Source organism: Streptococcus shenyangsis, from assembly GCF_006385785.1.
Lineage (GTDB): Bacteria > Bacillota > Bacilli > Lactobacillales > Streptococcaceae > Streptococcus > Streptococcus shenyangsis.
This window is the reverse complement of sequence record NZ_VFSH01000009.1, coordinates 1-87093: the sequence shown is the minus strand read 5'-3', so window position 1 is coordinate 87093 and position 87093 is coordinate 1. Positions and strand designations below refer to the sequence as shown.

The following is an 87093-nucleotide window of genomic DNA, read 5'->3' as shown; positions in this document are numbered from 1 at the left end:
AGCTTCTCTAAGCTATATCCTTGTTTTCTAAGTTCATAGATCTGAACTTTATCATCATAAGTTAATTTCATAATAAAAACACCCCAAAAGTTAGATTTTTTCTGTCTAACTTTTGGGGTGCAGTTCAGTATCAAGGTTCTTCTGATATCGTTTTTCTTCTTCGGATAAGGATACAAAAATTTCTTCCTTTCTCTATCTTTTAAATTAATTGATTTCTTCAGAGAAAGACTGTAAAATTTTTGATATAATGTTAAGAAGGGACTGATTCAAGACAGTCATATCTGGTCTTTCTTCCAGTCATTTTTCAAACAATATCAGTTGATAATCAGCTTAAATCAGATCTATCAGTTTGTCTATCTTTCTCTGATGGAGATCATGTCCTATCTTCACTTTGATTATTGGAAAAAACGGCTCGGTCAGGAGCTAGTATGAATAAGGAGAACAAATGAGACGTTTAAAAATGTTATGGCATATTATACAGGTTACGGGTTTTACTCGGTTTGCTCTGAGTTTTGTGACCTTTGTTTTTGGGTCAGGAGGCGTGCTTTTCCTAGTTGAACCTGCTATCACAAATTACGGAGACGGTCTTTGGTATGCTTTTGTGACTTCGACGACTGTCGGCTACGGGGATCTCCTAGCTGTGACCTTGATTGGAAGGATTACCAGTGTCTTCTTGACGATTTATGGGCTCATATTTTTTGGCTGTTTATCAGCTGTTATTATTAATTATTATACCGATTTAAATAAGGAAAGAGGAGAGGACAAATGACTGCCAATTATTCAACACGGGAATACCGTGAGAAATTATATGATGATCTTCATGTTCGATTAAGAGATACAGTGATTTTGATGTGTGCGATTTTTATTGCCTCTATAGGTTTAAATATGAATTCAACAGCTGTCATTATTGGAGCCATGCTGATTTCCCCTCTTATGACATCGATTGTTGGACTCGGATTTGGTTTAGCTATTTTTGATACGCGTTTAATCAAGCAATCTTTAGAGGTTTTATTTACTCAAATATTGGTCAGTTTGCTTGTCTCGACTTTGTATTTCTGGATTTCCCCCTTATCTTATGCAAGTAGCGAGTTGATTGCACGAACCTCTCCAACCATTTGGGATGTTCTCATTGCTATTGCTGGTGGGATAGCAGGTGTAATTGGGTCAAGGAAAAAAGAAGCAAACAATATCGTGCCAGGAGTAGCCATTGCTACAGCTTTGATGCCGCCTATCTGTACTGCTGGCTATGGTTTAGCTAATGGGAATGTACGATTTTTATTGGGGGCTCTCTATCTTTTCTTGATCAACTGTGTCTTTATCATGCTAGCCAACATTGTTGGAACAAGAATTTTGATGAGAAAATCTCCTTTAACTTCATTTAAAGAGCTGAGCATTAAAATGAGAATTGGCTTGATTTCTTTGATTGTATTGTTGATTCTTCCAGCTAGCTATTCGGCAGTTACTCTGACAATAGAACAAGCGCGAAAAGAAGGAATCAAACAGTTTGTAGGAAAAGAGTTCGCCAATCATACGGTCATTAATCAAGTCTACAAGTCAAGGAACAATGAATTGGTCTTGACGGTTGTTGGAGATCCGATTTCAGAAGAAGAATTAGAAACGCTCCACCAAAAACAAGCCTCTTACGGTATTCAATCTGTTCAATTGAAAGTCAATCAAGTTCATAATTCGACAAAATTAGACAGTGATTCGACCAAGGAATTTTATGAAACCATTAACAAGTATATCGATCAAAAACTCTCTGAAAAGGATTCACAAAAAGATCTCGTAAAAGAAAATGAAGCAGACAAGGATTGAGGATACTGACTTTATCTAACTCATGAAAGTAAATCTTGTGTGGTGGTTTGGTCAATCACTACTAGCTCGGATTAAATAATACTCTTCGAAAATCAAATTCAAACCACGTCAGCGTCGCCTTACCGTACTCAAGTACAGCTTGCGGCTAGCTTCCTAGTTTGCTTTTTGATTTTCATTGAGTAAAAATATAAAAAGCAACAGCTGTTTCAGTTGTTGCTTTTTAGGTAGCTAGGATTTTATCTCTTATTTCTCAACGCGTGATTTGTTGGCGATATCAGCTAGGATAGCTTGAACAAAGTCATCAACTGAGACAGTTTGTGTTTCTTTTTGGCCATAGCGACGAACGTTAACAGTTCCGTCTTCCATTTCCTTGTCCCCAACGATCAATTGGTAAGGAATCTTGCTTGTTTGTGACGCACGGATCTTGAACTGCATTTTTTCATTGCGCTCATCTACATCTGCACGGACACCACGGTCACGGAGTTTTTTAGCTACTTCCCATGCGTAGTCCACGTGTTTTTCGTTAGATACTGGGATGAGAGTTACTTGGTGAGGTGCTAGCCATGTTGGGAAGGCACCCTTGTAGTTCTCAATCAAGATAGCTGTGAAGCGTTCCATAGTTGAGATAACTCCACGGTGGATCATAACTGGACGGTGCTCTTCACCATCAGCTCCGATATATTTAAGGTCGAAGCGTTCTGGAAGCAAGAAGTCAAGTTGGATAGTAGAAAGAGTTTCTTCTTTTCCAAGAGCGGTCTTAACTTGAATATCCAATTTTGGTCCGTAGAAGGCTGCTTCACCTTCGGCTTCAAAGTAGTCCACGCCCATTTCATCAAGGGCTGCACGAAGCATGGTTTGAGCATTTTCCCACATCTCATCGTTGTCAAAGTACTTGTGAGTATCTTGAGGGTCACGAAGAGAGAGGCGGAAGCGGTATTCAGTCAAGTTGAAATCTTCATAAACATCGATAATCAACTGAAGGGCACGCTGGAATTCTTCTTGGATTTGTTCTGGAGTCACAAAGAGGTGACCGTCGTTGAGTGACATTTCACGTACACGTTGAAGACCAGTGAGGGCACCAGATTTTTCATAACGGTGCATCATACCGATTTCAGCAATACGGATTGGCAACTCACGGTAAGAATGAACATGGTGTTTGAAGACTTGGATGTGGTGCGGACAGTTCATTGGACGAAGGACAAATTCTTCCCCGTCACCCATGTCCATAGTTGGGAACATATCTTCTTGGTAATGATCCCAGTGACCAGAAGTCTTGTAAAGTTCAACAGAAGCAAGTGGTGGAGTATAGACGTGTTGGTAGCCAGAAGCCAACTCTTTGTCTACGATATAGCGTTCCAATTCACGACGGATAGTTGCACCATTTGGCAACCAGAATGGAAGTCCTTGTCCAACTTCTTGAGAAATCATGAAGAGGTCAAGCTCTTTACCAAGTTTACGGTGGTCACGTTCTTTGGCTTCTTCACGCATTTGAAGGTAGTTTTTCAAGTCTTTCTTGTCAAACCAAGCTGTACCATAGATACGTTGCATCATAGCGTTGTCGCTATTTCCACGCCAGTAAGCACCTGCTACATGGAGAAGGTGGAAGATTTGGATACGGCCTGTTGAAGGGACGTGTGGGCCACGGCAAAGGTCTACATATTCACCCTGACGATAGATAGTCAAACCGCCTTCGTCTTCTGAGTGTTCTTCAATCAATTCCAACTTGTAAGGGTCGTTTTTAAAGATTTCACGTGCCTCGTCTTTAGTCACTTCTTCACGGATTGATGGGAAGTTTTCTTTGACAATTTTTTGCATTTCTTCTTCGATACGAGGAAGGTCTTCGTTAGAGATTTGACCAGCTGTGTTGTCAGTATCGTAGTAGAAGCCGTCCTCGATGGCTGGACCAACACCCAAGTGAATGTCTGGGAAAAGACGACGAGCTGCTTGGGCAAACAAGTGAGCGGCTGAGTGACGCAAGATTGGAAGGGCATCTTCGTGGTCAGGTGTCACAATTTCGATGCTTCCATCTTCAGTGATAGCACGAGTAGTGTCGATGAGTTTGCCGTTAAATTTACCAGCCAAGGCTTTTTTTGCTAGGGAATTGCTGATAGATTGGGCAATTTCAAAAGTTGTAACGCCAGATTCGAATTCACGAACAGCGCCATCTGGGAAAGTAATGTTAATCATGATGTTCTCCTTACTTATATTATTGACGAATGTGTTAACCCTATTCTGAAAACAGGGACAGAGGACTGTGAAAGCTAGAAAAACAAAAAGCGACATCCTCGAAAGGACGTCGCAACGTGGTTCCACCTTCATTTATGTTCCTCAAAAAAGAGGGACACCTCTGATTGGCTCTAACGTGGCCACCGTTTTATGTTTTCATAAAAAACTCAAGAGTAGTATCAGTTTAGGCTTCCTATGCGTTTCCAGCAACCACGCACTCTCTAGTAGAAAGGGACTAAGTGACTTGTCTCTATGGATTATTATAGCATGATTGTGAGATTTTTCAAGGATTTTGTGAAAGTTTTTTGTTTTTCATTTTTTGTAGAATATACTTGATACCAATACCGGAAGCCATGCCCACCAGAGCAAAGATTTCATAGGCTAAAAAGTAAAACCAGATAAATTCACCAAAGGTTATGATAGTAAAGCAAAAGAGCAGTCCGTTACCAATTAACCACCAAAGTGAGAAACGGAGACGATAGCTATAGAGTAGCGATACAATCAAGATTACCAGAGGTGTAAAGAAGAGAAGATTGTTTATATAGAGTCCCTTGAGCAAAAGGGGGTCAGAAATAATTAGTGATAACAACTGATAAAGTGGCCAATAAAAGAAAAATATGACCAGATAGTAGGGGAGATGGGAATAGAATCTACGCATGATAATCACCTCGTTTTAAAAAACAGACAACTTGGATTTCTTGCTATGATTATTATAGCATGTTTAAAACAAGAAAGTAAATCTGTTGACAAAGAAGTTAGTTATTGGTAGAATAGGGATTGTCGTAAAGACAAATAACTTCTTCTTGGTTACAGGCATGCCAACCTGTCACTCGGATGAAGCCAAATAAAAAGGAGAAACATCATGGCAATCTCAAAAGAGAAAAAAAATGAAATCATCGCACAATATGCACGTCACGAAGGTGATACAGGTTCAGTAGAGGTTCAAGTTGCTGTCCTTACTTGGGAAATCAACCACCTTAACGAACACATCAAACAACACAAAAAAGACCACGCTACTTACCGTGGATTGATGAAAAAAATCGGTCGCCGTCGTAACTTGCTTGCATACTTGCGTAAAAACGACGTTAACCGTTACCGTGAGTTAATCAACTCTCTAGGACTTCGTCGTTAATTCAAGATACAAAGGCCGTCAAAAGCACAAAGCAAAAATAGGAAAATTGACGAAGAAACTTTAGTTTCTAGGAAATTTTATCTTTTTTGCCAAGTGCTTAGGCCGTGTTCTGTTGAGCATATCTTGATAATGAAGCTACTCTAAATTGGGTAGCTTTTTTGTATGGATTTTATCCCAATCTCAAATCAGCTCTCTGATTTTCAGAGGGCTTTTTACGTTGTCACCTTACCTTGGTATGCTCAAGTATTATCTTTGGTTACGGTTCCTAGCACTGTAAGGTAAAATAAACCAGATCTTCTCCCTTGGGGGAGATTTTTTTGTTTCACTAAAAATTTTGTACAATCTTCGGCTTACCGCCTAATCTAAAACGTTTTATCCAGTAGGAATCATGATGCTAAGGGCGTAAGAAATCCGTATGAAAATAGGGAAAGGACACCGTGTTCGATGAGTGCAAGGAGTTTCATCTTTTTCACTAGGATTTTATCCCAATCTCAAATTAGCTCTCGGACTTCAGAGGACTTTTTTATTTAGGTTTTATCGGTCACAATTTTGGAGACTACAAAAACAGGCACGCTAATCAAGACGGAGTGGATTCAGTTTTATCGGTCACAATTTTGGAGACTACAAAAACCTCAAATGGTATCAGCTAATGACACCATGAAGGTGCGCAGCTACTCGGAGAGCCCACACTTTACGAAGTAAAGTAAAGTATGTTATACTTTACATGGAAGTAGTCACTGAATTCCAGTTAGAAATTACTTTGTAACTACATTTTGAGGAGGAGTAAAATGCTTTCCTACGTTCGACATTACCCACTAGCGATAGCTAAATTAATGTGTCTGTGCTCTCCTAAAATCTGCTGATTTATTACTGACTAATACAGGAGTTTTTTTATGGTACAGACAATCATATCTGCTATTGGTGTTTATATTTCTACCAGTATCGATTATTTAATTATTTTATTTGCACAGCTATCACAGAATAAACAAAAATGGCATATTTATGCGGGGCAATATCTAGGCACAGGCTTACTTGTAGGGGCGAGTTTAGTTGCTGCTTATGTCGTTAATTTCGTGCCTGAAGAATGGATGGTTGGATTGCTTGGTTTAATCCCTATCTATTTAGGGATTCGCTTTGCAATTGTTGGAGAAGGTGAGGAAGAAGAGGAAGAAATTATTGAAAGATTAGAACAAAGCAAGGCAAATCAACTGTTTTGGACAGTTACATTGCTGACAATTGCGTCTGGCGGAGATAATTTAGGTATCTATATACCTTATTTTGCTTCGTTAGATTGGTCACAGACCCTCGTGGCCTTGCTTGTGTTTGTAATCGGCATAATTATCTTATGCGAGATTAGTCGGGTGTTATCCTCTATTCCGTTAATATTCGAGACAATTGAAAAATACGAGCGAATCATTGTGCCCTTAGTATTCATTCTACTTGGACTATACATCATGTATGAAAATGGCACGATAGAGACTTTTCTGACCGTGTAGATTTTTTTGTTTCACTAGGATTTTAGCCCGAGCTCAAATCAGCTCTCTGATTTTCAGAGGGCTTTTTACGTTGTCACCTTACCTCGATATACTCAAGTATTATCTTTACTTACGGTTCCTAGCACTATAAAACCAACTATATTCATTTGTTCTCATCTTGTTCCATTGTTGAAAATATGGTATACTTTTCATGAGAATTTTCTAAATTTTTAAGATTCTATCAAAGGAGGTTTGCATGCTTTCCAAATTTTCTGGAAGCCGACAAGACCAGCAATTTGTGTTACTTTTAGTTGTTTTGCTAGGTATTTTAGGGATTTCTCTCTTTCTAGCAGTTTCAATGGGATCTGTTGCGATTGATCTAGGAGATACCTATCGGATTGTTTTGAGCAGGTTGGGATTTCCTCTTGAGATAGGAGAGGTTTCCAAGTCTACTCTTGCCATTGTATGGAACATGAGATTCCCCCGAGTATTGTTAGGTTTGATAGTGGGGGCTGGTCTTTCTATGTGTGGTAGCGTGATGCAGTCTACAGTGAACAATCCCATCGCAGAGCCTTATGTCTTAGGAATATCTGCGGGTGCAACTCTAGGGGCAACCTTGAGCATCATTCTTGGTTTAAAAGTGATGATTAGCCTTGGAGCTTTTCTTGGCGCTACTTTGGCAACAATTGCTGTCCTCATCATTGCCTCTATGCAGGGAAGGATGACGACTTCTAGTCTAATCTTATCGGGAACGGTGGTCAACGCTCTCTTTCTGGCTTTTTCCAACTTTATTATCTCAGTTGGAGCTAATGCGGATAGTGTGATGACCATTAAGTTTTGGACCATGGGCTCGCTCGCTGGGACTTCCTGGTCTGACTTGGTCCTGCCAACTATAGTGGTAGGAATAGCCTTTCTATTTTTCTCTACCCAGTATCGTGTTTTCAATGCGATGATGATGGGAGATGAGGCTGCTTTAACTTTGGGGATTCCCTTACGCTTTTATTGGTATCTTTATGTGACAATGGTGGCTGTGCTGACAGCAGTCTTAGTGGCAACCTGTGGAATTATTGGATTTGTCGGTCTGATTACTCCACATTTAGCTCGAGGGTTAGTAGGAACGAATTACAAGAGGCTTTTTCCCGTTGCAACCTTGCTGGGTGCCCTCTTTGTCATCTGGGCAGACGTACTCTCTCGTATCATCATTCCAAACGCAGAGCTTCCTATTGGTATTTTCACAGCCTTAGTAGGTGCTCCCTTCTTTATTTACATTGTTGGAGGTAGGCGAAGGGAGGTGAGGGTCTGATATGGACTTGATTTGTCAGGATATCCACTTTGGACTAGGAGAGAAAAAAATCCTCAAAGGAGTCTCTCTTAAGGTTGAAGGGAATCAATTTCACACGATATTAGGACCAAATGGAAGCGGGAAAACCAGTCTACTTAAACTCCTCTATCGTCAGGAAAAGGCGGACAAAGGCTTGATAAGCCTAGATGGAAAGCCTCTGGAACAATGGACGCTCAAAGAAACAGCCAAGCAAATGGCGGTCGTCACCCAGTTTAATCAATTGCAGTTTGATTGTACAGTTGAGGAAATCGTCTTGCTGGGAAGAACGCCCCATCTCTCTTTTTTACAGAAGGAAAAGGAAAGGGATTATGCGCTCGTTCAAGATGCTCTCGTCAAGGTAGATATGCTCGAGAAGAAAACTCGTCTCTATTCGTCTCTGTCAGGGGGAGAGAAACAACGAGTCTTATTAGCCCGCGCCTTGGCACAAGAACCGACTCTCTTGCTCCTGGACGAACCAAGCAATCACCTAGATATCAAGTATCAGCTAGACTTGTTAGCCATTGTGAAGAATCTCAAGGTCAATGTTTTAGCTGTCCTACATGATATTCAACTTGCTTGTCGCTATTCGGATTATCTCTATCTGATGAAAGAGGGGGAAATCCTGTACCAAGGTACTCCAAAGGAGACCATCACCCCTGAGTCATTGCAAACTGTATATGGAGTTCAAAGTCAGGTGACTTGGACCGAGGATCAGCAAGCCATGATTCACTATTTATAAAAATGAAAAGGAAAATAAGATGAAAAAAACACTAAGCATTTTACTGGTAACAGTAGCTACCTTAACTTTGGCAGCTTGTGGTAACACTACTACAGAAAAAGCTACCACACAATCTAGCACAGAAACAAGTCAAAAGGCTAACGCAGAGACGACTTATCCGCTAACTATCAAAACTTATGATGCTAAAGGAAATGAAGTCGAACAAGTTTTTGACAAGACACCTGAAAAAGTTATTACAAACAATCTTTCAACCACTGAAATCTTATTGGAGCTAGGCTTGAAGGATAAAATTGCTGGCATGCTCAACCCTGACAATGCTGTAACAGATAAATATAAGGACGCGATTGCGACTATTCCTCAAATTGGCGATAAAAAAACAGTCTCACAAGAGACAGTTCTTTCTTATGAGCCAGACGCTGTGATGGGTCGAAACATGATGTTTTCTGAAAAATCCTTGGGGACAGTTAGCACTTGGAATGAAAACAAAATCCCAGTTTATACGCAAAAAGCTTCTCTCTCAACGATTCAGCAAGATTTGGGAAATATTGTAGAAGATGTTAAAAATCTTGGAATGATTTTTAATGTTCAGGATAAGGCTAATGAATACGCAGCCCAATTACAAACTAAAATTGACGCTGTTAAGAAAGCAAACCCAGCAAGTCAAGGTGAAAAGAAAAAGGCTTTGATTATGGTTGCTTATAATGATGAAACCTTCGGTGCCTACAAGTCTGCTTTGCAAGAAAGTTTGCTGAACCAACTTGGTTATACAAACGTTGCTACGGGGACATCAGGCTTGACCTTGGAAAATCTCGTATCAATGGATCCTGAATTGATTATCTATGTAACCAGCGATCGCAATAAAAAATTGGATGAAAAAGCAGTAGAGTTGATGAAGGCAAATGCTGTTTTGGAAAGCGTTACTGCTGTTAAGAATCAAAAAATAATGACCATCTCTTACGATGAGTTGATGGATTATGGTCCAGCAGTGATTGATTCCCTTGAGAAAATCAATGACTTTATCAATAAATAATGAGTTTGATTGGGAAGAAATTCAAGTTAAAATCAGCCTTCCTTCTAACTACGACCCCAATCAAACCTATCCAGCTATTTTATTGAATGATGGGAACTTGGATTTTCTATCGTCTCTTTCCGAATCTGTGATTTTAGTGGGCTTGATCTCTAAAAATCGCCTAGATGACTACACGCCCTGGAAGTCATCTGCTCTGAGAGATGGAGATCCAGATTTTGGAGGTCAGGCCAAGGTCTATCATGATCATTTATTTGGAGGTCTTTTAGACAAGTTGCAGTCGCTTTATCGCCTGGACGAAACTCGCCTTGCTTATGGAGGCTACTCACTAGGTGGTTTGGCGGCAGTCTACAGTCTTTTCAGCTTTGACAAGGTTTCCTGTGTCTTCTCCATCTGCGGTTCCTTTTGGTATCCTGATTTTGTGACTTACTGTAGGGAAGAAAAGGTGAAAAATTTGGACTGTTTGCTGTATTTACAGAATGGTCAAACAGAAGGAGCACACCATACTAATCGCTTGGCTCAAGCACCAGCCTATGCTGAGCAGATTCATACCAGTCTTCAGCAACGTTATCCGAACGGCCAGTTTGTTTTTGATCCTTATGGACACCATGAACAAGTAGCTGAGCGATTTCTAGCCTTTTCCAACTGGTTGGCCCAAAAATGGAAAATTGAATAAAAGAGTTATCCCTTGGCTTTTGCCAAGGGATTGTTGTATTTTTTAACCAAGAGACTCTCTCTTCTTATCTGGATTCCAGATGAAGCTTGCGATGAAGCTAAAGATGATGGTTAGGATAGCGAGGATAATGGCAAGGATGAGGGCAGGGATGCGGATAAACCACCATAGTGGGTTTGGTTTTTTATCATTGTGCCATTGTTTCGTTTCTTGGTCCAGACGTTGGAATTCTGTTTGGATTCGATTGGCGACTGTTTCAATGCCTTCATCATTCATTTTCTTGATATCTGAGATATCTATTGGATTTCCAAAGTTCATATCGACACGCTCGCGGCTAACTAAGCCCTTCAAAGTCATGGGACCTGTGTAGGTAACCGGCATGATACGGACCTTGGCCATTTTGGCAATCAGAGCTACGCCACCCTTGACATCGTTTGAGTGACGGCTCCCACTTGGAAACATGATGAGGGAGCGATCACTTTTTTTAAGGACGTTGATAGGGTATTTGATGGCAGAAGCGCTAGGATTTTCACGGTCGATAGGAAAGGCGCCACACATACGAATCCACCAGCCAAAGATACGGTTGGTAAAGAGCTCTTTTTTGGCCATAAAGATAAACTGTTTCGGCTTGGTCGCAAAGGCCATGTAAACAGGATCCCACCAGGTACGGTGAGGCGCAACCAAAATATAATTTTCATCTTGATTAGGAATTTTATCGGTATTATGATAGTGAGCATTGCCATTGATGGACCATAGGAGTAAGACAACTAATCCACGTAAATAAGTATAGAACATGCGATCTCCTTCGATTATTTTCTTGTTATTATTATACCTTATCAAAGGAGGGCTGGCAAACTTTTCCCTTGACCAGGTACATATTTAGGATGAAATTAGAATTCTTTTAGAAAAAATGATATGATAGAATTTATGGATAAAAATAAGATTATGGGATTAACCCAAAGAGAAGTCAAGGAAAGACAGGCTAAGGGTTTGGTCAATGATTTTACCGCATCGGCCAGTACCAGCACTTGGCAAATCATCAAACGAAATGTCTTTACCCTTTTTAACGCTTTGAACTTTGCCATTGCTTTGGCCCTAGCCTTTGTGCAGGCTTGGAGCAATTTGGTCTTCTTTGCTGTTATCTGCTTTAACGCTTTTTCTGGAATTGTGACCGAGCTACGGGCCAAACACATGGTGGACAAGCTCAATCTTATGACCAAGGAAAAAGTCAAGACTATTCGGGATGGCCAAGAAGTGGCTCTGAATCCTGAAGAATTGGTGCTAGGAGATGTCATTCGTCTGTCTGCTGGAGAGCAGATTCCCAGTGATGCCTTGGTTTTGGAAGGCTTTTCGGAAGTCAATGAAGCCATGTTAACGGGGGAAAGTGATTTGGTGCAAAAGGAAGTTGATGCTTTGCTTTTGTCAGGAAGTTTCCTAGCCAGTGGGTCAGTTTTAGCTCAAGTTCACCATGTCGGTGCAGACAACTATGCTGCCAAACTCATGCTTGAGGCTAAGACTGTGAAACCAATCAACTCTCGTATCATGAAATCGCTGGACAAGTTAGCAGGTTTTACTGGAAAGATTATCATTCCTTTTGGTCTGGCTCTCTTGCTAGAAGCCTTGCTTTTAAAAGGACTGCCTCTCAAGTCATCCGTTGTAAATTCATCGACAGCCCTACTGGGAATGTTACCCAAGGGAATCGCCCTTTTGACCATCACTTCGCTCTTGACAGCGGTGATTAAGTTGGGCTTGAAAAAGGTCTTGGTGCAGGAGATGTATTCTGTTGAGACCTTGGCGCGCGTGGATATGCTCTGTTTGGACAAGACGGGTACCATCACCCAAGGAAAGATGCAGGTGGAGGCCGTTCTTCCACTGACGGAAACTTATGGTGAAGAGGCTATTGCCAGCATCCTGACCAGCTACATAGCCCATAGTGAGGATAAAAATCCAACAGCCCAAGCCATTCGCCAGCGTTTCCAAGGTCAAGTAGCCTATCCTATGCTCTCTAACCTTCCTTTCTCAAGCGACCGCAAGTGGGGAGCCATGGAGTTAGAAGGTTTGGGAACAGTTTTCTTAGGGGCACCTGAGATGTTGCTGGATTCTGAGGTACCAGAAGCCAGAGTGGCCTTGGAGAGAGGTTCACGTGTCTTGGTCTTAGCTCTCAGTCAGGAGAAATTAGACCATCACAAGCCGCATAAACCATCGGATATTCAGGCTCTAGCCTTGCTGGAAATCCTGGACCCCATTCGAGAGGGAGCAGCAGAGACGCTGGACTATCTTCGTTCTCAGGAAGTGGGCCTCAAGATTATCTCTGGTGACAATCCAGTTACGGTATCCAGCATTGCCCAGAAGGCTGGTTTTGCGGACTATCACAGCTATGTCGATTGCTCAAAAATCACGGATGAGGAATTGATTGCTATGGCTGAGGAGACAGCTATTTTCGGACGTGTTTCCCCACATCAAAAGAAACTCATTATCCAAACGCTGAAAAAAGCGGGTCATACAACAGCTATGACAGGGGATGGAGTTAATGATATCTTGGCCCTTCGTGAGGCGGATTGTTCCATCGTAATGGCGGAAGGGGATCCAGCGACTCGTCAGATTGCCAATTTGGTTCTCTTGAACTCAGACTTTAATGATGTTCCTGAGATTCTCTTTGAAGGTCGTCGTGTGGTCAATAACATTGCCCACATCGCCCCGATTTTCTTGATAAAGACCATCTATTCTTTCTTGCTCGCAGTTATCTGTATCGTCAGTGCTTTACTAGGTCGATCTGAGTGGATCTTGATTTTCCCCTTCATTCCAATCCAGATTACCATGATTGACCAGTTTGTGGAAGGTTTCCCACCATTCGTTCTGACTTTTGAGCGAAATATCAAACCTGTCGAGCCAAACTTCCTCAGAAGATCCATGCTCCGTGCCTTACCAAGCGCACTCATGGTCGTGTTTAGTGTTCTTTTTGTTAAAATTTTTGGAGCGAGTCAAGGCTGGTCTGAAATAGAAATCTCAACTCTACTCTATTATCTGCTTGGGTCAATTGGTTTCTTATCCGTATTTAGAGCCTGCATGCCATTTACCCTATGGCGTGTCCTCTTGATTGTTTGGTCAGTAGGAGGCTTCCTAGCCACAGCTCTCTTCCCAAGAATTCAAAAACTGCTTGAAATTTCAACCTTAACAGGACAAACATTACCTGTTTATGGTGTCATGATGTTGGTCTTTACCGTGCTTTTCATCCTGACTAGTCGCTATCAAGCCAGAAAATAAAGAAAGGCTGCAATCTGTGGATTGTGGTCTTTTTAGGTGCAAGATAGCTAGCTGAAATGTGGTATAATAAGAGGTAATAGAGTTTTGGAAAGTGAGAGAATATGATTTCAAAGAGATTAGAATTAGTGGCTTCCTTTGTGCCACAGGGAGCCATTTTGCTAGATGTGGGGAGTGACCATGCTTATTTGCCTATCGATTTAGTCGAAAGAGGAAAAATCGAAAGTGCCATTGCAGGTGAGGTGGTGGAAGGTCCCTACCAATCTGCAGTCAAAAATGTTGAGGCTCACGGCCTAAAGGAGAAAATCCAGGTTCGTTTAGCCAATGGCTTGGCAGCTTTTGAAGAGGCAGACCAAGTGTCTGTAATCACCATTGCTGGTATGGGTGGTCGTTTGATTGCTAGGATATTGGAAGAAGGCTTGGATAAGTTAGCTAATGTAGAACGTCTGATTCTCCAGCCCAATAATCGTGAAGACGATTTGCGTATCTGGTTACAAGAGAACGGATTTCAGATTGTAGCTGAAAGCATCCTAGAAGAAGCTGGTAAGTTTTATGAGATTTTGGTGGTGGAAGCGGGACAAATGAAGTTATCAGCCAGTGATGTTCGCTTTGGACCTATCTTGTCTAAAGATATCAGTTCAGTATTTGTCCAAAAATGGCAAAAAGAAGCTGAGAAGCTAGAGTTTGCCCTCGGACAAATCCCTGAAAAAAATTTGGAAGAACGTCAAGTTCTAGTAGATAAGATTCAAGCCATCAAGGAGGTTCTCCATGCTAGCAAGTGAAGTAATTAACGCATATGAAGCCTTTTGCCCTCAGGAATTCTCCATGGAGGGAGACAGTCGTGGTCTGCAAATTGGAACTTTGGACAAGGATATCCAAAGGGTCATGGTTGCTCTGGATATTCGTGAAGAAACGGTGGCTGAAGCTATTGAAAAGGGTGTGAATTTGATTATCGTCAAGCACGCGCCGATTTTCCGTCCTATCAAAGACTTGGTAGCTAGCCGTCCACAAAATCAGATTTACATTGATCTCATCAAGCATGATATCGCAGTTTATGTCAGCCATACCAATATTGACATCGTTGAAAATGGTCTCAATGACTGGTTCTGCCAGATGCTAGGAATCGAGGAGACGATTTATCTGCAGGAGACAGGCCCTGAACGTGGAATTGGACGTATTGGGAATGTTCAACCTCAGACCTTTGGGGAATTGGCCCAGAATGTCAAGCAAGTCTTTGGTTTAGATAGCCTTCGATTGGTGCATTATCAAGGGAATGATTTGCAGAAGCCTATTTCAAGAGTGGCAATTTGTGGTGGAAGCGGGCAGTCTTTCTATAAGGATGCTTTAGCAAAGGGGGCAGATGTCTACATTACTGGCGATATATATTATCATACTGCTCAGGATATGCTGTCTCATGGCTTGCTAGCATTGGACCCAGGTCACTATATCGAAGTGCTTTTTGTGGAAAAAATTGCAGAGCTTCTTAATCAATGGAAAGAGGAAAAGGGCTGGACTATCGATATTGTACCTAGTCAAGTATCGACCAATCCTTTCCACCATATCTAGTTAGAAAGTGAAAACAATGAAAAAAGTTGCCATTATCGGAGCAGGAATTGTGGGAGCAACAGTAGCCTACTACCTCTCTAAAGAAAGTGACCTAGAGGTAACCGTCTTTGACCATGGACAGGGTCAGGCTACCAAGGCAGCAGCAGGAATTATCAGTCCTTGGTTTTCCAAACGTCGCAATAAAGCCTGGTACAAGATGGCGCGCTTGGGGGCTGACTTTTACGTGGATTTATTAGCTGATTTAGAGAAATCAGGACAAGAAATTGACTTTTACCAGCGTTCGGGAGTCTTTCTCTTGAAGAAGAATGAGTCCAAGTTGGAAGAACTCTATCAACTGGCCCTCCAGCGCAGGGAAGAATCTCCTTTAATAGGGCAATTAGCCATTCTAGACCAAGCATCAGCTAATGAATTATTCCCAGGTTTGAAGGGATTTGATCGCTTGCTCTATGCTTCTGGTGGAGCGAGAGTAGATGGTCAACTCTTAGTGACTCGTTTGCTAGAAGCCAGTCAGGTCAAGCTAGTCAAAGAAAAAGTAACTCTAACACCTTTAGCATCAGGTTACCAGATTGGTGAAGAGGTGTTTGATCAGGTTATTTTGGCGACGGGAGCTTGGTTGGGACACCTGTTAGAGCCTTTAGGTTATGAAGTAGATGTTCGTCCCCAAAAGGGGCAACTCCGAGATTATCAACTTGCCCAAGACATGGAAACTTACCCTGTTGTTATGCCAGAAGGGGAATGGGATTTGATTCCTTTTGCAGGTGGGAAATTGTCCTTAGGTGCTACCCATGAAAATGATATGGGATTTGATTTGACGGTAGATGAAACCTTACTCAAACAAATGGAGGAGGCAGCCTTGCCCCATTATCCAGTTTTATCTAAAGCGACTTCAAGAGCTGAGCGTGTGGGAATCCGTGCCTATACCCGTGATTTCTCTCCTTTCTTTGGGCAGGTGCCAGAATTGGCAGGTGTCTATGCTGCTAGTGGACTAGGTTCATCAGGCCTCACAACTGGTCCTATCATTGGTTACCATCTAGCTCAACTGATCCAAGGCAAGGAGATGACCTTAGACCCTCTAAACTATCCAATTGAAAACTATGTCAAACGGGTAAAAAGCGAATAATACTCAATGAAAATCAAAGAACAAACTAGGAAACTAGCCGCAGGCTGCTCAAAACACTGTTTTGAGGTTGTAGATAGAGCTGGTGAAGTCAGCTCAAAACACTGTTTTGAGGTTGTGGATAGAACTGACGAAGTCAGTAACCATACCAACCTATGGCAGGCGACATTGAAGTGGTTTGAAGAGATTTTCGAAGAGTATAAGCATTTTACTGGAATTTTAGTCTCCCCTCTAGGATGGCAAATGACATTCCCTATCAAAAATGGTAAAATAAGAAAAAATAATCCGAGAATCGAGGAAAGAAGATGCAAGAAAAGATTTTGGTAACGGGTGGGGCAGGTTTTATTGGAACTCACACAGTTATTGAGTTAATCCAAGCAGGTCATCAGGTTGTTGTGGTGGATAACCTTGTCAACAGCAATCGTAAAAGTTTAGAAGTTGTTGAGAGAATTACAGGAGTTGAAGTGCCTTTCTATGAGGCAGATATTCGAGACACAGATACCCTCAGAGATATTTTCAAGCAAGAAGAACCAACAGGGGTCATTCACTTCGCTGGCTTGAAGGCTGTCGGTGAATCTACCCGTATTCCTCTTGCCTACTATGACAACAATATTGCTGGGACTGTTAGTCTTTTGAAGGTAATGGAAGAAAACAACTGTAAAAACATCATTTTCAGTTCTTCTGCGACAGTTTACGGAGATCCGCACACAGTACCCATCTTGGAAGATTTCCCACTTTCAGTGACCAATCCATACGGCCGTACTAAGCTTATGCTAGAGGAAATTTTGACGGATATCTACAAGGCAGACTCAGAATGGAATGTGGTCTTACTTCGTTACTTTAACCCAATCGGAGCCCATGAGAGTGGTGATTTGGGAGAAAATCCAAACGGTATTCCAAATAACCTTTTGCCATATGTAACTCAAGTAGCCGTTGGGAAATTAGAGCAAGTGCAAGTGTTTGGAGACGATTACGATACGGAAGATGGAACTGGTGTTCGTGACTATATCCACGTTGTCGATTTGGCTAAAGGTCACGTCGCAGCTCTGAAAAAAATCCAAAAAGGTTCAGGTCTAAACGTTTATAACCTTGGAACAGGTAAAGGCTACTCAGTTCTTGAAATTATCCAAAATATGGAAAAAGCAGTGGGACGTCCAATTCCTTACCGCATCGTAGACCGTCGCCCAGGGGATATCGCAGCCTGCTATTCAGATCCTGCAAAAGCCAAAGCAGAATTGGGCTGGGAAGCAGAACTCGGCATCACCCAAATGTGTGAAGATGCATGGCGTTGGCAAAGCAAGCATCCAAATGGATTTGAAGACTAAGATGGTGATGTCAATCATTGTCCCCTGTTTAAACGAAGAGGAAGTACTTCCTCTTTTTTATCAGGCTTTGGAAGCTTTACTTCCAGATTTGGAAACAGAAATCGAGTATGTCTTTGTCGACGATGGATCAAGTGATGGAACCTTGGAACTCTTAAAGGCCTATCGGGAACAAAATCCGGCAGTACATTATATTTCTTTCTCTCGAAATTTTGGAAAAGAAGCAGCCCTCCATGCAGGTTTGCAATATGCGACAGGAGATTTGGTGGTGGTGATGGATGCAGACCTCCAAGATCCTCCTAGTATGTTGCTTGAGATGAAAGCTTTACTAGACCAAAATGCAGACTTGGACTGTGTTGGAACACGGAGAACCAGTCGAGAAGGAGAACCCTTCTTTCGCAGTTTCTGTGCTAATCTCTTTTACCGCCTTATGCAAAAAATCAGCCCAGTAGCCCTGCCATCAGGTGTCCGTGATTTTCGCATGATGAGAAGGTCTGTAGTCGATGCCATTTTAAGCTTGACCGAGTCCAATCGTTTTTCTAAGGGACTATTTGCCTGGGTCGGTTTTAAAACCCATTATCTGGACTATCCAAATATCGAAAGGCAGGCTGGCAAGACCAGTTGGAGTTTTAGGCAACTCTTTTTCTACTCTATTGAAGGGATTGTTAATTTTTCAGATTTTCCCTTGATTATAGCCTTCGTAGCTGGTCTCCTATCTTGTTTTATTTCTTTGCTTATGACCTTTTTTGTTGTGGTTCGGACTCTTATTTTGGGCAATCCGACATCAGGTTGGACCTCTCTGATGGCGGTCATTCTCTTTCTTGGGGGAATTCAACTCCTGACCATTGGGATTCTTGGCAAGTACATCAGTAAGATTTATCTAGAGACTAAAAAAAGACCACTTTATCTTATCAAAGAAAAAAGTGACCTTCCTGATTTTACAGAAAAAAATAAAGTGAAAAGACTATAATTTTACATGGAAATATGCTAAACTAGAAAGAGTGAAACGTTCTTGTCAATTTACTATGAAAGATTAGTGTTGATCTTTAATCAAGGCACGTGTCGGACAGTTTCTAATAGCTTCTATGACATCCTGGCTAGGAGAAATTTCTTTTTCTAGTTGGTCAGGGTCATCGTAAAAGCGCACGATTCCATTATCGTGGTAATCAAATAAATCAGAATAAGTTTGGCAAAGCCCACAGGCAATGCAGCGTTCAGGTATAAGTGTGATTTTCATATTTATATTGTAATAAGAAAAGTCAAAAAAAACAAGGAGTAAGGTATGGCAAAAGAACCGTGGCAAGAAGATATTTATGAAAATCAAGAAGAAACAAGATCAGGCCGTCGTTCGAAATCACAGGGTGGTGGAGTTATAGCGAATCGTATCTTGACTATTTTAGCTAGTATTTTCTTTGTAATTGTGGTGGTGATGATTATTGTTCTGATCTATCTGTCATCGGGTGGGAGTAATCGCACAGTAGCTTTAAAAGATTTTCACGATTCTGATGCAAATGTAGTACAGATTTCATCTTCTAGTAGTTCAGAACAGGCATCTTCTAGTTCAGAGGATAAGGAAGAGTCATCTAGTAGCTCAGAACATCCAACAGATCCAGAAGGAACTACAAAAGTTTTGGCTGGAGAAGGAGAAGCAGCCATTGCAGCTCGTGCAGGTATCTCGATTGCTCAGTTAGAGGCCTTGAATCCTGGACATATGGCTACAGGATCTTGGTTTGCTAATCCAGGTGATGTTATAAAAATAAAATAGGAGCCGATATGAAAACAATTCAAATTGCTATTGACGGTCCTGCTTCAAGTGGCAAGAGTACGGTCGCAAAGATTATTGCCAAGGATTTTGGATACACCTATCTAGATACAGGTGCTATGTATCGTGCAGCGACCTACATGGCTCTCAGGAACCAATTAGTAGTTGAACAAGTTGAAGAACTCTTAGACTTATTGGACCAGCATCCAATCAGCTTTGGGCGTTCAGAAACTGGAGAACAGCTTGTCTTTGTAGGGGATGTGGATATTACCCATCCTATCCGTGAAAATGAAGTGACCAACCATGTTTCTGCTATTGCGGCAATTCCTGAAGTTCGTGAGAAACTAGTTTCTCTCCAACAAGAGATCGCCCAGCAAGGTGGGATTGTCATGGATGGTCGTGATATTGGAACTGTTGTATTGCCACAAGCAGAATTGAAAATTTTCCTAGTAGCTTCTGTCGATGAGAGAGCAGATCGTCGTTATAGGGAAAATATCGCCAAGGGAATTGAGACAGACCTTGAAACCCTAAAAGAAGAAATTGCTGCGCGTGACTATAAGGATAGTCATCGTGAGACTTCGCCTCTCAAACAAGCTGAGGACGCTGTCTACCTTGATACAACTGGTTTGAACATTCAAGAAGTAGTTGAAAAAATTAAAGCAGAAGCTGAAAAAAGAATGTAAATATAGAAAAGCCGATAGATTGATATCGGTTTTTTTCTAAATTTGTCAAAATGTTGAATTTAGGGTATAATAGTTGCTGTTCGAGAAATTTTGATTTTCAAAGAATAGTGAATGATGATAAGGAGAAACCATGAATAACTTACCAAATTGCCCAAAATGTAACTCAGAGTATGTCTACGAAGACGGTGCCCTACTGGTTTGCCCAGAGTGTGCTCATGAGTGGAATCCTGCTGAAGTTGCAGATGTAGAAGAGGGTATTGTTGCGATCGATGCCAACGGGAATAAATTGGCTGACGGTGATACTGTAACCCTCATCAAGGACTTGAAAGTAAAAGGTGCGCCAAAAGATTTGAAACAAGGGACGCGCGTAAAAAATATCCGCATCGTGGAAGGTGACCACAATATTGATTGTAAAATTGATGGTTTTGGTGCAATGAAACTCAAATCAGAGTTTGTGAAGAAAATTTAAGCATGTCAAAGCACTATAAACTTGTATTTTATAGCCGTATCTTCTTGTTTCTAGCGGCTTTTACGGGAGTTTATCTTGAAATTGCCAAGCATGGTGGATTTGGGATGCTTCTCTATTATACGGTTCTGTCTAACCTCTTAGTAGCGATTTTTACGCTCTATCTTCTAAAGGTTATGAGCCGTTTAGGTGAAAACTGGCAAAGGTCAAGTCTCTTGCGCTTAAAAGGTGGAGTCACCATGAGTATCATGATTACCTGTGTGATTTACCATTTCCTTTTAGCGCCTATTGCGACTAATTTTTATACTCTAGAAAATTTCCTTTGCCACTATATCGTTCCCCTCTGGTTTTTAGCAGATACCCTCTTTTTTGATAAACAGGGTCAATACAAAATCTGGGATCCAGTTGTGTGGACGATTTTACCCTTGCTGTATATGATTTTTGCTCTTTTTAATGGCTTGGTACTGAAATTAGACATTCCTAATTCTAAGGTCAGTCCTTTCCCTTACTTCTTTTTGAATGTGAACAAGGGTTGGGATGTCGTGTTTAAGTGGTGTCTGATTATCTTTGTTGCCTATATGGTGGCAGGATTTATCTTCTACTTTATCAAGCAAATCAAGAGAAGGTCATCCTAATACTCTTTGAAAATAAAATTCAAACCACGTCAGATTCGCCTTGCCGTATATATGTTACTGACTTCGTCAGTTTCATCTACAACCTCAAAACTATGTTTTGAGCTGACTTCGTCAGTTCTATCTACAACCTCAAAGTAGTGCTTTGAGCAACCTACGGCTAGCTTCCTAGTTTGCTCTTTGATTTTCATTGAGTATAAGATACAAGGGATTCATTTTCGAGTTTAAGAAGGAGTCTACAAACCAATGGGACTTCTTCTTTTCTTGCTTTATAATTCTTAAAAGAGTAGAAGATTAAGAGAAAATATAGAAAGAGATTTCATGAAACAATTTTTAGAACGGGCCAGTATTTTGGCTCTCTCCCTCGTTTTGATTACGTCCTTTTCCATCTCGAGTGCCCTGCCAGCCATGTTTGACTATTATCAAGGTTATCCTAAGGAACAAATTGAGCTCTTGGCGAGCTTGCCATCCTTTGGGATCATGATTATGTTACTACTAAATGGTTTCTTAGAAAAAATATTTCCTGAGCGATTACAGATTAGTTTGGGCTTGCTGATTTTATCACTGAGTGGAACAGCACCCTTTTGGTATCAAGCCTACCCCTTTGTCTTTGGAACACGGATTCTTTTTGGTTTAGGTGTTGGAATGATCAATGCTAAGGCCATTTCTATTATCAGTGAACGTTATCAAGGAAAAACGCGGATTCAGATGTTAGGGCTACGCGGTTCTGCAGAGGTCGTTGGGGCCTCTCTCATTACCTTGGCAGTCGGCCAGTTGTTGGCCTTTGGTTGGACAGCTACTTTCTTAGCCTATAGTGCTGGATTTTTGGTGCTGACCCTTTATCTGCTCTTTGTCCCTTATGGAAAGGAAAAGAAAGAAGTCAAGAAAAAGGAGAAGGAAGCAAGTCGCTTAACTAGGGAAATGAAAGGCTTGATTTTTATCCTAGCTATTGAAGCAGCGGTTGTAGTTTGTACCAATACAGCTATTACCATCCGTATTCCAAGTTTGATGGTGGAAAGAGGACTTGGAGATGCACAGTTATCTAGTTTTGTACTTAGTGTCATGCAGTTGATCGGGATTGTGGCTGGTGTGAGTTTTTCTTTCTTGATTTCTATCTTTAAAGAGAAACTGCTCCTCTGGTCTGGTATTGCCTTCGGCTTAGGGCAAATCGTGATTGCTCTCTCTCCATCCTTGTGGGTGGTAGTGGCAGGAAGCATTCTGGCTGGTTTTGCCTACAGTGTAGCCTTGACGACGGTCTTTCAACTTGTCTCTGAAAGAATTCCAGCTAAACTCCTCAATCAAGCAACTTCATTTGCTGTATTAGGCTGTAGTTTTGGAGCCTTTACGACACCATTCGTTCTAAGTGCAATTGGCTTACTAACTCACAATGGCATGCTCGTCTTTGCCATTTTAGGATCATGGTTGATTGTAACCTCTATCTTTGTCATGTACCTACTTCAAAAGAGAGCTTAGGATTGGTTTCCTAAGTTTTTCTTTTGATACTCAATGAAAATCAAATAGCAAACTAGAAAGATAGCCGCAGGTTGCTCAAAACACTGTCTTGAGGTTGTAGATAAGACTGACGAAGTCAGTTACCTATACCTATGATATCTACGGCAAGGTGAAGCTGACGTAGTTTGAAGAGATTTTCGAAGAGTATGAGATTTTTATACCCAGACAGTATTTGTTTTAGAATCTTGTCTCCAGACTAATTTCTTGATACAATAGAAGTCATGACAAGATATAAAGCAACTATTTCCTATGATGGTTACGCCTTTGCTGGTTTTCAGCGCCAGCCTCATGCGCGTAGCGTTCAGGAAGAAATTGAAAAAACCTTGACCAGGTTAAATAAAGGGCAAGCCATTACTGTTCACGGTGCTGGTAGGACAGATAGTGGTGTTCATGCCCTGGGACAGGTTATTCATTTTGACTTGCCCTACCAGATGGATGAGGAAAAACTTCGCTTTGCCTTGGACACCCAGTCCCCTGAAGATATTGATGTGATTTCTATTGAGCTAGTGGAGGATGATTTTCATTGCCGTTATGCCAAGCATAGCAAGACCTATGAGTTTATCGTAGATAGGGGCCGTCCCAAAAATCCTATGCGTCGTCACTATGCTACTCACTTTCCCTATCCGCTTGATGTGGAACGGATGCAGATGGCAATCAAAAAGTTAGAGGGAATACATGATTTTACAGGCTTTACAGCATCTGGAACCAGTGTGGAGGATAAGGTTCGCACCATCACAGAAGCTAGTCTCAGGGTTGATGAGACAGGACAATTTTTGACCTTTACCTTTTCAGGAAATGGCTTCTTGTATAAGCAGATTCGCAATATGGTGGGGACACTGCTCAAAATCGGAAACAACCGTATGCCAGTAGAGCAGATTGACCTCATCTTGGAGAAAAAGGACAGGCAACTTGCAGGTCCCACTGCAGCACCAAATGGTTTGTATTTAAAGGAGATTCGTTATGAAGAATAATCGTATTTTAGCACTTTCTGGGAATGATATTTTTAGTGGTGGTGGTTTATCAGCAGATTTGGCTACCTATACTTTGAACGGCTTGCATGGCTTTGTAGCAGTGACTTGCTTGACAGCCTTGACAGAAAAGGGATTCGAAGTCTTTCCAACTGACGATGCCATTTTTCAACATGAATTAGATAGTTTGCGTGATGTGGAATTTGCAGGGATTAAGATTGGTCTTCTACCAACTGTCAGTGTGGCTGAGAAGGCACTGGACTTTATCAAGCAGCGCCCAGGAGTGCCTGTGGTATTGGATCCTGTCTTGGTCTGCAAGGAAACGCACGACGTAGCAGTCAGTGAACTCTGCCAAGAGTTGATTCGCTTTTTCCCTTATGTCAGTGTGATTACGCCTAATCTTCCTGAAGCAGAATTATTGGCTGGTCAAGAAATCAAAAGCTTGGAAGACATGAAAACTGTAGCGCAGAAATTGCATGATTTAGGCGCGCCAGCAGTTATTATCAAGGGAGGCAATCGCCTTAGTCAGGACAAGGCTGTGGATGTCTTTTATGATGGACAAACCTTTACAGTCCTAGAAAATCCTGTCATCCAAGGGCAAAATGCTGGTGCAGGTTGTACCTTTGCCTCTAGCATTGCCAGTCACTTGGTTAAAGGTGCTGAACTTTTACCAGCAGTAGAAAGTTCTAAGGCTTTCGTTTATCGTGCCATTGCACAAGCAGATCAGTATGGAGTAAGACAATATGAAGCAAACCAAAACAACTAAAATCGCCCTTGTATCCCTCTTAACCGCCCTTTCTGTGGTTCTAGGTTATTTCTTAAAAATTCCAACACCGACAGGAATTCTAACTCTTTTAGATGCTGGTGTCTTCTTTGCGGCCTTCTACTTTGGTAGTCGTGAAGGGGCTGTAGTCGGAGGACTAGCAGGTTTCTTGATTGACCTCTTATCAGGCTATCCTCAGTGGATGTTCTTTAGTTTGGTCAACCATGGCTTGCAGGGATTTTTCGCAGGATTTAAAGGAAAAACTCAGTGGTTAGGCCTTATCTTAGCAACGATTGCCATGGTAGGGGGTTACGCCCTAGGTTCTACTTTGATGAATGGCTGGGCTGCAGCCCTACCTGAAATTCTTCCCAACTTTTTCCAAAATACAGTGGGGATGATTGTCGGATTTATTTTGAACCAAAGCATCAAGAAGATAAAGTAAAAAGTTAGCTGTTCGAGCTAACTTTTTTGTATAAATTTAATCAAAATAAAGCAAGTCTTTGCTTGTTTTTGTAAAGAGGTCAAAACCATTCTTAGTAACAACACCGCAGTCTTCGATACGGACACCAACTTTACCAGGGATATAGATACCTGGTTCAACAGAGAAGCACATGCCTTCTTCGATAACCAAGTCGTTTCCTTCCATGATAGATGGGAATTCGTGGACATCCATACCGATACCGTGACCGAGACGGTGGTTGAAGTACTCGCCGTAACCAGCTTTTTCGATGACCTCACGGGCAGCGCGGTCCACTTCATGGGCAGTCACACCTGGTTTGATAAAGTCAAGAGCAGCTTGTTGAGCTTCAAGAGTCAAGTTATAAATGTCTTTCTTGAATTGGTCAGGTTTGCCGACTGCGACTGTACGAGTCATATCTGACGCATAGCCGTTGACTAGAACACCAAGATCAAAGAGGAGAAGAGCATTATTTTCAACCTTGTTTGCTGCTGGGATACCGTGTGGATTTGCAGCATTATTACCAGTCAAGACCATAGTATCAAAGCTCATTTCATAGCCTTCACGTTTCATGGCAAAGTCGATTTGAGCGATAATATCTGTCTCCGTCTTATCAAGAGAAATATTATCAAAACCAACCTTAACAGCCTTATCAGCATAGAGACCTGCAACCATCATTTTTTGCACTTCATCAGCTGATTTGATGAGGCGCATGCGTTGGATACGAGGAGTGAGGTTGTCAAACTCAGCTGTTTCAAAAACTGATTTCAAGCCATGGTATTTAGTCAAAATGAGGTTGTCAAACTCCACAGCTACACGTTTGAAGTCGTGCTGTGGAAGAGCATCTTTCATTTTTTGCCATGGATTTTCAGAATCCACATAGCCTACAACTGGGAAGGATACGGTGCTGCTTGCACGCTCAACCTCAAGGGCTGGAACGAACAGAAGTGGTTCCTGATCAGCTAGGATAAAGAGGAACATTTGACGTTCATGAGGATCACTGTAAAAGCCAGTGAGGTAATTGATAGTGACGGGGTCAGATACGACAGCGACGTCTAGTTTTTCAGTTTCAAGATATGTTACGATTTGTTGTAATTTAGACATATGCTACCTTCTTTCTACCCCTCTATTTTGGCAAAAAAAGAGAGAAAATGCAAGGGAGAAGGGTAAAAGAAAAGACAAAAAGAACTCCGACAAGATAACGGAGTTCTTTGATATCATTTTCCTTTGTTTATGAAAAGTCAGCCTTGCTTTTGACGTCGCTGTATTCTTCAGCGATTTCTTGGCTGAGAATATCCTCATAAGCAGGGAGTTGAATGTCCTGACCATATTTCTTCTTGAGGGCAGTAGTGACTAGGCGATAAGCTAGATTGGCATTACGAGAGAGGATAGGCCCGTGGAAGTAAGAACCAAAGACATTCTTATAATGAACTCCTTCGCCGACCTTTTCTTCGTTATTTCCATTTCCATAGACAACCTGTCCCAGCGGTTTTTGGTCATCTGAGAGGGAGGTACGACCCTGATGATTTTCAAAACCATAGTAGGTTTCATTGAAATCTTCATTGTGAATCTTGATGTCACCGATAAAACGGTTATTGGTCTGGTTGAGGGTGTAGTGGCCCATGACACCTAGCCCTTCGATACGCCTACCCGATGCTTCAATATAATATTGACCCAATAGTTGGAAACCACCACAGATAGCCAGAACCACACCGTCGTTTTGGATGTAGTTGTCAATGCTCTCTTTTTTAGCAGGTAGGTCGTCTGCAATAATACTTTGTTCAAAGTCTTGACCGCCACCGAAAAAGGCGATGTCGTAGTGATTTTCATCAAAATCATCATGAAGTGAAACGATGTCAACGGTCACATGGGCTCCCAGTTTTTCAGCAACATACTTGAGCATGAGGATGTTTCCATTGTCCCCATAGGTATTCATGAGATTTCCGTAGAGGTGAGCAATGTTGAGCTGATAAGGGTAATTGCCATCTTTTGAGGAAAGTGAAGTATAAACCATTAGTTCATCTCCTTTCTAACAATCTGACGACTAGCCAGCAGTTCGCGGAATTCCAGCATAGCAGTATAGGTAGCTAGGATATAGGCATGCTTGCAGTCTTGGTTCTCAATGGTCTTGAGAACTTGCTCCAGATTGCTTGTTTCAGTGATTTTCTCAGCTGGATAGCCTGTCACTCGGAGACGACGTGCAATTTCAGAATGGCGAACACCGCCAGCGTTGATTTCAGGAATGTCCATCTCAGTGATTTGTTCAAAATCAGCATCCCAAATCCAGCTAGTATCAATTCCGTCCGCATAGTTGGCATTAAGGAGAACAGATAGGCTAAATGGATAAGGCGCTAGTTTAATCATTTCGATAGCTTGAGTTGCACCGACTGGATTTTTAATCAAGACGAGGGTACATTCCTTGTCACCGATATGGAAGGTTTCCTGACGACCAAAGACAGCACGGCTCTTATCAAATCCTTGCTTGATTAGTTGTGAATCTGCACCAAGGAAACGGGCGATAGCCACAGCAGCTAGGGCGTTGTAGATATTGTAGAGACCACCGATTTGAATACCGTATTCTTGTCCGTCAATGACAAAGCGAGAGCGATTGTTGGTTAACTCAACCAATTCTGTCAAGCGATAGTCGAGATCAGGACGTTTACATCCGCAGCTTTCACAGATATAGGCACCCAAGTTTGCATAGGTATTATGCTCATATTTGAGGATGCCTTGGCAGTCAGGACAGAGAATTCCGTCGGTATTATAGTGAGCCAGCTGGGCTGGACCTTTCTCCAAGTCAAAACCAAAATACTCTACAGGATTTGGAATAGCTGGCTTGTAGAAAAGTGGGCTGTCTCCATTAAGGAGAACAGTGGCAGTAGGCACTTTACGAATAGCATCCAAAATCATCTTGTAAGTTGTGTAAATCTCACCATAGCGGTCCATCTGGTCACGGAAGATATTGGTGATAACAAAAAGGCTTGGCTGGATATAGTCACAGATACGAGATAGACTGGCTTCGTCGATTTCTAGGACGGCAATATTTTTCCCAGTTTTAGACGATTTGGCTGTTAAGAAGGTTGTCGCAATTCCTGTAATCATGTTGGCACCGCTTGGGTTGGTCAGAACTTGACCATAAACCTCTTTTAAAATGCCGACAGTGAGGGCAGTTGTCAAGGTTTTTCCGTTGGTTCCAGTGACCACGACAATCTCGTAGTTCTTAGCTAGGTTTTGTAAAATATCTTTATCAAATTGAAGGGCAAGTTTTCCTGGAAGCGTACTCCCTCGGCCAAGACGGCTTAAAACGAAGTGGGAAGAACGCCCAGCAAGAAGGCCCAAAGTAGTTTTTAATTTCATGTTTCTATTATATCATAAAAGAGGGAAAAGACAGATTTGATACTCAATGAAAATCAAAGAGCAAACTAGTAAGCTAGCCGCAGGCTGTACTTGAGTACGGCAAGGTGAAGCTGACGTAGTTTGAATTTGATTTTCGAAGAGTATGAGATTTCGCAGAAATGAAAACAGCCCTCAGAGGGCTGTTCGATACGATTAAATCTCAACTTAAATCGCAAACAAGTCATTCAAGTTCTCAGCCAAGGTTGGGTGAGTGAAGATTTGTTTTGTGAAGTAAGTGTAAGGAATCTTATTGTCCATAGCAACAGTGATGATGTTGATGATTTCTTGAGAACCTTCTGAGAAGATGCTTGCTCCAAGAATTTCTTTTGTTTCAGTATTAACAACAGCTTTGAAAGCTCCGCGAAGGTCTCCATTTACGTGACCGCGAGGCATTGCTGCAACAGGGATTTCCTTCACTGCGTATGGAAGTTTCAAATCAGCAGCTTGGCTTTCAGTCAAACCGACTTGTGAAAGTGCAGGTGTGATGAACATAGTGTTTGGTACATTGAGACGGTCTTCAAGTGTGTAGCTGCCATCTCCAGCAAGGTAGCTGTAAACAACACGGAAGTCATCAAGTGAAATGTAAGTAAATTGAAGGCCACCGTTGACATCTCCAACTGCAAAGACACCAGGAACGTTTGTTTGACAATGTTTGTCTACTTTAATAGCACCACGTTCAGTTAGTTCAATATCTGTATTTTCAAGTTGAAGTGGTTCTACATTTGGTTTGCGTCCAGTTGAGTAGAGAAGGGCGTCGAAACGGTAAGTTTCGTTTTCAGTTACAAGGAGCACTTGGTCACTATCGTTTTTGATTTCAGTAGTGCGGATATTTTGAAGCAATTCAATACCGTCTTCTTCCATGTATTGCTTAGCAAGAGCTGCGATGGAAGGTTCTGCACGAGGTAGGAAAGTATCCAAGGCATCTAGAACTGTAACCTTGCTTCCAAGTTTGTTGTAAAGACCAGCAAATTCAAGACCGATATTTCCGCCACCAAGGATTCCAAGTTTTTCAGGCAATTTGTCCAAGTTTTGAATACCTGTTGAGTCAAAGACGTTTTTGCTTGTAGCAAGTCCAGGGATTGGCAAGACGTTTGAAACAGCACCAGTGTTGATGACGATTGTTTCAGCGGTCAGTTCTTTCTTTTCATCACCAGCTTGGATTTCGATGACTTTATTTGAAAGGAAGTGAGCTTCCGCATCAAAGATATCCACGCCTGTACCTGCAACAGTAGCATAGTTTTTACCATTGAGGCGACCAGTGATAGTATTTTTGGTAGCAATCACTTCTTCAAAAGACAAGTCTTTCTCAGCAGCAACTAGTAAAGTTTTAGTTGGGATACAACCAATGTTGATACAAGTTCCACCATACATAGCTTTACTACGTTCAACGAGGGCAACTTTTTTGCCAGCTGAAGCCAATTTACCAGCTAGTGTTTTACCAGCTTTACCAAATCCGATAACGATTAAATCATAAGTTAACATTTAGAATTCCTCCTTTTCGACTTTCATTCTAGCACAAGAAAAAAACTTTTGCACAATTCTGCTACGAAAAAGACAGAAAAAGCTAAAAACGCTTTCCAAACAAAAAACTAGTAATTTTTTGACAAGCTTGATAAACTAAAATCCTATCTATTTTTATATAAGATAGAATAAATGTTCGAAAATAGGAGGTTTTATGAAATTGAATCGTTATATTATTGCTTTTGCTGGGGTCATTTTACACTTAATGCTGGGTTCGACTTATGCTTGGAGTGTTTATCGCAACCCTATTATTGAAAAAACGGGATGGGATCAGGCTTCTGTTGCCTTTGCCTTTAGTCTAGCAATCTTTTGTTTGGGATTATCGGCTGCATTTATGGGGCGTTTGGTAGAAAAATTTGGTCCGAGAGTCATGGGGAGTCTATCTGCTTTTCTATACGCAGGTGGAAATATCTTAACAGGATTTGCAATAGACCGTCAGGAGCTGTGGTTGTTGTATCTCGCTTATGGCATTTTAGGTGGGCTTGGTTTGGGAGCAGGCTATATTACCCCTGTGTCAACGATTATAAAATGGTTTCCTGATAAACGTGGTCTCGCAACAGGTTTAGCGATTATGGGGTTTGGTTTTGCTTCTTTATTGACTAGTCCCATAGCGCAACATCTCATCGCAGGGGTAGGGCTTGTAGAAACTTTTTATATTTTAGGTGCAAGTTACTTTATTATCATGCTCCTAGCTTCACAATTCATTAAGCGTCCAAATGAGCAAGAGCTTGCAATTTTATCTGTTTCAGGGAAAGAAAAAATAACCTCTTTGACGCAAGGAATGGCTGCAAATCAGGCCCTGAAAAGCAATCGGTTTTATATACTTTGGATTATTTTCTTTATCAACATAGCTTGTGGTTTAGGCTTAATTTCAGCGGCATCGCCAATGGCACAGGAGATGGCTGGCTTGTCTACAAGTCATGCAGCAGTAATGGTGGGCGTTTTAGGGATTTTCAATGGGTTTGGTCGTTTGCTCTGGGCGAGTTTATCTGACTATATCGGTCGCCCTCTAACCTTTAGTATATTACTGCTTGTCAATCTTTTCTTTTCTCTCTCGCTTTGGCTCTTTACAAATTCCGTTTTATTTGTAGTCGCTATGTCTATTTTGATGACTTGCTATGGAGCTGGTTTTTCATTGATTCCGGCTTATCTCAGTGATATTTTTGGAACCAAGGAATTGGCCGCTCTGCATGGATATATTTTAACAGCTTGGGCAATGGCTGGTTTAGCAGGACCTATTTTATTAGCAGAGACTTATAAAATGGCTCATTCTTACACACAAACCTTGTTCGTTTTTCTCATTTTATATAGTATAGCCTTGGCTTTGTCTTATTATCTAGGTCGTTCAATCAAAAAGGAAAGCCAAAAACCGCTTACATGATTTTCTAGAGAAATTGGGCTATCTTTTAAGCTTGTCTTGTGTTATACTAGATAGGTTGCAAAGAAAACAGTACTTTTCTTTTGTGGAAAAGAAGCAACACGATTTTATATCCAGTATATGAAAATCCGTCATAAAAAGAAAAGTATAAACTAAGCCCTATAGGGTGGCTTCGCACCACCTTTAGAAAGAAGAATAACGTGAAATTTAATGAATTAAACTTGTCTGCTGATTTGCTAGCAGAGATTGAAAAAGCTGGTTTTGTAGAAGCCAGTCCGATCCAAGAACAAACTATTCCCTTGGCTCTTGAAGGTAAGGACGTTATCGGTCAAGCTCAGACTGGTACAGGAAAAACTGCAGCCTTTGGCTTGCCTACCCTTGAAAAAATCCGTACAGAAGAAGCGACCATCCAAGCTTTGGTTATCGCTCCAACACGTGAACTTGCTGTCCAAAGTCAAGAAGAACTCTTCCGCTTTGGCCGTAGCAAGGGAGTGAAAGTTCGCTCAGTTTACGGTGGTTCCAGCATTGAAAAACAAATCAAAGCTCTTAAATCTGGTGCCCATATCGTGGTGGGAACTCCAGGTCGCCTCTTGGACTTGATTAAACGCAAGGCCTTGAAATTACAAGATATTGAAACTCTCATCCTTGACGAAGCAGATGAAATGCTCAACATGGGCTTCCTTGAAGATATCGAAGCGATCATTTCTCGTGTCCCTGAAAACCGTCAAACCCTACTCTTCTCAGCAACTATGCCAGATGCCATCAAGCGTATCGGTGTTCAGTTTATGAAAGAACCTGAGCATGTGAAGATTGCTGCCAAGGAATTGACAACAGAATTGGTTGACCAATACTATATCCGAGTTAAAGAACAAGAAAAATTTGATACCATGACCCGTCTCATGGACGTGGAACAACCAGAACTTGCTATCGTATTTGGTCGTACAAAACGCCGTGTAGATGAATTGACTCGTGGTCTGAAAATCCGTGGCTTCCGTGCAGAAGGAATTCATGGAGACCTAGACCAAAACAAACGTCTTCGTGTCCTTCGTGACTTTAAAAATGGCAATCTTGATGTTTTGGTTGCGACAGACGTTGCAGCGCGTGGGTTGGATATTTCAGGTGTGACCCATGTCTACAACTACGATATTCCACAAGATCCTGAAAGTTATGTTCACCGTATCGGGCGTACAGGTCGTGCTGGTAAATCAGGTCAGTCTATTACCTTCGTTTCACCTAATGAAATGGGTTACCTCCAAATCATCGAGAACTTGACAAAGAAACGCATGAAAGGTCTCAAACCTGCAAGTGCAGAAGAAGCCTTCCAAGCTAAAAAGCAAGTAGCTCTTAAGAAAATCGAACGTGATTTTGCTAATGAGGAGATTCGTAGCAACTTTGAGAAGTTTGGCAAGGATGCTCGTCAATTGGCCTCAGAATTTAGTCCTGAAGAATTGGCCATGTATATTCTCAGCTTAACAGTTCAGGATCCAGATAGTCTTCCTGAAGTGGAGATTGCGCGTGAAAAACCACTGCCGTTTAAACCATCAGGTAATGGCTTCGGTGGTAAAGGTAAGGGAGGTCGTGGAGGCCGTCGTGGGGACGACCGTCGAGACCGTGATCGCCGTGGCAATGGTCGTCGTGATGATTTCAAAAAAGGAAGTCGTGGCAATGATCGTTTTGATAAAGACAGACGTTACCGTAATAAAGACAATAAAAAACCACGCAATACTTCAAGCGAAAAGCAAACAGGCTTTGTTATTCGTAACAAGGGTGACAAATAAGAAAAAGCGGTTCAAAATGAATCGCTTTTTTATATAAGGAGACCAAGGTTGAAAGAAGATGGTGATAGCAAAGGATAGGTGAAATGGAAAGGTATTATCCATCCATCTTCTTATGATAATATAATATCAAAAATAAATTAGGTTGTCAACAAGAAAACCTAATTTTCTAAAATATTTCAGCTAGTCTAAATTGCAATTAAATAAGCAATTTTCAGATAATAATTGAAAATTCAAGCTTTTTATGTTATAATGATAGCGATTAAATTCGAGGTGAAAAATGGCACATTTACTAGAAAAAACAAGAAAAATTACTTCTATCCTGAAGCGCTCGGAGGAGCAGTTGCAGGAAGAACTTCCCTACAATGCGATTACCCGTCAATTGGCAGATATTATTGACTGTAACGCTTGTATCGTCAATAGCAAGGGACGTCTCCTTGGTTATTTTATGCGTTATAAAACCAATACAGATCGTGTAGAGCAATTCTTCCAAACTAAGATTTTCCCAGATGACTACATTCAAGGTGCGAACATGATTTACGATACAGAAGCCAATCTGACAGTTGATCATGATTTGAGTATTTTCCCTGTAGAGAGTCGTTCGGATTTTCCAGATGGCTTGACAACCATTGCACCGATTCATGTATCAGGGATTCGCCTTGGTTCTTTGATTATTTGGCGCAATGATAAAAAATTTGAAGACGAGGACTTGATTCTTGTTGAGATTGCGAGTACCGTTGTTGGAATTCAACTCCTCAACTTCCAGCGTGAAGAAGATGAGAAAAATATCCGTCGCCGTACTGCTGTTACCATGGCGGTTAATACTCTGTCTTACTCCGAACTCCGTGCTGTTTCAGCAATTTTAGGGGAATTAAATGGAAATGAAGGGCAGTTGACTGCGTCTGTGATTGCAGACCGTATCGGTATTACCCGTTCTGTGATTGTCAATGCTCTTCGTAAACTTGAGTCTGCGGGAATTATTGAAAGTCGCTCACTTGGAATGAAGGGAACCTACCTTAAGGTCTTGATTTCAGATATTTTTGAAGAAGTGAAGAAAAGAGATTACTAATGACTAAAGCTTTGATTTCGATTGATTATACAGAAGATTTTGTTGCCGACAGTGGTAAATTGACAGCAGGTGCTCCAGCTCAAGCTATTTCGGAAGCCATTAGTAAGGTGACTCGATTAGCTTTTGAACGAGGAGATTACATCTTCTTTACCATTGATGCTCATGAAGAAAACGATTGTTTCCATCCAGAAAGCAAGCTATTTCCTCCTCACAATTTGATTGGGACGAGTGGACGGAATTTATACGGAGATTTGGGAACCTTTTATCAAGAGCATGGTTCAGACAGTCGAGTTTTTTGGATGGATAAACGCCATTATTCAGCATTTTCAGGGACTGACCTAGATATTCGTTTGAGAGAGCGTCGAATTTCTACAGTTATCTTAACAGGTGTCTTGACGGATATCTGTGTTCTGCATACAGCTATAGATGCCTATAATCTAGGATATGACATCGAGATTGTTCAACCAGCCGTTGCTTCTATCTGGCCTGAAAATCATCAATTTGCTCTAGGCCATTTCAAAAATACACTTGGAGCTAAGTTAGTAGATGAGAAGCTAAATGAACTTTCAGAGTAATTTAGTTGATGAAATGAAAAAAATTTGAAAAAAGTGTTGACAAGAGTCCTAAAAGTTGATATACTAGTAAAGTAATCGACGCGGGGATGGCGGAATTGGCAGACGCGCAGGACTAAGGATCCTGTGACCGCTTTAGGTCGTGAGGGTTCAAGTCCCTCTCTCCGCATAGGATAAGAGTTAGCTTAGGCTAGCTCTTTTGTTTTCATCTAATTCAAGTAGAGCAAAAAAATTTTTGCTCTTTTTTTGCATTTCATAAACATTTCATATTTGGATTTTATAATAGTCTTACAAATATGGAGGTGACAAATGAATCCAATCCAAAGAGCTTGGGCTTATGTCAGCAGAAAACGACTGAGAAGTTTTATTTTATTTCTAATTTTATTGGTCCTATTGGCTGGAATTTCAGCCTGTTTGACTCTGATGAAGTCCAACAAAACAGTTGAAACCAATCTTTACAAATCACTCAACACATCTTTTTCGATTAAGAAGATAGAAAATGGTCAGACTTTCAAGCTGTCGGACCTAGTATCTGTAAGCAAGATTAAGGGACTGGAAAATGTCTCTCCTGAACTCGAGACGGTCGCAAAATTAAAAGACAAGGAAGCGGTGAGTGGCGAGCAGAGCGTGGAGCGTGATGATTTATCAGCTGCAGACAAAAACTTGGTTAGTTTAACAGCTCTTGAGGATTCATCTAAGGATGTGATCTTTACCAGCTCGGCTTTCAATCTAAAAGAAGGGCGACACCTTCAAAAAGGGGATTCCAAGAAAATCTTGATCCACGAAGAGTTGGCCAAGAAGAACGGTCTTACGCTTCATGATAAGATTAGCTTGGATGCTGGACAGTCAGAATCTGGCAAAGGACAAACAGTAGAGTTTGAGATTGTCGGCATCTTTTCTGGTAAAAAACAGGAGAAATTCACAGGCTTATCTTCCGACTTCAGTGAAAACCAAGTCTTTACAGACTATGAAAGTAGCCAAATCCTTTTGGAAAATGGTGAACCTCAAGTCAGTGCAGCTCGCTTCTATGTAGAAAATCCTAAGGAAATGGATGGACTTATGAAGCAGGTGGAAAACTTAGTCTTGGAAAGTCAAGGCTACCAAGTCGAGAAGGAAAGCAAGGCTTTTGAACAAATCAAAGACTCAGTTGCTACCTTCCAAACCTTCCTGACCATCTTCCTTTATGGGATGTTGATAGCTGGAGCTGGAGCCTTAATTTTGGTCTTGTCTCTTTGGTTGAGAGAAAGGGTTTACGAAGTGGGAATCCTTCTGGCACTTGGAAAAGGCAAGAGCTCGATCTTCCTACAATTCTGTTTAGAGGTGGTTTTGGTATCTATCGGTGCTTTGCTTCCGGCATTTGTTGCAGGAAACGCCATTACATCCTATCTGCTCCAATCTGTCCTAGCAAGTGGAGATCAGGCAAGCTTACAAGATACACTAGCTAAAGCAAGCAGTCTATCAACTAATATCCTATCATTTGCAGAATCCTATGTCTTTCTGTTGTTGATTAGTTGCTTATCTGTATCCCTTTGTTTCCTATTCTTATTTAGAAAATCACCTAAGGAAATTTTATCATCTATTAGTTAAGAAGGAGAAATCATGACTTTATTACAATTACAAGATGTTACCTACCGTTATAAGAACACTGCTGAAGCAGTCCTATATCAGATCAATTATAATTTTGAACCCGGGAAATTTTACAGTATTATTGGTGAGTCAGGAGCAGGAAAATCTACACTCTTGTCCCTACTTGCTGGTCTAGATAGTCCTGTTGAAGGTTCTATCCTTTTCCAAGGAGAGGATATTCGTAAGAAGGGCTATTCTTACCATCGCATGCACCATATTTCCCTGGTCTTTCAAAATTATAACTTGATAGATTATCTTTCTCCACTGGAAAATATCCGCTTGGTCAACAAAAAGGCAAGCAAGGATACACTGTTTGAGCTTGGTTTAGATGAAAGTCAGATCAAGCGGAATGTTCTCCAGTTATCAGGGGGTCAACAGCAACGTGTTGCAATTGCTCGTAGTTTGGTATCGGAAGCTCCAGTTATTCTAGCTGATGAGCCAACAGGAAATCTGGACCCTAAAACTGCTGGAGATATTGTCGAACTGCTCAAATCACTTGCCCAGAAAACAGGTAAATGTGTTATCGTCGTCACCCACAGTAAAGAAGTGGCACAAGCGTCAGATATTACACTTGAATTGAAGGACAAGAAACTGACTGAAACTCGCAATACGACGAAATAATATGAGCTTTTTCTGTTAGAAGTATAAAATAGAACAACATCTAGAAAGGAAACCTATGTTACACAACGCATTTGCCTATGTTACAAGGAAGTTTTTCAAATCGATTGTCATCTTCCTGATTATTCTCCTCATGGCGAGCTTGAGTTTGGTCGGCTTGTCGATCAAGGGAGCTACTGCCAAGGCTTCTCAGGAGACCTTTAAAAATATCACCAACAGCTTCTCCATGCAAATCAATCGTCGCGTCAATCAAGGAACGCCACGTGGTGCTGGAAATATTAAGGGTGAAGATATCAAAAAAATCACCGAAAACAAGGCCATCGAGTCTTATGTTAAACGCATCAACGCTATCGGAGATTTGACTGGATATGACCTTATTGAAACGCCAGAAACCAAGAAAAATCTGACTCCTGACCGTGCTAAACATTTTGGAAGTAGCTTGATGATTACAGGTGTCAATGACTCTTCTAAAGAAGATAAGTTTGTCTCTGGTTCTTATAAGTTGGTCGAAGGTGAGCACCTAACTAACGATGACAAAGACAAGATTCTCATGCACAAGGACTTGGCAGCCAAACACGGCTGGAAAGTAGGGGATAAGATCAAACTAGACTCTAATGTCTATGATGCAGACAATGAAAAAGGTGCCAAAGAAACAGTCGAAGTGACAATCAAGGGACTCTTTGATGGCCACAATAAGTCAGCAGTAACCTACTCGCAAGAACTCTACGAAAACACAGTTATCACAGACATCCATACAGCTGCTAAACTATATGGTTATACAGAAGATACAGCTATCTATGGGGATGCAACCTTCTTTGTAACAGCAGACAAGAGCTTGGATGACGTTATGAAAGAGTTGAATGGCATCAGTGGTATCAACTGGAAGAGCTACACACTGGTGAAGAGCTCCTCTAACTACCCAGCTCTTGAGCAATCCATCTCTGGTATGTACAAGATGGCCAACCTCCTCTTCTGGGGTAGCTTGAGCTTCTCAGTTCTTCTCCTAGCCCTCTTGCTCAGCCTTTGGATCAATGCCCGTCGCAAGGAAGTGGGAATCCTGCTCTCTATTGGTCTCAAGCAGGCAAGTATCTTGGGTCAATTCATTACTGAATCCATCTTGATTGCCATTCCTGCTCTTGTTTCTGCATACTTCTTAGCTACTTACACAGCGCGTGCAATCGGAAATACTGTTCTTGCCAATGTCACTTCAGGTGTTGCCAAGCAAGCCAGCAAGGCAGCTCAAGCCTCTAACCTTGGTGGCGGTGCAGAAGTAGATGGTTTTAGCAAGACATTGTCGAGCCTAGATATTTCTATTCAGACATCAGACTTTATCATCGTCTTTGTCCTAGCCTTGGTTCTAGTGGTTCTCGTTATGGCGCTTGCTTCAAGCAATCTCCTCAGAAAACAACCAAAAGAGCTTCTGCTGGATAGCGAATAACAAACTTGCTACCTATTCTCCCCTAAATGGGGTATAATATAGGTAGCATTTTTATCTATTTCATCTTGATAAGGTCTCTTTCTTTTAAGATGAAACTGAGATGATTTATAAGAAATTTAAAGGAATGTGAAACGTTTTTTCTATGAAAATTTTAATTGTAGAAGATGAAGAGATGATCCGTGAGGGGATTAGTGATTATTTGACGGATTGTGGTTATGAAACTATTGAGGCAGCGGACGGTCAAGAAGCTCTGGAGCAATTTTCTAGCTATGAGGTAGCCTTGGTTTTACTGGATATCCAGATGCCCAAGCTCAACGGCCTAGAAGTCTTATCTGAGATTCGTAAAACCAGTCAGGTTCCTGTCTTAATGTTGACAGCTTTTCAGGATGAGGAATACAAGATGAGTGCTTTTGCTTCTCTGGCGGATGGCTATCTGGAAAAACCCTTCTCCCTTTCTCTCTTAAAAGTGAGGGTAGATGCGATTTTCAAGCGCTATTATGATACGGGACGAATCTTCTCCTATAAGGATACCAAGGTGGATTTTGAGAGCTACAGTGCCAGCCTAGCAGGTGAGGAAGTAGCCATCAATGCTAAAGAGTTGGAAATTCTTGATTATTTGGTTAAAAATGAAGGACGGGCCTTGACTCGTTCTCAGATTATCGATGCTGTCTGGAAGGCGACAGATGAGGTTCCTTTTGACCGTGTCATTGATGTCTATATCAAGGAATTGCGGAAAAAGCTGGACTTGGACTGCATCCTCACTGTGCGCAATGTTGGTTATAAATTGGAGCGAAAATGAAACGAACAGGTTTATTTAAAAAGATATTTATCTATACCTTCTCGATTTTTAGTGTTCTGGTAATTTGCCTTCATTTAGCCATTTATTTTCTCTTTCCTTCGACTTATCTGAGTCATCGTCAGGAAACCATTGGCCAGAAAGCGACAGCCATTGCCCAGTCCCTAGAAGGTAAGAATAGGCAGAGTATCGAGCAAGTGTTAGAGCTGTATTCCCAGACTAGTGATATCAAGGGGGCCGTCAAGGGAGAGATGACCGAGGACAAGTTGGAGGTCAAGGAAAGTCTTCCTCTGGACACAGACCGCCAGACAACCTCGCTTTTTATTGAGGAGCGGGAGGTGACAACGCAGGACGGTGGTACCATGATTCTCCAGTTTCTAGCGTCCATGGATTTGCAAAAGGAAGCAGAGCAGATTAGTCTACAATTTCTCCCTTATACTTTGCTGGCCTCCTTTCTGATTTCCCTCTTGGTAGCCTATATCTATGCTCGGACCATTGTTGCTCCGATATTGGAAATCAAGCGAGTGACCCGTCGGATGATGGATTTGGATGTCCAAGTGCGATTACGTGTGGATTCTAAGGATGAGATTGGTGATCTCAAGGAACAAATTAATAGCCTTTACCAGCATCTTTTGACTGTTATTGCGGACTTGCATGATAAGAATGAAGCTATTCTCCAGCTGGAGAAGATGAAGGTCGAATTTTTACGAGGTGCTTCTCATGAATTGAAAACACCTCTGGCTAGTTTGAAAATCCTGATTGAAAACATGAAAGAAAATGTCGGGCGTTATAAGGATAGAGACCACTATCTGGGAGTTGCCTTAGGAATTGTGGATGAGCTTAATCACCATGTTCTCCAGATACTTTCTCTCTCGTCTGTACAGGAATTACGAGATGATAGGGAACAAATTGACTTACACCAGATGACGCAAAGTCTGGTTAAGGATTATGTCTTGCTAGCTAAGGAAAGGGAACTCCAGATAGACAATAGTTTGACCCATCAGCAGGCTTATCTAAACCCATCAGTTATGAAGTTGATCCTATCTAATCTCATCAGCAATGCCATTAAGCACTCTGTTCCAGGTGGCTTAGTTCGAATTGGAGAAAGAGAAGGGGAGCTTTTTATCGAGAATAGCTGTAGCCCAGAAGAACAAGAAAAACTAGCCCAGTCTTTTTCTGACAATGCTAGTCGCAAGGCCAAAGGGTCTGGGATGGGGCTCTTTGTGGTCAAGAGTCTATTGGAACATGAAAAATTACCTTATCGTTTTGAGATGCAGGAGAATTGTTTGACCTTCTTCATAGCTTTTCCAAAAGTCGCCCAAGACTAGGGAGAGAAAGGGTTTACATAGATGAAGCTAGAAGAAATTCAATCGAAACTACGGGAAAAACTAGATTTTTTTGTCAAAAAGTGATAAAATGAACAATGTAAATGGGATGTCCCATAAAAATATACAGGAGGCCTGATAAAATGGCAATCGTTTCAGCAGAAAAATTTGTCCAAGCAGCTCGTGACAACGGTTATGCAGTTGGTGGATTTAACACAAACAACCTTGAGTGGACTCAAGCTATCTTGCGCGCAGCAGAAGCTAAAAAAGCTCCAGTTTTGATCCAAACTTCAATGGGTGCTGCTAAATACATGGGTGGTTACAAAGTTGCTCGCAACTTGATCGCTAACCTTGTTGAATCAATGGGTATCACTGTACCAGTAGCTATCCACCTTGACCACGGTCACTACGAAGATGCACTTGAGTGTATCGAAGTTGGTTACACTTCAATCATGTTTGACGGTTCACACCTTCCAGTTGAAGAAAACCTTAAATTGGCTAAAGAAGTTGTTGAAAAAGCACACGCTAAAGGTATCTCAGTAGAAGCTGAAGTTGGTACTATCGGTGGTGAAGAAGACGGAATCATCGGTAAAGGTGAATTGGCTCCAATCGAAGACGCTAAAGCAATGGTTGAAACTGGTATCGACTTCTTGGCAGCTGGTATCGGTAACATCCACGGTCCTTACCCAGCAAACTGGGAAGGTCTTGATCTTGATCACTTGCAAAAATTGACAGAAGCTCTTCCAGGATTCCCAATCGTATTGCACGGTGGATCAGGTATTCCTGATGAGCAAATCCAAGCAGCTATCAAACTTGGTGTTGCGAAAGTTAACGTTAACACTGAATGCCAAATCGCATTCGCTAACGCAACTCGTAAATTTGCTCGTGACTACGAAGCAAACGAAGCAGAATACGACAAGAAAAAACTCTTCGACCCACGTAAATTCTTGGCTGACGGTGTAAAAGCTATCCAAGCATCAGTTGAAGAACGTATCGACGTATTCGGTTCAGAAGGTAAAGCTTAATCTAGCTGAATAATACAGATGAAACCTGCCCATTGGGTGGGTTTTTTGTGTCTGAATATATAGCGAATATACTATAGAAGAACCAATCTTAAGTTGCTAAAAGGTTCTATTTTTTGTACAATAATGCTATGAAAAAACTAAAATGTAATCTTGGTTTTAGAGAAGCTTTTTTGTTTTTTTTTTAGTTTAAATAAATTTTAAAAATACTAATTAAAAAAATAATGAAATAATAGTAATTCAACATATGGTATAATAGAATGAAATCAAGGAATGGCAACCTATTCACCTTAAATCGAAATAATATAAAGATACGAGGAGATTATAAGATGAACAATTATATAAAATTAAATAAAGATAGATGGAATAATGTAAAAAATGACTATACTGAGCCATTGACACATGAAGAATTAGAAGAAGCTAGGAAACATCCAATTTCTGTTGCCTTAACTGTTGGGAAAAAAGTTCCAAAAGAATGGTTTGAAAAAGCAAACGGAAAAAAGATATTAGGTTTAGCTTGTGGTGGAGGACAACAGGGACCAGTTTTTGCTGTAAAAGGTTATGATGTAACCATAATGGATTTTTCTAAATCACAATTACAAAGAGATGAGATGGTTGCTAAAAGAGAAGGCTTAAAAATTAATACAGTTCAAGGTGATATGACAGAACCATTTCCATTTGAAAATGAAACTTTTGATATTATTTTTAATCCAGTTTCAAATGTATATATAGAGGATTTGGAAAATATGTATAAAGAAGCCTCTCGAGTATTGAAAAAGGGTGGATTGTTGATGGTCGGATTTATGAATCCTTGGATATACATGTATGATGCTGATATTGTATGGGACAAACCTGATGAGGAACTGCTTTTGAAGTTTTTATTACCTTTTAATTCAAAAGAGCTTGAAGAGGAAGGAAAGATAACCATAAATCCAGAATATGGATATGAATTTAGCCATACTTTAGAAACTCAGATTAGAGGACAACTTAAAAATGGTTTTGCTATGATTGATTTTTATGAATCATGTGACAAAAGACATCGATTATCACGTTATGGGAATGACTATGTAGCTACACTTAGCATTAAACTATGATCTTATGAAACATACTTCAAGAGCATGGCCCGTTTTATGTTCCGTAAGGGTTACAATCTAAATCTCAGTTTGTCGAAGTAAGATAATCAAAGAAAATTAGAGAGAGGAAGTAAAAGCGGTAAATTGCAGATACTTCCTTTTTTGTTGTCAGAAATTGAAAAACGGAAAGTAGAATTTTTGGAAGAACTAAAAAACATTGGCACAAAGAGAAAGATTGGAAAGACAACCGATGAGTTTATTGTATATTTCAATGAAAATGCAACTGAAACAATCCAAGATAGACTGACAAAAATAATACTGAAGGAGCTTAGGAGAAAATTGGATGAAAAGATGATTTTGAATTAAAAATAGTATTTTAAGAGAGAAATCTCTCATTTCATAAACTTTAGGCAAACGCTTGCATTTTAGTTTTTATTGGACTATAATAGGTTGGTATAAAGCCTTCTGTAATAATAAAATGTAGCAGGTTTAGAAAGTAAGGATTTAGAATGTTTGTAGTCAAAAACACAATGTTGCTATTCCTTGCGATAGGGAGATAGATATGGCAATGATAGAAGTGGAACATCTTCAGAAAAATTTTGTGAAGACAGTTAAGGAACCGGGATTGAAGGGGGCTTTGCGTTCCTTTATTCATCCTGAAAAGCAGATCTTTGAAGCGGTCAAGGATTTGACTTTTGAAGTTCCAAAAGGGCAGATTTTAGGATTTATCGGGGCAAATGGTGCTGGAAAGTCGACAACCATCAAAATGCTGACAGGGATTTTAAAACCGACATCTGGTTTTTGTCGGATTAACGGCAAGATTCCGCAGGATAATCGTCAAGATTATGTCAAAGATATTGGTGTTGTCTTTGGACAAAGAACCCAGCTATGGTGGGATTTGGCACTGCAAGAGACCTACACGGTCTTGAAGGAGATTTACGATGTGCCAGACTCTCTCTTTCATAAGCGTATGGACTTTTTAAATGAAGTCTTGGATTTGAAAGACTTTATCAAGGATCCTGTGCGAACTCTTTCATTGGGACAGCGCATGCGGGCGGACATTGCAGCTTCCTTGCTTCACAATCCCAAGGTTCTCTTTTTAGATGAGCCTACCATTGGTTTGGACGTTTCGGTCAAGGATAACATTCGTCGGGCTATTACCCAAATCAATCAGGAGGAAGAAACCACCATTCTCTTGACCACTCACGACCTGAGCGACATTGAGCAACTCTGTGATCGGATTTTTATGATAGACAAGGGACAGGAGATTTTTGATGGAACGGTGAGCCAACTCAAGGAGACCTTTGGTAAGATGAAGACACTCTCCTTTGAACTGCTACCAGGTCAAAGTCATCTCGTTTCTCACTATGAAGGGTTTTCGGATATGACAATTGATAGACAAGGGAATAGTCTCAACATTGAATTCGATAGTTCCCTCTACCAGTCGGCTGACATTATCAAGCAAACCCTGTCTGATTTTGAAATCCGCGATTTGAAAATGGTGGATACGGATATTGAGGATATTATCCGCCGCTTCTACCGAAAGGAGCTCTAAGATGGTCAAATTGTGGAGACGTTATAAACCCTTTATCAATGCAGGTGTTCAGGAATTGATTACCTATCGAGTCAACTTTATTCTCTATCGGATCGGAGATGTTATGGGTGCTTTTGTGGCCTTTTATCTCTGGAAGGCTGTCTTTGATTCCTCGCAGGAGTCTTTGATTCAGGGCTTTAGTATGGCAGATATCACCCTCTACATCATCATGAGTTTTGTGACTAATCTTTTGACTAGGTCAGATAGCTCCTTTATGATTGGAGAGGAGGTCAAGGATGGGTCCATTATCATGCGTTTGTTGCGACCAGTGCATTTTGCAGCCTCTTATCTCTTTACCGAGCTTGGTTCCAAGTGGTTGATTTTTATCTCTGTTGGACTGCCATTTTTAAGCGTTATTGTTTTGATGAAAATCTTATCTGGGCAAGGGATTGTAGAAGTGCTGGGATTAACTGTCCTTTACCTCTTTAGCTTAACGCTGGCCTATCTGATTAACTTTTTCTTTAATATCTGTTTTGGTTTTTCTGCCTTTGTGTTTAAAAATCTATGGGGTTCCAATTTACTCAAGACTTCCATAGTGGCCTTTATGTCTGGAAGTTTGATTCCCTTGGCTTTCTTTCCAAAGCTTGTTGCAGATATTCTGTCCTTCCTGCCTTTTTCATCCTTGATTTATACTCCAGTTATGATCATTGTTGGAAAATACGATGCCAGTCAGATGCTTCAGGCACTCCTTTTGCAGTTTTTCTGGCTCTTAGTGATGATGGGCTTGTCTCAGTTGATTTGGAAACGAGTCCAGTCATTTATCACCATTCAAGGAGGTTAGTATGAAAAAATATCAACGCATGCATCTGATTTTTATCAGACAATACATCAAACAAATCATGGAGTACAAGGTTGATTTTGTGGTGGGGGTTTTAGGAGTCTTCTTGACTCAAGGTCTGAACCTCTTGTTTCTCAATGTCATCTTTCAACACATCCCATCCCTAGAAGGTTGGACTTTTCAAGAAATTACCTTTATATATGGTTTTTCCTTGATTCCCAAGGGATTGGACCATCTCTTTTTTGACAATCTCTGGGCTCTAGGACAGCGCTTGGTGCGAAAAGGGGAATTTGATAAGTATCTGACTCGTCCTATCAATCCTCTCTTTCACATCCTAGTTGAAACCTTTCAGATTGATGCTTTGGGAGAACTCTTGGTCGGTGGCATTCTACTGGGAACAACAGTGACCAGCATTGCTTGGACTCTTCCTAAATTCCTGCTTTTTCTAGTCTGCATACCATTTGCGACCTTGATTTATACTTCTTTGAAAATCGCGACAGCCAGTATCGCTTTTTGGACAAAGCAGTCAGGCGCCATGATTTACATTTTCTATATGTTCAATGACTTTGCCAAGTATCCGATTTCCATTTATAATTCACTACTTCGTTGGTTAATTAGCTTTATCGTGCCCTTTGCTTTTACGGCCTACTATCCTGCCAGCTATTTCTTGCAGGACAAGGATGTTCTCTTTAACATCGGAGGTTTGATGTTGATTTCCCTTATTTTCTTTGTCATTTCCCTTAAACTTTGGGATAGAGGGTTAGATGCCTACGAAAGTGCAGGTTCGTAAATAATAGAATATCAAAGCCTTGTCTCAGGACAGGCTTTTTTTAATAGAAATGAAAATTCCTTGCCATCTATTCTCAGAGTGCTATACTGTAAGTGTAATCGCCGATTTAGCTTATACTCTTCGAAAATTTCTTCAAACCACGTCAGCTTCCATCTGCAACCTCAAAACAGTGTTTTGAGCTGACTTCGTCAGTTCTATCAACAACCTAAAAGCAGTGCTTTTAGCAACATGCGGCTAGTTTCCTAGTTTGTTCTTTGATTTTCATTGAGTATTAGTTGCTAGAGAAGCCACTCGTAAAGCTTAGGTCATAGGTGAACATATGACTGAGGATTTGAAAAGTTAGATATGTAGAAAATAACCGTTAAGCCTTATTCTTAGCGGTTATTTATATTGTTTAATAGCGCTGATATTTCATCAATGATGCTTGACTTTGTGATTCTGCTAGTGCTTTAAGTTGATTGCTACTATTTTTGATGGTGTGAATGTTCTGATAATGTACCCCAGCTAACTACGAAAGTTTTGGACTCTATATTTTTAATGCGTATTAAAAAATAAATTAACGCATGTTAATTTTTCTTGACTTAAATTTTTTTAATTGATATACTATTTTTCAGAGAGCTAACAATTATATATAAATGTACTACTCTATTTCCTAGATAATACTTAGTAAAACTTTTTATAACAAAGGCTAGCAAAGTTAAAGTTTTCTATCTATTGGAAGTTAAATAAATATGTAAGGAATTAAAATGAAAAAAAGTACAGTATTGTCATTAACCACAGCTGCAGTTATTTTAGCAGCATATGTCCCTAATGAGGTAGTTTTAGCAGACACATCTAGCTCTGAAGATGCTTTAAATATCTCTGATAAAGAAAAAGTAGTAGATAAACAAAAAGAAAACAAAGAAAAACTTGAAGATATTCATAATGCTATAGAAACTTCAAAGGATACTGAAGAGAAGAAAACAACAGTTATTGAGGAAAAAGAAGTTGTTAGTAAAGAATCTGTGATAGATAATAAAGCTAACAACGAAAAAGCAACAAGCAAAAAAGAAGATTCCAATCAATCCAAAGAAGATAAAGTGGACTCGTCTGCAAGTAAAGACCCAGAAAGTCCCAAAAAAGAGGATAAACTTGTCTATATTGCTGAATTTAAAGATAAAGAATCTGGAGAAAAAGCAATCAAGGAATTATCCAATCTTAAGGATACAAAAGTTTTATATACTTATGATAGAATTTTTAATGGTGTTGCAATAGAAACAACTCCAGATAATCTGGACAAAATTAAACTAATAGAAGGTATTTCATCGGTTGAACGATCACAAAAAGTCCAACCAATGATGAATCATGCCAGAAAGGAAATTGGAGTTGAAGAGGCTATAGATTACCTAAAATCTATCAATGCTCCATTTGGGAAAAACTTTGATGGTCGGGGTATGGTCATTTCAAACATCGATACTGGGACAGATTATAGGCATAAGGCTATGAGAATCGATGATGATGCCAAAGACTCAATGAGATTTAAAAAAGAAGACTTAAAAGGTACTGATAAAAATTATTGGTTGAGTGATAAAATTCCTCATGCTTTCAATTATTATAATGGTGGCAAAATTACTGTAGAAAAAGCTGATGATGGAAGCGATTATTTTGATCCACATGGGATGCATATTGCAGGGATTCTTGCGGGAAATGATACTGAAAAAGATATTAAAAACTTTAACGGAATAGATGGAATTGCTCCTAATGCACAGATCTTCTCTTATAAAATGTACTCTGACGCAGGATCTGGCTTCGCAGGAGATGAAACAATGTTTCATGCTATTGAAGATTCGATCAAACACAATGTCGATGTTGTTTCGGTATCATCTGGCTTTACAGGAACAGGTCTTGTAGGTGAGAAATATTGGGAAGCTATTAGAGCGTTAAGAAAAGCAGGCATTCCAATGGTTGTAGCTACGGGTAACTATGCGACTTCTGCTTCAAGTTCTTCATGGGATTTAGTGGCAAATAATAATCTGAAAATGACCGACACTGGAAATGTAACGCGAACTGCAGCACATGAAGATGCGATAGCGGTCGCTTCTGCTAAAAATCAGACAGTTGAGTTTGATAAAGTCAACATAGGTGGAGAAAATTTTAAATACAGAAATATAGGGGCCTTTTTCGATAAGAATAAAATCACAACAAATGAAGATGGTTCAAAAGCTCCTGATAAATTGAAATTTGTATATATAGGCAAAGGTCAAGACCAAGATTTGATAGGATTGGATCTTAAGGGCAAAATTGCAGTAATGGATCGAATTTATACCAAGGATTTAAAAGATGCTTTTAAAAGAGCAACGGATAAGGGCGCACGTGGCATTATGGTTGTAAATACTGTCAATTACTACAATAGAGATAATTGGACAGAGCTTCCAGCCATGGGATATGAAGCGGATGAAGGGACTAAAAGTCAAGTATTTTCAATTTCAGGAGATGATGGTGTAAAGCTATGGAACATGATTAATCCTGATAAAAAAACTGAGGTTAAAAGAAATAGTAAGGAAGATTTCAAAGATAAATTGGAGCAATACTATCCAATTGATATGGCCAGCTATAATTCTAATAAACCGAATGTAGGTGACGAAAAAGAGATTGACTTTAAGTTTGCACCTGACACAGACAAAGAATTGTATAAAGAAGATGTCATAGTTCCAGCAGGATCCACATCTTGGGGACCGAGAACAGATTTACTTTTAAAGCCTGATGTCTCAGCACCTGGTAAAAACATTAAATCCACTCTCAATGTCATTAATGGGAAATCAACTTATGGCTATATGTCAGGAACTAGTATGGCAACTCCAATCGTAGCAGCTTCTACTGTTTTGATTAGACCAAAGTTAAAGGAAATGCTTGAAAGACCTGCCTTGAAAAATCTTAAGGGAGATGACAAAATAGACCTTACAAGTCTTACAAAAATTGCCCTACAAAATACTGCACGGCCTATGATGGATGCAACGTCTTGGAAAGAAAAAAGTCAATACTTTGCATCACCTAGACAACAGGGAGCAGGGCTAATTAATGTTGCCAATGCATTGAGGAATGAAGTTGTAGCGACTTTCAAAAACACGGATTCTAAAGGTTTGGTAAACTCTTATGGTTCTATTTCTCTTAAAGAAATAAAAGGAGATAAAAAATACTTTACAATTAAGCTTCACAATACATCAAACAGACCTTTAACCTTTAAAGTTTCAGCATCAGCGGTAACTACAGATGCTCTAACTGATAGACTAAAACTGGATGAAACATACAAAGATGAAAAATCTCCAGATGGTAAGCAAATTGTTCCAGAAATTCACCCAGAGAAAGTAAAAGATGCAAATATTACATTTGAGCATGACACTTTCACTATAGCCCCAAATTCTAGCTTTGATTTAAATGCGGTTATAAACGTTGGAGAGGCTAAAAATAAAAATAAATTTGTAGAATCATTTATTCATTTTGAGTCAGTGGAAGAAATGGAAGCTCTAAACTCCAATGGTAAGAAAACAAATTTCCAACCTTCTTTATCGATGCCTCTAATGGGATTTGCTGGGGATTGGAACAAGGAACCAATCCTTGATAAATGGGCCTGGGAAGAGGGTTCAAAATCAAAAACAATGGAAGGTTATGATGATGATGGTAAACCAAAAATTCCAGGAACCTTAAATAAGGGAATTGGTGGAGAACATGGTATAGATAAATTTAATCCAGCAGGAGTTATACAAAATAGAAAAGATAAAAATACAACATCCCTAGATCAAAATCCAGAATTATTTGCTTTCAATAACGAAGGGATCAACGCACCATCATCAAGTGGTTCTAATATTGCTAAAATTTATCCTTTAGATTCAAATGGAAATCCTCAAGATGCTCAACTTGAGAGAGGATTAACACCTTCTCCACTTGTATTAAGAAGTGCAGAAGAAGGAATGATTTCAATAGTAAATACAAATAAAGAGGGAGAAAATCAAAGAGACTTAAAAGTCATTTCGAGAGAACACTTTGTTAAAGGAATTTTAAACTCTAAAAGAAATGATGCAAAGGGAATCAAATCTTCTAAGCTAAAAGTTTGGGGCGACTTGAAATGGGATGGACTCATCTATAATCCTAGAGGGAAAGAAGAAAATGCACCAGAAAGCAAGGATACCAAAGATCCAGCTACTAGGATAAGAGGTCAATTTGAACCGATTGCGGAAGGTCAATATTTCTATAAATTTAAATATAGATTAACTAAAGATTACCCATGGCAGGTTTCCTATATTCCTGTAAAAATTGATAACACAGCTCCTAAGATTGTTTCGGTTGATTTTTCAAATCCTGAAAAAATTAAGCTGATCACAAAGGATACTTATCACAAGGTAAAAGATCAATACAAGAATGAAACCCTATTTGCGAGAGATCAAAAAGAACATCCTGAAAAATTTGACGAGATTGCAAACGAAGTTTGGTATGCTGGCGCCGCTCTTGTTAATGAAGATGGAGAAGTTGAGAAAAATCTTGAAGTAACTTATGCAGGTGAGGGTCAAGGAAGAAATAGAAAACTTGACAAAGACGGAAATACCATTTATGAAATTAATGGTGCAGGAGATTTAAGAGGAAAAATAATTGAAGTCATTGCACTAGATGGCTCTAGCAATTTCACAAAGATTCATAGAATTAAATTTGCTGATCATGCTGATGAAAAGGGGATGATTTCCTATTATCTAGTAGATCCTGATCAGGATTCATCTAAATACCAAAAACTTGGCGAGATTTCCGAATCTAAATTTAAAAATTTAGAAAATAGAAAAGAGGATAGTCTTAAAAAAGATACAACTGAAGTAGAACATCATCAAGAAAATGAAGAATCTATCGAAGAAAAATCTAGCTTGACTATTCATAAAACGATTTCAACAATTAGAGAGTTTGAAAGTAAAGACTTGAAGAAACTCATTAAAAAGAAATTTAGAGAAGTTGATGACTTTACAAGTGAAACTGGTAAGAGAACAGAGGAATACGATTATAAATACGATGATAAGGGAAATATCATTGCTTATGACGATGGTAGTGCCTTAGAATATGAAACTGAAAAACTTGACGAAATCAAATCAAAAATTTATGGTGTTCTAAGCCCGTCTAAAGATGGACACTTTGAAATTCTTGGAAAGATAAGTAATGTTTCTAAAAATGCCAAGGTATATTATGGCAATAACTATAAAACTATAGAAATCAAAACGACCAAGTATGATTCCCACTCAAAAACGATGACATTTGATTTATACGCTAATATTAATGATATTGTGGATGGATTAGCTTTTGCAGGAGATATGAGATTCTTTGTTAAAGATGATGATCAGATAAAAGCTGAAACTAAAATTAGAATGCCTGAAAAAAATAAGGAAACTAAGACAGAATATCCTTATGCATCAAGTTATGGGAATGTAATAGAATTAGGAGAAGGAGATCTTTCAAAAAACAAACCAAACAATTTAACGGACATGGAATCTGGTAAAATCTATTCTGATTCAGAAAAACAACAATATCTGTTAAAAGATAACATCATTCTAAGAAAAGGCTATGCACTAAAAGTGACTACCTATAATCCTGGAAAAACGGATATGTTAGAAGGAAATGGAGTCTATAGCCAGGAAGATATAGCAAAAATCCAAAAGGCCAATCCTAATCTAAGAGTCTTATCAGAAAAAATAATTTATGCTGATAGTAGAAATGTTGAAGATGGAAGAAGTACTCAACCCGTATTAATGTCGGCTTTGGACGGCTTTAACATTGTAAGGTATCAAGTGTTTAGATTTAAAATGAACGATAAAGGGGAGGCAATCGATAAAGATGGAAATCTTGTAACAGATTCTTCTAAACTTGTATTATTTGGTAAAGATGATAAAGAGTACACTGGAGAGGATAAGTCCAATGTAGAAGCTATAAAAGAAGATGGCTCTACGTTATTTATTGATGCAAAACCAGTAAACCTTTCAATGGACAAGAACTACTTTAATCCATCTAAATCTAATAAAATCTATGTACGAAATCCAGAATTCTATTTAAGAGGTAAGATTTCTGATAAGGGTGGTTTTAACTGGGAGTTGAGAGTTAATGAATCGGTTGTAGATAATTATTTAATCTACGGAGATTTACACATTGATAACACTAGAGATTTTAACATTAAGCTTAATGTTAAAGACGGTGACATCATGGACTGGGGAATGAAAGACTATAAAGCAAACGGATTCCCAGATAAGGTAACAGATATGGATGGAAATGTTTATCTTCAAACTGGCTATAGCGATTTGAATGCGAAAGCGGTTGGAGTACACTATCAATTTTTATATGATAATGTTAAACCAGAAGTAAACATTGATCCTAAGGGAAATACTAGTATTGAATATGCTGACGGAAAATCTGTTGTCTTTAACATCAATGATAAAAGAAATAATGGGTTCGATGGTGAGATTCAAGACAAACATATTTATGTAAATGGAAAAGAATACAAATCATTTGATGATATTAAACAACTAACAGATAAGACACTAAACATTAAGATTGTTGTAAAAGATTTTGCAAGAAATACGACCGTAAAAGAATTCATTTTAAACAAAGATACGGGAGAGGTAAGCGAATTAAAACCTCATACGGTGACTGTGACCATTCAAAATGGAAAAGAAATGAGTTCTAAGATAGTGTCGGAAGAAGATTTCATTTTACCTGTCTATAAGGGGGAATTAGAAAAAGGCTATCAATTTGATGGCTGGGAAATTTCTGGTGTCGAAGGGAAAAAAGATGCTGGTTATGTTATTAATGTGTCAAAAGATACCCTTATAAAACCTGTATTCAAGAAAATAGAGGAGAAAAAAGAAGAGGAGAATAAACCTACTTTTGATGTATCCAAAAAGAAAGATAAGGTGCAAGCAAATCATAATCAATTAGATGAAAGTCACAGAAAAGAAGACTTACAAAGAGAAAATCATTCACACAAATCTGATTCAACTAAAGATGTCAAAACTACAGTTCCTGTACAAGTAAATTATAGTCAATTAGATGAAAGTCAAAGATCTGATTCAACTAAGGATGTTACAGCTACAGTTCCTGATAAAAATGATAAAAACTTTGAAAATAAGAAAGAAGTTTATCTTAATGAACCAGAGAATATAGCTAATAAACATACCAATATCGATAGTAAATTGGATACTAACAATTCTGATAGATTGCCAAAAACCGGAACAGTTAGAGAAGGTTTTACACCATTCATTGCTGGAATAATGTTTACCGTAGGTGCATTTCTTGGATTGAAGAAAAAAGATCAAGATTAAGACAAAAGCTATGAATGAAAAAATGGTTTATGTACTGAGATAGCGTGATGATGAAACAGTTTTGTGAAAATAGTCATCTATAACTCAATTATTTAGTTTGCTTTGATAGTGGTACTCTTTTTGGATTTATTAATGAACTTAGTTTTGATAACTAATGAATTGATTGAAAGGGTTAATATTGACAATATTGGTCATATTGATTAGAAAATAGAGTCTATCAAAATTTAAAGGCTAATAGAGGTGATGAGACAATTTCAAGGAATTAAGTAGCGTTTGGTTGCTTAATTCCTTTTTATTTGGAAGGAAGTTTTTCACCTATTTCCTTATTTTATGGCTATTATTGAACCACTTAGACCGATATAGAGACCAGATAGGCAAAAGAACTTGTTCTTGAAACTGACCTCTGCTATAATGATTGGTGTAAGGGACGTGAGGCGTCGATATCAGATGGTTCAAGTTTCTAGAAAGAAATTGGAGATAAAGAAATGAAAAAATTATTGGGGATTGTATTTTTAATAGCAGCAGCGACAGTAGTGTATTTTGGTTCTGTTGGCTGGCCAAGTTTGGATGTCAATCTCTGGGCCCTGATTCCGGTAGGCTTGTTCCTCTTTTTCACTCTAGAGAATCTTTTGAAAAAGGACTATAAGGCTAGTCTGATGTGTTTGATTATTGCCTTCATCATCGCAAATGCAATTTTGGACCTTTGGCCAATTTCAAGTGGTCTAGTAATTGGTGCAGGCGTCCTAGCTTGTGTAGGTATTGGTTACCTCTTTCCGGATAAAGAGAGTAAATGAGATACTGTAATACTCAATGAAAATCCAAGAGCAAACTAGGAAGCTAGCCACAGGCTTCTCAAAACACTGTTTTGAGGTTGTAGATAAGACTGACGAATCAGTCACATATATACAGCAAGGCGATGCTGACGTGGTTCGAAGAGATTTTCTAAGAGTATAAAGGATGAAAGAATCCTACTTATTGTTGTTATCAGAACCTTAGAAATAAATGACTATAGTGCTAACTGGATATTGGTAAAAGTATTAAAACGATACCAAAATAAACATTTTTAAAATAAGGAAAACTCATATTATTGGATGTTCGAAAATATTGATATGATAGGTTTTGTCATGAAAATACTACTAAAATAGAGTTTTCACTCAGCTGTTATACTGTTTTTGAAAAGGTTTTATGAGTTAGGTGTTAGAACTATCAACATAGTCTCAATGCCTTTTCTTTTTGATAGTTTTAGTGACTGATAGGTATTTTATGCCTTAGTTTGAAAATTATAGTAGCTTGAAATAAAATGTGAATAAATCGATTTGGAGATTCAGATGAATTTATAACAATGTTTCAAAAATCTCGTTCTAGCCTTCAATCTATTATGTATGGATAAAGGTAATGACGGGTGTCCCCCCTTTGTAAGAATCAAGATATAGCTGTTTAGTTTGTCCAATGTAATTTTTATTTTGTAAAAATTCTCTAATTTTTATAAAAAACAATCAAAAATATTGTTTTTATTTGTATAAGGTTGACAAATTTTTTATTGTTTATAAAATTGTATTATAAGATAATTATAATAAAGAGCTTGCTTTTAGAAAAAATGAAAGCGGTTACTTATAAGGAGGGTTACATGCAAAAAGGTAATTGGAACAAAAAGAGCGTTTATAGTATTCGAAAATTTTCAGTTGGTGCTTGCTCAGTACTCATAGGAAGCTGTATGATGTTATTAGGATCAAGCCTTAGTCTAGCTTCTTCTGCTTATGCGAATGAAAATACTAATGAACTGATTTCAATAAGTAAGCAGAATGATGATTCTGAAAATCAAGGAGAGAGCGGACATACATCTGAAGTGATAGCTTCAGAAAAAGCAAGTGAACAAATGGATAATGTATCTCTTAAGGATAATGCAGATATTGTAGGTGTATCTGATCCAGCTCATGCAGATCAGTCCCCAGCTACAGTTGCTGATAAGACAGAGTTTCCTTTAGAAGAAGGTAAGACTGAAGTGAAAAGTAGGATAGAAGAAACGAAGGTATCTGAGGAAAGAAATAAATCTGAGGAAAAACACAAATCTGAAGAAACAAATAAAGCAGAATCACAAGATCCTTCTATTTCAAAAGATAAGAAGGAATTCAAATCTGCTACAAATGAAGTTGTTGATAAGTTAATTGAAGATAGAAACCTTTCTTTCAATCAAAATTGGCACTTTAAACTAAATGCCAATGCTAAAGAAGCTGTTAAACCAGATGCAGATATATCTTCTTGGAAAAAAATGGATCTTCCTCATGATTGGAGTATTCATTTTGATTTTGATCATGATTCACCGTCTCAAAATGAAGGAGGCCAACTGAATGGTGGAGATGGATGGTATCGTAAAACTTTTAAGTTAGACGAAAAAGATTTAAATAAAGATGTCCGTGTGACCTTTGATGGGGTTTACATGGATTCTCAAGTATTTGTTAATGGTCAATTAGTTGGTCACTATCCAAATGGTTACAATCAATTTTCATATGACATTACCAATTATCTTTATAAGGATGGAAGAGAAAATGTTATTTCTGTTCATGCAGTAAACAAACAGCCAAGTAGTCGTTGGTATTCAGGAAGTGGTATCTATCGTGATGTGAGCTTGCAAGTGACAGATAAGGTTCATGTTGAGAAAAATGGTACAACTATCTTAACCCCAAAACTTGAACACCAACAAAATGGCAAGGTTGAAACTCATGTGAGCAGTAAAATCGTTAATACAGATGATAAGGATCATGAGCTCGTAGCAGAGTATCAAATTTTTGAACGGGGCGGTCAGGCAGTTACAGAACTTGTTCGAACTGAGAGTAAGATTCTAAAAGCTAGAGAAACAATTCATTTGGAATCAGCATTAGAGGTTGAAAAACCTAAATTGTGGACAGTGTCGTCCGATAAACCTGCTTTATATGAGATGGTGACTCGTGTTTACAAAGATGGTCAGCTTGTAGATGCTAAGAAAGATTTATTTGGTTATCGTTACTATAACTGGACTCCAGACCAAGGATTCTCTTTGAACGGTGAACACATCAAGTTCCACGGGGTTTCCTTGCACCACGACCATGGAGCATTGGGTGCGGAGGAAAACTACAAGGCTGAATATCGCCGTCTGAAACAGATGAAGGATATGGGAGTGAATTCGATTCGTACAACCCACAATCCAGCAAGTCCTCAAACATTACAGATTGCAGCTGAACTTGGTTTATTGGTTCAGGAAGAAGCTTTTGACACTTGGTATGGAGGTAAGAAACCATACGATTATGGTCGTTTCTTTGAAAAAGATGCAACCCACCCTGAAGCTAAAAAAGGGGAAAAATGGTCAGATTATGATCTACGTACCATGGTAGAAAGAGACAAAAATAACCCAGCTGTCTTTATGTGGTCTATTGGAAATGAGATTGGAGAAGCTAATGGCGATCCCCATTCTCTAGCTACTGTTAAACGTTTGGTTAAAGTAATCAAGGATGTTGATAATACTCGTTATGTGACTATGGGAGCTGATAAGTTCCGTTTTGGTAATGGTAGCGGTGGGCATGAGAAAATTGCTGATGAACTGGATGCGGTTGGATTTAACTACTCAGAAGATAACTACAAAGTTCTTAGAGCCAAGCATCCAAAGTGGTTGATTTATGGTTCAGAGACTTCTTCAGCTACTCGTACTCGTGGAAGTTATTATCGTCCAGAGCGTGAATTGGTACACAGTAATCAAGACTATCGTAACTATGAGCAGTCTGATTATGGAAATGATCGTGTTGGTTGGGGTAAAACAGCAACAGCTTCATGGACTTTTGATCGGGACAATGCTGGTTATGCTGGACAGTTTATCTGGACCGGTACTGACTATATTGGTGAGCCTACGCCATGGCACAACCAAAATCATACACCAGTCAAAAGTTCTTATTTTGGTATTGTAGATACTGCTGGTATTCCAAAAAATGATTTCTATCTTTACCAGAGTCAATGGGTATCTGCTCAGAAAAAACCGATGGTTCACCTACTTCCTCACTGGAACTGGGAGGACCCAACTCTAAAAGATAATGTAGCTGATGCAGATGGTAAAATTCCAGTTCGTGCCTACTCTAACGCTGCAAGTGTGGAGCTATTGTTGAACGGTGAATCCCTAGGACAGAAGACCTTTACTAAAAAACAAACTAGCGATGGACGAACTTACCAAGAAGGTGCTAATACTAATGAATTGTATCTTGAATGGAAAGTTGCTTATCAACCAGGTACCTTGGAAGCAATTGCTCGTGATGAATCTGGCAAGGAAATTGCTCGAGATAAGATTACGACTGCTGGTAAGCCAGCGGCAGTTCGTCTTATCAAGGAAGACCATGCAATCGCAGCAGATGGAAAAGACTTGACATACATCTACTACGAAATCGTTGACAGCCAAGGGAATGTAGTACCAACTGCTAATAATCTGGTTCGCTTCCAATTGCACGGACAAGGCCAACTTGTAGGTGTCGATAACGGGGAACAAGCCAGCCGTGAACGCTATAAGGCGCAAGCAGATGGTTCTTGGATTCGTAAAGCATTTAATGGTAAAGGCGTTGCCATTGTCAAATCAACTGAACAAGCAGGTAAATTCACACTGACAGCCCATTCAGATCTCTTGAAATCTAGTCAAGTAACTGTCTTTACTGGTAAAAAAGAAGGACAAGAGAAGACTGTTTTGGGGACAGAAGTAGCAAGAGTTCGTACATTAATTGGTAAAGAACCAAAAATGCCGAAAACAGTAAGTTTTGTATACAGCGATGGTAGTCGTGAAAAACTTCCAGTAACTTGGTCTCAAGTCGATGTTAGTCAAGCAGGAGTTGTGACTGCTAAAGGTACAGCAAATGGACGTGAGGTAGAGGCTCGTGTCGAGGTTCTAGCAATTGCGAAAGAATTACCAACAGTTAAACGTGTTGCTCCAGGAGCAGACTTGAACACTGTAGATAAATATGTGTCAATACTTGTAACCGATGGAAGTGTACAAGAGTACGAAGTAGATAGCTGGGAGATTGCGGAAGCAGATAAAGCCAAACTTTCAGTAGCTGGATCACGTATTCAAATGACTGGTCAGTTAGCTGGAGAAACTATTCATGCAACCCTTGTAGTAGAAGAAGGAAATGCTGCAGCACCTGTAGTGCCAACTGTTACTGTTGGAGGTGAAGCAGTAACAGGTCTTACTAGTCAACAACCAATGCAATATCGTACTCTTGCTTATGGTGCCCAATTGCCAGAAGTAACAGCAAGTGCTGAAAATGCTGATGTTACAGTTCTTCAAGCAAGCGCAGTAAACGGTATGCGTGCGAGCATCTTTGTTCAGCCTAAAGATGGTGGCCCTCTTCAAACCTATGCAATTCAATTCCTCGAAGAAGCACCAAAAATTGACCATTTGAGCTTGCAAGTGGAACAAGCTGACGGTCTCAAAGAAGACCAAACAGTCAACTTGTCGGTTCGAGCTCACTATCAAGATGGAACGCAAGCTGTATTACCAGCTGATAAGGTGAGCTTCTCTACAAGCGGTGAAGGGGAAGTTGTAGTCCGAAAAGGAATGCTTGAGTTGCATAAACCAGGAGCACTCACTCTGAAAGCTGAATATGAGGGTGCTACGGGTAAAATCAATCTCACTATCCAAGCCAATACTGAGAAGAAGATTGCGCAATCCATCCGTCCTGTGAATGTAGTGACAGATTTACACCAAGAACCTACTCTTCCGTCAACAGTAACGGTTGAGTATGACAAAGGTTTCCCTAAAGCTCACAAAGTCACTTGGCAAGCTATTCCGAAAGAAAAACTAGACCACTATCAAAGCTTTGAAGTGTTAGGTAAGGTTGAAGGAATTGACCTGGAAGCGCGTGCTAAAGTATCTGTAGAAGGCATCGTTTCAGTTGAAGAAGTTAGTGTGACAACTCCAGTCGCAGAAGCACCACAATTACCAGAAAGCGTTCGTACATATGATTCAAATGGTCACGTTTCATCAGCTAAGGTTGCATGGGATGCGATTCGTCCAGATCAATATGCCAAGGAAGGTGTCTTTACAGTTAATGGTCGCCTAGAAGGTACGCAATTAACAACTAAACTCCATGTTCGCGTATCTGCTCAGACTGAGCAAGGAGCAAACATTTCTGACCAATGGACCGGTTCAGAATTACCACTTGCCTTTGCTTCAGACTCAAATCCGACCGATCCTGTTTCAAATGTCAACGATAAATTGATTTCCTTTAATGACCTACCAGCCAACCGTTGGACAAACTGGAATCGTAGTAATCCAGAAGCTTCAGTCGGTGTTCTGTTTGGAGATTCAGGTATCTTGAGTAAACGTTCCGTTGATAATCTAAGTGTCGGATTTCACGAAGACCATGGAGTTGGTGCACCGAAGTCTTATGTGATTGAGTATTATGTTGGTACAACCATTCCAACAGCTCCTAAAAATCCTAGCTTTGTAAGCGGTGAAAATCATGTCTTTAATGATCCTGCTAACTGGAAACCAGTGACTAATCTAAAGGCACCAGCTCAGCTCAAGGCCGGAGAAATGAATCATTTTAGTTTTGATAAGGTTGAAACCCATGCTGTTCGCATTCGGATGGTTAAAGCAGACAATAAGCGTGGAACTTCTATCACAGAAGTACAGATTTTTGCCAAACAAGTTGCGCCAGCCAAACAAGGACAAACAAAAATCCAAGTTGACGGCAAAGCCTTAGCAAACTTCAACCCTGATTTAACAGACTACTACCTTGAGTCTGGAGATGGAAAAGTTCCGGCAGTCACAGCAAGTGTTAGCAACAATGGTCTCGCTACCGTCGTTCCAAGTGTTCGTGAAGGTGAGCCAGTTCGTGTCATCGCGAAAGCTGAAAATGGCGACATCTTAGGAGAATACCGTCTGCACTTCACTAAGGATAAGAACTTACTTTCTCATAAACCAGTTGCTGCGGTTAAACAAGCTCGCTTGGTACAAGTAGGTCAAGCACTTGAATTGCCGACTAAGGTTCCAGTTTACTTCACAGGTAAAGAAGGCTACGAAACAAAAGACCTGACAGTTGAATGGGAAGAAGTTCCAGCGGAAAATCTGACAAAAGCAGGTCAATTTACTGTTCGAGGTCGTGTCCTTGGTAGCAATCTTACTGCAGAGTTCACTGTACGAGTGACAGATAAACTTGGTGAGGCTCTTTCAGATAACCCTAACTATGATGAAAATGGGAATCAGGCCTTTGCTTCAGCAACCAACGATATTGATAAAAATTCTCATGACCGCGTTGACTATCTCAATGACAGAGATCATTCAGAAAATCGTCGTTGGACAAACTGGTCTACAAGACCGTCCACTAATCCAGAAGTATCAACAGGGGTCATTTTCCGTGAAAAGGGTAAGATTGTAGAGCGGACTGTTGCACAAGCCAAACTCCAGTTCTTTGCAGATAGTGGTACAGATGCACCATCTAAACTCGTTTTGGAACGCTATATTGGTCCAGACTTTGAAGTGCCAACTTATTATTCAAACTACCAAGCTTACGAAACAGATCATCCATTTAATAATCCAGAAAATTGGATTGCTGTTCCGTATCACGCGAATAAAGATATCGAAGCGGGTGATGAAATTAATGTGACATTTAAAGAAGTGAAAGCCAAAGCTATGAGATGGCGTATGGAGCGTAAAGCAGATAAGAGCGGTGTTGCGATGATTGAGATGACCTTCCTTGCACCGAGCGAATTGCCTCAAGAAAGCACTCAATCGAAGATTCTTGTAGATGGAAAAGAACTTCCAGATTTTACTGAAAATCGTCAAAACTATCAAATCACCTATAAAGGTCAACGTCCAAAAGTCTCAGTTGAAGAAAATAATCAAGTAGCTTCAACAGTTGTAGATAGTGGAGAGGATAGCCTTCCAGTACTTGTTCGCCTAGTTTCAGAGAGTGGAAAACAAGTCAAGGAATACCGTATCCAGTTGACTAAGGAGAAACTAGTTTCTGAGAAGACAGTTGCTGCAGTACAGGAGGATTTACCAAAATTAGAAGTTCTTGAACAAGATTTGGCCTACAAGACAATTGAGAAAAAAGATTCAAGGCTTTATCTTGGTGAAACTCGTTTAGAACAAGAAGGACAAGTTGGTAAGGAACGAATCCTTATCTCTATCAATCCTGACGGAAGTAAGGAAGAAAAATTCCGTGAAATAGTTCAGACTCCAACAAACCGTATTGTCGTTGTCGGAACTAAACTAGGAACCGCTCTTCCAGAGGACGAATCCAATGCTCTAGTTTTCAACAGACCAGAACTTATGGTTGAGGAAGAAACAATTGACTTCCAGATCCAGGAGCGTAAGTCTGACAAGTTATATCTAGGTGAAACTCGCATCCTTCAAGAAGGAAGACAAGGTCTCCGTGTTCACTTGATTGAAGTAGAAAATGGCAAGCGGACTGATAAAGAAAGCTATGATAAAGTTATAGCTCAGGACCGTATTGTAGAGGTTGGTACAGCTATAAAGGATACAAAATCAGCTTCTCAAGAACAGCTTAAAGCAGCTCCTAAAGAAGCTAGTAAGTCTGTGCTACAAGATCAAGATGTTCAAAAACCAGAATCTCAAGAAACTACAAAACAACAAGTATCAACTGAGAAAACGGATGTAAAACAAGTGAGCTCACGTTCAGTTGAAGCCCAGCAAGATGAAAAGAATTACTTGCCAAACACTGGAACAGAGGCAGAACAGGCAGCAGTAGCAGCAGGTTTAGCTCTTCTAGGTTTGAGTGCAGGCTTAGTAGCCACTAAAGGTAAAAAAGAAGACTAGAAATTTTGATACTTTCTTTATCGTTAAAGATTAGAGAGAAGTTCTTGTCTTAGATAGAAGATAAATCCCTTGGAATATAAGTTTCTAAGGGATTCTCTTTGTATAAAATTGTATAGTGTTATTGTCTATCCTATTTTGTAGAGAAAGCAAAAATCCCTAGAAAATGTTTAGGGATTCGATTATTTCATTAAGAACAATTCAACAATCATCTCGATATACATGACAAGGATTACTAAGAATCCTGCACGCCAGAAGAATTTGATGAATTTAGGATAGTAAAAGCTACGTTTTTTCAAAAGGAAGAAAAAGACGAGAATAATAGCTAGGACCGAGAGGGCTAGCCCCAGTCTAGGGAGGAAATTATGGGTAAAAGTTTTAGCTGTAATCAAGTAATACTCAAATATTAAAACTGGAAAAGCCAAATCCGCAAAGTTTCGTCCTAGTTTTTTTAATCTAAAAAGTTTGGTTATGATAATGCAGACGACTAAGGTCAGTATCAATAATAAAATAGATGCTAATTTCATTAAAATCATACCCATATTGTATCATAAAAAAAGGCTAATGGAAACGAGAAACAGAGGAATTTATAGGAAAGTCAGGCTTTTGAGATTGTGGGTGATTTTTGTTATAATGAAAGTTATGAAATCTTATAATACCTTGAATGATTATTATCGAAAACTCTTTGGAGAAAAGACTTTTAAAGTCCCTATTGATGCGGGATTTGACTGTCCCAATCGTGATGGGACTGTGGCTCATGGAGGCTGTACTTTTTGTACGGTTTCAGGTTCTGGAGATGCTATCGTAGCACCGGACGCGCCTATCCGTGAGCAATTTTATAAGGAAATTGACTTTATGCACCGCAAGTGGCCAGATGTTCAGAAGTACTTAGTTTATTTTCAAAATTTTACCAACACCCATGAAAAGGTGGAAGTCATCCGAGAGCGATATGAACAGGCTATTAACGAGCCAGGTGTGGTAGGAATCAATATCGGAACGCGCCCAGACTGTTTACCAGACGAAACTATCGAATACTTGGCTGAATTATCGGAGCGCATGCATGTGACGGTAGAGTTGGGCTTGCAGACTACTTATGAAACAACCTCTGACCTGATTAACCGCGCTCACTCTTATGAATTGTACGTGGAAACAGTCAAACGTTTGAGAAAGTATCCCAAGATTGAGATTGTTTCACATTTGATCAATGGTTTGCCTGGTGAAACCCATGAGATGATGCTTGAAAATGTCCGCCGATGTGTCACGGATAACGATATTCAAGGGATTAAACTGCACTTGCTTCACCTGATGACCAATACGCGTATGCAACGAGATTACCACGAGGGACGTTTGCAGTTGATGAGCCAGAACGAATATGTTAAGGTCATCTGTGACCAACTGGAAATCATTCCCAAGCATATTGTCATCCATCGAATCACGGGAGATGCACCTAGGGATATGCTGATTGGCCCTATGTGGAGCCTCAATAAATGGGAAGTCCTAAACAGTATTGAGATGGAGATGCGGCGTCGTGGAAGCGTTCAAGGATGCAAGGCTGTAAAACAGGAGTTTGAAAATGAAAAGACCACTTGAGATTGCACATGACTTTTTGGCTGAGGTAGTAACTCAGGACGATATTGTAGTGGATGCGACCATGGGAAATGGTCATGACACACTTTTTTTAGCCAAACTAGCCAAGAAAGTCTATGCCTTTGATATTCAAGAACAAGCCTTGGAAAAGACCCAAGAGCGTTTGAACCAAGCTGGAATGACAAATGCCCAGTTGATTTTACAAGGTCATGAAACACTGGACCAGTTTGTGACAGAAGCCAAGGCAGGGATTTTTAATCTGGGCTATCTGCCGTCAGCTGATAAGTCTGTCATTACCCGACCTCAGACAACGATTGAAGCATTAGAAAAGTTATGCCATTTGCTTGTCAAAGGGGGACGGATTGCTATTATGATCTACTATGGTCATGAAGGAGGCGACATCGAGAGGGATGCTGTCTTGGATTTTGTGAGCCAGTTGAATCAACAAGAGTATACTGCTGCCATTTACCGAACTTTAAACCAAATCAACAATCCACCATTTTTAGTGATGATTGAAAAATTAGAGAGATATAGACATGGATAAACAATACCTACGTGAAAAGCTGGATGCCATGCGCCAGAATTTTGTTGAATCAACCCACCACGAACGAGCAGTGGGTGTGCTAGATCAAGCGCATATGAGCAAAAAAATGCTTAAAATCAAGAAAAAATTAGTTGCTCTTGAAATGGAACGGTGCCAGAGAAAAATTGAGCACAAAGATTGTTCCAAGATTGACCAAAAAATCAAAGAGCAGAAGGAGATATTTGAATCCTGTTGTAAAAAAGATTAAGGAGGAAGTGCGTGGAATTACTAATTTACCTCATCCTATTTTTACTGGTTTTGATTGTCTCAAGTACAACCAATAAGCTCCTGCCCTTTTTGCCTCTCCCTTTGGTGCAGATTCTTTTGGGAATTGTGATTGGTCTCTTTTTACCCAATACCGACTTTCACCTCAATACGGAGTTGTTTTTGGCCCTGGTTATCGGGCCCTTGCTTTTCCGAGAGTCGGAGGAAGCAGATATTACGGCTATTTTAAAACACTGGCGAATCATTATCTATCTCATATTTCCAGTGATTTTTATCTCGACTCTGAGTTTGGGTGGCTTGGCCCATCTTCTTTGGCTTAGCCTTCCCTTGGTGGCTTGCTTGGCTGTTGGGGCAGCCCTTGGGCCTACGGACTTGGTGGCTTTTGCTTCTCTTTCGGAGCGCTTTAGCTTTCCTAAGCGCGTGTCCAATATCCTTAAGGGTGAAGGACTCTTGAATGATGCTTCTGGTTTGGTGACCTTTCAGGTAGCCTTGACAGCTTGGACAACAGGAGCCTTTTCCCTTGGGCAAGCTAGTAGTTCGCTTATCTTTTCAATCCTAGGCGGTTTTTTAGTTGGCTTTTTAACAGCCATGACCAACCGTTTCCTCCATACCTTCTTGCTGAGTGTGCGAGCAACGGATATTGCCAGCGAACTTTTATTAGAATTGAGTTTGCCTCTGGTGACCTTCTTCCTGGCAGAAGAAGTCCATGTTTCAGGAATTATTGCCGTGGTGGTTGCTGGGATTTTAAAGGCAAGCCGTTTTAAGAAAATTACTCTCCTTGAAGCCCAAGTGGATACGGTGACTGAGACGGTCTGGCATACAGTGAACTTTATGCTCAACGGTTCTGTCTTTGTGATTTTAGGGATGGAGTTGGAAATGATAGCAGAACCTATCTTGATCAATCCAATCTATAATCCTCTACTCTTACTAGTATCTCTTTTAGCCCTTACCTTTGTCCTCTTTGCCATTCGTTTTGTCATGATCTATGGCTATTTTGCCTATAGGACTAGACGACTCAAGAAAAAGCTAAATAAGTATATAAAGGATATGCTTCTCCTGACCTTCTCAGGTGTTAAGGGAACCGTGTCGATTGCTACGATTCTTTTGATACCAAGTAATCTAGAGCAGGAGTATCCTCTCTTACTTTTCCTCGTTGCAGGTGTGACGCTGGTAAGCTTTTTAACAGGTCTCTTAATCCTGCCTCATCTTTCTGATGAACAAGAAGAAAGTAAGGACCATCTCATGCATATTGCTATTTTGAATGAAGTAACGATAGAGTTGGAAAAAGAGTTGGAAGACACTAGAAATAAACTCCCTCTCTATGCAGCTATTGACAATTACCATGGACGAATAGAGAACCTTATCCTGAACCAAGAAAATAAGGGAGAGCAAGAGGACTGGGAGGCCTTGAAACTTCTTATCCTCAGTATTGAGAGTGATGGTCTGGAACAGGCTTACGAAGAAGACAAGATGAGTGAGCGTGCCTATCGAGTTTACCAGCGTTATTTGAAAAACATGGAACAAAGCATCAATCGCAAGTTTGCTTCACGATTGACCTATTATTTCCTTGTTTCCTTGCGTATTTTACGTTTTCTCCTTCACGAAGTCTTTACCTTTGGCAAGACCTTCCGTAGTTGGAAAAATGAAGAATCACAGAAACTCAGAGCCCTTGACTATGACCAAATTGCAGAGCTCTATCTAGAAAATACAGAGATGATTATCGAAAGTTTGGAGAATCTAAAAGGGGTTTATAAGAGTTCCTTGATTAGCTTCATGCAGGATTCTCGTCTCCGTGAAACAGCTATCATCACCAGTGGTGCCTTTGTCGAACGGGTTATCAATCGTGTCAAACCCAACAATATCGATGAAATGCTGAGAGGCTATTATTTGGAGCGCAAGTTGATTTTCGAATACGAAGAAAAACGATTAATTACGACCAAGTATGCCAAGAAGTTACGACAAAATGTCAATAACTTAGAGAACTATTCCTTGAAGGAAGCTGCCAATACCCTGCCTTATGATATGGTGGAATTGGTAAGAAGAAATTAATCAAGATTATAAGTGAAGGAGTGTTACATGAAGAAGTGGTGGAAAGGGCTGATAGACAAGCCTTTATTAAAAGCCTTTTTGCATTATTATCAAGCATCAGATAGTGAGTTGACCAGTGTCGCAGTAGCCTACTATTGGTTGATTTCGATTTTTCCCCTGCTTTTGGTGGTGGTCAATATCCTCCCTTATTTTCAGATTCCAGTTTCCAATTTTTTAAAGGTCGTTAATGAATTCTTGCCAGAAACCATGTATGATGTGGTCGCAAAGATTATTACAGAAGTGCTGACCCAACCGTCAACAGGCTTATTGAGTTTTGCGGTTTTGTCAGCCCTCTGGACCTTTTCAAAATCCATGAATTTCCTACAGAAAGCCTTTAACAAAGCTTACGGAGTTGCTAAAAATCGTGGAATGATTTCCTGTCAGCTCATGAGTTTGTTTGTCAGTTTTGGCTTGCAGATTCTCTTCGCCTTAGCTCTGTTTTTGAGTGTCTTTGGCCGCATGCTTCTCAACCTTATCAAGAGCTACTGGAAATCGGATAGTCCTATCTTTGATTATCTGCAAGACCTAACAGGCCCCTTGATCTATGCCTTGATTTTCGCTATCTTGGTCATGCTTTATTATTTCCTGCCTAATGTTACGGTCCGACGAATTCGCTATGTGTTGCCAGGTAGTGTCTTTGTCTTGTTGACTCTGGTCTTACTACTCAATATCTTTTCAGTCTATATCAATAATTATGTCAATCACCTAGTGGACGTCCGCTTTTTCAGTTCCGTTGTCGTGGTGGTCATGATGTTCTGGTTTATTCTCATCGCTAAGATTTTAATTGTCGGTGCAGTTATCAATGCTAGTGTCCAGAGTTTGAAAGATCTGAATTTTAGAAAAGACTAACGAATTTTTAATTCATTACAAAACGCATAATATCAAGGTTGATGCACGAAAATTCCACGAAGCCAACTATAGTCAGAAAGCTGAACAACAAGCCAAAACGTCCAAAAAAGGCGGCAAAAAGCAAGCACCTGCAAGCAACGTGCCGAAATGGTCAAATACTGGTTATGTCAACGAATTAGACCCAAAAATCGTTGATATGCTAGTAGAATTTCACAAGTCACAATGCACTTTGGAAACTCCCGAGGCGCAAGCAGAAATCGCCCAAAAACGTGAAGAAATCGAGCAAAGGAGAACTGAGCTTGAGGATAAAAACAAGAGCTTTTGAACCGCTTGAACAAATAGAGTTTCGCAAGTATTATGCTTACAAATTACTTGAGTAATTAACTAAAATATAAACCCTGCCTTTATATCTAGGCAGGGTTTATATTTTAGAAATTCACGTAGCTTGTTTCGTTTTTTACATACCCAGTATAGTCTGAGTTTCTATAGAATTCAGTGATAAACTTCCATTTTCTTTGAGAAATATGGATATAAGTACTTGTTATGTAGTATGGATATGGACTTTGTGAATCCAAGTAAGCCTGATAAGCTTGTATACCCCAAAATGCTCCACCAATTATTACACCCCATGGACCTCCCAATACAGCACCTATCTTACCAATTATAAAACTTAGTCCAGCATCAGCCATGAAATTAGCGAATGTGTTAGCTTGTTTATTCCCATGTATTGTGTTGACGTAATTCCAAACATTAGGATCGTATGATCTAAAAGATATATTTAGGTCGATTTCATTCTTTTGATAATCCATATAAAATGACCCATTGATATAGACACCATCAGCACGTTGTTCAATAGTGTCTACACTTCCATCTGGATTGACCACCTCAAGAACTTCATCACTTAAAATATTTACTTGCGTATCTCCGAACCGCACTGATGAGCCATTCTCAAACTGAGCCTCACCAGATACAACTTTAGAGTTTGCCGATAAGCTATCATCAGCAAAAACAACAAGCGACGGGGAAATGCTAGACATACAGAAAACAGATATAACTAGCAAACACATGCATTTAAACATCTTAGACATAACGGAAACTCCTTTGTATTTTTGATTTTTTTCAACTTTTGTTATACAATAAAACCAAACAAAAAGAAAGCGGTAACAATATGCTTAATGCGAAAATTTTTTATATATTTTTATATTTGATCGTTATCGAAACTATAGGCTTGTTGTTGTTGAAAAAAGGTCTCGAAATGGGTTATTTTGGCACAGAAGCTATTATCCTCGCAATTTTTTCATTTGCTTTTTACAACCTATGTTCATTCGCTTGGGTCTGCTCTACAATAAAAAAACAATAAAAAATAAATAGACGTATTTTCAAAAAAAGATTGCATATTTATCTAAGTAAAACGACGATTTAAATCGTCGTTTTTTTGTATAACCCCCTGAAATTTATTTTAATTATGCAAATTTCACGTATTTTTGGTGCTGAGACAACGATTCTGAGAGCTTTTCAGACTTTGTCTATCATTAGAAAAGCTTAGAGCACCAAAGGATAATACCTGATAATATGCGTTTTTTCATTATGAAATTAATAGATAAACATGGCATCGCCAAAACTAAAGAAGCGGTAGTGTTCTTGGATGGCATGGTGGTAGGCATCTAATACTAATTCGCGACCTGCAAAGGCAGAAACCAGCATGACCAGAGTAGATTTTGGGAGGTGGAAGTTGGTTGAGAAGGCATCGACAACCTTCCATTCATAGCCAGGTTTGATAAAGATATTGGTCCAGCCAGAATCTGCTTGGATTTGCCCAGCAAACTTGGAACCAATAGTCTCTAAAGTGCGGATGGAAGTAGTTCCGACAGCGATGACACGACCACCGTTTTCTTTAATAGAGTGAAGGGTTGCAGCTGCTTCCTCAGAAAGCTGGTAGAATTCTGAGTGCATTTCGTGTTCATCCAGATTGTCCACAGAAACAGGTCTAAAGGTTCCGAGTCCGACATGGAGAGTCAAATAGACCAGATGAACTCCTTTAGCTTGGATTTCTGCTAGCAGTTCTTTGGTGAAGTGAAGTCCAGCAGTTGGTGCTGCAGCAGAGCCACTTTCCTTGGCGTAGACGGTTTGATAGCGTTCACGGTCATCCAGTTTTTCGTGGATATAAGGTGGCAGAGGCATTTCTCCCAGACTTTCCAAGACTTCTAGGAAGATTCCTTGGTATTCAAAGCGGACAATACGGCCCCCGTGGGTCAATTCTTCTGTCACGACAGCGCTGAGGCGACCATCACCAAAGCTGACACGAGTGCCAACCTTGAGGCGTTTGGCAGGTTTAGCCAGAACTTCCCACTCATCTCCACTAGTGTTTTTGAGCAGGAGAAGCTCTACATGGCCTCCAGTTTCTTCCTTTTGACCATAGAGGCGGGCGGGGAGAACGCGGGTGTCGTTCATAACAAGGGCATCACCAGGTTCCAGCATATCAATAATAGAGTGGAAGTGTTTATCCTGCATTTCTCCTGTCTCACGATTGACGATGAGGAGTTTAGAGGCATCCCGTTTTTCAAGGGGCGTTTGGGCAATCAATTCCTCAGGCAAGTGGAAATCAAAATCAGCTGTATTCATATATCTGTTCATTCTTTCTAAGTTCTAATCCTATCCATTATAACATGTTTCAAGTATAGGCGCTCTTTTTTTGGAAATTAAATCGTTTTCACTTGACAAAAATTGGTCTATACCATATAATAAATATAGATTGAAACGGAGGATGAAAAGATGAAAGTTATTAAAGTTGAAAACCAAATCGAAGGTGGAAAAGTTGCTTTTGAGATTTTGAAGGAAAAATTGGACAACGGCGCTCAAACTCTAGGACTTGCGACAGGAAGCAGTCCGCTTGAATTTTACAAGGAAATTGTTGAGAGTGACCTTGATTTTTCAAATCTAACTAGTGTGAACCTTGATGAGTATGTAGGCCTTGATGGGGACAACCCACAGTCTTATCGTTACTTCATGCAAGAAAACTTGTTCAACCAAAAACCATTTAAAGAAAGTTTCTTGCCTCGTGGAGTTAAGGACAATGCTGAAGCTGAAGTTGAACGCTACAACCAAATTTTGGCTGATCATCCAGTTGATCTGCAAATCTTGGGAATCGGTCGCAATGGACATATCGGATTTAATGAGCCAGGAACTGCCTTTGATAGCCAAACACATCTTGTAGAACTTGATCAGTCTACTATCGAAGCTAATGCGCGCTTCTTTGACAAGATTGAAGACGTCCCAACCCAAGCTATTTCAATGGGGATTAAAAATATTTTGGATGCCAAGTCAATCCTGCTCTTTGCTTACGGTGAATCGAAAGCAGAAGCTATTGCTGGAACAGTGTCTGGCCCAGTGACTGAAAGTCTACCAGCAAGTAGTTTACAAAACCACCCTGATGTGACCATCATCGCAGATGCTGAAGCACTTAGCTTACTTGAAAAATAAAAAAGTGAAACCATTCAGTATTTTTTATTGAACGCTTTCAAGACTTGTATAAATGGCAGAAAAAATCTAAATTTAACCGCATTTTTTCTTGACAATTATTCCTTTTACGTGTAGAATAGAATAGATCTTGAACTTGAAGGGAGTGAAAAAAATGTCTAAAACAGTAGTACGTAAGAATGAATCTCTTGACGACGCACTTCGTCGTTTCAAACGTGCGGTTACTAAAGCTGGTACTCTTCAAGAAACACGCAAACGTGAATTCTATGAAAAACCTTCTGTAAAACGTAAACGTAAGTCAGAAGCAGCTCGTAAACGTAAAAAATTCTAATTGAAATGAAAGGCTAGAGTAATCTAGTCCTTTTTCTTTTAATACTCTTCGAAAATCTCTTCAAACCACGTCAACGTCGCCTTGCCGTATATATGTGACTGACTTCGTCAGTCTTATCTACAACCTCAAAACAGTGTTTTGAGCAGCCTGTGGCTAGTTTCCTAGTTTGCTCTTTGATTTTCATTGAGTATAAATAAATACTCCAAAGCCTGCAAAAATCTCAAATATCCTCCTACAATTTGATATAATAGTAAAAAGAACTTGATTGAAGGAGGAAATGATGTCGGTTTTAGTAAAAGAAGTGATTGAAAAGCTTAGACTAGACATTGTCTATAGCGAACCAGAATTGCTTGAAAAGGAAATCAATACAGCGGACATTACGCGACCTGGTCTTGAAATGACAGGTTATTTTGACTACTACACGCCAGAGCGGATCCAGCTCTTGGGGATGAAGGAGTGGTCTTATCTGATTAGCATGCCTTCTAACAGCCGTTATGAAGTTTTGAAAAAAATGTTTCTACCTGAGACACCTGCGGTCATTGTTGCCCGTGGTTTGGTGGTGCCAGAGGAGATGCTAAAGGCAGCCAGAGAATGTAAGATTGCCATTTTAACTAGCCGTACAGCTACCAGTCGTTTGTCTGGAGAATTATCTAGTTATCTGGATTCTCGTTTGGCGGAACGCACCAGTGTTCACGGTGTCTTGATGGATATCTATGGGATGGGTGTCTTGATTCAAGGCGATAGTGGTATCGGTAAGAGTGAGACAGGCTTGGAGCTGGTCAAACGTGGGCACCGCTTGGTAGCAGATGATCGGGTAGATATTTATTCTAAGGATGAATTAACTCTTTGGGGAGAACCTGCTGAAATCTTGAAACACTTGATTGAAATTCGTGGGGTTGGGATTATCGATGTCATGAGCCTCTACGGTGCGAGTGCTGTAAAAGATTCTTCACAAGTTCAGCTGGCTGTCTACTTGGAAAATTACGATACACATAAGACTTTTGATCGTCTTGGAAACAATGCGGAGGAAATAGAAATTTCTGGCGTAGCCATTCCTCGTATCCGCATCCCAGTGAAAACAGGTCGTAATATCTCTGTAGTAATAGAGGCAGCTGCCATGAACTATCGTGCCAAGGAAATGGGCTTTGATGCGACGCGTTTATTCGAAGAACGCTTGACAAATCTTATTGCTCAGAACGAGGTGCACGATGCTTGATCCAATTGCTATTCATCTAGGTCCTCTAGCTATTCGTTGGTATGCCTTGTGTATTGTAACGGGCTTGATTCTTGCGGTTTATTTGACCATGAAAGAAGCGCCTAGAAAGAAGATCATACCAGACGATATTTTAGATTTTATCTTAGTAGCCTTTCCCTTGGCTATTTTAGGAGCTCGTCTCTACTATGTCATTTTCCGTTTTGATTATTATAGTCAGAATTTGGGAGAGATTTTTGCCATTTGGAATGGTGGTTTGGCCATTTACGGTGGTTTGATAACTGGTGCCCTTGTACTTTATATCTTTGCTGATCGTAAACTTATCAATACTTGGGATTTTCTAGACATTGCGGCACCAAGTGTCATGATTGCCCAAAGTCTGGGACGCTGGGGCAATTTCTTTAACCAAGAAGCCTATGGTGCAGCAGTGGATAATCTGGATTATCTACCTGCCTTTATCCGTGACCAGATGTATATTGAGGGGAGCTACCGTCAACCGACCTTCCTTTATGAGTCTTTATGGAATCTACTTGGATTTGCCTTGATTTTGATATTCAGACGAAAATGGAAAAGTCTCAGACGAGGTCATATCACGGCCTTTTACTTGATTTGGTATGGTTTTGGTCGTATGGTCATCGAAGGTATGCGGACAGATAGCCTCATGTTCTTTGGTCTTCGAGTATCTCAATGGCTATCAGTTGTCCTTATCGGTCTTGGTATTTTTATCATTCTATATCAAAATCGAAAGAAGGCCCCTTACTATGTTACAGAGGAGGAAAACTAAATGTTAGAAGTTGCATATATTCTTGTCGCCCTTGCTTTGATTGTATTTTTAGTGTATCTAATTATTACTGTACAAAAGCTTGGACGTGTGATCGATGAAACAGAGAAAACGATTAAAACCTTGACTTCAGATGTGGATGTGACCTTGCATCACACCAATGAATTGCTAGCTAAGGTCAATGTCTTGGCAGATGATATCAATGTCAAGATGGCAACAATTGATCCACTCTTTAGTGCTGTTGCAGATTTATCTCTATCTGTTTCAGACCTCAATGACCATGCGCGTGTCTTGAGCAAGAAAGCTTCATCAGCTGGTTCAAAAACCATTAAGACTGGTGCAAGTTTATCAGCTCTTCGTCTTGCAAGTAAATTTTTCAAAAAATAAAAAAGGAGAATCCTTATGGGTAAACTATCCTCAATCCTTTTAGGAACCGTTTCAGGTGCAGCTCTTGCCTTGTTTTTAACAAGCGACAAGGGCAAACAAGTCTGCAGTCAGGCTCAAGATTTTCTAGATGATTTGAGAGAAGATCCTGAGTATGCCAAAGAGCAGGTCTGTGAAAAACTGACAGAAGTTAAGGAACAAGCTACAGATTTTGTTCTAAAAACCAAAGAACAGGTTGAGTCAGGTGAAATCACTGTGGACAGTGTACTTGCTCAAGCCAAATCATGTGCTCGTCAAGCGACAGAAGCATCAAAAGATCGATTCAATAATCTCAAGGGGCAATGGCAAGAAAAGGCTGAAACTCTTGATGAATCAGAAGAGATTGTGATTGATATCGAAGAAGAAAAAATCTAAATTTGACGAGAATGAGCGAAAACTCAATTCTAGGAGAAAATGAAGCACATTTTCCCACAATCAAACGCATGGTATCAAGGACTGTAATGCCTGATATTATGCGTTTTTTATGATTTTGAAGACTTTTTGACAAACTTTTTTAAAACACATGAGTGTTATGATTTTTTATGGTATAATGGCAGTGTTAGAAGTGAAATATTTACATTTTTTTATATTTTACTGATATTTTAGTAATATTAAGCGATCTATTTTTTATATGATTAGAAATCAATGTAGTAGCTTATAATCAAGTAGAGGAAAAGCTCTAACATTTTAGTCAAGAAACGATCTAGTATTCTGTCAAGGGAAAATATTAGAACCCTCTATTTTGTAAAAAATAGTTAGAAAGAAAGTTAATAAAATGAAAGACATTTTTAATAAACGCCAACGCTTTTCGATTCGAAAGTTTTCTGTTGGAGTGGCTTCTGTATTAATAGGAATTGCCTTGTTTGCACCATCCCAGGGAGTACTTGCTTCTACGGAAAATAATGTGGCAACAGAGATAGGGGCTAATTCTGAAAAGGAGAATGCGACCCCTACTGTGGAGAAAAAAGAAGAGAATCAAAATTCACCAGAGAATCAAGGTGCTATCTCCAGTCCAGCTCCAAAAGATACTCCAATAATATCTACAAGAACTACAGAACTTGAGACATCTGGGGATAAAGAAAATAATAGCTTGACCACAAGGGCTTCCGTGGCGGGTGAAGACAGATCAAGTCTTCCAGCGGTGAGAGCGGCATCGAATCCTTCCGAGATAAAAAAATATGAATTGACTAAGGAAGATGCTAAAAAAATCAAAGCAGGAGTAATCGGTTCAGAAGGTAATAAGCTTGACAGTTTGTTATTAAACGGCCCTGAGTTAAGTCCAGAAGCTTATACAGATGATGATTTCTTGAAGGATAAAGAAGAACTTTATATTTATGAAAAAGGCGGGAAAAAGTATGTAGGCTATAATAGTCATCCCTTATTAGAAGATACTGATGGTGATGGTATTATTGACAGTAAAGAAAAGCCAGATGAAAAATTAAAATGGAATGTCAGTGAGCGCGATATGATTATGTTCATGGAATTGTCCTACCGTGATGATAATTATATTGATAGAGTGCTGAATCATAAGAAACCCTTAACAGAGTCAGAGTTATATAAAAAGAATGATGACAGTAGACCACGTTATGAGTATATGATGATGAATAAGGAATTGGGGCCTTATTGGGAAAGGAAAAAAAGTTACCATACCTCCAGTGGACTAGATGCTGTCTTGTATGAAACTAAGAGTGATTTCTCATATTTACCAAACGGAACTGCACAAGTATTAGCCTTTCGTGGAACAAGTGATGCCAAAGATATAGGAACTGATATAACACTTGGATTAGGAAGCAATCCTCAACAAGGGATTGATGCAGAAAATATCATGCGTGAACTGGCTAAAGATAAGAGCATTACCAATCTATATTTGACAGGACACTCTTTAGGAGGATATTTAGTACAACGGGCAATGGTTGAAGCCTATCAGTTGGCATATTCTGACAGCAGAGTCATGTCTTCTAAAGAACAGCGGGCTTATAGAAACTTTTATAATAATGTATTAAAAAAAGGAACAACCTTTAATGCCCCAAAAGTGAGGACAAGTTATTTCTCATCATCTGAATTTTGGCAAAAAGGATTAGACAGTAAAAACATAGCTAAGTCTGGAAAAATGACACATTATATAGTTAATAATGATTCTACTATAGGAAAAAGTGTCAGTAATGATAGTGATGTTGTCATAAATGTTGGGGATACAAAAGGAGGTCATAGTTCACGTTCTTATTTTGAAGCCGATATGATTAATAGACGATCAGAGTTCATGTCTGGGAAACGAATTTCCTTAGATGGGACAGGTTATCAAGATAAAAAAATGACAACAGCTAAATCTGTAGAAAAAGTTGGAGAAACTGTTGTATATAGTAAACGTGGAGATGACATCATTAAGTCAACAACTGTTAGTATCAAAGATCCCGATACAGGGCAGATTACTAAAAATACACTTGATGAAGTGTTCAAGAAAGATGGTGCCAAATCAACAGTTGTGGTTACGTCAATCGAGCCAAGTGTTCGTTATGAAAAAGACGCTACGAGAGCCAAAGGTGGGGCAAATGTAACAGAAGCTGGTACTCCAGGCACTAGAACAGTAACTACAACCTACACAGTCAATCCGACAGATGGTAGCCTTGTTTCGCATGAAGAACCGGCAGTAGTAGTCCCATCAAAACCGACAGTGGTCAAAGTCCCAGCTAAGGATGAGGTTACATACCTCAAAGAAGGCGATGATGTGGTTAAGAAGATAACCACTTACATGGTCAATGCAAGTACAGGAGCTCTTACTCCAACAGAGAAAAAGGAAATCTTCAAACAAAATGGTGCCAAGGCTAAGGTTGTTGTTACGCCATTACAGCCAAGTGTTCGTTATGAAAAAGACGCTACGAGAGCTAAGGGCGGAAAAAATGTAACAACAGCTGGTACTTCAGGCACTAGAACAGTCACTACAACTTATACTGTTAACCCTGCAGATGGTAGCCTCATTCCGCATGAGGGCAAACCCGTCATCAAACAGTCAACTCCTACGGTGGTCAAAGTTCCAGCCAAAGATGAGGTTGAGTACCTCAAAGACGGTGATGATGTTGTTAAGAAGACAACCACTTACGCGGTCAATGCAAGTACAGGAGCTCTTACTCCAACAGTAAGGAAAGATGTTGCCAATCCAAAAGGTGCCAAATCTAAAATTGTGGTTACACCACTTAAGCCAAATGTTCGTTATGAAAAAGATGCCACAAGAGCCAAAGGTGAAGCAAAAATCACAGTAGCTGGTACTTCAGGTACAAGAACAGTAACTACCACCTACACGGTTAATCCTACAGATGGTAGCCTTATTCCACATGAAGGAAAACCCGTCATCAAACAGTCAACTCCTACGGTGGTCAAAGTTCCAGCCAAAGATGAGATTGAATACCTCAAAGAAGGCGATAATGTTGTTAAGAAGACAACCACTTATGCGGTCAATGCCAGTACAGGTGCTCTTACTCCAACAGTAAGGAAAGACGTTGCCAATCTAAAAGGTGCCAAATCTAAAGTTGTGGTTACACCACTTAAGCCAAGTGTTCGTTATGAAAAAGACGCTACAAGACCCAAAGGTGAAGCTAATGTAACAACAGCTGGTACTTCAGGTACAAGAACAGTAACTACCACCTACACGGTTAATCCTACAGATGGTAGCCTTATTCCACATGAAGGAAAACCAGTTATCAAATCGTCAACTCCTACGGTGGTCAAAGTTCCAGCCAAAGATGAGGTTGAATACCTCAAAGAAGGCGATGACGTTGTTAAGAAGACTACAAGTTACCAAGTCAATGCGAGTACAGGTACCCTTACTTCAATAGAGAAAAAGGAAGTGTTCAAGCAAGATGGTGCCAAATCAACAGTTGTGGTTACACCACTTGAGCCAATTGTTCGTTATGAAAAAGACGCCACAAGAGCCAAAGGTGAAGCTAATGTAACAACAGCTGGTACTCCAGGGACAAGTACAGTAACTACCACCTATACAGTTAATCCGACAGATGGCAGCCTCATTCCACATGAAGGCAAACCAGTTATCAAATCGTCAATTTCGACAGTAGTCAAAGTCCCAGCCCAAGATGAGGTTGAATACCTCAAAGAAGGCGACGACGTGGTTAAGAAGACTACGAGTTACGCGGTCAATGCAAGTACAGGTACCCTTACTCCAACAGAGAAAAAGGAAATCTTCAAACAAAATGGTGCCAAATCTACAGTTGTTGTTACCCCACTTGAGCCAAGTGTTCGTTATGATAAAGATGCTACAAGAGCTAGAGGTGGAGAAAATGTAACAGTAGCTGGTACTCCAGGTACAAGCACAGTCACTACTACTTATACTGTGAATCCTACAGATGGCAGTCTCATTCCACATGAAGAGCTAGCAGTAGTAGTCCCATCAAAACCTACAGTGGTTAGGGTCCCAGCCAAAGATGAGGTTGAATATCTAAAAGAAGGCGACGACGTGGTTAAGAAGACTACAAGTTACGCGGTCAATGCAAGTACAGCTACCCTTACTCCAACAGAGAAAAAGGAAATCTTCAAACAAAGTGGTGCCAAATCTACAGTTGTTGTTACCCAACTTGAGCCAAGTGTTCGTTATGAAAAAGATGTCACAAGAGCCAAAGGTGAAACTAATGTAACAACAGATGGTACACCAGGAACAAGAACAGTAACTACCACCTACACAGTTAATCCGACAGATGGCAGTCTCATTCCACATGAAGGCCAACCAGTTATCAAACCGTCAACTCCTACAGTGGTCAAAGTTTCAGCTAAAGATGAGGTCGAATACCTCAAAGAAGGCGACAACGTGGTTAAGAAGACTACAAGTTACGCGGTCAATTCAAGTACCGGTGCTCTTACTCCAACAGAGAAAAAGGAAATCTTCAAACAAAATGGTGCTAAATCTACAGTTGCCGTTACCAAACTAGAGCCAAGTGTTCGTTATGAAAAAGACGCCACAAAAGCCAAAGGTGAAGATAATGTAACAACAGTTGGTACACCAGGAACAAGCACAGTCACTACTACTTATACTGTTAACCCTGCAGATGGCAGTCTCATTCCATATGAAGGCCAACCTGTTACCATCCCTTCGACTCCGACAGTGGTCAAGGTGCCAGCTAAAGACGAGGTTGAATACCTCAAAGAAGGCGATGATGTTGTTAAGAAGACCATAACTTACGCGGTCAATGCAAGTACGGGCTCCCTAACTCCAACAGAGACAACAGAAATCTTCAAGAGAAACGGTGCTAAATCTAAAGTTATCGTTACACCACTTGAGCCAAGTGTCCGTTATGAGAAAGATGCCACGAGAGCTAAAGGTGAAGCTAATGTAACAACAGCTGGTACCCCAGGAACAAGTACAGTAACTACCACCTACACAGTTAATCCTACAGATGGCAGTCTTGTTCCGCATGAAGAACCGGCAGTGGTAGTTCCATCAAAACCTACAGTGGTTAGGGTCCCAGCCAAAGATGAGGTTGAATATCTAAAAGAAGGCGACGACGTGGTTAAGAAGACTACAAGTTACGCGGTCAATGCAAGTACAGCTACCCTTACTCCAACAGAGAAAAAGGAAATCTTCAAACAAAGTGGTGCCAAATCTACAGTTGTTGTTACCCAACTTGAGCCAAGTGTTCGTTATGAAAAAGATGCCACAAGAGCCAAAGGTGAAGCTAATGTAACAGTAGCTGGTACTCCAGGTACCAGAACAGTAACCACAACATATGCAGTTAATCCTACAGACGGCAGCCTCATTCCACATGAAGGTCAACCTGTTATCAAACTTTCAACTACTACAGTGGTCAAGGTCTCGGCCAAAGACAAAGTCGTAGAAATCTCGATTGAACCAGAAGTGGAATACGTTAAAGATGTTGAAAAAGACTTCGGTACACCAGATCAGCGTACTGAGGGTGAAAAAGGTAAAACAGTTACTATAACTGCTTACGATGTAGATCCAAAGGACGGTCATATCACAGAGCACGTTGGTAATCCAGTCGTCACTCCAGCAGGTAAGACAATCGTTAAAGTAGGAGCTAAAACTAAGGTTGAACGTAATAAGGATGACCAGGGTCGTGATGTGATTGATACCACTACCTATGAAGTTGATCCGAAAACAGGTAAGGTAACTCCGACAACAGTTCGAACATATGGAACAAGCAAAGAACCAACGACAGAGACAAGACCTGTACCATCCCCTGTTGTCTATGAAAAAGACGATAGTCGTGATAAAGATTCAGAATCAGTTAGACGAGAAGGAACTCCAGGAGAGGAAACAATCACCACAACGTACACAGTAGATTCGAAGACTGGTAAGATAACGCCTGTAGTTGGTCAACCAGCTCGTACGAAAGAACCAACTAATACTATTGTCAAAGTCGCAGCTAAGGATAAAGTAGAAACAACAGAAATCCCATCACCTAAGAAATACGTAAAAGATGATACACGCGACAAAGGACAAGACAATGTAGAAGAAGCAGGCCAAGCAGGTTCACGTACAACAACAACTACTTACGAAGTAAATCCAGCAGATGGAACAATTACAGAAAGAGTAGGAGAACCAGTAGTAGTAAATCCAACAGCAACAATTGTCAAAGTTCCAGCTAAAGACAAAGTAGTAGAAACGCCGATTGAACCAGAAGTGGAATACGTTAAAGATGTTGAAAAAGACTTCGGTACATCAGATGAGCGTATTGAGGGTGAAAAAGGTAAAACAGTTACTACAACCACTTATGATGTAGATCCAAAGGACGGTCATATCACAGCACACGTTGGTAACCCAGTCGTCACCCCATCAGGTAAGACAGTCGTTAAAGTTGGTGCGAAAACTAAGGTTGAACAATCTAAAGATCCTGAAGGTCGTGATGTGATTGATACCACTACCTATGAAGTTGATCCAAAAACAGGTAAGGTAACTCCAACAACAGTTCGAACTTATGGTAAAGCGAAAGAACCAAAAGTAGAGATAGAACAAGATCCTAAGACAGGTGAAGTTACAGTAACACCGAAGAAACCAGGTGGCTCAACATATCCACTAGGAACTAAGGTCGAAATCCCAGGTGAAGTTGGTAAAGGTAAAGTACCAAACAGTGGTCTACCTGATGTAGAAAAACCAGGTATAGGTAAGACTACTGATCCAGGTAAACCTTCTGTGGAAGTTCCTAATGTAACAACTCAAACTAAGGTAATAGTTGAAAACGGTGAACTGCCTGGGTCAATTACTTTACCAGAATTAACTATTGAGGTTCACTGGATTGATGAAGCTGGAAATGCATTGAAACCAACTGTTAAGACAGGTAGTGAAAAGGATGCTGAACATGGATCAATTTTTGGATATGAATTTGTACGAACTGTGATTTCTGAAAACGAACCAGTAATTACTCACATGTTCAGAAAAGTAAGTGGAAGTACAACTCCAAATCCAGCAACTCCGCCTAATGTAACAATTTTTGAAAATGGTGTATTACCAGATTCAATTGAATTGCCAGAGCTCATGATTGAGGTTCACTGGATTGATGAAGATGAAAATGTATTGAAACCATCTGTTAAGTCAGGTAGTGAAAAGGATGCTGAACATGGATCAATTCTTGGATATGAATTTGTACGAACTGTGATTGATGAAAATGAACCAGTAATGACTCACATTTTCAGAAAAGTAAGTGGAAGTACAAATCCAAATACAATTCCAGTTGCGCCAGTAACACCTGATATTAATGAAAATTCTGGTCATGATACACCTGAGCTAACAACTCCAGCTCCTATTCCAGTTGCACCAGTGACACCTGATACGAATGGTGGTTCTGGTCAAGACACACCTGCATCACCAACTCCAATTCCAGATGCAGTTACTCCGAGTACAGATCAGGTAGATACTAAGACTACTGTTGATAACGGAGCTAAGTCAAATGATTCTCAAACTGTATTACCAAATACAGGAACAGAATCAAATGCTACTCTTGCATCTCTAGGACTTCTTGGTATGCTAGGCGGTCTCAGATTTCTTATTGGAAAGAAAAAAGAAGACTAAAATAAAAATGTAGTCAAAATATGAATTGTTCATTGTTAAGTGGACAATGAATGTAAAAGATAAAGAAACGGCCTTGTTCCTCATTTCAAGAGGTACAAGGCTGTTGTCGTATTCTAGAAAAAAGTAGATATCAATATTCGTACCTAGAGATCATGGGTTGAAATAAAATATGTACAAATCGATTAGGGGATTTAGATTAATTTTTAAAAATGAATTAGAAGTCATGTTATACTATTCTAGCTTCAATCTGCGATACTCATTTGAAATCAAGGTTCCCCTTTTGTTGATAGACTATTCAAGAAATATTGTTGTATAAGTATATACTTTAAAATTATAGGTACACGGAACCAATGATAGGATTTTTAATTAAAACTATTATATATTTGTTTTTTAAGGAAGAAATTTATTTTTTTGATTTTGTAATAATATAAAGTTATATTTATAGGGCATATCTGAAGAATATTTTAAAATTAAGGATGGGATATTTATCGTTATTCAGAGTTGTTTTTAATTATTATATATTTGCTGATTGCGCTTTCTTTGGATTGCTTGTGTTTATACCATTTTAATGGATTAAATATATTGAAAGTGGTATAATCTAGCTGTCAAAACTGTGATGTGAAATGTCCATCATAGTGGTTTTTATTGTTTTATTCCCAGAGGGAATATTGCTTTTAATTTGATTTTGTATTTTAACATAAGGAGGAACAATGGAAAATAAATCAAATTCACTCAATAGAATCAGGCGCCAGCAACGTGAAAAAGTTTTGCGCTTTTCTATTCGTAAGTATAGTTTCGGTGCCGCTTCAGTTGCTGTTGCAGCGCTGATGTTTTTAGGTGCCCGCGTTGCGAGTGCGGATAGTCTAGTCGACAAGACTTCACACTCTACTGCTGGTGTAGTAACACCTGAAAGTAAGGTTGATTTGCCTGAGGATGTTACAGAATCTACTGCAAACAAAGTAGATGAAGGACATAAATCACCAGAAAATCAAGTGCCTGCAGTTCCTGAAAATAGCGCGCCTACAGTTGATAAAGCCAAGTTAAGAAAAGTAGTTGAAGAATTAAATGCTCTTCTTTCAACTAAATTAAACCTTGACGAGTCAGTAGTATCATCTGTCAAAGATAGACTTCAAAAAGGGAAAGAAGCCTTAGAAAGTTCTGAGCTAGCTCAAAAGGATATTGATGAGCTTGCGGTACTCTTGTCTAAAGATGTGACAGTCGTATCAGCTGCTAAGGAAGCAACTGAGGTTCAAGTAGATAAACAAGTAGATAAACAAGTAGATAAACAAGTAGATAAAACTGAGAAGCAAGCTGATAACCTAGCCAACCAATCTTCTCCTGAAGTAAGCGCAAGCGAAGAGAGCCAAACTGTATCAGCTAAAAAAGATGCTTTGAAAGTATCTGTAGATCAATTGAAGGCAGCAGTTCTGGAATTGCCTGAGCAGGAGACTAGCAAAGAAGTTCTTGAAAAAGCCAATGAACTATTGGGCTTAGCCCAAGGTGTTCTTGAAAATACAACAGTTTCTCTGAATGAAGTTGAAGATATGAACAAACTTGTGAAGAGAATGTTTAACTCTGTTAAAAACGCTACAACGCGTTTGAGTTCAGGTTCTCATGATCCGCGTAATGGCAAGAGCATGGGTCAAGGAACAGGTGGAAGAGCTGCAACGGTATCTTCAAGATGGACCAATCAAGACAATCTATTATCTTATCAACGTTTCTATGGAAGTGATAGAGATGGGAATAAGAGGAATAACGACAGACAATTCGTAGAGCAAAAAGTGGATATGACCGGTCGAATTGAGACGATTGATGGGCAAAAATATGTAGTTTACGATGTGTTCTTTAATAATAACGGTCAAAACATAGCTGAACATAGTTATCAACAGGCATATAGACTATTGTTGCAACCTAAAATCTTAGATTTGCAACCTAACGGATATTATAAAACAGACGCTATTAGAGATTTATACTTTGAAATCTATCGTAGAAATAATCAAAATGAAGGTGGGACACTCTCACAAAATCCAGAGAAATTTTATCTTGAAAGGAAACTGAATTACCACTTTGCAAATGATAATGAGCGAAGTCAGAATGGATTTACCTATTTTAACAGTGCAGGTGTCCGTGCATCAGGAGATCATTGGAAAGATATGAGGGATATCTTTAAGGCGAATCGATATGAGCCTGATTTGGAAAAGGCTGTAAAATTAGAAGGGAATCACAAAGACAAGAGTTATGGGTTAGGATTGAAAACTAACGATAAAACAGCTGCTGTTCATATGCATCTAAAAGCAAAATTAAGACCAGATGTAACGGATGAAGAAGTTAGACAAGCATTTACTATAGGTGTTGCAAGCAGTTTTGGTCTGACAACGCACCAATCCTATACTTTCGTGTCAGGGAAAGAACCTAATGAAAATGTAGAACCGACTGTTAAACAAAGTACAAAATACCCTATTATCGGTAAAGAGGTTACAAAGAAAGTCGATGAACCTCTTGGAAATTTAAATAAACCAGTAGAAATTGGTTTTGTAGCGCGTAAGGATGGAAGTACAAGTTTTCCTAACAACACGTCTTGGAGTTGGCCAAATGGACAACCAAGTACTGGTACAGCAGGAGTATTCCAGCGTCAAGTAAAAGCTACCTACAGCGACAATTCTTCAAATACTGCTACTGCTACATTAAAGGTTATTCCAAATCAACCTACTATTGATCAAAGCTCTGTAAATGAAAAAGCAGGGAAGACTGGGCAAGAGGTTACTGTAAATGTCGGAAACGGAGTGCCAGATGGTTCGACAGTGAATCTTTACGAAGGTAATACAGTTATCGGAACTGGAAAAACTACTGGAGGCACTGCGAAAGTTACAGTTAAAGGAACTCTACCAGAAAAGCCTATTACAGCTGAAACAGTTGTGAATAATGGTGGAACAGTAACTTCTGAACGTAGTACTCCTGTAAAACCAACCCCTGAACGAGATACCCAAAAACCTACATTAGAAATTTCACGAAAAAGCCAAACAGTAGTAGAAGGTGGAGAAGTAACCTTCACAATAACAGCAAAAGATGATAAAAGTGTTACTATCGATCCTGATGATTTCCTTAAAAAATATGGTGATAGACTTCTTTCTCGTCAAGCAACAAATAAAAATGTAAAAATTACTAAAACTGAAAAAGTAATTGAAATTACTATTACAACTAAGAAAGAAGACGTTGGTGGACCACATGAGATTACTTTCGGAGCTCATGATGATGCAGGTAATAAAGCTGACCCTGTAAAATTTACTTTCAATGTAACACCACGTGATAACCAAAAACCAATCGTTGAGGTTGGCGGAATTCGTTTAACAGAGAATGAACCACAATCTGCACAGTTTTATGTCTATCGTGGAGCTACATTTAATCCGACTGTTAAAGCATGGGATGATTCAGGTAACATTACGTCGATGAGTGTTGAGGGCTTACCAAAAGGATCTCAACCGCAATCTTACACAGCTCAAACTGGAAAAACTGAAAAAGCTCCATATGCAACTCCTTTATCTACAGGAACAGTAGCGGATACACAAACACTAGGAGATCACGTAGCTAAGTTCAAAATTTCTGATGGTGTAAATAATGCTACTTATCTGATGAAGTATAAAGTTGTCGATGTTGTCGTGGAAAACACACCTAAGACAGTCGAATTAAACAGCAAGTCAGGTGATCCAAATGAATACCTAAATACAGCTGGTAAGCAAGACAAGTCAGGTAAACCAGTTGTAGAATCGCAAGCAGATGTCCACTTCCCAGGAGGAATGAAATTCCGTTGGGACAATGCTAACGGATCAGATACGAATGTAACTTTATCTAAAGTAGGAAAGCAAACTCATAAAGCGATTGCGGTGTTCCCTAAAAATCCAAGTCAGCGTGGTAGTGTCCAAGTATTTGCACCAGAAAAAGCTGAGAGAGATGTTGTTTTCAATGTAGTGGATAATGAAAAACCAAAAGCAAGTCTAAATGGAAAAGAGTTATCAGAAACTGCTAATGAACCAATCTTTACAGTTTATCGTGGAGCTACATTTAACCCAGAGCTAAAAGTATCGGATAACTCTGGTGTGATTTCTAAAGTAGAAGTTAAGGGAGGACTTCCAAAAGGAGTGACTCCAGATCCAGGAGCAACTCCATCTACATTTACAGCTCAAACAGGTAAAGATGGAAGTTCAGAAGATAAGAAATATAAAACTCGCTTATCTTCAGGAACTGTATTGGATACTGAAACTTTAGGAGTACATGAATCAACTATTCATGTAGAAGGAAGTAATCCTTCAGATAGCCGTGATTTCAAATTCAAGTACCGCGTAGTTGATATTGAAACTAAAAATGTTGATAAAAACGGTATCGCAAAAGTACCAGTTGCTTCAACATTAAATAAAGATAATAGTTCTAAAAATATTGATGCGCATAACTATCTGAAAGTAGTCGATAGTGAAGATAAAGCAGATCGTGGTAACAATTATTTACCAAGTGGTATGACTTGGACCTGGAAAGACAGAAACGGCGTTAATAAAGATCGAGGAACAACACTTGACAATTCAGGTAAATATACTCGAACTGCAACAGCAATCTTCCCAGGTACTAAAGCTAATAATATGACAGATGCTACTAGCACGACTAGAGATGTATTTGCACCAGCAGAAATCAAGCGTAAAGTAATTCTAGCAGTAACACCAACAGCACCTATCGTAGAAGGTAAAGAGAATGGTAGTGTAACAATTACCCCACCAAAACAACCTGATAGTACTAATCAACAAGATATTGATAAAATTACTCTTACTTATACACCGACAGGTCAAACAAGTCCAGAAACTGTAACAGTTACGAAATCTGGAAGCAAATGGACTGTAAATGGTAAGTCTGATGATAAAGTATCAGTATCACCTGAAGGAGTTGTAACAATTTCTGATACTGAAGTTGAAGATAAAACAGAAGTAACTGCAAAAGTTTCTAAGAACATTGATGGTGTACTTACTCTTGAGAGTCCTGTAGCTAGAGGAACAGCAAATGGACCTTTAGAAGCTACAGTTACAAATCCAGCACCAGTTCCGGAAAAAGCACAAATTACACCAGTTACAGTTGTGACACCTAACAAACCAGGTTCAAGCATTACAGTAGATGGCCCAGTAAATGGTTTAACAGTAGATGATGAAGGTAAACTTAAAGGAAAACCAGAGGTAAATGATTGGAAACCAAAAGAAGAAGAACGCACAGTCGAAATTCCGGTTAAAGTTACAAAAGGTGGCGAGACAGTTACTGTGAAAGTTCCAGTTCCAATTTTACGCGATACAGATGGAGACGGAATCCCAGATAAAGAAGATTCAGATGATGATAATGATGGAATTCCAGATGAGGAAGAAATCAAAAATGGAACAGATCCTAAAACACCAACAACTCAAACTCCAGTTGAGATTGAAATTACTCCACAACCAAATGGAGATGCGATTGTAACGCCTAAGAAACCAGGAGGAGGAACATATCCACCAGGTACTAAGGTAGAAATCCCAGGTGAAGATGAAAACACAATTACTGTTGAAATCGGTAAAGACGGTTCAGGTAAAGTACCAAATGACAAACTTCCTAAGAAAGCTGTCCCAGGTACAGGAACAGTAACAGAACCGAACAAGAAACCATCACAACCAGTGAATGTAACAACACCAGCTCGTAAGACACCAA

At 39.7% G+C, this 87093-nt stretch carries 65 protein-coding genes, 1 tRNA gene and 3 pseudogenes; 56 read left to right on the top strand and 13 right to left on the bottom strand.

What is annotated here, in order from left to right; translation table 11 throughout:
- Positions 1-71: pseudogene (locus FJR77_RS07565) on the bottom strand (transposase); the annotation flags it as partial.
- A gap of 374 nt (positions 72-445) precedes the next feature.
- Here FJR77_RS07565 and FJR77_RS07560 point away from each other — a divergent pair.
- Entirely contained in the window at positions 446-769 is a 324-nt protein-coding gene (locus FJR77_RS07560) for a potassium channel family protein (RefSeq protein WP_001253404.1), read from the top strand.
- A complete protein-coding gene (locus FJR77_RS07555) occupies positions 766-1815 on the top strand; it encodes a DUF389 domain-containing protein (protein WP_140860099.1) in 1050 nt (349 codons plus the stop codon). Before FJR77_RS07560 ends, FJR77_RS07555 begins: the two co-directional genes overlap by 4 nt.
- A 243-nt stretch (positions 1816-2058) precedes the next feature.
- Here the strand turns inward: FJR77_RS07555 and thrS are convergent, their stop codons facing one another.
- The 3 genes and pseudogenes from thrS to FJR77_RS10350 form a co-directional block, all read right to left on the bottom strand.
- Complete coding sequence (gene thrS, locus FJR77_RS07545) at positions 2059-4002, bottom strand: threonine--tRNA ligase (protein ID WP_000608345.1); 1944 nt, start codon at positions 4000-4002, stop codon at positions 2059-2061.
- Positions 4003-4042: 40 nt separating this feature from the next.
- Positions 4043-4251: pseudogene (locus FJR77_RS10470) on the bottom strand (hypothetical protein).
- A gap of 73 nt (positions 4252-4324) precedes the next feature.
- Positions 4325-4699 carry a hypothetical protein gene (locus FJR77_RS10350; protein ID WP_235888724.1) on the bottom strand — a complete coding sequence of 125 codons (375 nt, stop codon included), beginning with the start codon at positions 4697-4699 and terminating at the stop codon, positions 4325-4327.
- A 204-nt stretch (positions 4700-4903) separates the two neighbouring features.
- On the opposite strand from FJR77_RS10350, the gene rpsO reads away from it, so the two are divergent.
- The 6 genes from rpsO (at position 4904) to FJR77_RS07500 (ending at position 10411) form a co-directional block, all read left to right on the top strand.
- Complete coding sequence (rpsO, locus tag FJR77_RS07525; RefSeq protein ID WP_001018251.1) at positions 4904-5173, top strand: 30S ribosomal protein S15; 270 nt, start codon at positions 4904-4906, stop codon at positions 5171-5173.
- An 893-nt stretch (positions 5174-6066) separates the two neighbouring features.
- Positions 6067-6669: a CadD family cadmium resistance transporter gene (locus FJR77_RS07520; protein WP_140834080.1), complete on the top strand. Its 603-nt coding sequence runs from the start codon at positions 6067-6069 to the stop codon at positions 6667-6669.
- Between the two features lie 235 nt (positions 6670-6904).
- Entirely contained in the window at positions 6905-7951 is a 1047-nt protein-coding gene (locus FJR77_RS07515) for a FecCD family ABC transporter permease (protein ID WP_061759447.1), read from the top strand.
- Position 7952: 1 nt separating this feature from the next.
- Complete coding sequence (locus FJR77_RS07510; RefSeq protein ID WP_061759448.1) at positions 7953-8708, top strand: ABC transporter ATP-binding protein; 756 nt, start codon at positions 7953-7955, stop codon at positions 8706-8708.
- Positions 8709-8727: 19 nt separating this feature from the next.
- Complete coding sequence (locus tag FJR77_RS07505) at positions 8728-9738, top strand: ABC transporter substrate-binding protein (RefSeq protein WP_140834082.1); 1011 nt, start codon at positions 8728-8730, stop codon at positions 9736-9738.
- Positions 9719-10411 carry an alpha/beta hydrolase gene (locus tag FJR77_RS07500; protein WP_140834084.1) on the top strand — a complete coding sequence of 231 codons (693 nt, stop codon included), beginning with the start codon at positions 9719-9721 and terminating at the stop codon, positions 10409-10411. The genes FJR77_RS07505 and FJR77_RS07500 overlap by 20 nt, the downstream gene beginning before the upstream one ends.
- A gap of 42 nt (positions 10412-10453) precedes the next feature.
- Here FJR77_RS07500 and FJR77_RS07495 read toward each other — a convergent pair whose 3' ends face one another.
- The gene (locus tag FJR77_RS07495) at positions 10454-11203 is read right to left on the bottom strand and encodes a lysophospholipid acyltransferase family protein (RefSeq protein WP_140834086.1); all 750 of its coding nucleotides are present in this window, start codon (positions 11201-11203) and stop codon (positions 10454-10456) included.
- 132 nt (positions 11204-11335) lie between these two features.
- Here FJR77_RS07495 and FJR77_RS07490 point away from each other — a divergent pair, with 132 nt between their 5' ends.
- The 7 genes from FJR77_RS07490 to FJR77_RS07460 all read left to right on the top strand — a co-directional run bounded on the left by FJR77_RS07490 (position 11336) and on the right by FJR77_RS07460 (position 18644).
- Positions 11336-13672, top strand: coding sequence for a cation-translocating P-type ATPase (locus FJR77_RS07490; protein ID WP_140834088.1), 2337 nt, complete (start codon positions 11336-11338; stop codon positions 13670-13672).
- Positions 13673-13773: 101 nt separating this feature from the next.
- Entirely contained in the window at positions 13774-14451 is a 678-nt protein-coding gene (locus FJR77_RS07485) for a tRNA (adenine(22)-N(1))-methyltransferase (protein ID WP_140834090.1), read from the top strand.
- On the top strand, positions 14438-15235 hold the full coding sequence (locus FJR77_RS07480) for a Nif3-like dinuclear metal center hexameric protein (protein ID WP_140834092.1): 798 nt from the start codon (positions 14438-14440) through the stop codon (positions 15233-15235). Before FJR77_RS07485 ends, FJR77_RS07480 begins: the two co-directional genes overlap by 14 nt.
- A 16-nt stretch (positions 15236-15251) precedes the next feature.
- On the top strand, positions 15252-16355 hold the full coding sequence (locus FJR77_RS07475; protein WP_181146616.1) for an NAD(P)/FAD-dependent oxidoreductase: 1104 nt from the start codon (positions 15252-15254) through the stop codon (positions 16353-16355).
- Between the two features lie 6 nt (positions 16356-16361).
- Positions 16362-16679: a hypothetical protein gene (locus tag FJR77_RS10345; protein WP_235888723.1), complete on the top strand. Its 318-nt coding sequence runs from the start codon at positions 16362-16364 to the stop codon at positions 16677-16679.
- The gene (gene galE, locus FJR77_RS07465) at positions 16658-17677 is read left to right on the top strand and encodes a UDP-glucose 4-epimerase GalE (RefSeq protein WP_024057477.1); all 1020 of its coding nucleotides are present in this window, start codon (positions 16658-16660) and stop codon (positions 17675-17677) included. Before FJR77_RS10345 ends, galE begins: the two co-directional genes overlap by 22 nt.
- A 1-nt stretch (position 17678) precedes the next feature.
- Positions 17679-18644, top strand: coding sequence for a glycosyltransferase family 2 protein (locus tag FJR77_RS07460; protein WP_140834097.1), 966 nt, complete (start codon positions 17679-17681; stop codon positions 18642-18644).
- Positions 18645-18707: 63 nt separating this feature from the next.
- Here FJR77_RS07460 and FJR77_RS07455 read toward each other — a convergent pair whose 3' ends face one another.
- Positions 18708-18911 (bottom strand): ferredoxin, encoded by a 204-nt coding sequence (locus tag FJR77_RS07455; RefSeq protein WP_181146617.1) that lies wholly within the window; start codon positions 18909-18911, stop codon positions 18708-18710.
- Between the two features lie 45 nt (positions 18912-18956).
- Here FJR77_RS07455 and FJR77_RS07450 point away from each other — a divergent pair, with 45 nt between their 5' ends.
- The 8 genes from FJR77_RS07450 to FJR77_RS07410 all read left to right on the top strand — a co-directional run bounded on the left by FJR77_RS07450 (position 18957) and on the right by FJR77_RS07410 (position 24902).
- Entirely contained in the window at positions 18957-19439 is a 483-nt protein-coding gene (locus FJR77_RS07450) for an SAG1386/EF1546 family surface-associated protein (protein ID WP_181146618.1), read from the top strand.
- Between the two features lie 8 nt (positions 19440-19447).
- Positions 19448-20119, top strand: coding sequence for a (d)CMP kinase (gene cmk, locus FJR77_RS07445; RefSeq protein WP_140834099.1), 672 nt, complete (start codon positions 19448-19450; stop codon positions 20117-20119).
- A 130-nt stretch (positions 20120-20249) separates the two neighbouring features.
- A complete protein-coding gene (locus FJR77_RS07440; RefSeq protein ID WP_001061582.1) occupies positions 20250-20588 on the top strand; it encodes a zinc ribbon domain-containing protein YjdM in 339 nt (112 codons plus the stop codon).
- A gap of 2 nt (positions 20589-20590) precedes the next feature.
- A complete protein-coding gene (locus FJR77_RS07435) occupies positions 20591-21220 on the top strand; it encodes a Pr6Pr family membrane protein (RefSeq protein ID WP_140834101.1) in 630 nt (209 codons plus the stop codon).
- A 318-nt stretch (positions 21221-21538) separates the two neighbouring features.
- Positions 21539-22690 carry an MFS transporter gene (locus FJR77_RS07425; RefSeq protein WP_140834105.1) on the top strand — a complete coding sequence of 384 codons (1152 nt, stop codon included), beginning with the start codon at positions 21539-21541 and terminating at the stop codon, positions 22688-22690.
- 260 nt (positions 22691-22950) lie between these two features.
- On the top strand, positions 22951-23700 hold the full coding sequence (gene truA / locus FJR77_RS07420; RefSeq protein WP_061759460.1) for a tRNA pseudouridine(38-40) synthase TruA: 750 nt from the start codon (positions 22951-22953) through the stop codon (positions 23698-23700).
- Complete coding sequence (locus FJR77_RS07415) at positions 23690-24463, top strand: bifunctional hydroxymethylpyrimidine kinase/phosphomethylpyrimidine kinase (protein ID WP_140834107.1); 774 nt, start codon at positions 23690-23692, stop codon at positions 24461-24463. Before truA ends, FJR77_RS07415 begins: the two co-directional genes overlap by 11 nt.
- Positions 24441-24902, top strand: coding sequence for an ECF transporter S component (locus FJR77_RS07410; RefSeq protein WP_140834109.1), 462 nt, complete (start codon positions 24441-24443; stop codon positions 24900-24902). Before FJR77_RS07415 ends, FJR77_RS07410 begins: the two co-directional genes overlap by 23 nt.
- Positions 24903-24938: 36 nt before the next feature.
- Here FJR77_RS07410 and FJR77_RS07405 read toward each other — a convergent pair whose 3' ends face one another.
- The 4 genes from FJR77_RS07405 to FJR77_RS07390 all read right to left on the bottom strand — a co-directional run bounded on the left by FJR77_RS07405 (position 24939) and on the right by FJR77_RS07390 (position 29795).
- A complete protein-coding gene (locus FJR77_RS07405; protein ID WP_140834111.1) occupies positions 24939-26021 on the bottom strand; it encodes a M24 family metallopeptidase in 1083 nt (360 codons plus the stop codon).
- Positions 26022-26148: 127 nt separating this feature from the next.
- On the bottom strand, positions 26149-26931 hold the full coding sequence (gatD, locus tag FJR77_RS07400; RefSeq protein ID WP_140860095.1) for a lipid II isoglutaminyl synthase subunit GatD: 783 nt from the start codon (positions 26929-26931) through the stop codon (positions 26149-26151).
- A complete protein-coding gene (murT, locus tag FJR77_RS07395; RefSeq protein ID WP_140834113.1) occupies positions 26931-28274 on the bottom strand; it encodes a lipid II isoglutaminyl synthase subunit MurT in 1344 nt (447 codons plus the stop codon). The genes gatD and murT overlap by 1 nt, the downstream gene beginning before the upstream one ends.
- Positions 28275-28478: 204 nt before the next feature.
- Positions 28479-29795, bottom strand: coding sequence for an FAD-containing oxidoreductase (locus tag FJR77_RS07390; RefSeq protein WP_140834115.1), 1317 nt, complete (start codon positions 29793-29795; stop codon positions 28479-28481).
- Between the two features lie 193 nt (positions 29796-29988).
- Here FJR77_RS07390 and FJR77_RS07385 point away from each other — a divergent pair, with 193 nt between their 5' ends.
- The 19 genes from FJR77_RS07385 (at position 29989) to bgaA (ending at position 61801) form a co-directional block, all read left to right on the top strand.
- Positions 29989-31215: an L-lactate MFS transporter gene (locus FJR77_RS07385; protein ID WP_000774076.1), complete on the top strand. Its 1227-nt coding sequence runs from the start codon at positions 29989-29991 to the stop codon at positions 31213-31215.
- A 197-nt stretch (positions 31216-31412) separates the two neighbouring features.
- Entirely contained in the window at positions 31413-32990 is a 1578-nt protein-coding gene (locus FJR77_RS07380; protein ID WP_061759465.1) for a DEAD/DEAH box helicase, read from the top strand.
- Positions 32991-33267: 277 nt separating this feature from the next.
- Positions 33268-34056, top strand: coding sequence for a GTP-sensing pleiotropic transcriptional regulator CodY (gene codY, locus FJR77_RS07370; RefSeq protein WP_000940740.1), 789 nt, complete (start codon positions 33268-33270; stop codon positions 34054-34056).
- On the top strand, positions 34056-34631 hold the full coding sequence (locus FJR77_RS07365; RefSeq protein WP_049539920.1) for a cysteine hydrolase family protein: 576 nt from the start codon (positions 34056-34058) through the stop codon (positions 34629-34631). Before codY ends, FJR77_RS07365 begins: the two co-directional genes overlap by 1 nt.
- A gap of 80 nt (positions 34632-34711) precedes the next feature.
- Positions 34712-34797: transfer RNA gene (locus FJR77_RS07360), tRNA-Leu, on the top strand.
- Between the two features lie 140 nt (positions 34798-34937).
- Positions 34938-36215 (top strand): ABC transporter permease, encoded by a 1278-nt coding sequence (locus FJR77_RS07355; RefSeq protein ID WP_140834117.1) that lies wholly within the window; start codon positions 34938-34940, stop codon positions 36213-36215.
- Positions 36216-36227: 12 nt separating this feature from the next.
- Positions 36228-36875: an ABC transporter ATP-binding subunit Vex2 gene (vex2, locus tag FJR77_RS07350; protein ID WP_140834119.1), complete on the top strand. Its 648-nt coding sequence runs from the start codon at positions 36228-36230 to the stop codon at positions 36873-36875.
- Between the two features lie 55 nt (positions 36876-36930).
- Entirely contained in the window at positions 36931-38310 is a 1380-nt protein-coding gene (gene vex3 / locus FJR77_RS07345; RefSeq protein WP_140834121.1) for an ABC transporter permease subunit Vex3, read from the top strand.
- A 142-nt stretch (positions 38311-38452) separates the two neighbouring features.
- The gene (gene vncR / locus FJR77_RS07340) at positions 38453-39109 is read left to right on the top strand and encodes a response regulator transcription factor VncR (RefSeq protein WP_140834123.1); all 657 of its coding nucleotides are present in this window, start codon (positions 38453-38455) and stop codon (positions 39107-39109) included.
- Positions 39106-40434, top strand: coding sequence for a sensor histidine kinase VncS (gene vncS / locus FJR77_RS07335; protein ID WP_140834126.1), 1329 nt, complete (start codon positions 39106-39108; stop codon positions 40432-40434). Before vncR ends, vncS begins: the two co-directional genes overlap by 4 nt.
- A 140-nt stretch (positions 40435-40574) precedes the next feature.
- Positions 40575-41456 carry a class II fructose-bisphosphate aldolase gene (locus FJR77_RS07330; RefSeq protein ID WP_001019001.1) on the top strand — a complete coding sequence of 294 codons (882 nt, stop codon included), beginning with the start codon at positions 40575-40577 and terminating at the stop codon, positions 41454-41456.
- A 326-nt stretch (positions 41457-41782) separates the two neighbouring features.
- Positions 41783-42547 carry a class I SAM-dependent methyltransferase gene (locus tag FJR77_RS07325; protein WP_140834128.1) on the top strand — a complete coding sequence of 255 codons (765 nt, stop codon included), beginning with the start codon at positions 41783-41785 and terminating at the stop codon, positions 42545-42547.
- Between the two features lie 144 nt (positions 42548-42691).
- Entirely contained in the window at positions 42692-42892 is a 201-nt protein-coding gene (locus FJR77_RS07320; protein WP_153196589.1) for a hypothetical protein, read from the top strand.
- A gap of 196 nt (positions 42893-43088) precedes the next feature.
- Positions 43089-44081 (top strand): ABC transporter ATP-binding protein, encoded by a 993-nt coding sequence (locus tag FJR77_RS07315; protein WP_140834130.1) that lies wholly within the window; start codon positions 43089-43091, stop codon positions 44079-44081.
- A 1-nt stretch (position 44082) separates the two neighbouring features.
- A complete protein-coding gene (locus FJR77_RS07310) occupies positions 44083-44901 on the top strand; it encodes an ABC transporter permease (RefSeq protein ID WP_140834132.1) in 819 nt (272 codons plus the stop codon).
- A 1-nt stretch (position 44902) separates the two neighbouring features.
- Positions 44903-45688, top strand: a complete 786-nt coding sequence (locus FJR77_RS07305; RefSeq protein ID WP_140834134.1) for an ABC transporter permease — start codon at positions 44903-44905, stop codon at positions 45686-45688.
- Between the two features lie 746 nt (positions 45689-46434).
- Positions 46435-53010: a S8 family peptidase gene (locus FJR77_RS07300; protein ID WP_140834136.1), complete on the top strand. Its 6576-nt coding sequence runs from the start codon at positions 46435-46437 to the stop codon at positions 53008-53010.
- 485 nt (positions 53011-53495) lie between these two features.
- Entirely contained in the window at positions 53496-53804 is a 309-nt protein-coding gene (locus FJR77_RS07295) for a hypothetical protein (protein WP_140834139.1), read from the top strand.
- An 833-nt stretch (positions 53805-54637) separates the two neighbouring features.
- Positions 54638-61801 carry an LPXTG-anchored adhesin/beta-galactosidase BgaA gene (gene bgaA / locus FJR77_RS07285; RefSeq protein WP_140834140.1) on the top strand — a complete coding sequence of 2388 codons (7164 nt, stop codon included), beginning with the start codon at positions 54638-54640 and terminating at the stop codon, positions 61799-61801.
- Between the two features lie 179 nt (positions 61802-61980).
- On the opposite strand, the gene FJR77_RS07280 is transcribed toward bgaA, so the two are convergent.
- The gene (locus FJR77_RS07280; RefSeq protein WP_125451426.1) at positions 61981-62340 is read right to left on the bottom strand and encodes a DUF3397 domain-containing protein; all 360 of its coding nucleotides are present in this window, start codon (positions 62338-62340) and stop codon (positions 61981-61983) included.
- Positions 62341-62431: 91 nt separating this feature from the next.
- Here FJR77_RS07280 and FJR77_RS07275 point away from each other — a divergent pair, with 91 nt between their 5' ends.
- The 6 genes and pseudogenes from FJR77_RS07275 (at position 62432) to FJR77_RS07250 (ending at position 67472) form a co-directional block, all read left to right on the top strand.
- Complete coding sequence (locus FJR77_RS07275; protein ID WP_140834142.1) at positions 62432-63388, top strand: TIGR01212 family radical SAM protein; 957 nt, start codon at positions 62432-62434, stop codon at positions 63386-63388.
- Positions 63372-63929 (top strand): tRNA (mnm(5)s(2)U34)-methyltransferase, encoded by a 558-nt coding sequence (locus FJR77_RS07270; protein WP_181146619.1) that lies wholly within the window; start codon positions 63372-63374, stop codon positions 63927-63929. Before FJR77_RS07275 ends, FJR77_RS07270 begins: the two co-directional genes overlap by 17 nt.
- A complete protein-coding gene (locus tag FJR77_RS07265; protein ID WP_000361085.1) occupies positions 63922-64176 on the top strand; it encodes a hypothetical protein in 255 nt (84 codons plus the stop codon). Before FJR77_RS07270 ends, FJR77_RS07265 begins: the two co-directional genes overlap by 8 nt.
- Positions 64177-64187: 11 nt before the next feature.
- Positions 64188-66242 carry a cation:proton antiporter gene (locus FJR77_RS07260; RefSeq protein ID WP_140834146.1) on the top strand — a complete coding sequence of 685 codons (2055 nt, stop codon included), beginning with the start codon at positions 64188-64190 and terminating at the stop codon, positions 66240-66242.
- Positions 66243-66269: 27 nt separating this feature from the next.
- On the top strand, positions 66270-67130 hold the full coding sequence (locus tag FJR77_RS07255) for a YihY/virulence factor BrkB family protein (RefSeq protein WP_140834148.1): 861 nt from the start codon (positions 66270-66272) through the stop codon (positions 67128-67130).
- Positions 67131-67269: 139 nt separating this feature from the next.
- Positions 67270-67472 (top strand): annotated as a pseudogene (locus FJR77_RS07250) (hypothetical protein).
- An 86-nt stretch (positions 67473-67558) separates the two neighbouring features.
- Here FJR77_RS07250 and FJR77_RS07245 read toward each other — a convergent pair.
- Both FJR77_RS07245 and queA read right to left on the bottom strand, forming a co-directional pair.
- The gene (locus FJR77_RS07245) at positions 67559-68167 is read right to left on the bottom strand and encodes a hypothetical protein (protein ID WP_140834165.1); all 609 of its coding nucleotides are present in this window, start codon (positions 68165-68167) and stop codon (positions 67559-67561) included.
- A 556-nt stretch (positions 68168-68723) separates the two neighbouring features.
- A complete protein-coding gene (gene queA, locus FJR77_RS07235) occupies positions 68724-69752 on the bottom strand; it encodes a tRNA preQ1(34) S-adenosylmethionine ribosyltransferase-isomerase QueA (protein ID WP_125451442.1) in 1029 nt (342 codons plus the stop codon).
- 150 nt (positions 69753-69902) lie between these two features.
- Between queA and FJR77_RS07230 the strand changes: the two genes are divergently transcribed.
- From FJR77_RS07230 to FJR77_RS07190, 8 genes are all read left to right on the top strand, one after another.
- A complete protein-coding gene (locus tag FJR77_RS07230; RefSeq protein WP_140834151.1) occupies positions 69903-70610 on the top strand; it encodes a glucosamine-6-phosphate deaminase in 708 nt (235 codons plus the stop codon).
- Positions 70611-70761: 151 nt separating this feature from the next.
- Entirely contained in the window at positions 70762-70938 is a 177-nt protein-coding gene (gene rpsU, locus FJR77_RS07225; RefSeq protein WP_000048054.1) for a 30S ribosomal protein S21, read from the top strand.
- Positions 70939-71218: 280 nt separating this feature from the next.
- Positions 71219-72154 carry an HPr(Ser) kinase/phosphatase gene (hprK, locus tag FJR77_RS07220; RefSeq protein WP_181146621.1) on the top strand — a complete coding sequence of 312 codons (936 nt, stop codon included), beginning with the start codon at positions 71219-71221 and terminating at the stop codon, positions 72152-72154.
- Entirely contained in the window at positions 72147-72935 is a 789-nt protein-coding gene (gene lgt, locus FJR77_RS07215; protein WP_033679925.1) for a prolipoprotein diacylglyceryl transferase, read from the top strand. Before hprK ends, lgt begins: the two co-directional genes overlap by 8 nt.
- Positions 72936-73319: a DUF948 domain-containing protein gene (locus FJR77_RS07210; RefSeq protein ID WP_020900901.1), complete on the top strand. Its 384-nt coding sequence runs from the start codon at positions 72936-72938 to the stop codon at positions 73317-73319.
- 15 nt (positions 73320-73334) lie between these two features.
- On the top strand, positions 73335-73730 hold the full coding sequence (locus tag FJR77_RS07205) for a YtxH domain-containing protein (RefSeq protein ID WP_140834155.1): 396 nt from the start codon (positions 73335-73337) through the stop codon (positions 73728-73730).
- A 400-nt stretch (positions 73731-74130) separates the two neighbouring features.
- The gene (locus FJR77_RS07195; RefSeq protein ID WP_140834159.1) at positions 74131-81384 is read left to right on the top strand and encodes a G5 domain-containing protein; all 7254 of its coding nucleotides are present in this window, start codon (positions 74131-74133) and stop codon (positions 81382-81384) included.
- 710 nt (positions 81385-82094) lie between these two features.
- Positions 82095-87093 (top strand): YSIRK-type signal peptide-containing protein (locus FJR77_RS07190; protein WP_140834160.1); only part of this gene is annotated, 4999 nt, incomplete at its 3' end.

Coding starts and splice junctions, on each gene's coding strand:
- FJR77_RS07210 (WP_020900901.1), top strand. CDS start 72,936: ATGTTAGAAGTTGCATATATTCTTGTCGCCCTTGCTTTGATTGTATTT.
- FJR77_RS07435 (WP_140834101.1), top strand. CDS start 20,591: ATGTCAAAGCACTATAAACTTGTATTTTATAGCCGTATCTTCTTGTTT.
- FJR77_RS07480 (WP_140834092.1), top strand. CDS start 14,438: ATGCTAGCAAGTGAAGTAATTAACGCATATGAAGCCTTTTGCCCTCAG.
- FJR77_RS07365 (WP_049539920.1), top strand. CDS start 34,056: ATGACTAAAGCTTTGATTTCGATTGATTATACAGAAGATTTTGTTGCC.
- lgt (WP_033679925.1), top strand. CDS start 72,147: ATGCTTGATCCAATTGCTATTCATCTAGGTCCTCTAGCTATTCGTTGG.
- queA (WP_125451442.1), bottom strand. CDS start 69,752: ATGAATACAGCTGATTTTGATTTCCACTTGCCTGAGGAATTGATTGCC.
- FJR77_RS07475 (WP_181146616.1), top strand. CDS start 15,252: ATGAAAAAAGTTGCCATTATCGGAGCAGGAATTGTGGGAGCAACAGTA.
- FJR77_RS07425 (WP_140834105.1), top strand. CDS start 21,539: ATGAAACAATTTTTAGAACGGGCCAGTATTTTGGCTCTCTCCCTCGTT.
- FJR77_RS07255 (WP_140834148.1), top strand. CDS start 66,270: ATGAAGAAGTGGTGGAAAGGGCTGATAGACAAGCCTTTATTAAAAGCC.
- FJR77_RS10345 (WP_235888723.1), top strand. CDS start 16,362: ATGAAAATCAAAGAACAAACTAGGAAACTAGCCGCAGGCTGCTCAAAA.
- FJR77_RS07295 (WP_140834139.1), top strand. CDS start 53,496: ATGAAAAAATTATTGGGGATTGTATTTTTAATAGCAGCAGCGACAGTA.
- FJR77_RS07405 (WP_140834111.1), bottom strand. CDS start 26,021: ATGTCTAAATTACAACAAATCGTAACATATCTTGAAACTGAAAAACTA.
- FJR77_RS07440 (WP_001061582.1), top strand. CDS start 20,250: ATGAATAACTTACCAAATTGCCCAAAATGTAACTCAGAGTATGTCTAC.
- murT (WP_140834113.1), bottom strand. CDS start 28,274: ATGAAATTAAAAACTACTTTGGGCCTTCTTGCTGGGCGTTCTTCCCAC.
- FJR77_RS07555 (WP_140860099.1), top strand. CDS start 766: ATGACTGCCAATTATTCAACACGGGAATACCGTGAGAAATTATATGAT.
- FJR77_RS07415 (WP_140834107.1), top strand. CDS start 23,690: ATGAAGAATAATCGTATTTTAGCACTTTCTGGGAATGATATTTTTAGT.
- FJR77_RS07505 (WP_140834082.1), top strand. CDS start 8,728: ATGAAAAAAACACTAAGCATTTTACTGGTAACAGTAGCTACCTTAACT.
- FJR77_RS07265 (WP_000361085.1), top strand. CDS start 63,922: ATGGATAAACAATACCTACGTGAAAAGCTGGATGCCATGCGCCAGAAT.
- FJR77_RS07490 (WP_140834088.1), top strand. CDS start 11,336: ATGGATAAAAATAAGATTATGGGATTAACCCAAAGAGAAGTCAAGGAA.
- vncR (WP_140834123.1), top strand. CDS start 38,453: ATGAAAATTTTAATTGTAGAAGATGAAGAGATGATCCGTGAGGGGATT.
- FJR77_RS07515 (WP_061759447.1), top strand. CDS start 6,905: ATGCTTTCCAAATTTTCTGGAAGCCGACAAGACCAGCAATTTGTGTTA.
- FJR77_RS07330 (WP_001019001.1), top strand. CDS start 40,575: ATGGCAATCGTTTCAGCAGAAAAATTTGTCCAAGCAGCTCGTGACAAC.
- FJR77_RS07305 (WP_140834134.1), top strand. CDS start 44,903: ATGAAAAAATATCAACGCATGCATCTGATTTTTATCAGACAATACATC.
- FJR77_RS07520 (WP_140834080.1), top strand. CDS start 6,067: ATGGTACAGACAATCATATCTGCTATTGGTGTTTATATTTCTACCAGT.
- FJR77_RS07325 (WP_140834128.1), top strand. CDS start 41,783: ATGAACAATTATATAAAATTAAATAAAGATAGATGGAATAATGTAAAA.
- vex2 (WP_140834119.1), top strand. CDS start 36,228: ATGACTTTATTACAATTACAAGATGTTACCTACCGTTATAAGAACACT.
- FJR77_RS07385 (WP_000774076.1), top strand. CDS start 29,989: ATGAAATTGAATCGTTATATTATTGCTTTTGCTGGGGTCATTTTACAC.
- FJR77_RS07510 (WP_061759448.1), top strand. CDS start 7,953: ATGGACTTGATTTGTCAGGATATCCACTTTGGACTAGGAGAGAAAAAA.
- FJR77_RS07455 (WP_181146617.1), bottom strand. CDS start 18,911: ATGAAAATCACACTTATACCTGAACGCTGCATTGCCTGTGGGCTTTGC.
- FJR77_RS07450 (WP_181146618.1), top strand. CDS start 18,957: ATGGCAAAAGAACCGTGGCAAGAAGATATTTATGAAAATCAAGAAGAA.
- FJR77_RS07495 (WP_140834086.1), bottom strand. CDS start 11,203: ATGTTCTATACTTATTTACGTGGATTAGTTGTCTTACTCCTATGGTCC.
- FJR77_RS07195 (WP_140834159.1), top strand. CDS start 74,131: ATGAAAGACATTTTTAATAAACGCCAACGCTTTTCGATTCGAAAGTTT.
- FJR77_RS07310 (WP_140834132.1), top strand. CDS start 44,083: ATGGTCAAATTGTGGAGACGTTATAAACCCTTTATCAATGCAGGTGTT.
- FJR77_RS07280 (WP_125451426.1), bottom strand. CDS start 62,340: ATGGGTATGATTTTAATGAAATTAGCATCTATTTTATTATTGATACTG.
- FJR77_RS07275 (WP_140834142.1), top strand. CDS start 62,432: ATGAAAGTTATGAAATCTTATAATACCTTGAATGATTATTATCGAAAA.
- FJR77_RS07390 (WP_140834115.1), bottom strand. CDS start 29,795: ATGTTAACTTATGATTTAATCGTTATCGGATTTGGTAAAGCTGGTAAA.
- hprK (WP_181146621.1), top strand. CDS start 71,219: ATGTCGGTTTTAGTAAAAGAAGTGATTGAAAAGCTTAGACTAGACATT.
- FJR77_RS07460 (WP_140834097.1), top strand. CDS start 17,679: ATGGTGATGTCAATCATTGTCCCCTGTTTAAACGAAGAGGAAGTACTT.
- FJR77_RS07410 (WP_140834109.1), top strand. CDS start 24,441: ATGAAGCAAACCAAAACAACTAAAATCGCCCTTGTATCCCTCTTAACC.
- FJR77_RS07355 (WP_140834117.1), top strand. CDS start 34,938: ATGAATCCAATCCAAAGAGCTTGGGCTTATGTCAGCAGAAAACGACTG.
- gatD (WP_140860095.1), bottom strand. CDS start 26,931: ATGGTTTATACTTCACTTTCCTCAAAAGATGGCAATTACCCTTATCAG.
- cmk (WP_140834099.1), top strand. CDS start 19,448: ATGAAAACAATTCAAATTGCTATTGACGGTCCTGCTTCAAGTGGCAAG.
- FJR77_RS07485 (WP_140834090.1), top strand. CDS start 13,774: ATGATTTCAAAGAGATTAGAATTAGTGGCTTCCTTTGTGCCACAGGGA.
- rpsU (WP_000048054.1), top strand. CDS start 70,762: ATGTCTAAAACAGTAGTACGTAAGAATGAATCTCTTGACGACGCACTT.
- FJR77_RS07270 (WP_181146619.1), top strand. CDS start 63,372: ATGAAAAGACCACTTGAGATTGCACATGACTTTTTGGCTGAGGTAGTA.
- bgaA (WP_140834140.1), top strand. CDS start 54,638: ATGCAAAAAGGTAATTGGAACAAAAAGAGCGTTTATAGTATTCGAAAA.
- truA (WP_061759460.1), top strand. CDS start 22,951: ATGACAAGATATAAAGCAACTATTTCCTATGATGGTTACGCCTTTGCT.
- FJR77_RS10350 (WP_235888724.1), bottom strand. CDS start 4,699: ATGCGTAGATTCTATTCCCATCTCCCCTACTATCTGGTCATATTTTTC.
- FJR77_RS07315 (WP_140834130.1), top strand. CDS start 43,089: ATGGCAATGATAGAAGTGGAACATCTTCAGAAAAATTTTGTGAAGACA.
- FJR77_RS07500 (WP_140834084.1), top strand. CDS start 9,719: ATGACTTTATCAATAAATAATGAGTTTGATTGGGAAGAAATTCAAGTT.
- FJR77_RS07560 (WP_001253404.1), top strand. CDS start 446: ATGAGACGTTTAAAAATGTTATGGCATATTATACAGGTTACGGGTTTT.
- FJR77_RS07230 (WP_140834151.1), top strand. CDS start 69,903: ATGAAAGTTATTAAAGTTGAAAACCAAATCGAAGGTGGAAAAGTTGCT.
- thrS (WP_000608345.1), bottom strand. CDS start 4,002: ATGATTAACATTACTTTCCCAGATGGCGCTGTTCGTGAATTCGAATCT.
- galE (WP_024057477.1), top strand. CDS start 16,658: ATGCAAGAAAAGATTTTGGTAACGGGTGGGGCAGGTTTTATTGGAACT.
- vncS (WP_140834126.1), top strand. CDS start 39,106: ATGAAACGAACAGGTTTATTTAAAAAGATATTTATCTATACCTTCTCG.
- FJR77_RS07245 (WP_140834165.1), bottom strand. CDS start 68,167: ATGTCTAGCATTTCCCCGTCGCTTGTTGTTTTTGCTGATGATAGCTTA.
- vex3 (WP_140834121.1), top strand. CDS start 36,931: ATGTTACACAACGCATTTGCCTATGTTACAAGGAAGTTTTTCAAATCG.
- codY (WP_000940740.1), top strand. CDS start 33,268: ATGGCACATTTACTAGAAAAAACAAGAAAAATTACTTCTATCCTGAAG.
- FJR77_RS07205 (WP_140834155.1), top strand. CDS start 73,335: ATGGGTAAACTATCCTCAATCCTTTTAGGAACCGTTTCAGGTGCAGCT.
- rpsO (WP_001018251.1), top strand. CDS start 4,904: ATGGCAATCTCAAAAGAGAAAAAAAATGAAATCATCGCACAATATGCA.
- FJR77_RS07300 (WP_140834136.1), top strand. CDS start 46,435: ATGAAAAAAAGTACAGTATTGTCATTAACCACAGCTGCAGTTATTTTA.